Annotated in this window: 105 protein-coding genes and 6 pseudogenes (1 of these 111 only partly in view); 61 read left to right on the top strand and 50 right to left on the bottom strand. The window is 54.8% G+C overall.

Annotated elements, in window-relative coordinates; genetic code table 11:
- Together F568_RS0106040 and F568_RS0106050 are read left to right on the top strand one after the other, a co-directional pair.
- Positions 1 to 99: the 3' portion of an NAD-dependent succinate-semialdehyde dehydrogenase gene (locus tag F568_RS0106040; RefSeq protein ID WP_019017818.1), read on the top strand. Its footprint begins 1,335 nt before the window's first position; only the last 99 of its 1,434 coding nucleotides appear in the window; the start codon falls outside the window, past its left edge; its stop codon occupies positions 97 to 99.
- 399 nt (positions 100 to 498) lie between these two features.
- A complete protein-coding gene (locus F568_RS0106050; protein WP_040475931.1) occupies positions 499 to 1,503 on the top strand; it encodes an aldo/keto reductase in 1,005 nt (334 codons plus the stop codon).
- Between the two features lie 473 nt (positions 1,504 to 1,976).
- Here F568_RS0106050 and F568_RS24260 read toward each other — a convergent pair whose 3' ends face one another.
- Positions 1,977 to 2,969: an NAD(P)-dependent oxidoreductase gene (locus F568_RS24260; RefSeq protein ID WP_083932981.1), complete on the bottom strand. Its 993-nt coding sequence runs from the start codon at positions 2,967 to 2,969 to the stop codon at positions 1,977 to 1,979.
- A 151-nt stretch (positions 2,970 to 3,120) separates the two neighbouring features.
- On the opposite strand from F568_RS24260, the gene F568_RS26305 reads away from it, so the two are divergent.
- Positions 3,121 to 3,279, top strand: coding sequence for a hypothetical protein (locus tag F568_RS26305; protein ID WP_019017820.1), 159 nt, complete (start codon positions 3,121 to 3,123; stop codon positions 3,277 to 3,279).
- A gap of 816 nt (positions 3,280 to 4,095) precedes the next feature.
- Here the strand turns inward: F568_RS26305 and F568_RS0106070 are convergent.
- From F568_RS0106070 to F568_RS22290, 3 genes are all read right to left on the bottom strand, one after another.
- Positions 4,096 to 4,509: a type II toxin-antitoxin system VapC family toxin gene (locus F568_RS0106070; RefSeq protein WP_019017823.1), complete on the bottom strand. Its 414-nt coding sequence runs from the start codon at positions 4,507 to 4,509 to the stop codon at positions 4,096 to 4,098.
- Positions 4,506 to 4,739, bottom strand: a complete 234-nt coding sequence (gene vapB, locus F568_RS0106075) for a type II toxin-antitoxin system VapB family antitoxin (protein WP_019017824.1) — start codon at positions 4,737 to 4,739, stop codon at positions 4,506 to 4,508. The genes F568_RS0106070 and vapB overlap by 4 nt, the downstream gene beginning before the upstream one ends.
- Before the next feature lie 197 nt (positions 4,740 to 4,936).
- Complete coding sequence (locus F568_RS22290) at positions 4,937 to 5,326, bottom strand: hypothetical protein (RefSeq protein WP_211213423.1); 390 nt, start codon at positions 5,324 to 5,326, stop codon at positions 4,937 to 4,939.
- A 309-nt stretch (positions 5,327 to 5,635) separates the two neighbouring features.
- Between F568_RS22290 and F568_RS0106085 the strand changes: the two genes are divergently transcribed.
- The 4 genes and pseudogenes from F568_RS0106085 (at position 5,636) to F568_RS0106095 (ending at position 8,230) form a co-directional block, all read left to right on the top strand.
- Positions 5,636 to 6,037 carry an MbcA/ParS/Xre antitoxin family protein gene (locus F568_RS0106085; protein ID WP_026300359.1) on the top strand — a complete coding sequence of 134 codons (402 nt, stop codon included), beginning with the start codon at positions 5,636 to 5,638 and terminating at the stop codon, positions 6,035 to 6,037.
- Between the two features lie 218 nt (positions 6,038 to 6,255).
- Positions 6,256 to 6,715, top strand: a pseudogene (locus F568_RS22295) (RES family NAD+ phosphorylase).
- A gap of 92 nt (positions 6,716 to 6,807) precedes the next feature.
- Positions 6,808 to 7,086 (top strand): helix-turn-helix domain-containing protein, encoded by a 279-nt coding sequence (locus F568_RS26310; RefSeq protein ID WP_083932982.1) that lies wholly within the window; start codon positions 6,808 to 6,810, stop codon positions 7,084 to 7,086.
- Positions 7,087 to 7,594: 508 nt separating this feature from the next.
- Positions 7,595 to 8,230, top strand: coding sequence for a L,D-transpeptidase family protein (locus tag F568_RS0106095; protein ID WP_019017826.1), 636 nt, complete (start codon positions 7,595 to 7,597; stop codon positions 8,228 to 8,230).
- 10 nt (positions 8,231 to 8,240) lie between these two features.
- On the opposite strand, the gene F568_RS0106100 is transcribed toward F568_RS0106095, so the two are convergent.
- The 4 genes from F568_RS0106100 to F568_RS0106115 form a co-directional block, all read right to left on the bottom strand.
- Positions 8,241 to 9,365 carry a PQQ-dependent sugar dehydrogenase gene (locus F568_RS0106100; protein WP_211213424.1) on the bottom strand — a complete coding sequence of 375 codons (1,125 nt, stop codon included), beginning with the start codon at positions 9,363 to 9,365 and terminating at the stop codon, positions 8,241 to 8,243.
- 305 nt (positions 9,366 to 9,670) lie between these two features.
- Entirely contained in the window at positions 9,671 to 9,967 is a 297-nt protein-coding gene (locus tag F568_RS0106105; RefSeq protein WP_169338650.1) for a hypothetical protein, read from the bottom strand.
- An 87-nt stretch (positions 9,968 to 10,054) separates the two neighbouring features.
- Positions 10,055 to 10,972, bottom strand: a complete 918-nt coding sequence (locus F568_RS0106110) for a hydroxymethylglutaryl-CoA lyase (RefSeq protein WP_019017830.1) — start codon at positions 10,970 to 10,972, stop codon at positions 10,055 to 10,057.
- A 15-nt stretch (positions 10,973 to 10,987) separates the two neighbouring features.
- Positions 10,988 to 12,193, bottom strand: coding sequence for a CaiB/BaiF CoA transferase family protein (locus tag F568_RS0106115; protein WP_019017831.1), 1,206 nt, complete (start codon positions 12,191 to 12,193; stop codon positions 10,988 to 10,990).
- Positions 12,194 to 12,337: 144 nt separating this feature from the next.
- Here F568_RS0106115 and F568_RS0106120 point away from each other — a divergent pair, with 144 nt between their 5' ends.
- The 12 genes from F568_RS0106120 to F568_RS0106175 all read left to right on the top strand — a co-directional run bounded on the left by F568_RS0106120 (position 12,338) and on the right by F568_RS0106175 (position 24,296).
- Positions 12,338 to 13,234, top strand: a complete 897-nt coding sequence (locus F568_RS0106120; RefSeq protein ID WP_019017832.1) for a LysR family transcriptional regulator — start codon at positions 12,338 to 12,340, stop codon at positions 13,232 to 13,234.
- A gap of 158 nt (positions 13,235 to 13,392) precedes the next feature.
- A complete protein-coding gene (locus tag F568_RS0106125) occupies positions 13,393 to 14,376 on the top strand; it encodes a Bug family tripartite tricarboxylate transporter substrate binding protein (RefSeq protein WP_019017833.1) in 984 nt (327 codons plus the stop codon).
- 613 nt (positions 14,377 to 14,989) lie between these two features.
- Positions 14,990 to 15,865: an alpha/beta fold hydrolase gene (locus tag F568_RS0106130; protein ID WP_019017834.1), complete on the top strand. Its 876-nt coding sequence runs from the start codon at positions 14,990 to 14,992 to the stop codon at positions 15,863 to 15,865.
- A gap of 339 nt (positions 15,866 to 16,204) precedes the next feature.
- A complete protein-coding gene (locus F568_RS0106135; protein ID WP_019017835.1) occupies positions 16,205 to 16,774 on the top strand; it encodes a chromate transporter in 570 nt (189 codons plus the stop codon).
- Positions 16,775 to 17,140: 366 nt separating this feature from the next.
- The gene (locus F568_RS0106140; RefSeq protein ID WP_019017836.1) at positions 17,141 to 18,139 is read left to right on the top strand and encodes a TRAP transporter substrate-binding protein; all 999 of its coding nucleotides are present in this window, start codon (positions 17,141 to 17,143) and stop codon (positions 18,137 to 18,139) included.
- A 61-nt stretch (positions 18,140 to 18,200) separates the two neighbouring features.
- A complete protein-coding gene (locus F568_RS0106145; RefSeq protein ID WP_019017837.1) occupies positions 18,201 to 18,713 on the top strand; it encodes a TRAP transporter small permease in 513 nt (170 codons plus the stop codon).
- A 2-nt stretch (positions 18,714 to 18,715) separates the two neighbouring features.
- A complete protein-coding gene (locus tag F568_RS0106150) occupies positions 18,716 to 19,984 on the top strand; it encodes a TRAP transporter large permease (RefSeq protein ID WP_019017838.1) in 1,269 nt (422 codons plus the stop codon).
- A gap of 21 nt (positions 19,985 to 20,005) precedes the next feature.
- Entirely contained in the window at positions 20,006 to 20,779 is a 774-nt protein-coding gene (locus F568_RS0106155; protein ID WP_019017839.1) for an SDR family oxidoreductase, read from the top strand.
- A gap of 19 nt (positions 20,780 to 20,798) precedes the next feature.
- Positions 20,799 to 21,734, top strand: a complete 936-nt coding sequence (locus F568_RS0106160; protein WP_019017840.1) for a 3-hydroxyacyl-CoA dehydrogenase — start codon at positions 20,799 to 20,801, stop codon at positions 21,732 to 21,734.
- Positions 21,735 to 21,767: 33 nt separating this feature from the next.
- Positions 21,768 to 22,700 carry a 3,5-dioxohexanoate:acetyl-CoA acetone transferase gene (gene kce, locus F568_RS0106165; RefSeq protein WP_019017841.1) on the top strand — a complete coding sequence of 311 codons (933 nt, stop codon included), beginning with the start codon at positions 21,768 to 21,770 and terminating at the stop codon, positions 22,698 to 22,700.
- A 12-nt stretch (positions 22,701 to 22,712) separates the two neighbouring features.
- Positions 22,713 to 23,246, top strand: coding sequence for a gamma carbonic anhydrase family protein (locus F568_RS0106170; RefSeq protein ID WP_019017842.1), 534 nt, complete (start codon positions 22,713 to 22,715; stop codon positions 23,244 to 23,246).
- Positions 23,247 to 23,279: 33 nt separating this feature from the next.
- Positions 23,280 to 24,296 (top strand): LacI family DNA-binding transcriptional regulator, encoded by a 1,017-nt coding sequence (locus F568_RS0106175; RefSeq protein ID WP_026300362.1) that lies wholly within the window; start codon positions 23,280 to 23,282, stop codon positions 24,294 to 24,296.
- Positions 24,297 to 24,871: 575 nt separating this feature from the next.
- On the opposite strand, the gene F568_RS0106180 is transcribed toward F568_RS0106175, so the two are convergent.
- On the bottom strand, positions 24,872 to 26,593 hold the full coding sequence (locus F568_RS0106180; RefSeq protein WP_019017844.1) for a GMC family oxidoreductase: 1,722 nt from the start codon (positions 26,591 to 26,593) through the stop codon (positions 24,872 to 24,874).
- A 21-nt stretch (positions 26,594 to 26,614) separates the two neighbouring features.
- Entirely contained in the window at positions 26,615 to 28,126 is a 1,512-nt protein-coding gene (locus F568_RS0106185) for a CoA-acylating methylmalonate-semialdehyde dehydrogenase (protein ID WP_019017845.1), read from the bottom strand.
- Positions 28,127 to 28,276: 150 nt separating this feature from the next.
- Between F568_RS0106185 and F568_RS22300 the strand changes: the two genes are divergently transcribed.
- Entirely contained in the window at positions 28,277 to 29,227 is a 951-nt protein-coding gene (locus tag F568_RS22300; protein WP_019017846.1) for a LysR family transcriptional regulator, read from the top strand.
- Positions 29,211 to 30,224 carry an alpha/beta fold hydrolase gene (locus tag F568_RS0106195; RefSeq protein ID WP_019017847.1) on the top strand — a complete coding sequence of 338 codons (1,014 nt, stop codon included), beginning with the start codon at positions 29,211 to 29,213 and terminating at the stop codon, positions 30,222 to 30,224. Before F568_RS22300 ends, F568_RS0106195 begins: the two co-directional genes overlap by 17 nt.
- 34 nt (positions 30,225 to 30,258) lie before the next feature.
- Here F568_RS0106195 and F568_RS0106200 read toward each other — a convergent pair whose 3' ends face one another.
- On the bottom strand, positions 30,259 to 31,299 hold the full coding sequence (locus F568_RS0106200; protein ID WP_019017848.1) for a LacI family DNA-binding transcriptional regulator: 1,041 nt from the start codon (positions 31,297 to 31,299) through the stop codon (positions 30,259 to 30,261).
- 77 nt (positions 31,300 to 31,376) lie between these two features.
- Complete coding sequence (gene hisD, locus F568_RS0106205; RefSeq protein ID WP_019017849.1) at positions 31,377 to 32,705, bottom strand: histidinol dehydrogenase; 1,329 nt, start codon at positions 32,703 to 32,705, stop codon at positions 31,377 to 31,379.
- Between the two features lie 422 nt (positions 32,706 to 33,127).
- Here hisD and F568_RS0106210 point away from each other — a divergent pair, with 422 nt between their 5' ends.
- From F568_RS0106210 to F568_RS0106235, 6 genes are all read left to right on the top strand, one after another.
- Positions 33,128 to 34,528 carry a sigma-54 interaction domain-containing protein gene (locus F568_RS0106210; protein WP_019017850.1) on the top strand — a complete coding sequence of 467 codons (1,401 nt, stop codon included), beginning with the start codon at positions 33,128 to 33,130 and terminating at the stop codon, positions 34,526 to 34,528.
- A gap of 240 nt (positions 34,529 to 34,768) precedes the next feature.
- Positions 34,769 to 35,884, top strand: coding sequence for a TRAP transporter substrate-binding protein (locus F568_RS0106215; protein WP_019017851.1), 1,116 nt, complete (start codon positions 34,769 to 34,771; stop codon positions 35,882 to 35,884).
- Positions 35,884 to 36,546, top strand: a complete 663-nt coding sequence (locus F568_RS22305) for a TRAP transporter small permease subunit (RefSeq protein WP_019017852.1) — start codon at positions 35,884 to 35,886, stop codon at positions 36,544 to 36,546. The genes F568_RS0106215 and F568_RS22305 overlap by 1 nt, the downstream gene beginning before the upstream one ends.
- Positions 36,536 to 37,894 (top strand): TRAP transporter large permease, encoded by a 1,359-nt coding sequence (locus tag F568_RS0106225; protein WP_019017853.1) that lies wholly within the window; start codon positions 36,536 to 36,538, stop codon positions 37,892 to 37,894. Before F568_RS22305 ends, F568_RS0106225 begins: the two co-directional genes overlap by 11 nt.
- Positions 37,895 to 37,903: 9 nt before the next feature.
- Positions 37,904 to 38,485, top strand: coding sequence for an SDR family NAD(P)-dependent oxidoreductase (locus F568_RS0106230; RefSeq protein WP_019017854.1), 582 nt, complete (start codon positions 37,904 to 37,906; stop codon positions 38,483 to 38,485).
- A gap of 96 nt (positions 38,486 to 38,581) precedes the next feature.
- Positions 38,582 to 39,334, top strand: coding sequence for an SDR family NAD(P)-dependent oxidoreductase (locus tag F568_RS0106235; protein WP_019017855.1), 753 nt, complete (start codon positions 38,582 to 38,584; stop codon positions 39,332 to 39,334).
- Positions 39,335 to 39,672: 338 nt separating this feature from the next.
- On the opposite strand, the gene F568_RS0106240 is transcribed toward F568_RS0106235, so the two are convergent.
- The 6 genes from F568_RS0106240 to F568_RS22310 all read right to left on the bottom strand — a co-directional run bounded on the left by F568_RS0106240 (position 39,673) and on the right by F568_RS22310 (position 48,605).
- Positions 39,673 to 40,947, bottom strand: coding sequence for a hydroxymethylglutaryl-CoA reductase, degradative (locus tag F568_RS0106240; RefSeq protein WP_026300364.1), 1,275 nt, complete (start codon positions 40,945 to 40,947; stop codon positions 39,673 to 39,675).
- A gap of 631 nt (positions 40,948 to 41,578) precedes the next feature.
- A complete protein-coding gene (locus tag F568_RS0106245; RefSeq protein WP_019017857.1) occupies positions 41,579 to 43,783 on the bottom strand; it encodes an alpha-ketoacid dehydrogenase subunit alpha/beta in 2,205 nt (734 codons plus the stop codon).
- A gap of 37 nt (positions 43,784 to 43,820) precedes the next feature.
- Complete coding sequence (locus tag F568_RS0106250) at positions 43,821 to 44,570, bottom strand: SDR family oxidoreductase (RefSeq protein WP_019017858.1); 750 nt, start codon at positions 44,568 to 44,570, stop codon at positions 43,821 to 43,823.
- Positions 44,571 to 44,647: 77 nt separating this feature from the next.
- On the bottom strand, positions 44,648 to 45,937 hold the full coding sequence (locus F568_RS0106255) for a pyruvate dehydrogenase complex dihydrolipoamide acetyltransferase (protein ID WP_019017859.1): 1,290 nt from the start codon (positions 45,935 to 45,937) through the stop codon (positions 44,648 to 44,650).
- 82 nt (positions 45,938 to 46,019) lie between these two features.
- Positions 46,020 to 47,060 carry a TRAP transporter substrate-binding protein gene (locus F568_RS0106260; RefSeq protein WP_019017860.1) on the bottom strand — a complete coding sequence of 347 codons (1,041 nt, stop codon included), beginning with the start codon at positions 47,058 to 47,060 and terminating at the stop codon, positions 46,020 to 46,022.
- Between the two features lie 834 nt (positions 47,061 to 47,894).
- Complete coding sequence (locus F568_RS22310; protein ID WP_019017861.1) at positions 47,895 to 48,605, bottom strand: hypothetical protein; 711 nt, start codon at positions 48,603 to 48,605, stop codon at positions 47,895 to 47,897.
- Positions 48,606 to 49,004: 399 nt separating this feature from the next.
- On the opposite strand from F568_RS22310, the gene F568_RS0106270 reads away from it, so the two are divergent.
- The gene (locus F568_RS0106270; RefSeq protein ID WP_019017862.1) at positions 49,005 to 50,147 is read left to right on the top strand and encodes a glycosyltransferase family 4 protein; all 1,143 of its coding nucleotides are present in this window, start codon (positions 49,005 to 49,007) and stop codon (positions 50,145 to 50,147) included.
- A 16-nt stretch (positions 50,148 to 50,163) separates the two neighbouring features.
- A complete protein-coding gene (locus tag F568_RS0106275) occupies positions 50,164 to 50,790 on the top strand; it encodes a YrbL family protein (RefSeq protein ID WP_019017863.1) in 627 nt (208 codons plus the stop codon).
- A gap of 98 nt (positions 50,791 to 50,888) precedes the next feature.
- On the opposite strand, the pseudogene F568_RS23810 reads toward F568_RS0106275, so the two are convergent.
- The 3 genes and pseudogenes from F568_RS23810 to F568_RS0106290 all read right to left on the bottom strand — a co-directional run.
- Positions 50,889 to 51,341: pseudogene (locus F568_RS23810) on the bottom strand (transposase); the annotation flags it as partial.
- A 240-nt stretch (positions 51,342 to 51,581) separates the two neighbouring features.
- Complete coding sequence (locus F568_RS0106285; protein ID WP_229804093.1) at positions 51,582 to 52,844, bottom strand: O-antigen ligase family protein; 1,263 nt, start codon at positions 52,842 to 52,844, stop codon at positions 51,582 to 51,584.
- Positions 52,845 to 53,388: 544 nt separating this feature from the next.
- Positions 53,389 to 55,401: a polysaccharide biosynthesis protein gene (locus F568_RS0106290; protein WP_051087928.1), complete on the bottom strand. Its 2,013-nt coding sequence runs from the start codon at positions 55,399 to 55,401 to the stop codon at positions 53,389 to 53,391.
- A 605-nt stretch (positions 55,402 to 56,006) separates the two neighbouring features.
- Between F568_RS0106290 and F568_RS0106295 the strand changes: the two genes are divergently transcribed.
- Positions 56,007 to 57,353, top strand: coding sequence for a type II toxin-antitoxin system HipA family toxin (locus F568_RS0106295; protein ID WP_019017868.1), 1,347 nt, complete (start codon positions 56,007 to 56,009; stop codon positions 57,351 to 57,353).
- Positions 57,350 to 57,667 carry a helix-turn-helix transcriptional regulator gene (locus F568_RS0106300; RefSeq protein ID WP_019017869.1) on the top strand — a complete coding sequence of 106 codons (318 nt, stop codon included), beginning with the start codon at positions 57,350 to 57,352 and terminating at the stop codon, positions 57,665 to 57,667. The genes F568_RS0106295 and F568_RS0106300 overlap by 4 nt, the downstream gene beginning before the upstream one ends.
- Before the next feature lie 360 nt (positions 57,668 to 58,027).
- Here the strand turns inward: F568_RS0106300 and F568_RS0106305 are convergent, their stop codons facing one another.
- The 7 genes from F568_RS0106305 to F568_RS0106335 all read right to left on the bottom strand — a co-directional run bounded on the left by F568_RS0106305 (position 58,028) and on the right by F568_RS0106335 (position 65,952).
- Positions 58,028 to 59,299, bottom strand: coding sequence for an amidase (locus tag F568_RS0106305; RefSeq protein ID WP_019017870.1), 1,272 nt, complete (start codon positions 59,297 to 59,299; stop codon positions 58,028 to 58,030).
- Between the two features lie 41 nt (positions 59,300 to 59,340).
- Complete coding sequence (locus F568_RS0106310; protein WP_019017871.1) at positions 59,341 to 60,741, bottom strand: amidase; 1,401 nt, start codon at positions 60,739 to 60,741, stop codon at positions 59,341 to 59,343.
- Positions 60,742 to 60,798: 57 nt separating this feature from the next.
- Complete coding sequence (locus F568_RS0106315; protein WP_019017872.1) at positions 60,799 to 62,052, bottom strand: M20 family metallo-hydrolase; 1,254 nt, start codon at positions 62,050 to 62,052, stop codon at positions 60,799 to 60,801.
- Positions 62,053 to 62,063: 11 nt separating this feature from the next.
- Entirely contained in the window at positions 62,064 to 63,338 is a 1,275-nt protein-coding gene (locus F568_RS0106320) for a TRAP transporter large permease (protein ID WP_019017873.1), read from the bottom strand.
- A 41-nt stretch (positions 63,339 to 63,379) separates the two neighbouring features.
- Complete coding sequence (locus tag F568_RS0106325) at positions 63,380 to 63,901, bottom strand: TRAP transporter small permease (protein ID WP_019017874.1); 522 nt, start codon at positions 63,899 to 63,901, stop codon at positions 63,380 to 63,382.
- Between the two features lie 3 nt (positions 63,902 to 63,904).
- Complete coding sequence (locus F568_RS0106330) at positions 63,905 to 64,894, bottom strand: TRAP transporter substrate-binding protein (protein ID WP_019017875.1); 990 nt, start codon at positions 64,892 to 64,894, stop codon at positions 63,905 to 63,907.
- Between the two features lie 62 nt (positions 64,895 to 64,956).
- A complete protein-coding gene (locus F568_RS0106335) occupies positions 64,957 to 65,952 on the bottom strand; it encodes an asparaginase (protein ID WP_019017876.1) in 996 nt (331 codons plus the stop codon).
- Between the two features lie 209 nt (positions 65,953 to 66,161).
- Here F568_RS0106335 and F568_RS0106340 point away from each other — a divergent pair, with 209 nt between their 5' ends.
- Positions 66,162 to 66,917 (top strand): FadR/GntR family transcriptional regulator, encoded by a 756-nt coding sequence (locus F568_RS0106340; protein ID WP_040475992.1) that lies wholly within the window; start codon positions 66,162 to 66,164, stop codon positions 66,915 to 66,917.
- Between the two features lie 334 nt (positions 66,918 to 67,251).
- On the opposite strand, the gene F568_RS0106345 is transcribed toward F568_RS0106340, so the two are convergent.
- The gene (locus F568_RS0106345; protein ID WP_019017878.1) at positions 67,252 to 68,961 is read right to left on the bottom strand and encodes a sigma-54 interaction domain-containing protein; all 1,710 of its coding nucleotides are present in this window, start codon (positions 68,959 to 68,961) and stop codon (positions 67,252 to 67,254) included.
- A 303-nt stretch (positions 68,962 to 69,264) separates the two neighbouring features.
- On the opposite strand from F568_RS0106345, the gene F568_RS22320 reads away from it, so the two are divergent.
- The 6 genes from F568_RS22320 to F568_RS0106375 all read left to right on the top strand — a co-directional run bounded on the left by F568_RS22320 (position 69,265) and on the right by F568_RS0106375 (position 74,660).
- Positions 69,265 to 69,609, top strand: coding sequence for a hypothetical protein (locus tag F568_RS22320; RefSeq protein WP_019017879.1), 345 nt, complete (start codon positions 69,265 to 69,267; stop codon positions 69,607 to 69,609).
- On the top strand, positions 69,606 to 71,246 hold the full coding sequence (locus tag F568_RS0106355; RefSeq protein WP_019017880.1) for a sodium:solute symporter family transporter: 1,641 nt from the start codon (positions 69,606 to 69,608) through the stop codon (positions 71,244 to 71,246). Before F568_RS22320 ends, F568_RS0106355 begins: the two co-directional genes overlap by 4 nt.
- Positions 71,240 to 71,743 (top strand): YIP1 family protein, encoded by a 504-nt coding sequence (locus F568_RS0106360; RefSeq protein WP_019017881.1) that lies wholly within the window; start codon positions 71,240 to 71,242, stop codon positions 71,741 to 71,743. The genes F568_RS0106355 and F568_RS0106360 overlap by 7 nt, the downstream gene beginning before the upstream one ends.
- A 59-nt stretch (positions 71,744 to 71,802) precedes the next feature.
- The gene (locus F568_RS0106365; RefSeq protein WP_019017882.1) at positions 71,803 to 72,543 is read left to right on the top strand and encodes a haloacid dehalogenase type II; all 741 of its coding nucleotides are present in this window, start codon (positions 71,803 to 71,805) and stop codon (positions 72,541 to 72,543) included.
- A gap of 92 nt (positions 72,544 to 72,635) precedes the next feature.
- Positions 72,636 to 73,712, top strand: coding sequence for an SLAC1 anion channel family protein (locus F568_RS0106370; RefSeq protein ID WP_019017883.1), 1,077 nt, complete (start codon positions 72,636 to 72,638; stop codon positions 73,710 to 73,712).
- A gap of 24 nt (positions 73,713 to 73,736) precedes the next feature.
- Positions 73,737 to 74,660 carry a halocarboxylic acid dehydrogenase DehI family protein gene (locus F568_RS0106375; protein ID WP_019017884.1) on the top strand — a complete coding sequence of 308 codons (924 nt, stop codon included), beginning with the start codon at positions 73,737 to 73,739 and terminating at the stop codon, positions 74,658 to 74,660.
- Between the two features lie 697 nt (positions 74,661 to 75,357).
- Here the strand turns inward: F568_RS0106375 and F568_RS0106380 are convergent.
- The 8 genes from F568_RS0106380 to F568_RS22335 form a co-directional block, all read right to left on the bottom strand.
- Positions 75,358 to 75,576, bottom strand: coding sequence for a hypothetical protein (locus tag F568_RS0106380; protein WP_019017885.1), 219 nt, complete (start codon positions 75,574 to 75,576; stop codon positions 75,358 to 75,360).
- A gap of 35 nt (positions 75,577 to 75,611) precedes the next feature.
- Positions 75,612 to 75,806 carry a hypothetical protein gene (locus tag F568_RS25360; RefSeq protein WP_194512040.1) on the bottom strand — a complete coding sequence of 65 codons (195 nt, stop codon included), beginning with the start codon at positions 75,804 to 75,806 and terminating at the stop codon, positions 75,612 to 75,614.
- 218 nt (positions 75,807 to 76,024) lie between these two features.
- Positions 76,025 to 76,510 carry a c-type cytochrome gene (locus tag F568_RS22325; protein ID WP_019017886.1) on the bottom strand — a complete coding sequence of 162 codons (486 nt, stop codon included), beginning with the start codon at positions 76,508 to 76,510 and terminating at the stop codon, positions 76,025 to 76,027.
- Complete coding sequence (gene mauA, locus F568_RS0106390) at positions 76,510 to 77,034, bottom strand: methylamine dehydrogenase (amicyanin) small subunit (protein ID WP_019017887.1); 525 nt, start codon at positions 77,032 to 77,034, stop codon at positions 76,510 to 76,512. The genes F568_RS22325 and mauA overlap by 1 nt, the downstream gene beginning before the upstream one ends.
- 48 nt (positions 77,035 to 77,082) lie before the next feature.
- Positions 77,083 to 77,727 (bottom strand): thioredoxin domain-containing protein, encoded by a 645-nt coding sequence (locus F568_RS22330; RefSeq protein WP_019017888.1) that lies wholly within the window; start codon positions 77,725 to 77,727, stop codon positions 77,083 to 77,085.
- Positions 77,728 to 77,738: 11 nt separating this feature from the next.
- Positions 77,739 to 78,299 (bottom strand): MauE/DoxX family redox-associated membrane protein, encoded by a 561-nt coding sequence (locus F568_RS0106400; RefSeq protein WP_019017889.1) that lies wholly within the window; start codon positions 78,297 to 78,299, stop codon positions 77,739 to 77,741.
- 11 nt (positions 78,300 to 78,310) lie between these two features.
- A complete protein-coding gene (locus F568_RS0106405) occupies positions 78,311 to 79,465 on the bottom strand; it encodes an amine dehydrogenase large subunit (protein ID WP_019017890.1) in 1,155 nt (384 codons plus the stop codon).
- A gap of 368 nt (positions 79,466 to 79,833) precedes the next feature.
- Positions 79,834 to 81,243 (bottom strand): amidase, encoded by a 1,410-nt coding sequence (locus F568_RS22335; protein ID WP_019017891.1) that lies wholly within the window; start codon positions 81,241 to 81,243, stop codon positions 79,834 to 79,836.
- A gap of 178 nt (positions 81,244 to 81,421) precedes the next feature.
- Here F568_RS22335 and F568_RS0106415 point away from each other — a divergent pair, with 178 nt between their 5' ends.
- The 5 genes and pseudogenes from F568_RS0106415 to F568_RS24270 all read left to right on the top strand — a co-directional run bounded on the left by F568_RS0106415 (position 81,422) and on the right by F568_RS24270 (position 86,930).
- A complete protein-coding gene (locus F568_RS0106415) occupies positions 81,422 to 82,270 on the top strand; it encodes an ABC transporter substrate-binding protein (protein ID WP_051087929.1) in 849 nt (282 codons plus the stop codon).
- Between the two features lie 70 nt (positions 82,271 to 82,340).
- Positions 82,341 to 83,894 (top strand): amino acid ABC transporter permease/ATP-binding protein, encoded by a 1,554-nt coding sequence (locus tag F568_RS26040; RefSeq protein ID WP_019017893.1) that lies wholly within the window; start codon positions 82,341 to 82,343, stop codon positions 83,892 to 83,894.
- A 100-nt stretch (positions 83,895 to 83,994) separates the two neighbouring features.
- Positions 83,995 to 84,708, top strand: coding sequence for a GntR family transcriptional regulator (locus tag F568_RS22340; protein ID WP_019017894.1), 714 nt, complete (start codon positions 83,995 to 83,997; stop codon positions 84,706 to 84,708).
- A 14-nt stretch (positions 84,709 to 84,722) separates the two neighbouring features.
- Positions 84,723 to 85,574 (top strand): urea carboxylase-associated family protein, encoded by an 852-nt coding sequence (locus F568_RS0106430; RefSeq protein ID WP_019017895.1) that lies wholly within the window; start codon positions 84,723 to 84,725, stop codon positions 85,572 to 85,574.
- Between the two features lie 496 nt (positions 85,575 to 86,070).
- Positions 86,071 to 86,930, top strand: a pseudogene (locus F568_RS24270) (IS5 family transposase).
- Positions 86,931 to 87,157: 227 nt separating this feature from the next.
- Here F568_RS24270 and F568_RS0106445 read toward each other — a convergent pair.
- The 3 genes from F568_RS0106445 to F568_RS0106455 all read right to left on the bottom strand — a co-directional run bounded on the left by F568_RS0106445 (position 87,158) and on the right by F568_RS0106455 (position 90,249).
- Positions 87,158 to 88,261 carry a hydroxyacid dehydrogenase gene (locus F568_RS0106445; RefSeq protein WP_019017896.1) on the bottom strand — a complete coding sequence of 368 codons (1,104 nt, stop codon included), beginning with the start codon at positions 88,259 to 88,261 and terminating at the stop codon, positions 87,158 to 87,160.
- Positions 88,262 to 88,309: 48 nt separating this feature from the next.
- On the bottom strand, positions 88,310 to 89,440 hold the full coding sequence (locus F568_RS0106450) for an alpha-hydroxy acid oxidase (protein ID WP_229804094.1): 1,131 nt from the start codon (positions 89,438 to 89,440) through the stop codon (positions 88,310 to 88,312).
- Positions 89,441 to 89,610: 170 nt separating this feature from the next.
- Entirely contained in the window at positions 89,611 to 90,249 is a 639-nt protein-coding gene (locus tag F568_RS0106455) for a 4-carboxy-4-hydroxy-2-oxoadipate aldolase/oxaloacetate decarboxylase (protein ID WP_019017898.1), read from the bottom strand.
- Between the two features lie 432 nt (positions 90,250 to 90,681).
- Between F568_RS0106455 and F568_RS0106460 the strand changes: the two genes are divergently transcribed.
- The 5 genes from F568_RS0106460 (at position 90,682) to F568_RS0106480 (ending at position 95,972) form a co-directional block, all read left to right on the top strand.
- On the top strand, positions 90,682 to 91,644 hold the full coding sequence (locus F568_RS0106460) for a tripartite tricarboxylate transporter substrate binding protein (protein WP_019017899.1): 963 nt from the start codon (positions 90,682 to 90,684) through the stop codon (positions 91,642 to 91,644).
- Between the two features lie 76 nt (positions 91,645 to 91,720).
- Positions 91,721 to 92,173: a tripartite tricarboxylate transporter TctB family protein gene (locus F568_RS0106465; RefSeq protein WP_019017900.1), complete on the top strand. Its 453-nt coding sequence runs from the start codon at positions 91,721 to 91,723 to the stop codon at positions 92,171 to 92,173.
- Between the two features lie 10 nt (positions 92,174 to 92,183).
- Entirely contained in the window at positions 92,184 to 93,728 is a 1,545-nt protein-coding gene (locus F568_RS0106470; RefSeq protein ID WP_019017901.1) for a tripartite tricarboxylate transporter permease, read from the top strand.
- Between the two features lie 23 nt (positions 93,729 to 93,751).
- On the top strand, positions 93,752 to 94,630 hold the full coding sequence (locus tag F568_RS22350; RefSeq protein ID WP_019017902.1) for a TauD/TfdA dioxygenase family protein: 879 nt from the start codon (positions 93,752 to 93,754) through the stop codon (positions 94,628 to 94,630).
- Between the two features lie 52 nt (positions 94,631 to 94,682).
- A complete protein-coding gene (locus tag F568_RS0106480) occupies positions 94,683 to 95,972 on the top strand; it encodes a hypothetical protein (protein ID WP_019017903.1) in 1,290 nt (429 codons plus the stop codon).
- Positions 95,973 to 95,993: 21 nt separating this feature from the next.
- Here the strand turns inward: F568_RS0106480 and F568_RS0106485 are convergent, their stop codons facing one another.
- Complete coding sequence (locus F568_RS0106485; RefSeq protein ID WP_083932985.1) at positions 95,994 to 96,710, bottom strand: GntR family transcriptional regulator; 717 nt, start codon at positions 96,708 to 96,710, stop codon at positions 95,994 to 95,996.
- Between the two features lie 214 nt (positions 96,711 to 96,924).
- On the opposite strand from F568_RS0106485, the pseudogene F568_RS24275 reads away from it, so the two are divergent.
- A pseudogene (locus F568_RS24275) lies at positions 96,925 to 97,062 on the top strand (transposase); the annotation flags it as partial.
- A gap of 236 nt (positions 97,063 to 97,298) precedes the next feature.
- Here the strand turns inward: F568_RS24275 and F568_RS0106490 are convergent.
- A complete protein-coding gene (locus tag F568_RS0106490; RefSeq protein ID WP_211213425.1) occupies positions 97,299 to 98,759 on the bottom strand; it encodes an aminotransferase class V-fold PLP-dependent enzyme in 1,461 nt (486 codons plus the stop codon).
- Positions 98,760 to 98,980: 221 nt separating this feature from the next.
- On the opposite strand from F568_RS0106490, the gene F568_RS0106495 reads away from it, so the two are divergent.
- From F568_RS0106495 to F568_RS25370, 4 genes and pseudogenes are all read left to right on the top strand, one after another.
- Positions 98,981 to 99,214, top strand: coding sequence for a helix-turn-helix domain-containing protein (locus F568_RS0106495; RefSeq protein ID WP_019017906.1), 234 nt, complete (start codon positions 98,981 to 98,983; stop codon positions 99,212 to 99,214).
- Between the two features lie 39 nt (positions 99,215 to 99,253).
- Positions 99,254 to 99,496: pseudogene (locus tag F568_RS0106500) on the top strand (transposase); the annotation flags it as partial.
- A gap of 242 nt (positions 99,497 to 99,738) precedes the next feature.
- A complete protein-coding gene (locus F568_RS25365; protein ID WP_211213426.1) occupies positions 99,739 to 100,497 on the top strand; it encodes an IS110 family RNA-guided transposase in 759 nt (252 codons plus the stop codon).
- 134 nt (positions 100,498 to 100,631) lie between these two features.
- The gene (locus tag F568_RS25370) at positions 100,632 to 101,096 is read left to right on the top strand and encodes a transposase (RefSeq protein ID WP_444939601.1); all 465 of its coding nucleotides are present in this window, start codon (positions 100,632 to 100,634) and stop codon (positions 101,094 to 101,096) included.
- A 36-nt stretch (positions 101,097 to 101,132) separates the two neighbouring features.
- On the opposite strand, the gene F568_RS22360 is transcribed toward F568_RS25370, so the two are convergent.
- Positions 101,133 to 101,636, bottom strand: a complete 504-nt coding sequence (locus F568_RS22360) for a hypothetical protein (RefSeq protein ID WP_019017908.1) — start codon at positions 101,634 to 101,636, stop codon at positions 101,133 to 101,135.
- Positions 101,637 to 101,785: 149 nt separating this feature from the next.
- Here F568_RS22360 and F568_RS25615 point away from each other — a divergent pair.
- The 4 genes and pseudogenes from F568_RS25615 to F568_RS24850 form a co-directional block, all read left to right on the top strand.
- Positions 101,786 to 101,893: pseudogene (locus F568_RS25615) on the top strand (IS630 family transposase); the annotation flags it as partial.
- Between the two features lie 329 nt (positions 101,894 to 102,222).
- Entirely contained in the window at positions 102,223 to 102,675 is a 453-nt protein-coding gene (locus tag F568_RS0106520) for an Xre family toxin-antitoxin system antitoxin (RefSeq protein WP_019017910.1), read from the top strand.
- Positions 102,672 to 103,136: an RES family NAD+ phosphorylase gene (locus tag F568_RS0106525; RefSeq protein WP_019017911.1), complete on the top strand. Its 465-nt coding sequence runs from the start codon at positions 102,672 to 102,674 to the stop codon at positions 103,134 to 103,136. Before F568_RS0106520 ends, F568_RS0106525 begins: the two co-directional genes overlap by 4 nt.
- A 207-nt stretch (positions 103,137 to 103,343) precedes the next feature.
- Entirely contained in the window at positions 103,344 to 103,700 is a 357-nt protein-coding gene (locus F568_RS24850; RefSeq protein ID WP_156817363.1) for a hypothetical protein, read from the top strand.
- A gap of 661 nt (positions 103,701 to 104,361) precedes the next feature.
- Here F568_RS24850 and F568_RS25375 read toward each other — a convergent pair.
- From F568_RS25375 to F568_RS0106560, 7 genes are all read right to left on the bottom strand, one after another.
- A complete protein-coding gene (locus F568_RS25375; protein ID WP_019017913.1) occupies positions 104,362 to 104,544 on the bottom strand; it encodes a hypothetical protein in 183 nt (60 codons plus the stop codon).
- The gene (locus F568_RS24860; RefSeq protein WP_019017914.1) at positions 104,537 to 104,674 is read right to left on the bottom strand and encodes a hypothetical protein; all 138 of its coding nucleotides are present in this window, start codon (positions 104,672 to 104,674) and stop codon (positions 104,537 to 104,539) included. The genes F568_RS25375 and F568_RS24860 overlap by 8 nt, the downstream gene beginning before the upstream one ends.
- A 67-nt stretch (positions 104,675 to 104,741) precedes the next feature.
- Positions 104,742 to 105,467 (bottom strand): ABC transporter ATP-binding protein, encoded by a 726-nt coding sequence (locus F568_RS0106540; RefSeq protein WP_019017915.1) that lies wholly within the window; start codon positions 105,465 to 105,467, stop codon positions 104,742 to 104,744.
- Complete coding sequence (locus F568_RS0106545; protein WP_019017916.1) at positions 105,467 to 106,183, bottom strand: ABC transporter ATP-binding protein; 717 nt, start codon at positions 106,181 to 106,183, stop codon at positions 105,467 to 105,469. The genes F568_RS0106540 and F568_RS0106545 overlap by 1 nt, the downstream gene beginning before the upstream one ends.
- Positions 106,161 to 107,114, bottom strand: a complete 954-nt coding sequence (locus F568_RS0106550; RefSeq protein ID WP_019017917.1) for a branched-chain amino acid ABC transporter permease — start codon at positions 107,112 to 107,114, stop codon at positions 106,161 to 106,163. Before F568_RS0106550 ends, F568_RS0106545 begins: the two co-directional genes overlap by 23 nt.
- Complete coding sequence (locus F568_RS0106555) at positions 107,111 to 107,995, bottom strand: branched-chain amino acid ABC transporter permease (protein WP_019017918.1); 885 nt, start codon at positions 107,993 to 107,995, stop codon at positions 107,111 to 107,113. The genes F568_RS0106550 and F568_RS0106555 overlap by 4 nt, the downstream gene beginning before the upstream one ends.
- A gap of 41 nt (positions 107,996 to 108,036) precedes the next feature.
- Positions 108,037 to 109,224, bottom strand: coding sequence for an ABC transporter substrate-binding protein (locus F568_RS0106560; RefSeq protein ID WP_019017919.1), 1,188 nt, complete (start codon positions 109,222 to 109,224; stop codon positions 108,037 to 108,039).
- A 193-nt stretch (positions 109,225 to 109,417) separates the two neighbouring features.
- On the opposite strand from F568_RS0106560, the gene F568_RS0106565 reads away from it, so the two are divergent.
- The 4 genes from F568_RS0106565 to F568_RS0106580 all read left to right on the top strand — a co-directional run.
- A complete protein-coding gene (locus F568_RS0106565) occupies positions 109,418 to 110,833 on the top strand; it encodes an amidase (protein ID WP_019017920.1) in 1,416 nt (471 codons plus the stop codon).
- A 435-nt stretch (positions 110,834 to 111,268) separates the two neighbouring features.
- A complete protein-coding gene (locus F568_RS0106570) occupies positions 111,269 to 111,472 on the top strand; it encodes a hypothetical protein (RefSeq protein WP_019017921.1) in 204 nt (67 codons plus the stop codon).
- Positions 111,469 to 112,128: a VspR family transcription factor gene (locus F568_RS0106575; RefSeq protein WP_040475938.1), complete on the top strand. Its 660-nt coding sequence runs from the start codon at positions 111,469 to 111,471 to the stop codon at positions 112,126 to 112,128. The genes F568_RS0106570 and F568_RS0106575 overlap by 4 nt, the downstream gene beginning before the upstream one ends.
- The coding region (locus F568_RS0106580) for a DEAD/DEAH box helicase (protein WP_019017923.1) at positions 112,125 to 113,374 on the top strand (1,250 nt) is incomplete at its 3' end. The genes F568_RS0106575 and F568_RS0106580, both read left to right, overlap by 4 nt.

Below are 113,374 nucleotides of genomic sequence, written 5' to 3' on the forward strand. Positions count from 1 at the left end.
TTTGGTGGCGTAAAAGACTCGGGCTACGGCACCGAAGGCGGCAGCGAGGCGATAGACGCGTATCTCGATACACGCTTCATCTCGCAAGCCGGAGCTTGAACAGAATGCCTGCGCGCGACTATCCCACAAGGGGGGACGAGCGGGCATTTAGCCCGTATGTTTTTTGGGAGTTTCAGCAGGCCCTTCTGAAGCGACAGCACATGCAGTAGCAAGTAACCGAAGCGGGGCCTTTGCGCCGTTTCACCAATCTGCGTTAAGGCCGCCCAGCATTGCTTGGCTACAGCGGAGGGGTTCATCGCGTAAACAAGTCTCGCCTCATAGTAGGGAGCGCGAACCCGCAATAGCCGTCGCTGGCTGGGTGTGCCCTTTCGCCATGCTATGCTGGCCACGATGGATCTCATGATGCCACCCCATTTGATTGTTCGTATAAGGGTTAGCTCGGCATTATCCCGTAAGCGGCCATGCCAGCCATTGTCTTGCCATTCCAGAGGAACCCCAATGTCACCTGTCTTTCTACGTCTCAAGGAAGTTGGCTCACCTACTATCGGCTTAGGCTGCATGAACTTCTCCCACGGTTACGGAAGCCCAGTGCCTGAGTCCCAAGCACTTCGGGCGTTGGATGCAGCCTTCGACATGGGCTATCGCCACTTCGATACAGCCACTCTCTACGGGGCTACGGCCAACGAGACCTTGCTGGGCAAGGCGCTAAGGAACAAGCGAGACCAGGTTCTGCTCGCCAGTAAGTGTGGTATGTACATCGATCCTGACCTCGGTAAGAAAGTTATTGATGGGCGCCCCGAGACAATACGGCTTCAGTGCGAGGCGAGCCTTCTACGCCTTCGGACCGACCATCTGGATATCTATTACCTGCACCGCCTGGATCGCCAGGTCCCCATCGAGGAGAGTGTCGGTGCGCTGGGGCGCTTAGTGGAGGAAGGCAAAATACGGGGGGTCGGGCTTTCCAAGGTTTCAGCGACGACGCTGCGCCGAGCCCAGGCTGAACATGCCATCGCGGCGGTACAGTCCGAATATTCCTTATGGACGCGTAACCCTGAAATAGCCCTGATCCAGGCGTGCCGAGAGTTGGGCACGGCACTAGTGGCTTTCAGCCCGTTGGGGAGAGGCTTTCTGACGGGAACCATCCGCGATGCCGCGAGCCTCGATGAGGGCGACATGCGTCGAGGAATGCCGCGCTTTAACGAAGAGAACTACCCCAGGAACCTGAGCCTGCTGGAAGATTTTCTAGCCATAGCGAACGAATTGGACGTTACGCCCGGCCAACTCGCCCTCGCCTGGCTAAAAGCTCAGGGAGATGATGTCATTCCCATCCCTGGCTCTCGTGACATCGAGCATATGCGGGAGAACCTGGCGGCGGATTCCCTTCATCTGGATTTGGAGACCGTGACTCGACTGAACACAATGATGACCCCAGACCAAGTGGCCGGAGGCCGGTATAGCGAGGCCCAACAGGCAGACATCGACTCCGAGGAATTTGCTTCGTGACTCTCCCTTGAGGTGAGGCAATTCTTAGTGTGGCTCGCTATTCACCGGCGATGCTGGGCCCGCAGGCACCTTATGGCAGTGGTAAAACCCCGAACGATCAGGCCAAGGCATAACCAGGCTGCATTCGACCATGCCGAAGACCCGCGCTCCTATCAAGGAGATCAGGGATACCTTGGGGGGCCCGCTAGCCAGACGACCGGCCATAGCGCTGGCAATATTTATGATGCCCTACCCCGCCCCACCGGCATTGAGCACAGCGCCAAATATCACGAGGCGTGGCTACACGCCGGCGCTGACCCGTAACAGTTACGCTCATCATAAAATATTCGGTGTTCAAGCAAACATAGCCAGATATTGTCGATGGCGGAACGGGCTATGCTATAAAGAGCAAGGCTGGCTTCTCGGCCTTGATTAGATATCCCTGATCCTAAGAAGAGCGCATTGCCTCGGCCAATGTAAAAAATAGCGCAAGGTTAACTCGCAGGCCTCACTCTCTTTAAGCGTAATTTTGCCTCAGCATTAATTGCACCTTCAGGAATCAAGCCATTCTTTATGTCACGGACCTGCCTAACAGTTTGAAACGCTTGAAAAGCTATAGCTTCAGGAACCATGCCGCCAATATGCGGTGTGGCAAAAACATTATTTCTTGCAGCTACGCTCTTGGTCGGCAAGTTATCATGATCATTCCCCACATCTAAAGCTGCACTTGAAATATGTCCTGAGTCGAGTGCATTTATTAAAGCCTCCTCATCAACTAGCCCGCCGCGAGAAGCATTAATGAAGCATGCATTCTCTTTCATCAGCAAAAACGCATTATTGTTGAACATTTTTTCTGTTTTATCATTATAAGCAGCAAGGCATACAACGATGTCAGAGCATTTTAACAACTCATCAAAACCAGCAGTGATTACAGATGTATCAGAGACATCTACAAACGGGTCATATATCACCACTGTAACATTTAAGGCTTGCAATATGGGGCAAAGATACCTGCCTATGTTACCAAAACCTACAATTCCGACAGTCTTTCCGGATAGCTGCCTACCCATAGAAGGTTGAGGCGAAATGCCTTGGCGATAATCTATAGCATAGCGAGGGATATCACGATAAAGGTTGATCATCTGGCCGACAATCCACTCTGATACAGCAGGTACAAATCCAGGGCCGGCTCGGGTTACTAAAATCCCATTATCAGAGGCAGCTTGAATATCTATATTCTTGGTATCCATAGCACATCTAACAAATGCTAGAAGACGACTGCAATTATTAAAAAGCTGCGCTGGTGCAGGGGTTGAGCGATCTGACACAACCACATCGACATCACTAACAGCTTCTATCAGCTGTACTTGGCTCCATTCATCATCTGTTTCTCTTATAACCACCTCGCCTAATTTTCTTAGCTCATGAATAGCATCCTCACCATACCAAAGCCGAGCATGAGGCGTGTGCGTTAGAAGTATGCGCATGTATGTCACCTAACGTTAGCATATAAAGAATAAAACACCTTAACCAAAAACCCTACGCACCCGCCCCCCCGATCGTAGCGTCTATTTAAAAAACCGAAAACAGTATATCCAATGTTTTCAATAGGCACGAGTGCAAATTTAGTTAGCCCAAATGACGTATCGCCACCAGCTCCGCTGTAATAGCATCATCCTCAGCTGCTTCCAGGACTGTAACCACAAAACTTTGAAGCAATGGAAAAACGACTTCGGGGATGAAACAGTCGAGGGTTGGCTGGTTCGGGTAGAGAAGCAGCTCGATTTCAGCTATTAAGATAAAAAACGCCCGGGAAATATCCCGGGCGTTTTTTATCACCACTGAGTTACTGGGGTGTTACTTGCTCGTCTTCTTGTACCATCATGCGAAGCGCCTGAATGGAAATGAAGCCAGCCACTGACAATACCAACAAAGCGCATGTCCCCACTGTTAGGTAGAATGCGAAACTCATGGTATTACTCCTTGGATTGAACCCTTTCTGCCTGCCAGTGTAGCGCAATCGCTGCGACCCAAATAGCGAACCCCAGCCCGAACAGGAACGCAGCACCGGTCAAGGTGAAGGCTCCAGTCGGATTGAAAATCGCAACCAGGCCGGCCGACATTGCGCCAAGTCCGATCTTGCGAAGGTCGTCGGCGACCACCTTGACTGTATTAGGATCAACCGATAGGCCATGAAGAACGCGCACATACCGAGGATTATTCCGAAGGGTTGCCCAGCTAGATAGGTTCCGCCCCATACCACACCCCCGGCGAGTAAAGCAGTGCCAAACGCCTTACGCACAGCCGGGGTTTTCATCCCGTGACGATAGTGACGCACTAACGCCTGGATTTTCTCGCCTGGTTCGCTCGCGCTTGGCGGGCCTCGGCGGCGTCATCGATTTGATGCAGGTTAGTTGGTGGTTGTGTCATAGCTTTTCCGCAATCTTTTAGGCGTAATGGTTAGCAATGACCCATGCGCCAAAAGCAATAGTTAGGCACGCCAGCGATACCACCTCGGCCCCCGCAAATGCTTGAGGGCCATCGATGAGTATATGTACGCCAGTGATTGCAGTGACGGCAGAAATGGCTCGTAAAAATCCCTTTGCCTTTTCCTCAATGACACCAGTCTTCGTAAACCAGGCTCGGAACACGGCCAAACTCACGCACATTGTTAGTTACCAGCGTGCAGGCAGACGAAATCGCGTGACCTGCTATCGCTGTATCGTTCGGTCCAATGGGGGTGCCTGCATTGCTTAGTTCCCACATAACTTTCACTGTCGCATCCACTGCCCTCTGATCCCATGGCAGGACAGCATCTAGCCGCTTCACAAATTCATCCACCAGCATCTTATGCTTTGCTGATGCCTTCTTCCCGATCTGCCCGTAACGCATCTCTGCATAGGTGACGGCAGATACGCCTATCCGGTTGCCCAGCTCAACCTCGTCGGCCAGACGTTGAATAACCGAGGCTGGGTGCTCTCGCATAATGAAAGAGCAAATACAAGTATCGAGCATGTAGGTGGTCACAGATGGAACCTACCTTCATCGCCAATGACTGTGGGGCGCTCTTGTAGGAAGTCTTCGTCAGCCTTCGGCAGGTCATGCAGAGATAACCAGGAGGGCCGAACTGGGCGAAGAGTGATCACGTCCCCCTCCCGCGTAATTTCCAGCTCACCAATGCCTTCATAGGCCATGTCAGCGGGCAGACGGACAGCCTGATTCTTGCCGTTTTTAAAAATTGATACGGTACGCATCATTAGCACCTCTCACATATGCCTTGCATATGTCAAAATAGCAGCCGTGCTTTCCATATGCAAGGCATATGTAAGCGTTTCATAATGCAAGTTCAAACGCTCTCCGTATTGGCTCTTGATCGACGGAGAGGTGCGGCTTGGTGTGGTCCAGCTCGGAATGGCCCAAGACAGCCTGCCGGTGGCAGCCAGCACCCTTGCCGCTAGTGTGCGGCGCCCACTGTGGCTCTCGACCTCAGCTTGATACCGGCCTGCCTGTATAAGCGGCTCACTGTCTGCTGGAGGGCGTCACAGGCCCGGTACTCCTTTGTCCCCGAATCGAGCTCTCGCCGCTTCACTGCCATCTCGAACGCCCGGCCCTTGTGGGTCAGCATCAGTTTGGAGTGAGGCAGGAAGCTTCGGCGTGTGCCGGCGTTGGAGATACCCCACTCACGACGACGCCGTACATCGAGCCAGGCATGTATCGCTGCGATGCACTTCGGATGAGTCAGGTGGATATTGCGTGACCGACAGCCTTTGGTGGTTTCGGCCCGCAGATAGAGCTCATCGCGGATCGCCCCGCTCGGGTAGAGAACATCATCCACACGGAGCAACGCCAGCTCGGTAACGCGAATCAGATGGCGGAATTACCCCGGCCGGAGCGACGTGGCCTGGCGGCTGGGGTTGGCCATGGGAATCTCTCTGTCAGGATTGATGGGGTATCGCGAGCGATCCTGAGAGAGTTACCGCGAGGCCTCCCCACCAACCTACCACCAGCATCCACGCCCCGTTCTCGGAAAGTTGGTGATGAGCCCGAGGCGAGGCATCTGCTGGACGAAAGCGATCCCCTCGCCGTGACACGGTCTCCCATATGAGCGATATTGCCCAAATACCGCCATTTGGTGAGTAGTTAGGGGGTAGTTATGGCTCTCGCACAAATGAGCGCCGACAAGCGTCGGGATATGGGCGCCGCAGCCATGCGGACATACCCCAGGATCATTCAGGACTGGGGGCTCCCGGAACAGGACGCCGCCCTGCTGCTTGGAGTGGCGGACTCCACCTATCGACGCTGGCGCAAAGACCCCAACTCTGCGCGGTTCGATGTGAACCATCTTGAGCGCATGTCGCTGATCATGGGGATCTATAAGGCGCTACAACAGCTGCTGCCGCGTAGTGACGCCGCAGATAGCTGGTTGCGTCGCCCCAACAAGAACCCGCTATTCGCTGGCCACCCTCCCATCGAGCGTCTGCGCAGCGGGCAGGTCTCGGATCTCTATGTCGTGCGCCAGCATCTTGATGCGGCACGAGGGGGCGGCCACGCGTGAGGTTTCCAGTGACCGCCGTCAACTGGCGCCCCTGCTATCGGATAGTGCCTTCACGATTTCCGCTGATCGACCTGTTCGAGCGTGTGGCGTCACCTGATGACTGGGATTTGCTCCATGAACTTGAGGGATCGACCTCAGCACGTTTACGGGAAGAAGCCGGAGAAATTCACCTCGTACGAGAGGAAGACCGACGCTATGGCCCCGGGTGGACTCCAGTCATGGCCGCGTTTTGTCATTTCAGTGGTATCGGCACACGGTTCACGGATGGCACATTCGGGGCCTACTACACGGCACTGAGCGAGGCGACGGCGATCGCCGAGACGCGGTATCACACGGAGCGGTTCCTACGTGAATCGGATGAGCCCCCGATGCAGGTGCAACAGCGTGTCTATCTCGCCAACCTCGCCGGCGAACTTCACGATCTACGAGGGGATCCTCCCGGCGCCGGCGCCCCTATTGGCCCCAGACGACTGGAGCGCCAGCCAGGCCTTCGGGCGCCGGGCCTGGGAGAGCCACAGCGACGGCATTGTCTACCCCAGCGTGCGTCACGCTGGCGGCGAGTGTGCCGCAGTACTGCGGCCGCCCGTGATGTCTGTCACGTGGCAGGGGCGTCACCTTGGGTACGAGTGGGACGGGCGCAAAATCCGCCATGTCCTCGAGCTGACCCTTATCGAGTGACGTAAGCCCATAACCTGTCAGGCTGCAAGCATGGATTGCAACGGCCGGACTCGCTGACGTGTCATTTTCAATTCGGAAGGTGTATACGAGCAATGCTGAATATTCCTCTGGGCAAGCGTATTCGTGATGCTCGCAAGGCGGTGGGAATCGCCCAAGAGAGATTGGGCATCGAGGTGGGGGTGTCTCGCCCCGCTATCGTGCAGTGGGAGTCTGGCGCCAAGCGCCCGAACTATGAGCGGCTTTGCATGCTTGGAACGTATGGCGTGCTCTTACGATCGACACGGCGATTGCCGAGGTCCGGCATCACCAGCACAACTACTGGCGCAACGTGCCCGATCTCAGCTATGAGCGTTTCGTGTTCCGGGGACTGACTTGCATGACAAAGGTTGGGCTCGGCACTAGCGCCCGGGCTGTTTCAGCTCCGAGCTTTAAAGGCACACGCGGCCAAAAACTGGGCTAGATCAGAGCAGCTTGCCGATCAGGATGGCATTCAACGTCGGCTGACTTCGCAGCACTGAGCCATTTCTCACTGGATCCTAATTAGCAGCGTCGTTGTCGCTTCGCGCTCGCCCGTGACAGCACCGGCCGGCGCCCATGCGCAAGGACTGCCACCAGGCCGGTCAAGGTGCGCTCAGGAAACAACAAAATTTCGTGTGCCCTTTGCCCGATCCAGGCGTTCTTTGACACAGCCTGTTCAGGAAGCGAGCAGTCAGGCTGTACAGCACGCGCATAATGCGTACCATTTGCTCCGCGATCCCCAGCGCGTGCCAGCGAAGCGCCAATTAGCCACCGAAAGTGCGCGCTGAACGAAATATCGCCCCATTGGCAAATCGCCCATAATCGCAGCATCGGAACACGTACTCGGAGTGATAGATCGCCATGAAGTATATGCGCGCCCTGGCTGTCGCCGCCCTCATGGCCTTTGGCGCCTCAACGGCCCATGCCACCCTGGAAACGCTGCCCGCCACAGCGAAAGACTCCGTTACGCTATGGTCGGAGCTGGACGCCACGGCCCTGCCGGATGTCATGCCCAACGAAGTCTGGGTTAACGTCAACCTGAACGAGCGCAAGATGGCCGTGTACCGCGGTGATACCCGAGTCTTGCTGATTCCCTACCTCGCCATCGGCAATGCGGGGGCCCAACGCATCCGCTTCGAAGGAAGTGGCCAAACGCCGATAGGGGAGTTTCATGTCGCCCGGGTCAATCGGCAAAGCGATTTCAAGCTGTTCTTCGGTATCGATTACCCAACGCCGGATATCGCGCGGGAGGCCTGGCGGGATGGCCTCATGACGACCCAAGACTACACCTATTACCGCACTTACCTACGCCAGCACGGGTTGCCGCCTGCTGATACGGCGCTTGGCGGCTCCATCGGCATCCATGGACTGGGCGCACGATCAGCACGTCTGCACAGTCAGATGGATTGGACCGAAGGCTGCATCGCAATCACCAATGCAGAAATCGAGGCGCTGGACCGTTGGGTTAACGTGGGCACCCGTGTGGTGATTCACTAGAACCTAGACCTCACTCCAGTGGGGACAGCCGGATTACCTTGCCATTCTGCTGATCGGTCAGTACGTAAACGTTTCCCTCGGGGCCCTGTTCGATATCCCGAACGCGCGCCCCCATGGGAATTTGCTCCTCACCGGTGACCGACCGGCCATCGTTACTCAAGCGTATGATGGCCTCGGCCGAGAGTCCGCCGATCAGGGCGCTACCCTGCCAGGCCTCGAACGCATCTCCATCGTAAAAGGTCATGCCTGAAGGGGATATGACCGGCGTCCAGTGCTTGATCGCATCGGCAAAGTCGGGGTGTGTCGGCGGGTCGGGAATATCGCTGCCGTCGTAATTCTTGCCCCAACTGACCACCGGCCAGCCATAGTTGCGGCCGGCCTCTGGCAGGTTGAGCTCATCGCCCCCCAGCGGCCCCATCTCGGCAATCCATAACTCGCCCGTCTCTGGGTGGATGGCGGCACTTTCGATATTGCGGTGGCCGTACGACCAGATGGCGTCTTCCGCGTCCTCCCGGTCGGCGAATGGATTGTTGTCGGGCACCGAGCCATCGCGATTCAAATGAACGATGGCACCAAGATGGTTGGATGGGTCCTGGGCGGGGTCGAACTTGAAGCGTTCTCCCAAGGTCAGAAACAGCGTGCCCTGGGGCGTGAAGACAATGCGCCCACCAAAGTGGTACCCGCCGGATACCTTGGGCTGCTGGCGAAAAATGACCTCGAAACCCTCGATCCTGTCGTTTTCCAGGCGTCCACGCCCCAGCGCAGTGGAGGCGCCACCCTTGCCGGGCTCGGCGAATGATAAATAGATCCTACGGTTGTTCTGGAAATCCGGATCAAGCGCCACATCGAGTAGGCCGCCCTGCCCCTGGCTGAACACATCGGGAACGCCCTCGATCGGCGCCGTTAGCGAATTGTCGGTGCCAAGAATCCGAAGCCGTCCTTCTCGCTCGGTCACAAGTGCTCGACCATCCGGTAGAAACGCCATGCCCCAAGGGTGTACGAGCCCCTCAGACAATACCTCTACCTGAACGGCCCCGGCCTCTGTCTGAATGGAACTGTCCGGCTGTGCCAGCAGCAACGGAGAGATAAGCATGGCTGTCGCCACACCTGTCGATACTTTCACAGTGCGCATCATGGGATTATCTCGCTTGGGTCGTACCCTTCAAGGTAAATGCCTATTCGAGGTTGGCAAGCGAGCCGATCAAGTCGAACGCTCTTCGATCAGCACTTCCTCCGTGACGCGCTCCGTCAAGGGATTGCTCTGCACCAGACGCCGTTGTTTCCTATCGCCGGTCGATATCACCGCCTCATCTTCTGGCACGAAGAAGCGCCGCGGCTAGGGCGACTGCAGGACATTCGCCAGAATAATGAGAATCGAAAGCTTGAGTAGCGAGCCAAGGGCCGGCCCCTCCAATAGGAAACATACGCGCCCCCCTGAACTCATTCGCTACTGCTCAACCGCTCCCATACGCCCGCTTCCGGCTCCTCGAGGACGATGTTTATGTGGCAGGTATTCCTGTCCGGGTAAATGGCGTTGGAATACTCGAACAAGCGGGTCTTGACGCGTCCGGTCAACGGCTTGGTGTCACCGAAGTGCTGCTGCACCTGTACGTAGTCGCCAACGTTAGGAATCAGATGCTGACCGGTCTTCTCATCCTCGCGCAGTTCGACCGTTTCGCCTTTCATCGGGCGCGCTTCACCGCGGCGAATGATCTGGTAGTTGAAGGTGTACTTCACGATCAGTGCTCCTTGCGGATCGATTTCCTGCACCTTAGCCAGCGAACCGGGGAACCGCAAAGAGCGAATCCGCGTCAGCCCCGTCTTCTAAACTCGAGCCGGCATCGGGTAGCGCCGGTCAGCCTTGCCGGCCTTGACCACATGCCCCGGTGTCTCGTGTCCGACCAGCTCGGGCAGCGTTTCCGAAACCGTCATCAATGCATCCAGATCGACACCGGTATCGACACCCATCTGCTCGAACATATGCACCAAGTCCTCGCTGCACACATTTCCCGTGGCGCCCGGCGCGTAAGGGCATCCGCCGAGCCCGCCAAGGGACGCGTCGAAATGCATGATCCCCGCCTCCCAGGCGGCCAATGCATTGGCCAGCCCCATCCCGCGGGTGTCGTGAAAGTGCAGCGTGAATGGCACTCCAGGCCAACGGGCGACGACGTTCAGGCACAGCCGCTTGACCTGGGCAGGATTGGCCACGCCAGTGGTATCGCAGAGCGTAATCCCCTGCACGCCCGTCTCCAGGAGCCGCTCGATCAGCGAAACCACACGCTGCTCATCGACGTGCCCTTCGAATGGGCAGCCGAACGTGGTGGAGAGTGAGGCATTGATGAACACACCGGAGCCTTGGGCATAGGCCACTATCTCGGCAAACTGCGCCAGAGACTGATCGGGTGTCATGCGCAGGTTCGCCAGACTGTGGGAGTCGCTCGCCGACATCACCAGGTTGATTTCCTCTACGCCACACTCCAGCGCGCGCTGACACCCCTTGAGGTTGGGCACTAACGCCGTATAGATCACACCCGGCTGGCGCTGGATGCCTCGCATGACCTCCGCCGCATCGCGCAGGTTGGGGATCGCCTTGGGGGAAGTGAACGATGTCGCCTCGATCTTGGCCAAGCCGGTCGCCGAGAGACGGTCGATCAGGGCGATCTTGTCTGGCGTTGGTACGAATGCCGCTTCGATCTGCAGGCCATCGCGCGGCGCCACTTCATTGATGTAGATACGTGACATGCTCAGTGCTCCCGCTTAGATAATTCCGCCCTTGCGCAGCTTTTGCCGCGTTTCCTCATCGATGCCCAACTCATCAAGCACCTGCTCGGTATGTTGCCCCAGGTCAGGCCCACCCTGGCCAAGCCGCCCGGGAGTGGCGCTGAGTTTGGGTAACACGCCGGGGACCTTGAGCGAACGTCCGCCAGGTGTGGTAATAGTCTGAATCATTTCCCGCGCCAGGTAGTGCGGGTCATTGACGATATCAGCAGCGGTATATGGGTACCCTGCCGGTACCCGAGCTTCATCCAGCCGCGCGAGGATCTCTTCGCGTGAATGCTGGCGGGTCCAGTCTGCAATGGCACCATCGATCAACTCCGTATGCTGGCTACGTCCATCGTTGTGTGCAAAGCGGGCATCCGTGGCCAGGTCCTGGCGACCAATCACTTCCATCAAGCGCTTGAAGATGCTGTCGCCATTACCGGCAATCAGCACGTAGTCGTCATCCCGGCAGAGATAGGCATTGGAGGGCGTGATGCCCGGCAGGGAACTTCCGCTGGGCTCACGAATCTGGCCGCTGGCATCGTATTCCGGAATCAGGCTTTCCATCATGGCGAACACCGACTCGTATAGCGCCACATCAATGACTTGCCCCTGGCCGCTGCGGTGACGTTCCTGAAGTGCCAACAGCGTGCCAATCACGGCATACAAGGCAGACAGCGAGTCGCCGATACTGACCCCCACACGCACCGAAGGCTGCCCCGGTTGTCCGGTCAGGTAGCGCAGTCCGCCCATGGCTTCTCCGATCACACCGAAACCGGGCTTGTCGCGGTACGGGCCAGTCTGACCATAGCCCGAAATGCGCACCATGATCAGGCGCGGATTTAGCTCGGAAAGCACGTCCCAGCCCAGCCCCCAGCCTTCCAGCGTCCCCGGGCGGAAGTTCTCGACCAGTACGTCGGCTTCCTGAACCAGCCGGCGCACGAGTTCCTGACCTTCGGAAGAGCGCAGATCAAGCGCGACGGAACGCTTGTTTCGGGTCTGCACGTGCCACCACAGTGAGGTCCCTTCCTCAATCATTCGCCATTTGCGAAGCGGGTCCCCTGCCCCCGGCGGTTCAACCTTGATTACATCTGCGCCGAACTCACCGAGCAGCTTGGTTGCGAAAGGACCTGCGATTAACTGGCCGAGTTCCAGCACCTTGAGGTTGTCCAGAGGTAAGTTCCGGGAATCAGATAGGCTCATAGGGCGTTGCTCCTAAGCAATATATACGCAGGATGCGTGAGCCCACCGACAGGTACAATTAGGCGTTAATCAACACAGCATTCGCTTTTGACGAAGGCCTACGTAAGATGGCGTTCTGTCTGGCGTCATACCAAGGGAGCGCATATGGGACGGTTCGACTTCGTCACGCTGAAACTGTTCGTGTCGGTGGCCGATGAAGGCCGCCTCACTGCCGCCGCCGAGCGCGAACACTTGGCTCTGGCTGCCGCCAGCAAGCGTATCAGCGACCTCGAGGCGCAACTGGACACCACGCTACTGTATCGCCGCCCTCGCGGCGTCGAGCTTACCCCGGCAGGTCATGCTTTTCTGCATCATGCGCGCAAGATTCTGGAAAACATCGAACGTCTGCAGGCCGACCTGAGTGAATACGGTACGGGCATCAAGGGGCATGTGCGTATTCATTCGAATACCTCGGCGATCATCGCGTTTCTTCCCGAGGACCTCAGTACGTTTTCGAAGCAGTATCCCCAGATAAAGCTCGACTTGCAGGAAAGGGTCAGCGCCGAAGCCATCAGCGCCCTGCGCGAGGGTCTAACGGACATCGGCATCTTTGCCGGCCACGTGCCCTGCGACGGGCTGCAGGTGCTGCCCTATCGCAGCGATCGTCTGGTCCTCGTTACACCGCATGACCATGCCTTCGCGGAGCGCGAATCCATTTATCTTGAAGAAGCGGCCGGTAACGACTTCATCGGCCTACAGCAAGATTCCTCGTTGCAGGACTTACTGCATGAACAGGCCAGTCGTGCCGGGAAGACCCTGCACATGCGTATCCAGGTGCGCAGCTTCGATGGGATCTGCCGGATGATTCACCACGGCATGGGCATTGGCGTCTTGCCTGAGCGAACTATCTACCGTGAGCTGGGCGATCTGCAACTTTGCAGTATTCCGCTTAGTGATGACTGGGCCACGCGGGAAACCGTCATTGGCATGCGCCAGTATGACGCCTTGCCCGTTATCGCGCGTCATCTGGTTGACCACCTGACCGGAGGCGCCAGACACTAGCCGTGGATCCTTCGTCGTTTGCGAAGCCTAGCTTTCCCAATTGCTACTTCTAGCGCCTTAAAGCTTCGGATACGGTGCAAGGCAGACACGCCTGCCAAGTTTGTTCCAGTTTTCGGGCAAAGCCGAATACGACCTATACAAAAACCAATGGAGTCGTCATGAAACGAAAAAGCACAGCCCTGCTCGCCGCTGCCGGATTCGCGCTCACCTTCGCGTCAAGCGCCATGAGTTTCGAGCTGAATGGCAAAGTGGATTGCATCGCCCCCTCCGACCCCGGCGGTGGCTGGGATTTCACGTGCCGCAGCGTGGGAAGGATTCTGCAGGAACTCGATATGGTTCCTCAGGGCGTTCAGACCATGAACATGCCTGGCGCGACAGGCGGCGTCGCCTATGCTCACGTCATCAGCAAGCGACCTGAAGATGAGCAGTTACTGGTAGCGGCTTCCACGGTAACCTCGGCCGGCCTGGCCCAAGGCCTGTTCCAGGGCATGACTGCCGACCAAGTCAATTGGGTGGCTGCCCTGGGCGCCGATTATGGCGTCATTGCCGTGCCCAAGGATTCGGAATTCAAAACCCTGGATGATCTGACGGCGGCCCTCAAGAAAGATCCCCGTTCCGTGATCTTTGCCGGTGGCGATGCCAAGCGCAGTTGGGACCACCTGAAGGCATTGATGTTTGCCGACAAGGCAGGCGTGGAAGATTTGAGCCAGGTCCGATACCTGGCCTATGAGGGCGGCGGCGAGGCGTTGACCCAAGTGGTCGGTGGGCACGTCGATGTGTTCTCAGGCGATATCTCCGAAGCGAAGGGCTTCAGGGAATCCGGCGATCTTCGCATCCTGGCCCTGCTTTCCGATGAGCGCCTGGAAGGCGAACTAGCGGATATCCCGACCGCGAAGGAGCAAGGCATCGATGTGCTGGCTCCCAACTGGCGCGGCTTCTACATTCCGCCCAACGTCTCGGATGAAGCCAAGCAGTTCTGGATCAGCACCATCCAGGAGCTTTCCCAGACTGACGAGTGGAAACAGGCCATGGAGAGTAACGGGCTGATGCCATTCAACCTGAAAGGCGAAAAGTTCGAACAATTCGTGCTCGATCAGGTCAAGGACATCGAGACTCTCTCGAAGCGAATGGGCACCGGCTGAGCCAGTATCGACTCATTCGCTAGCCCTCCAATCCCGGCCACGCGCCGGGATTTTTACAAATGCCAAAGGCGAACTTGTCGCAGTTATGTCTGGTGGCCTGCGGGCTCAAAAAGATAGGCATTGGCGTAGCCAGTGTCGAAGGCAAAGCATAGAGCGCAGGTGCTGTTGTAGCGGATCGCCCCATGGCCCGGGCGCGGCCCGGACTGCAGAGTTTCCTCGACTACCATGTGCTGTGTAAGAGCTTAAAATCATCTACCTGTAACAGCCAAGGCAACAGGTGATGCGAGTTAGGCTAGCGATATCATTCTGACGATGCTGCTCCCTTTCCCCTCTTACTGCCCATCGCCGCTGGGAACTGACATGGCATCTGGCAGACCTAATCAATCGTGCCGCCAGCCTGAGGTCAAATATATGCTTGGACAGGTTTACTTCGCTGACTGCGTTTGAAGTGAGTCGGGACTAGTGCCATAAAAGACGAGGGTAAGTTAGCGAAATAACACACGTAGGCGTCCTGGCCCCTATGCTGGCGAACCCGCCGTTTATGGCATTACTACGTGTAATTTTCCATGCGTGTCACGGCTGACCGACAACAATTATTCCGGAGAGTTTCGCTATGTTTGACGCTTTCATACAGCAAAATATCGACGTGAATGGAATAAGGCTGAATTTACGTATTGGTGGCAGCGGGCCGGCCTTATTGCTACTACATGGTCATCCCCAAACGCATGTCATGTGGCATAAGGTTGCAGACGAGCTTGCACAGCATTTCACCGTAGTCGTCGCAGATCTGAGGGGCTACGGTGACAGTGATAAGCCTTCGGCATCGAGACATCATGAAGCGTATTCTAAACGTGTGATGGCAGCGGACATGGTTTCGCTGATGAGCGCGCTAGGCCATAAGCAGTTTTCGGTCTTGGCCCATGACCGCGGCGCCAGGGTGGCTCACCGCCTCGGCATGGACCATTCTGCAGCCGTTGAACGCATGATCCTGCTGGACATTGCCCCCACGCTCGCCATGTACGAGCAAACCAACCGAGAGTTTGCCACCGCCTACTGGCACTGGTTCTTTCTCATCCGGCCGGCTCCTTTGCCGGAAATGTTTATCGAGATGAACCCAGAACTCTACCTCCGAAGTCTCATGGGGGCGCGGAGTGCCGGCATGGAACCTTTTACCGATACAGCATTGAATGAGTACATCCGGTGCCTGCAGCTACCCGGAGCTGCCATGGCTATCTGTGAAGACTATCGGGCATCAGCCGGGCTGGATCTTGAGCATGATCGCGCCGACCTCGAAGCAGGCCGAAAACTCACATGTCCCCTGCTTGTGATGTGGGGAGCTGACGGGACGGTAGGACGATGCTTCGACCCTTTGCAGGAATGGCGAAAAGTCGCGGTGAATGTCAGCGGCAAGGCCCTGCCGTCAGGCCATTATATCGCCGAAGAAGTACCAGCAAGGTTATTAGATGAGTCGCTCGCGTTCTTGAAATAAGCCTGGACAAGATGCTCCTTGAGCACTCGTGGCCGCAGCCCATCTCTTGGAGCAGCATCTCCCATGAGATGTCCGAGCCAGGACGAATAGAATGCCTTTCAGGGCGGCGTGGTTCGGTGGTCATCGGCTCGATGGTTCGTCAGCGAACTGCCTGACGCAAACAGACAGGCTTGCTGAGCTGAAAAAGCCTCCTTTGCGTGCCCCGCAGTGAGGTCCGGCTTCGATTGTTCCTGGCCTGTCTTTTGCAATTCCACTGAGGCCCTGCTGTGCACAAGGATTCGGTTATTTGTTCAGTTGATATTTTGATTGGCCTAAACCCTTTATTTAATAAGAAAAATGATGTTTATAGCTAACCAACGCACTCTATTCCTCGCCTTCCTGCGTATCGGCCTGTTCGGCTTCGGCGGAGGCCCGGCGATGATTCCCTTATTATATCAAGAGGTCGTGAAGCGTTACTGCTGGCTCGAAGAAGAAGAATTCACAGACATTTTGGCTATCGGCAACGCCCTCCCCGGCTTAATCATTACAAAAATGGCAGGCTACATCGGTTATCGGGTTGGGGGCGTCCTGGGTTGCATCAATACGGTCCTCGCTGTCATTTTACCCATGCTTATGGTCATGGTGTTATTGCTTGGCCTGTTCAAACGCTATCAGGATCTAAGCTGGGTATATGGCATGGGCCAAGCGGTTGTCCCTGTCGTCATGATCATGATGGCTCAGCTAACCTGGGATTTTTGGAGCAAGTCACGCAGCACCCTAGGCGGGCTGATCAGTTTGGGGATGATCTTTGTTTCCGGCGGGCTAATTTACTTCCTTGGCGTACATCCCGCATGGGTGGTAGGTGCTCTACTTGTCGCCGCGCTGGCCTGGCCAACAGCTTCTGCACACAGCAAGGAGCCCAGGCAGTGACCTAGGGGCATCCATTCGTGGCTATTAATATCTTCCCTTACTCCTCGGGACCACACATTAAGTCATCTGGCACCTATTGATTTAGCTTTGCCCAGCCAACTGCCTAACCGGCGATAGCTTCATATTAACTGCTTAACGCCTTTACCTTGGCAAAATGCATACGTAACCACAACTAATACCAAAGTATATTTATATATTTATCAGTAGGTTAAATTGTTGCCGAAACCTTAAGTATTGAACATTGTTTGCATACGTAGTCATAGTTACCTAGAACATTGTCGTGGCCTTCGAGTCGCGGTGCCCAGTTCGCACTCCACAACGACAACATCACCAGCACCCGCGCTGGTACAACACCAGGAGTTCAGCATGAAGCGTCCCTTCATCCAGATTTTCCCTCTCTGCGCCCTCGCCGGTGCCATCGCCCTGGCTGCTTCCGCAACGGTACATGCCGAGCCAGAGCGAGTGATAAACGTCAGTCTCCCGTTAGGCCCCGAATCCCAGCAGGGCATCGGCGTACTCAAGTTCGGCGAGGAACTGGAGCGCCTCTCGGACGGGCGTCTGGTCATCGAACCTCACTACGACAACGCGCTCGGCGCCGAGCGCGAAGTCGTCGAGGGCATGGGCTTTGGCCTCATTGATGCCGGCATCTCCTCAACTGGCCCGATGGGTGGTTTTGTCGACCAGTTCCTGCTCTTCGACCTGCCCTACGTTTTCGAAAATCATGATCATGCCTACGCGTTCCTGGACAGCGAGCATGGCGAGCAACTCGCCCAGCTGGCCGAGGAGCAGATGAACGTCAAGATCTTGGCGTGGATGGAGAACGGCTTTCGTCACAACACTAACTCAGTGCGTCCGATTGAGCATCCCAGCGATTTGGAAGGCATCAACCATCGCACCCAGGAAAGCCGCGTCCAGGTTGATACCTGGGAAGCGCTGGGAGCCAATGCCACCCCCATGGCCTGGACAGAGGTCTATACCGCCCTGCAGCAGGGTGTAATGGACAGCCAGGAGAACCCTCTGCCCACTATCTATGACGTGAACTTCTTTGAAGTTCAGGACTACCTGAACATGACCCAGCACGTCTACTCGCCGGCGCCGCTGATGATGGGTCTGGATCTCTTCAACTCTTTCCCCGAAGAAGATCAGGCGATCATCCTGGAAGCGGCCCAGATCGCCCTTCCGGTACAGCGTGAGGCCAGCCAGGAGCTGGAGAATCGCTACCTCGGGCAGCTTGAGGAGCTGGGCATGACCGTGACTCATCCTGATCTCGCCCCATTCCGCGAGGCAGTTAAACCCGTCATCGACAAGTGGGCCCCCACGGTTGGTGAGGATTTGGTCAACGCTGCCATCAATTACGAGCACTGAGACCAATACGCCCGCAGGCGACACACTTCCTGCGGGCGCCCTCCTGACGCATGAGGCAGCCATGAAGACTTTTCTATTGCTGATCCACCGAGCCATCGATCAGTTCAACCGTCTGATCGGCTGGTCGCTGGCGGGGCTTTTGCTCGTAATGACCGTGCTCATCTTCTGGCAGGTATTCGCCCGATTCGTGGTAGGCAGCCCGCTATTTTTTTCCGATGAGATTGCCCGCTTCGCCATGCTCTGGCTGACCTTTCTCGGGGCCGGTTATGCCTATCGCAAGGGCGCTCTAATTTCCGTGGACATCGTGCTGGAATATGCCGGCAAGACCTTGGGCTGTGTGCTGCGCATCATCATCATTCTTTGCTCCGCTCTGTTCGCCCTCATCATGATCAAGTACGGCTACGACCTGATGGATCGCGTCTCTAGCCAGACCGCCCCCAGCACACGCGTTTCTATGATGTGGCCCTATATGGCCATTCCCGCGGGTGGCGTGGTCATCGTGATCAACAGCCTAGGGCTGTTGATCGATGAGGCGCTCGGCACTCCGCATAAACCCAAGCAGGAGGTGAACTGACTATGGCACTGCTCCTGTTCTTATTGCTGATCTCGCTGTTCATTATCGGCGTGCCTATCGCCTTCTCGCTTGGCCTGGCCTCTGCCGTAACCGTGTGGCATGGCGACCTGATGCCGCTGCTGGTTATCGCCCAGCAGCTCATCGCCTCGGTGAATTCCTTCCCGCTTATGGCAATACCGTTCTTCATCCTGGCGGGTTACTTAATGCAAGGGGGTGGTATTTCCCAGCGCCTGGTCGACTTTTCCAACACTCTGGTCGGCAGCATGACGGGGGGCTTGGCGATGGTGGCTATTGTCACCTCGTTGTTCTTCGCGGCCATCTCCGGCTCGGGGGCAGCCACCACCGCGGCGATCGGCTCCATCCTGATTCCGGCGATGCTTTCCAAGGGGTACCCCGGTGGCTATGCCGCCGCCAACCAAGCCGCCTCCGGTGCTCTCGGCGTAATCATCCCGCCCAGTATTCCGCTGATCCTTTATGGGATTGCCGCTAACGTTTCCGTGGGCGACATGTTCATCGCCGGTATCCTGCCGGGCATCCTGGTTACCCTGACCCTGCTGCTCTTCGCTTATTTCTTCGCCAAGGCCAACGGCCTGGGGGGCAACGAGAAGAGCTCCTTAAAGGACGTTCTTGTTGCCGGGCGCAAGGCCATCCTGGCGATCCTCATGCCAATCATAATCCTGGGGGGTATCTACGGCGGGGTATTCACGCCTACCGAAGCCGCAGTAGTCGCGGTTGCCTATTCGTTCATGGTCGGCTTCGTCATCTATCGGGAAATTAAGCTAAGCAGCCTGGTCGACATCCTCAAGCAATCAGCAGTCACGACCGCCGTAGTGCTCAGCATCATCGGCGCCGCGGGCCTTTACGGCCGAATCCTGCAGCGCCTGAGGGTACCGGACATGATTTCGGATTTCGTAGTCTCGGCCATCGATAGTCCACTGCTGTTCCTTGTCTTGGCCAACCTCCTGCTGCTGCTGGCCGGCATGTTCATTGAGGCGGCCGCGGCGATCCTGATCTTCGTGCCGATCTTGCTACCCATAGCGATCGGCTTCGGCATCGATCCGGTCCACTTCGGCATCATCATGGTGGTTAACCTGGCCATGGGCATGTTCACCCCACCGGTCGGTCTTAACCTATTTGTAGCCTCGCAGATCACCAACATCGGCATCGCTCGCCTCACTTGGGCCGTCATGCCCTTCGTCGGCATCGTGCTCATCAATCTGATGATCATCAGCTTGTTGCCCTTCCTGTCCACCTGGCTGCCTTCGCTGTAAGCCTTTTCACGGAGAAATCCCATGACCGTCCTAGAAAGCCTGACGCCACGCCATGGCCTCAGAGTGCTGATTACTGCCGGCGCCAATGGTATCGGCTTGGCCATCGCCAAAGCCTTCCAAGAAACGGGCGCTCGCGTGCACGTCTGCGATATCGACGCCCAGGCCTTGGCCGCCCTGCCTGAAGGCATCACTCACACCCAGGCCGATGTCAGCCAGGAAGCGGACGTTGATCGTCTCTTCCAGGATGCCGCCGCTCTGGGCGGGCTGGACGTAGTCGTCAATAACGCTGGCATTGCCGGGCCCACTGCCGGGATTGATGAGATCGATCAAGACGCCTGGACCCGCACCATCGACATCAACCTCAACGGCCAGTACCGGGTCGCTCACCGCGCCGCCCCACTGTTGCGCGAGAGTCAGGGGCTGCTGATCAACCTGGCGTCGGTCGCCGGCCGTCTAGGCTTTGCCTACCGCACTCCCTACGCCGCCAGTAAATGGGCCGTCGTTGGCTTAACCAAGAGCCTGGCCATCGAACTCGGCCCCGAGGGGGTGCGGGTGAATGCCATCCTGCCCGGCATTGTTCGGGGCCCACGCATCGAAAAGGTCATCGAGGATCGGGCCGCCAAGCGCGGGATCAGCTACGCCGAGATGGAAGAGGAAAACCTTGCCAAGATCTCTATGCGTCGGATGGTGGAACCCAGCGACATAGCGGCCATGGCGCTATTCCTATCGGCGCCGGGCGGCACCAACATTTCAGGCCAGGCGCTGAGCGTCTGCGCCAACGTCGAATCACTGTGACCTGCAAAGGATTGACCTCATGACAACTCGGATAGGTATCGTCGGTGCCGGCCTGATCGGCCGCGCCTGGGCCATCGTCTTCGCCCGGGCCGGCATGTCCGTGTCCCTCTACGATGTGGATGCCGATGCCCTGGATAAGGCCCGGGAGGCCATCCGCCAATCCCTCAATGATCTCCAGCAGGCCGGCCTGATAGAGAACGTTGACGCCCCCCTGGCACTTATTCAGGTGGAAAGCGACCTGTTGCGCGCCATGGCAGGCGCAGAATATATCCAAGAATGTGGCCCAGAGAATTGCGAGGCCAAGCGGCGCATTTATACCGACCTGGAGGCTGTCGCGTCTGAGGACACCGTGCTGGCCAGCTCCACCTCGGGTATCGCCGCCTCGCAGTTTACTGATCATCTGCGCCACCCCGAGCGCTGCCTGGTCGCGCACCCAGTCAACCCGCCCTACCTCATCCCACTGGTCGAGGTCGCCCCCGCCCCGGCCACTTCAGAGGCAGCGGTGAACCGCACCATGCGCCTCATGGAGCAGGCTCAGCAGGCACCCATTCTGGTCCGCAAGGAAGTTCAAGGTTTCATCCTCAACCGTCTGCAGGGCGCCCTACTCAACGAGGCACTGCGCCTGTTCCGCGACGGCTACGTCTCCGCTGAGGACCTTGACAAGACCGTCAAGCACGGGCTGGGGCTGCGCTGGTCCTTTATGGGGCCCTTCGAGACCATCGATCTCAATGCGCCATCCGGCGTGGTGGACTATGGCCAGCGCTACGGCCCACTGTACCGCGACGTTGATCGTCAGCGTAATGACGACGATCCATGGGATGCCGCGACGCTCGCCGCACTGGACAAGGAGCGCCGGGAACGGCTTCCGACCGACGGGCTCGCCGACCGCCAAGCCTGGCGCGATCGTCGCCTCATGGCGCTGATGGCCCACCAGCGCAACGTTTCCCCTTCCTAACATCAACAACGATATCTACAAGGAGAGAATTCCATGGCTACCCAACGCAAGGTCATTATTACCTGCGCCGTGACTGGCGCTATTCACACGCCCTCCATGTCACCGCACCTGCCTGTCACCCCAGAGGAGATCGCCGAGGCGGGTATCGCCGCCGCCGAGGCAGGAGCCTCCATCCTTCACCTGCACGCACGAGATCCTAATACCGGCAAGCCCACGCAGGACCCCGCCGTGTTCGAGCGTTTCCTGCCGCGTATCAAGGCTTCCACCGATGCGGTCATCAACCTCACCACAGGCGGTAGCCCGCACATGACCGTGGAAGAGCGTATGCGTCCGGCTATGGAATTCAAGCCGGAGCTCGCCTCGATGAATATGGGCTCGATCAACTTCGGCCTGTTTCCCATGCTCAACCGCTATGACAATTTCCAGCACGAGTGGGAGCGTGCCCACCTAGAGAACAGTCGTGACCTAGTGTTCAAGAATACCTTCGCCGACATTGAGACTGCCATGACACTTGGCGGCAAGAACGGCACCCGCTTCGAGTGCGAGTGCTACGATATCGGCCATCTCTACAGCCTACGCCACCTGATGGATCGCGGTATCGTTGGGGGTCGCATCTTCGTGCAGAGCGTATTCGGCATTCTGGGGGGTATCGGGCCTCATCCTGAGGACGTGATGCACATGCGTCGCACCGCCAACCGGCTGTTCGGAGATGAGTATGAATGGTCTGTACTGGGTGCCGGTAGCAGCCAGATGCGCATCGCCGCTCAGGCGGCGGCCATGGGCGGCCATGTCCGCGTTGGTCTTGAGGACTCCCTATGGCTCTCCCCGGGCAAGCTGGCCGAGAGCAATGCCAGCCAGGTGGCTAAGGTGCGTGAAATTTTGGAAGGACTCTCCTTTCAGGTAGCGACCCCCGACGAGGCACGTGAAATGTTGCAGTTAAAAGGCTCCGACAAGGTCGGCTTCTAAGGAGATTGGCCCATGCCCCTCTACCGACTCGAAGGCCATGCGCCTGAAATCGATCCTTCCGCCATGGTAATGGACGAAGCTGTCTTGATCGGGCGAATTCACCTGGACCGGGAGGTTACCGTGTGGCCGGGTGCGGTGCTGCGCGGTGACAATGAACCAATTACCGTAGGTGAAGGCAGCAACCTGCAGGATGGCTGCGTGGTGCATACCGACCCGGGCCACCCCGTTAACATCGGCCGTCAGGTCACAGTCGGGCATCTGGCCATGCTGCACGGCTGTCGCATCGGCGATGGCGTGCTGGTAGGCATGAACGCGACGCTGCTCAACGGCGCCGAGATCGGTGATCATTGCATCATCGGTGCCGGTGCGCTGATCACATCCGGTAAGCGTTTCCCTCCTCGCTCGCTGATCGTCGGCGCGCCCGCCAAGGTGATTAGGGAGCTGACCGACGACGAAGTGCAGTCGGCACTGGACAACAGCCATAGCTACGTGCAGAAGATCGACACATACCGCTCTCTGGAGCGTGTCGAACCCACTCCATCGTAGCCTCAGCCCCTAGGTCCTAACACTAGAGAATCGATGAAAAGAAAATCCGTTACCTCACGCGACGTCGCCCGACTAGCCGGTGTATCGCAATCCGCCGTCAGCCGTACTTTCTCTCCCAACGCTAAGGTCTCGGAGAGTACGCGCAGAAAGGTAATGGACGCCTCTCGCGAGCTGGGTTATCGCCCCAACACGATCGCCCGCTCGCTTATTACTCGTTCGAGTCGCACCATCGCCGTGGTGACCTACAGCATGGAGAACCCCTTCTATAGCTTCATGCTGGAAAAGGCCTCACGTTTCTTCCAGGCGCAGGGCTATCATTTGCTGATGTTCTTCGCCCCACCGAGTGGCGACTTCGACGCTGTGCTCGATGACATCATTCGCAGCCAGGTCGAGGGGGTGTTATTGCTAGCCATCACCATGAATCAACGTCAGGCTGGGCTAGTGGATGATTTCGGCATTCCGGTCGTTATTATCAACCGCACCGTAGACTATGCGGGGATCAGTCAGGTGGGCAGCGATAACTTTCAGGGCGGCTACTGGGCTGGCCGCTACCTGGCATCTCTGGGTCATCAACGCATTGGCTTCCTTGGTGGCCTGCCAGATTCCTCTACGCACCAGCAGCGCGAGGCAGGCTTCCTCGAAGGACTGCTTTCTTTGGGCCAGACCTGTTCGGTAAGCGAGATCGGCAACTATCGGTATGAGGATGCCTGCCAGGCGACCCGCCGCCTATTCAGTTCATCCCTCCCCCCAGACGCCCTCTTTGCGGCCAATGATCTGATGGCACTCGCCGCCATGGAAATCTTGCGTTATGAATTTGCGCTCAAAGTGCCTGGAGACGTTTCGATCATCGGCTTCGACGACGTTCCCATGGCGGCCTGGCCCAGCCACGCGCTGACTACCGTCAGGCAACCCGTCGACATGATGATCAAGAAAGCTACCGAACTGCTGATGAAGCAAGTAGCCCAGGAAGAAATGCAGCCTGAACATATCATTTTGCCTGTCACACCGATGTTGCGGGGCAGCACTCGCATGCCGTCCCGGCAACCTTAGCTCAATGAGAGTTGAATAGTCAGCGGATCCGCCTCGTAATGTGTCAAAATAACCAAGCATGACGAACAGGTAGGCCTTGCCCTTGCCGGTGTTCGTAAGATAAGCCGATATTAACTTCGGGCCCACACTTCTACGCTTCGTCTGAAAAATAGATCCTAGATTCTGCTTATAGGGTTCTTGGTTACTGCCCTGACCCAGCCCCCCGAAGCCAAAGCCTTCAATATGCTTTTCAGGATTCGCTGATCGCTCTCTGCTACACCCGCTGGATGGTTGGGTCTGTGACAATCTCGGCGTTTCACTGTCATGTTACGTACATTCACCAGCATGTCCGTGGTGCGTTTGGGTTTTCGCCTTCCAGCCCAAGGCCTAGCGCCAACAGCTTCTGGAGGGAACTAATCATCTACCACGTTGCAGCTTCCGTGTCGCGCAGTCAGCCCACTGGTCAGGACACACCCTAGATCACGGCCAGAATTTTGAAGCTGAACTGGCTGCTGCGTCAGACAGCCAGTATCGGTGCATTCAAGTCCTCGATGAGGTGCCCGTCAAAGATAGAGCACCAGCACAGAACGAGCCTATCAAGTGCCGAGTGATGCGGGAGCCTCTCCTTGGTGTACGTGATATCCATGATCAGTACTAGTATCGGTCTCTTCCATTTCCCTTAGCATCCACCGTGCAGCTTTTTCAGCAATCATCAACGTAGGTGAATTTGTATTTCCACTAGTAATAGTCGGCATAATACTAGCATCTACTATGCGTATCCCCTGCACGCCATAAACCTGAAGATGGGGATTCACGACAGCCATAAGGTCTTCCTTGGAGCCCATTTTAGCAGTGCCTACCGGGTGAAAGATGGTAGTACCGATATCCCCCGCCAGGCGCCATAGGTCTTCATCACTCTGGTATTGAATGCCCGGCTTGACCTCCTCTGGTTCGTAGCGGGCAAAAGCCGGCTGCTCGGCAATTCGCCGAGTGAGGCGCAGCGAGTCTGCAGCAACTTTACGATCTTCCTCGGTACTGAGGTAACACGGCGAAATGGCCGGCGGCTTACTTGGATCATTGCTTCTGATGCGCACATGTCCCCGGCTGGTAGGGTTAAGGTTACAGGCACTCGCCGTAATGGCAGGATAGGGATGCAATGGCTGGCCAAAGGCTTCCAGACTAAGCGGTTGAACATGGTATTGAATGTTAGGGAAAGCATGCTCAGGCGAGCTTCGTGTGAACGCTCCAAGCTGGGAAGGTGCCATGCTCATCGGCCCACTTCGCCGGAACAAGTACTCGAGTCCTATACCCAACTTACCCCACAGAGTCGAAGCCATGGCATTAAGTGTTTTGGCGTTGGTTACCCGATATACCGAGCGGATTTGGAGATGGTCCTGCAGATTCTCCCCGACACCAGGCAGCACCTTTACCGGAGTGATACCGTGTTGACGAAGCAGCGTCTCGGGGCCGATGCCGGACAGCTGCAGCAGATGAGGCGTTCCGACAGCTCCGGCACACAGCGCGACCTCTCGATGTGCCTCAACCTGCAGCGTACGGCCAGCCCGCCGGAGTTCCACCCCACAACAGCGCGGCACGCCTTGATCATTCGGTACGAAAAGTAACCGCTGTACTTGGCTGCCATGCCATAGGGTAAGGTTCTTGCGGGCCTTCAACGCGGGACGCAGAAAGGCTTTAGCGGTATTCCAGCGCCAGCCGCTGCGCTGATTGACATCGAAATAGGCCACACCTTCGTTGTTGCCACGATTAAAATCGTCGGTAGCAGGAATGCCCGCTTCCTGAGCGGCCTTGGCAAAATCATCCAAGATTTGCCATTTCAAACGCTGCCGCTCGACCCGCCACTCGCCGCCATGCCCATGAAAGCGACGGAAATCCTCCGGCGCCTTCGCATCATCTAACCGATAGTGATCTTCATGGCGCTTGAAGTCTTCCAGGCAATGCTCCCAGCGCCACTCCGTCTCCCCGGTTACCTGTGCCCAGTAATCGTAATCCCGCGCCTGGCCTCGCATGTAGATCATACCGTTGATGCTTGAGCAGCCACCCAGGATCCTGCCGCGAGGATAGATCAATGAGCGTCCATTGAGCCCTTCATCTGGCTCGGTCCTGTACAACCAATCGGTGCGAGGGTTATTGATGCAGTAGAGATAACCTACCGGTACGTGTACCCAATGATAGCGATCCTGTCCGCCTGCTTCGATCAATAGCACCCGGTTGTTGGGATTGGCACTCAATCGGTTGGCGAGCAGGCACCCAGCGGTGCCTGCACCAACAACGATATAGTCAAAGTGATGTTCGCCCATCTCAGCGTCCTCTCACCCTGTCTACTTAGCAGTCGGCATGACGAACTCGGCACCAGCTTCGATGCTGTTCGACCAACGCTGCATGATTGACTTCTGTTTGGTATAGAAGCGCACTCCCTCTTCCCCATATGCATGCATATCGCCAAACAGCGAGCGCTTCCAGCCGCCGAAGCCGTGCCACGCCATAGGTACCGGGATCGGCACATTAATACCGACCATGCCGACCTGGATGCGTCTGCTGAATTCACGCGCCACATGGCCGCTTTCGGTGAAACAGCTCACTCCGTTACCAAACTCGTGTGCATTTATCAGTTCAATGGCAGAAGCGATATCCGGCACACGAACGCAGGCCAACACGGGACCGAATATCTCTTCTCGGTAGATAGTCATCTCGGAGCTGACTTTGTCAAACAAGGTGGCTCCCATCCAGAAGCCTTCAGCACATCCCTCACCGCTCGTTGACGCATCAAATTCACGTCCATCAACCACCAGTTCAGCACCGTCGGCAATGCCTTTATTGATATAGCCGAGAATTCGACTGTGAGCTGCTGAGGTAACGATTGGCCCCATTTCGGCATCCGCGTCCATGCCGTTCTTGATCTTGAGTTGGCGAGCACGCTCGGCCAGGCGCGGCACGATCTTGTCGCCGGCCTCGCCCACCAGTACTGCCACACTTATGGCCATGCAGCGCTCTCCGGCCGAGCCATAGGCAGCACCGATCAGGGCATCCACGGCCCTGTCGAGGTCGGCATCTGGCATGACCACCATGTGGTTCTTGGCACCGCCCAGCGCCTGAACCCGCTTACCGTGCCGGGCGCCCTTCTCGTAGATCAGGTTGGCAATGGGGGTAGACCCCACGAAGCTCAACGCCTGAACCTCCGGATGCTCAATTAACGCCTCGACCGCATCTTTATCCCCCTGAAGGACATTGAATACCCCGTCCGGCAGCCCGGCCTGGTGGAGCAGATCGGCGATCAGCAGAGAGGCGCTCGGATCAAGTGGACTCGGCTTAAGTATGAAGCTATTCCCCGCTGCAATGGCCACCGGAAACATCCACATCGGCACCATGGCCGGGAAATTGAACGGGGTGATGCCTGCAACTACACCCAGCGGCTGCCGCATCGTCCAATTATCCATGCCAGTACTGACCTGATCGGTGTAATCTCCCTTGAGAAGTTGAGGAATACCACAAGCGAACTCGACGATATCGATACCACGGGCTACTTCGCCCATAGCATCACTCAGCACCTTGCCATGCTCGGCAGTGATTGCCTTGGCCAAATCCTCCTGATGGGCGTTGAGCAACTCCAGAAAACGGAACATTACCCGGGCGCGACGAATCGGCGGGGTTTCTGCCCAGGCGGGGAAGGCTGCAGTCGCCGCACCGACAGCGGCCTCGACATCGTCTCGGGACGCCAGCGCCACACGACCGGTAACCTGGCCAGTGGCCGGGTTGAACACATCCTGACGGCGCGCGCTATCGCTGACAGTTATACGGCCATCGATATAATGGTTAATTTCGGATTGGCTCATGACGTGCTTACTGCCTCTTTGTTAAAACGAAACCAAGGGGTTCGCTAAGGCTAATGAGCCGTAAGAGGAGTAGGCAATTGAGAAAAACAAAACCTAGATATAAGTTACACTTATATCCGAGCGACCTGCGTTGGAAAAAGGAAAGCTGTCATGCGTGATCTGCGCGCCCTTCGTGCGTTCGTTTTCGTCGCGCGCGAGGGTAGCGTCTCCCGTGCCGCCGATTCGCTTCATCTAACGCAACCAGCAGTGAGCCTCAAGCTCAAGCAGTTTCAGGAGCAGGTGGGATGTACATTATTTTTGCGTCATCCGCAGGGATTATCACTCACCCCCAATGGCCATGCCCTGCTCAGCGCCGCTGAAAAGGCGCTAGCCGCTGTCGATGCCTTCGACATGGCAGCACGGACCCTGCATTCTACTGTGCGGGGCAAACTACGCATTGGCACGATAGTCGATCCCGAATTCATCCGTCTTGGTGCCTTTTTGCAACGACTCGTGGCAAGCGCCCCACAGATAGAGACCGAATTACACCATGGTATGAGCGGCACAGTACTTGAACGGCTACAGCGTCAGGAACTGGATATTGGCTTTTTTCTTGACGCGCCAGGGCAAGAGCCTTGGACTCTCCAAGAAGCGCCTGATATCGATGGCATGGAACTGACCCGTTTCGACTATTACATAATCGCCCCGCCTGGCTGGGAGCATCGTCTTGAAAATGCCGAGTGGGTACACCTGGCCCAACTGCCTTGGATCGTAACCCCTACTACCTCAGTACATCACCGCCTAATCGAGAACGTGCTTGAGCCGTTGGGTGTAGTACGGCATCGTGTAGCCCAAGTAGATCAGGAAATGTCCATGCTTGACTTGGTACGTGCCGGTGTGGGGATGAGCCTGGCCCGAGACGCTATCGCCATCCAGGAGCATCAGGAACGCGGACTGACCATCGTTCCTGGTATACGACTACCTTGCGCGCTCAGTATCATGTGGCGAGGCGAGCAGCGTGACGACCCTGCCATCGATACGGCCTTGAACTCACTGGCCCAAGTTTGGGGACAACCATTCATAAGAAAAGCTTTCAAGGCGCAAAATGACGATTCAGCATAATGTTCAGCGCTATGCGCTTGGTAGCATAAGGCTTCAAAATGAAAGCATTCTAGAAGACGCCTTTTTAACCTACTCCACCCATGGCCGTCTCAACCGGGAGCGCTCAAACGCTATCCTGCTGTTGCCTCCTTTAATGGCGAACCACACAAGATATGATTTCTTGATTGGCCCAGGCAAAGCTTTCGACACTGATCGTTATTATGTCATTACTGCCGACACGCTAGGAAATGGTTACGCCATCTCGCCGAGCAACAGCCCCAGCCAGGCTGGCGACCGTTTCCCTCGGTTCACTATTCTTGATATGGTCGATGCACAGTACCAGCTCATTCGGCAGGAACTGAAAATTGCCAGACTTTTGGCCGTAGGTGGGTTGTCAATGGGCGGCATGCAAGCCTTGCAATGGGGCGTCAAGTATCCCGATATGATGGAGACAGTCATTGCTTTGGCGACCATGGCCCACCCTACCCCTTGGGTAAAAGCCATTTGGCATACTCTGCGCAAGGCTATGCAAGTGGGTCAACACACTAATGACGAAGGCGTGTCGGCAGAAGCAATGTGCGCCGCCACCACCTTCTTCCTCATTTTAACGCGCCACTGGGAGTGGTTTGACCGCCAAGCGACACAAGAAGACCAGAAGATAAGCCACTGGCTAGATACCCAATCTTCCGCAATGGCGAAGCACTGGGACATGTACAACTTTATTTACCAGACGTTGGCCGAAGATAGTTACGAGCTGGGCGACACCAAATCAGGTATGGACTACAGACAGGCACTGTCGACGATACGCGCCAGCGTCCTGTTCATGCCATCAGCAAGCGACTTGCTTCATCCTGCTAACGAGTTACATGAAGCCATGAAACATGTACCCCAGGCGAGAATAGCGGAAATTCCCTCCGCCTGTGGCCATATGGGTGGTGGGGGGCTTGACCCTCACGATATAAGTTTTATCACCCAGGAAATTAAGAGATTTCTGAGGACACTTAACCACATGCATTAACTAACCGGCAATACAAACCACCCGTCAATACTAGTCAACCACGCCCCATATTAGCGATTTTCGCTGAACTTCGTACTACAAGCTCTCCCGGTATGTGTATCGCAGCAGGCGGCTGCGCCTTATCGGCCAGTATTGATTTCACAATATCGACGGTTGCCGTTATCATTTTGTTAACAGGCTGGCGATAGGTAGTAAGGGAGTGCGACGACCAAGATGCCATAGCAATGTCATCAAACCCTATAATCGAGACATTCTTAGGAGCACTCAACCCTGCCTTTTGCACCGCATCTAACGCGCCCAAGGCAAGCAGATCATTAGCGGCGAAGATAGCATCCGGCCGAACCCTACCAGCTAGTAGCTTTATGGTTGCATTAAAGCCAGCCTCATGTGCAAACCGGCCTGCTTCAACCTTACGCGGTTCACTCACAGCCCGCTCTAACCAACGCTCAGAGAATCCCTTCCAGCGCTCTCGATTCGTCGTGGCATCAGCAAGACCGCTTATAAACGCAGGGTACCTACACCCGTTGTCGAGAAAGAAATCGGCTATGACTTGGCCGCCTAAGTAATTATCACATGTTACTGTGTACACAGACTCGTTCGGAACATATCTATTAAAATATACCATGCTTGCTCCCGCTTCTGTGACCTTTGAAGCAGCCTTTGAGGAGACGGTTGCAGCCAATGCGATTAAAACATCAGGTTGGTAGCGTAAAGCCTGTGAAACGATATTATCTGAGTCATTGGCATTAGTGCTAACAAACAGCATGACATTTAACCCAAGCTCCTGCAGCGAATCGGTCAGCCGCGTAAGAACTTCAGGATAGAACGGGTTGGTGATATCTGAAACAATAATGCTAGCTATGTTTGTTTTTCGAGTAATCAGGCTGCGCGCAAACGGGTTGGGCTGATACCCCAGTTCCTTGGCACGCTGAAGTACCTTCTCACGCGTTTCTGAAGCAATCACTGCGCGAGGTGAAAAAGCCCGGGAAATAGTCGAAACCGAGACCCCCAACTCCTCTGCTAATTGCTTGGCGATGGTGGTTTCGCGCTTCTTGGCGTTGCTTTTACTTTGCATCCTAGTGTCTCTTGGCACATTGATGGGCGACAGGCGCAATTTTGCCAGCTTTCAAGCTACCCTGCCGCCCCCTACCACTAGGAGTTGGAGTTACCTTCGGCTTTTGCAGCTGTATAGGGCGCGATGTCGCGACCGCCAAAGCGGCGAACACGAACGTTAGCCTGTTCAGCGTGCCCGGCAAATCCCTCCAACATGCACAGACGCGAACCGTATTCGCCGATCAGCGCCGAAGCTTCATCGGTCAGGATACGCTGGTAAGTGTGCGTCTTGATGAACTTTCCGACCCACAGGCCACCTGTGTAACGTGCGGCGCGTTTCGTCGGCAAGGTATGATTGGTCCCGATCACTTTGTCGCCAAAGGCAACATTGGTTCGAGGTCCTAAGAACAACGCACCGTAATTCACTAAATTATTGAGGAAAAAATCTGGGTCTTTTGTCATTACCTGAACATGCTCGAAAGCCAGGCGCTCGGCTTCAGCGAGCATTTCCTCGTCGTTTTCACAGACAATGACTTCGCCGTAGTCTTGCCAAGACTGTCTCGCCGTCTCGCGAGTGGGAAGAATTTGTAGTTGGCGCTCGACTTCTTTCAGGGTGTCGTTAGCGAGTTTCTCCGATGTCGTCAGTAAAACAGCAGGAGAGGTTGGGCCATGTTCTGCTTGGCCAAGAAGGTCAATGGCACATATTTCGCCATCCACTGTCTCGTCGGCAATGACCAATGTTTCGGTCGGGCCTGCAAAAAGATCAATACCCACCCGTCCGAATAGCTGACGCTTGGCTTCCGCCACAAACATGTTCCCCGGGCCAACCAGCATATCAACGGGGGCCATGCTTTCGGTACCTAATGCCATGGCAGCTACCGCTTGGACACCGCCTAGAACCAGAATCTCGTCAGCGCCGCCAAGGTGCATGGCGGCAACTATCGCTGGATGGGGAGCCCCTTCATGAGGAGGCGCTGCAGCAACGATGCGCTTGACGCCAGCTACCTTAGCAGTAGCGACACTCATATGCGCAGATGCAACCATCGGATATTTGCCACCCGGCACATAACAGCCAACCGAGTTCATCGGTATATTTTTGTGGCCCAGGATAACGCCCGGCATGGTTTCGACTTCTAAATCGCGCAGACACTCTTTCTGCTTCTGAGCAAATTTACGGACCTGCTCCTGAGCGAATTTTATATCCTCCAAATCCTGCTTGCTGACGCGGCTCATGGCGTCTTCAATTTCCTGTTCCGTTAGTCGGAAGCTGGCGGGAGACCACTTGTCGAATTTTTCGGACAACTCACGGACTGCCGCATCGCCGCGCTTCTCCACATCTTCCAATATATTTTCAACGATGCCTCGGACCTTGGCGTCCGCCTCAGCCACTTCGGCCTGCTCAATGCCACGTTTCAAAAACTTGGCCATGCTCGTCTCCTAATAACGTTTTTATTCCTGAACCTAGCCGTATGCAAACGTTTGCACACGTTCATCAATTCCCGGCCTGCCGTCAAGAGGAAATTTTAGTGACTAGGGGGATACATGCCGCGCCTAACAGCTTCATTAACTCCCCAAGGAAGCAAAGACTGAACCTAAAAACATGATTTATATCGATTTTTATAATAACGAGAGCGTTGGCCATTATTTATTAAAGACGTACAGCGCGCTTTGCACGACTAAAGTTCAATAACCTCGGATGCTGAAACGTGATTGCTTTATTGAGCAAACTCTTGATGAGTCTACCTAGGATATATTCCGCCATGAGCATGCCTTTATTCACAAACACCTTGTCAAAAACCGGGCCTGCCACATAGTCTCTCTACGTCATATTACGATACGGAGCGCGTTTCATGAGCAAAGCCCGTGCACCCCAAGCGTTACTGAAGCATGTTTCTCCATTCCTGCTTCAAGGCCTTGATGCATTGCACGAAGGTCTCATAATCATTGATGAAAATGCGAATATCGTTTATCTCAACACTGCCTATGCGACAGTATTTGGCGTCGACCCACAACAGGTATGCGGTTGTCTCGTCACGGATGTTATCGCAGAGACTCGCTTACCCCAGGTATTAATCACGGGCCAATCAGAAAAGGATTACCAGCAGGTTTTAGGCCGCCTTAATTATGAAGTTAGCCATTATCCCATTCACAATACTGGAGAAATTGTTGGGGCCATCGGGACAATACGATACGCTCGCGATCCCAGCGTTCCCTTGGCAATCGCTTCTGATAATGGCCCCGGAACTGCCAAGAAATGCCCTTCTATAGCCACCAGGTATTCTGGCACCCGCTGGCAGCTTGCTGACATCGTAGGCGGTAGCGAAGCAATCCTTGAGCTTAACGAAAAAATATACAAGGTTGCTTCGGGCGATGCCTCGGTACTGATCCGCGGCGAGTCGGGTACTGGCAAAGAGCTTTACGCTCATGCCCTACATCGCTTATCCGAGCGGTCCCAAGGCCCTTTCATCAAGCTTAATTGCGCCGCGATTCCCGAACACCTTCTCGAAGCAGAACTATTTGGCTACGAAGAAGGGGCCTTCACTGGTGCGCGTAAAGGGGGCAAGCCGGGCAAGTTTCAACTTGCCCATGGTGGCACGCTATTTCTCGATGAGATTGGCGACATGCCATTATCCATGCAGGTGAAATTGCTCCGTGTGTTACAAGATCGCGAGGTAGAAGCAGTAGGCGCAACCCGCTTAGTATCAGTCGACGTACGCGTCATCGCAGCAACACACCGTCCCTTGGAAAGCCTGGTTCAGCGCGGCGAGTTTCGTGAAGACCTTTTCTATCGAATCAATGTCGTGCCATTAGCGATTCCCCCCCTACGCGAACGGCGTGAAGATATTCCTTTGCTTGTCCGGCATATACTGTCGCGTCTTTCCGAGCGCAACGGGCGACACTGCCCCGCACTTAGCGAAGCAGCAATGGCCTGCCTCTACCAACACTCCTGGCCAGGCAATATCCGCGAACTGGAAAACGTTTTAGAAGCTGCCTTCTACCTAGGCGGATCCCACCTCGATGCTGAGGACCTCCCCGAACCACTGCGCAACACTCAAGGAGCAGCCCCGGTACAGGCCACTTCACTTAAGGACTCTTTGATGCAAGCAGAGCGCAATGCCTTGAAAATTGCCCTGGCCGAAAGTGGAGGCAGCCGTATCCATGCAGCCCGTATATTGGGTATATCCAAATCTTCGTTCTACCAGAAGCTGGCACGCCATGGCTTGTATGTCGATGCCCAGCCTGCCGTCTGAGTCCAAATATCTGGACTAGTCCAGATATTTGGACTCACGGGAACGAGGCAATGGCACCGCCTCGACTCTTTACCGTCCAGATATCCGGACCCTTTCCCCCCCTCCCCTTCAGCCAATCGCTTCTTGAATCGTCAAAATTTATGCAACCTACTGATTTTTAGCAACTATTCATAAGACGGCCTGATTTCTGCCTTCCTTATCACTAGCCCTTCCGGGCTAGACAACTATAAGGAGCAAGACATGAAAAAAGACGCCCATGCGCGTACTCTTATCGCCGCTGGTATCGGCGCGGCCCTCGGTGTCATGCTGAGCACGCCCGCGCTTGCCGAAGGACCAAAGCGCCTCGACGTAGCAAGCACCTTTTCTACCCAAAACTTCCTCGGTGAGGGTGCGGTTCATCTTTCCAAGGAACTTGAGACGGCCACCGGTGGTGCCGTTTCGCTGCGCGTTCATGAACCGGGCGATTTAGTTCCGCCCTTCGAAGTATTCAATGCCGTGTCTTCTGGTGCCGTTCAAGCTGGCTGGGCCTGGCCAGGCTACTGGGCCGGCACGGTCCCTATCACCAATTTGTATGGTGGATTGCCATTCGGGCCAAACCCCGAAGCGTTTATGTCATGGATGTGGGCCGGAGAAGGACTTGAGCTGCTACAGAAAGCCTACGACCCTTACAATGTCAAAGTGTTGCCATGTCTGATTTACCCACAGGAAACAGGGGGCTGGTATAACCAGGAAATCAACACACCTGAAGACTTCAAGGGTCTATCGATGCGCATTTCGGGGCTTGGCGCCAAGGTGCTCAATAAGCTGGGCGCCTCGACCCAGCTAGTCCCTGGCAACGAAATTTACCTCGCCTTGGAGCGCGGCCGTGTCGATGCCATTGAGTTCTCAGCACCGATCGTAGACGCCTCTATGGGCTTCGAAGAAATCGCCAAGTATTACTATTTCCCTGGTTGGCATCAGGGCGCCAACTGGAACAATCTTCTCATCAATAAAGGCGTCTGGGACCAGTATAGCGATGAGCGCAAAGCGCAGTTCGAGACCGCCTGTCGTTCCAACGTGCAATGGGCAATGTCAGTCGCACCTCCCGAGCAGGTCCGTGTAATCCACCAGTTGGAGGAGAAAGGTGTTCAAGTTCGCCGCTTCCCTGACGAGGTCGTTAGCGCACTGCAGGATGCCTGGGTCGAGGTCCGCCAGGATGAGATGCAGAAACATCCCGCCTTCAAGGAAGCCTACGAATCACTGATGAAGCACGTGCAACTCATCGACGAGTGGTATGAGTTGCAGGCGCTGCCAGCCCCCAAGGCGATCCAGGGCGAGAATCAGCCCACCCCAGTCAAAGGTGAAGGAGACGCCTGATGCCCAACGCCCGCCTTGCGCCCTGGCGTGAGCGCGGTGCGGCGGTGTGTGCCGCCCTGGCCAGACCTCTGGTCTGGCTGGGGCTGTTCATCGGTCGCCTCACCAGTTGGTTGGTGCTGCTGGTGATGCTGGCCGTACTCACCACCGTCTCGCTCAACGCCCTAGGCATCAATGAAATTGCCCGTTGGCAGAATGAAGTCCTGCTATTCGGCAACGCGCTGACAATCAATAGCATCACCGAGCTGCAGTGGCACCTGTTTGGCATTCTCACTCTGTTCGGCGGCACCTATGCCTTGCATCACGACACCCATGTGCGCGTAGACCTGGTTTACCAAAAGCTTTCACCGCGTGGACGTGCCATCGTCAACACGCTTGGCCACCTCTTGCTGTTGATTCCGTTCTGCCTGTTGATTGCCTGGCTCTCCCAGCACTTCGTGGCTATGGCCTACAGATCAGGAGAAAGCTCCAACTACGGTGGCCTTACCGATCGCTATCTGATCAAGGCGATGCTGCCGATCGGGCTGGTGTTCCTCGCATTGGGGGCCTTAGGTCAGGTATTCGATAACCTGGCGGGGCTATTCGACCCTAGAAGGCTTCCTGACTCAACGACCGTGACGGAAGCCGCGGAGAAGACTGATAAGGAGCCCCCCCATGTCAGCTGATTTTTTTAGTGAGTATGCCTTGGCCATCGCCATGGTCGTGGCGTTACTGGCGGGCATCTTCACCGGCTATCCGGTGGCCTTCCTGCTCGGCGGGCTGGGCATTGCCTTCGCGTTTATCGGCGACATTCCGATCCCGTTTCTGGGCACGGTGGGGTCACGCATCTTCGGTGGGGTGATCGAAAATTGGCTGATGATCGCTATCCCACTGTTTGTGTTCATGGGCCTGATGCTGGAGCGCTCCGGTGTCGCCAAGCGCTTGCTGCTCACCCTGCAGCGCCTGTTCGGGCGCACCCCCGGCGGCCTGGCCATCTCGGTGGCGATCCTTGGCGTGGTGATGGCAGCAAGTACCGGCATCATAGGCGCCTCGGTGGTCATGCTGGGCCTGCTGGCGCTGCCGGTGATGATGAAGCAGGGCTACCGCGCCGAGATGGCCTGCGGGGTAATCGCGGCATCCGGCACCTTGGGTATCTTGATTCCCCCTTCGATCATGCTGGTACTGATGGGATCGATTCTGCAGGTGTCGGTAGGCGCTCTGTTCAAGGCTGCACTCCTGCCTGGGTTGTTACTTGGCGTGCTGTATATCGTCTACTTGCTAGCCGTTGCCTGGCTCAAGCCGGATTGGGCGCCGCTGGCCGACCCTGATGCATTGGACGCCGATACCACGCCGCTACCGTTGGCGCTGGTACGCGACCTGCTGGGGCCGGTGGTACTGATCGTCGCCGTGCTCGGCTCGATCATGGCCGGTATCGCCACACCCACCGAGGCGGCCGCCATTGGGGCCGTCGGCAGCCTGATGCTAGCGCTGGCGGCGCGCAGCCTGGACTGGGCGACGCTGCGCGGGGCGGTACGCGAGACGTCACGCACCTCGGCGATGATCCTGTTCGTGGTGATCGGCGCGACCTGCTTTTCGGTGGTCTTCAAGCGCCTGGGCGGCGACTACATGATCGAGGAGATGATCACCGGCACTGGCCTCGGCCCTTACGGTCTGCTCCTGCTGATTATGGCTTTGATCTTTGTACTGGGTTTCTTCCTTGAATGGATCGAGATCAGTTTCGTGGTGCTGCCTCTGGTCGCGCCTGTGATCGAGTTGCTCGATTTTGGCTACGGACTGTCGGGGCAAGCCCTGCTGATCTGGTTCGCCATTCTGGTGGCAATCAATCTGCAGACCAGCTTCCTGACACCGCCGTTCGGCTACGCGCTGTTCTACCTCAAGGGTATCACCGAGGGACAGATCGGCATCGGTACCATCTACCGCTCGATTATTCCCTTCGTGCTGCTGCAGATTACTGGGCTGGTGTTATGCATTGTTTTCCCGGCACTGGTGCTGTGGCTACCAGGTCTGTTGTGAGGAACAAAAATGCCCAAGCGCGTACTGATCGCCGGCGGTGGCGAACTACTCGAAGCGTTGTCGCGAGCATTTCTGGAAGAGGGTGCCACGGTGGCGCTGTTGACGCCCGATGCCGCCTGTTTAAAGCAAGTGCTCGATAGTCTAGGCGGTGAGCATGATGACCGTTTTGGCCTAGTGATGGGTGAAAAATCACTAGATATGTTACTAGGCAGATTGGGACGTCTCGACGTCCTGGTCTGCGCTCCGCCCATATTACCGCATCACATGCCACTTGATCGCTACCTCGCCGAACAGGTAGCGGGGCCATCCAACCTACTCCAGATAGCACAGGCTTGGATGTACAGCCGTGGCGGAGGACGGCTGGTCGCTGTCGCGCCCGATGGAGACACTCAAGCTACCAGCATGGTACGCGAAGCCTTGGCCGCGCTAGTACGCCGGCTGGCCGAAGCCAGCGGACCAGGGATACGCATCAATCTCCTCTGCCCACAAGGAGCCACCAGTGCTTCGGTAGCCGACTGCGCCCGGTTTCTTGCAGGCGGTGCCGGACGAGCATTGAATGGCCAGGTTCTTAGGCTGTCATTTACCTCCTGACCTACCGGCTTGCCAATAGCGAGCCGATAGGAGTGACAGCAGCCATGCCATACCTGCAAGACCCATTTACTGATGTATAAAAAGGAACAATGAAATATGAAATTACCAACGACTCCAAGTTTTGCTCTAAATGGGCGGCAGGCCCTCGTTACGGGAGCTTCCAAAGGGCTAGGGCTTGCGGCAGCCTGCGCCTTGGCGCAAGCCGGCGCTCGTGTCACTCTCGTGGCGCGCAGCGCTCAACCATTGGATGAAGTCGTGCAAGCTCTACAGCATGCCGGTTTGGATGCCGAAGCCTTGGCTCTGGATATTCGCGATCAAAAAAGTGTTGAAAGAGCCTTAGCCAAGCGTACCTTTAACATTTTAGTCAACAATGCCGGCACCAACCGTCCCAAGCTCTTGGCCGATAACACCGTAGAGGACTATGAAGCCATTATGGGGCTTAACGTGCAAGCCAGTTATTTCCTTTCACAGCAGGTTATCGAAAACATGCCTGGAGGGGGCAGCATTATCAATATGTCGTCTCAGATGGGGCATGTAGGGGCCCGAAAGCGTACCCTGTATTGTACTTCGAAATCAGCCGTGGAAGGCATGACTAGAGCCATGGCAGTCGAATTGGGGGAACGTGACATTCGGGTAAATAGCATTTGCCCCACCTATATCGAGACGCCGCTAACAGAACCTTATTTTCGAGATCCGGATTTTCGCAAGGAAGTCTTGGCCAACATCCCGTTAGGCCGTATAGGTCAGGTTGAAGACGTAATGGGAGCCGTTGTGTTTTTGGCCTCGCCCGCTAGTGCTCTGATAACGGGCAGCTCATTAATGGTGGATGGGGGGTGGACGGCCCACTGAATGTACACGACAGGACAGGACAGGGCTATCCGCGCATGATTTCAAGCTGGCTCTTGTGCGAGCCAGCTTGGCAAAACAGACCGCAACTGTTTCAGCGTGCCTCCCCTAGACAAGGCCAAGCAATAACTTAAAAGCTAACCCAACATTATGCTGTGGCACAAATAACACACGTCATCTAGCTCTAGGGTTCCGAATCAACAATGAGCTAAAAAAACAATTGTCTGATTGCCGCCAAGACGCTTCCTCAGCTGCCCAGTCGGGAGCAGACACATCAAGCTGAATAAGCTGGCCAACGTGCTCCCTATGGCCCGCGCCGAGATGCAGGCTGACCATTTCCCTCACTCCGTATTGTGTAGCCGAGATAGTACTTGCTCAGCCACATCCAACCTAACTTTCCCAGTGCTAACCATTTCTTCCGCAACCATATCTATTTCTTCGCCTTTAGCGCCAGCCATCATGGCAATGTTCTTTGCATGAAGAGTCATATGTCCCTGCTGTATGCCCGTCGTCGCGAGTGCCTTCAAGGCAGAAAAGTTCTGTGCTAAGCCAACGGCAGCAATAATGCGTGCGAGTCGTTCGGCTGTATCAGCTTGCATTATATCTAAGCAAAGCCGTGCAGTAGGATGAGATCGTGTCGCTCCCCCAAGCAGGCCGACTGACAACGGCATTTCCAACACACCGGTTAAGCTACCTTCAGCATCCACTTCCCAATGGGTCAGAGACCGATAAGCCCCTGAACGGCACGCATATGCATGAGCGCCGGCCTCAACTGCGCGAGTATCGTTACCTGTTGCGAGAACGACGGCACTCACGCCATTCATAATGCCTTTATTGTGGGTCGCTGCCCGGTAGCCATCTATATTAGCTAACTCATACGCCGCTAAGATATTGTCTCGTACCGACTCCCCTCCTAACATGTCGAGGGACCAGGTTGCCTGGGCACGCGCTAGGCGGCGATCGGCAAGATTAGACAAAATCCGCAGATTCGCATAGCCATGTGCCCATTCAGCAGCCAAGGGAGCAACGGCTTCTGCCATAGAGTTGACAGCGTTAGCCCCCATCGCATCTCGCGTATCAATAATAAGATGAATGACGACCATAGGGCCCGAGCGGCCGGTAAGCACACGGACTTCTACATCTCGATAACCGCCCCCCTTACTGACCAATACCGGATCCGCTTCATTGCAGACGGTACGGATATCTTCTTGGCGAGACAGAATCTGCAAGCGTGCAAATTCAGGGTTCTTAACCCCCAATAGCTGTATCTGAGCGATCATCAATGAGCCAGACATAAAGGTGGTAAAACCACCTGAGTCTCGACACTGGCGAGCAGCGTTACATACCGCTGCTACTACAGATGATTCCTCGGTAGCCATAGGTATGAGGGTTTCGCGACTATCAATTACCATATTCGTCGCTATTCCTAGCGGTACGTTAAACGTTCCGATAACATTCTCAATAAGAGAATCGGCAATAGACGGAGAGAGGTTGCCCATATTTTGAAGATGGTTAACCGCTGCTTCATTTAGGCCTGAAATCTCTGCTACCTGAGCGAGACGATCTGTAGGCGTGAGTTGGTAAAATCCTGGAATACGTGATGTGCTGCTAGCCATTATGATTATTCCTAGTAAGAATGCAGGTTATCCAGCCTAGCAAGGAGCTTTGAAGCGCTAGGAAAGGTCTGTGTATCACCAGATTAGGCAAACTGGGCCTACTGGTCCTACGCCAGCAGGCACTATTCGTCATTCAATGAGAATGCTCAAGGCGACCAGAAGATGCAGTCTATTGTTCTTCTTTGCTAAGCCCAGATTATCCTCCTTGTACTCTCAAACAAGCGTTTGTTACGTAATATGCATGCCGCTCATAATGCTCTCGGCCCTAACCTTGTTGGCATCCAAACTGAAGTGCCCGCCGGTCGGCAACCAGTCAACGCTTTGCCGCCCCCATCTCTAACGCTTATGAAAACTGATAGCCAGTATCGTCAACCTCCCGTGTCTCATCACCATGGCACGAGTTGCCAGACGCAGCATGGCTAAGACCGTATCGAGGCTATAAATGAGGCCTTGCGTGTCGTCTACAACAAGGTGCGTGTAAATCTTGTAACGCCATACGTTGCCTTTACGCTTCTGGTACAGCTCAAGACCGCGATCATCGACTCCGGCGGGTTAATCGGAGGTTCCCTAGATTATGTACTGCTCAACCGAGCCAGTATTCATAAACATTCTCCAGGCTTGGAAAAAACCGCTAAACGGCTGCCCCCTCCTTATATGCCGGCTGCTGCGCGCTGTCCCTGAGCATCTCGCTCAATCCTGCTTTTAAATCCTCGCTTCCCGCGAGCGCAGCTTGCTCTAACACTTTCGAAACCGTCGGCGAAGCCCAGCGCCCAACAATGCGCTTAACAGGCTGGTCAAGGTCATCAAAGAAACGCCGCTGGATCTCATCGGCGATGTGCGCTCCAATGCTGGTGCCCCGTGTTGTCTGCTCTACAATTGCGATATTATTCGTTTTACGCAACGAAGCTCCGATCGTTTCGTAGTCTATATCCCGCAGTGAAAGCGTTCGTAGGTCAATAATATCTGCAGCAATACCCATCTGGCGTGCTACATCACAACAAAGGTCAATCATGCTCAACGTGGCAAGTAGGGTCACTTGGTGTCCTTCCCTAACTCGCCGTGCTTTGCCAATAGGAATGTAATAGTCGTATTTTTTTGGAACAGAAGTGATGTGTTTGTGAAGGGCCTGGTGCTCTACGACGAGAACGGGATCCTCGCAGCGAAGAGCTGTGTTCATCAGGCCAACGTAGTCAAAAGCGTTCGAGGGGGCAACGATACGCCAGCCGGGATACAGAGCGAATAACCCCGAGGGATCCATAGAGTGCTGGGATCCATAACCCTCTGCGCCTGGTACACGGCAACGTAGAACGACAGGCACAGGCTTGTTTCCGCCAAAGATATGGCGCATCTTCGCTGTCTGGTTGAATAGCTGGTCAGCAGCGTTGAGAACAAAATCGGAATACATGAGCTCTATTACCGGCCGCATCCCTGCAATGGCAGCCCCTGCGGCAAGACCGCAAAAACCGTTCTCGGATATTGGTGTGTTTACAACACGGTGCGGGTACGTATCAGCTAAGCCTTTTGTAGCCCCAACTGTTCCGCCGCTCATGTTAGCCACGTCCTCGCCAAGAATAAATATAGTTTCATCTTCAGCCATTCGCCGCGCCATGACTTGAGGAATAACCTCAATTAGACTTTTCTCCTCCAGTTCTGATGTGGGAAAATCCTCGGGTTCACTAAAGCATACCTCTGAGAACTCTTCTAGGTTACCGGTTATCCCCTCATCGACAGTAGCCGTGTCTGGCCAAAGCTCCTTACGTATATACGCGCGGCTTCCTTTACCTTCAACACAGAACTCAACCGCGCCGGCAACAATATTCCTGACGTTATTATCGATACGCTCTACCGAGCGTTCGTCTAGCATTCCCCTCTCGGTGACTTCCTTGACAAGAAAATCAACGGGGTCCCTGCGTCGCCATTCCTCTTCTTCCTCTTTGGTCCGATAACCAAAAGCACTTCCAGGATAAGCAACGCTTTGATGGAAATAGCGATAAACATCAGCCTGTATAAGCACAGGGCCACGATTCTCACGGATTTCCGAATAGGCCCATTGAGTTGCAAGACTGACAGCTATTGGATTCATGCCATCAATTTTAACGGAGGGTATCCCTTGTGCCATCGCACGTGTTAGCAACTCGTGCTCGCGAGTCGACTGCTCAATGGTAGTCGATACGGAATAGCGATTATTCTCAATGAAAAAGAGGATGGGTAAATTGTAAAGGGCGGCCAAGTTCAATGCTTCATAAGCAGTCCCTTGATGAACCGCACCATCGCCAAAGAACGATGCCACTACCTTTCCGGTATTTCTGGCTTTCTCTGCCCAAGCCAGCCCGCAGGCAATAGGCAAGCCTCCAGCGACGATGGCGTTTGTTCCCATGATGCCGTAGTCATCGTTACGAAGATGCATGGAACCACCTCGACCGCCTGACCACCCCTCTCTCAAACCAAGGATGTCTGCTAGTAGCGTCGTGGTAGCTAACTGCATCTCCTCGGGCAATCCAGATTCGACCGAAGGATCAAATTCGGTATCCGCCAAGGCGTGCAATGCCTTGCTTATAGCCTGATGGTGCGCCCGGTGAGTCCCAGTGATTAATGCATTGCGGGGCAACATGGCAATACAGCCTGCCGATCCGCCCTCTTGGCCGATGCTGGAATGTGCAGGCCCGTGAACTAATCCTCGGCGATCCAGATCACTTACGGTTTCTTCAAACCGCCTCGCTGCCAACAACAGAAAGAGAACACGTCGCACCATCAACGCATCGACATTATTCCAGTCCTCCTCTTCCATCCGCAGTTCGAGCATGGACGCAGTGGATACAATTTTGTTGTGCTTCATTTCGCCTCTCTGCTTACAGACATTCTTGCTGCAAGGGCTAGCGCCCCCCCGAGATAGGAATGATGGCTCCTGACACGTATCCGAGAGCGGGATCTAGCAGTGACAGAACAAGTTCTGCTACTTCCTCTGGTTTACCTACCCGAGCCATAGGGACGCCCGGCAGAAGTCGCTCCAGGCGCCCTCCTCCTCCGGCGCGCTCATGAATATCTGTATCGATAAGCCCAGGAGCTACCGCATTAACTCGAATTCCATCCTTGCCCACTTCCCGAGCCAACCCAATTGTCATTGCATCGATGGCAGCCTTCGAAGCAGCATAATGAATCCACTCGCCGCCGCCACCCAGCTGGCCCGCACGTGAGGACATATTGACTATGGCTCCTCCTTGGCCATTATGTCTCGTAGACATTCTTCGTACCGCCTCACGAGCAGCCAAAAACGCTCCTCGCACGTTGATGGCTAGGACTTGATCGAGTACATCGAGCTCTAGATCCTCTAATTGGCATATCGGACCGGTAATACCAGCATTATTAAAAAGAGCGGTTGGGTTGCCTAACTCCTTCTCAATAGTCTGAAAAGCTGCAATGACCTCATTCTCATTCGCTGCGTCCGCTCTTAAAGCTAAAGCAGTTCCGCCCGCTAAGCGGATTTCATTCACGACGCCTTCTGCTGTCTCCTGCTGACCGCTGTAAGTTATTGCGACAGAATAGCCACGTTGTCCAGCCAACCTAGCTGTAGCCGCACCAATCCCGCGACTTCCTCCCGTTACTACCAGAACTTTCTCTGACATGGTTATCTCCGAGGAAACCGTTTCTTAGTGACCAATGTGATTGGTCTCGTGCATTAGTGACATTTACAGCTCGGGCGTTAAGCTAGTATGGCCAATGGCTCCTCAACCAACCTGCGAAAGGTGGCCAGCAATTCAGCAGCCACCGAACCATCGATTGCCCTGTGGTCAATCGAAAGCGTACAAGTCATAGAGGAAGCCACTACGATCTCATCATCTTTCACTACCGGCCTTTTCTCAACGGCACCGATAGCAAAAATAATAGCTTGGGGCGGATTAAGGATTGCCGTGAACTCTTTTATCCCATACATACCCAGGTTAGAAACAGTACAGCTCCCGCCCTGGTATTCATCAGGATGAAGCCGATACTCGGCAGCCTTCTCAGCGAGACTTTTCGACTCGCTAGATATCCACGTTAGACTCTTCTGATCAGCTTTCCGAATAATTGGTGTAATAAGCCCGTTATCGGTCGCCACGGCTATGGACACGTCAACAGACTCAAGCTTCCGAATCTCTCCCTTCTCCCACTTCACATTCGCCTGTGGCACTTCACCCAAAGCTACTGCAGATGCCTTTATTACCATATCGTTTATGGTCAAATTACGGTTTTTAGGCGAAATTGAGTTTAACTCTTGGCGCAGCTTAAGTAGCCTATCCATATTGCAGTCAATGCTAAGATAGAAATGCGGCACAGTCTGTTTAGATTCTGCCAATCTCTGTGCCGCTACTTTTCGCCAAGAAGATCCTCTGGCTGAATCAGGCTGACAATCAGAAATCTCTGAGCGGCACCGGTTACGCGTGTCTGTAGCCGAGTCGGCGCTCCCGTTTTCCGGGGCAAAGTTCGTTCGTACATCCCATTTAACGATACGACCGCCGGGTCCAGAGCCCTTGATAACAGAAAGATCGAGATTGTTCTCTCGGGCTATGCGTCTCGCCGCTGGACTGGCCAAGACTCGTGCTACGGTGTCATGTACACCTGACTCTGCAGGTGAGGAATAGGCACGACTATGCCGCTCTCCTGCTTCTATCTGGGAGGCCGGATCATTGACTTGCACACCCTCGTTAGTTGGGTCTAGTGATTTCTCAACATCGGCTCTCGAAGTAGGCCGGTCTACTTCCGATTCAGGTTTGTCCTCAATAAGTGTTGCGATCGGAACATCAACTGGCACTCCCTCGGTTCCTTCTGTAACTAATATTTTATCGATAACTCCCTTATCAACCGCCTGGAATTCCATTATTGCCTTATCGGTTTCTATCTCAGCGAGGATATCGCCAACTTCGACAGCATCTCCCTCTGCCTTTAACCACCGTGCCAGTTTGCCTGTCGTCATGCTAGGTGATAAGGCAGGCATGCGTATATCAATTGGCATCAATGACTCCTGTCTTGCAAGGTTTGAGCATATAGCCAGTTGCGCTAATGCCCAAACCTATATGCTTTCGTTTACCGGCTAGCTAGCGCGATAACTCTTGGAGGTCTTGCCAGTCTTGTGCAGTTTCCATGTAGCTGGTAAGGGACTCATAGGCTTCTTTAAAAATAGGGTCTTTTTTAGCTTCTTCTTCTAGCACTTCTTTGGATACACGACGCAGCTCATCCAGAACAGGGTCAGGGAAACGTTTTAGTTCGACGCCTCCTTCTTCCAGCTCAGCCAATGCCTTGCCTTGCTCTCCCGGCACTACTTGCATTGACCAGGTCACATTGGCCTGACACGCTACCATGAACTGTTCCTTTTCTGCCTCAGTGTACTCATTCCATACATTTTTATTGATAATGAGTGAGTTCCAGCTCGATGGTTGGTGCCAGCCAGGAAAATAATAATATTTCGCTATATCCTGAAACCCCATATTCTGATCGAGAACAGGAAGAGAAAACTCCGTCGCATCTATACGCCCACGTTCAAGCGAGACGTAAATGTCACTACCTGCAATAAGTTGGGTCGATGCCCCTAGCTTATTAAGCACCTTTCCTCCAAGGCCCGATATACGCATGGAGAGCCCTTCGAGGTCTTCTACTGAATTAATTTCTTTATTAAACCAACCTGCAGGTTCCGGTGCAGTAAGATGACATGGTAAAACCTTTACATTATATTCGTCGTATGCTTTTTGCAGGATTTCCAATCCCCCTCCTTCCCACATCCAGCCGAGGAATACTTCTGGCGAGGGCCCGAATGGCATAGCTCCAGCCAAGCCTGCAACCGGTACCGTACCAGCCCAGTAGCCGACCCAATCCCAGCCAGCTGGCACAGCGCCTGAACTTACAGCATTAAATACTTCAAGGGCCGGGACTAGATCTCCATCACCATGCACACGCAGCTTGATTTCCCCTTTCGTGGCCTTTTCCAACAGCTTTGCCAGATTTTCTGCCCCTTCGCCTAGATAAGGGGCACCTTTGGGAAAGGTACTTGCAACGTCGAGAACCCGGGGTCCTTCAGCCAGAACCGAGCCTGACATTGAAAGCACTAGTGCGGTTGAGGCTACAGAAAATATACGCTTCATTAGTCACCTATGATTATTATAGTGGCTTTTTTCATGCGCGAAGCAAGAGCAAGTGATAGGCTAAAAATTCTAGATGCGTTGTATTTCTTATCTACCCTACAATTTTTAGCGCAGTTTGCATTCGTATGCAAACTGCATAGGGGGCTAACCTGTCATGTTTTTATAAATCATTGTTAATATTAGGATTAATCATCTACTCACCTGTTTATAGATACAGCGATTTGATTGCTTTGGCTAACCCAACATAAATTACCAGTCCCCACCCTTAAGCAAACCCTGACCTGCCCCTAAGGAGAAATAATCATTATATATCAGTGGTTTACCTAGCCGCCTTTGGTCCGGACCTAATTCATTTAGGAGCGCTGATGCCTATGTTAGACTTTGGTGCAACCCTTCGCTCATTCTGCATACTTCCATCGATTATTCATTACTGAAACCCAACGAATTTTCGCCTTATGCCTTAACTTTACCTTTTCCCTACCAAGCCTTTGATTGTTAGAAAATAGCCTGGCGGAGCTGGACCTCACCAGCGATTAAACTTTCGTTGAACAGAACCATGGTATATATTCGTAGCAAAGAGATACACCGATCTTGATATTTTAAACGTTATAAAAAATCAAGTATTGTAAAATGCATAGGATAACAGGTTTGGAATCAAGATAACGGTGCAGGTGATTTAGGATTTACGGATCTGTGCGAGTAATGAAATCCCGTCATCCAGTGACCAAAGTTAATCGCAGAATAGAGCTGCTGGCGCCTATCTTGGCAGATGGGTTGAAGTGCCTTCTGGCAACGCCAATCGAGGGATATAACTAATCGGAAATGACTCGAAACCTATCTGACTGTCGGAGAGCCTAGCTCTAGGCTGACCGGTTGACATTCTTGAAGCGCATTTACCATTCGTTCCAGCGCCTTCTCACCGGTTTCGCCTTGGGTCACATCGTGCCACCAGTCGGCATGCACCGAACGAACCCGCACAGTGATCTCTTCCAAGGCCAGTACTTGCGCCATAGCCAGGCGATGCAGACCACGGTTGAGCTTGACAATACCGCCGTGACGATCGATCGCTACACCCAGCCGATCCTTGCCTTGAGTGCTATCGAAGCCAATCCGTTGCATCGATTTCATATAATCAATGTAGATACTCAGGTACTGGAGAATTTTTTCGGGTGTGTTAAGCAGGATGCCCTTCTGATGGGAGCGGAAAGGCTTACCCTGTGCCAGCATGCGATTCAGGTCTACGTAAGCTTCGCTCTGTTCAAGCCCACTGCGGTTCGTCCAGATATCATGAATGAAGCGGTAACGATACGTAGTGCGGAAATCCGCATATGTTAGATCCCAGTCGCCTTGCCAAAGGAAAACATTGGTCGCCTTTCGACGCTCGGACTTGATAGGGAATGATTTCGGAATCGAAATCAGGCGAAGTAGCTCGCACGGGTCAACCCTCAGTTCAAGGCCGCTGTCCAAATGCTTGTCGACACTTCGGCGTGGCAACCCCATGGCCTGAACTTGATCCGCAAGGCGCGCCTTTGTCATCCAGCGCATAAACAGGCGATCTTCAAGGGGATAGACGACTCGAGAGTTGAATGCTTCTCGTGCTATGTATATCCAGCGAGACCGAGCCATATCCCAACGTAGCGAAGGATGGTACAAAGACGGAAAAACACGCTCTCCAGACGGTGTCTTGGGCGGGATATGGGGTGACTGCATAAGCGCTTGACTTTGCTTCCTAATAAAATTTATTGATATGTTATTTATTGTACACTAAGTCCATGTATAGGTTAATGCTACGTCACATGACTTTGGTTAACATACTACATAAGAGCTGAGGCGCCTTTTGCCGCCTTAGCGCAGGCTGGCAAGCAGAATAGTGTTGCCGTTTGATGACACCCAAAGTAGTCTATTCCGCTATCTGCACGTTCCGACGATAGCGACGATTAGGCCATGCCCCAGCAAGTCCCCAAGCTCCCGATGGCGGCGATAGCAATCCGCCAGGTCGAAAAGCACACCGGCGCCTCGCGCATCGCCTTTCACCAAATGTCCCTGCTCAAGGAAGCGGGCTATCGTGTCGTTGTATTAGCGGAAAAGGCCAACCGGGATCTCATCGACGCGCATGGCGCCAGACTGGTGTCGATATGGCGCTGGCCCTTTAAAGGCTCGTTTAGGCGACGCTGGTTTGATAGGCGAGTCCAGGTTTGGCGCAAGCGTCACAAGCCCTCACTCTTTATTAGCCATGGCGATGCCACCCAGGCCGATGTCGTGTTTATGCACAATTGCGTTCACCTAGCCAGCCAGCGCATTAATGGCATTTCACTACCTGAGGAGCACGAAGTCGCCAGCGTTCATGACCTCATTCTGTCGAGCGGTGGGAATCAGCGCGTGGTAGCCAACTCCTGGTTGATGGCAAACGAGTTCAACCGGCGCTACGGCATCGAGTGGCAGCGGCTAGAGGTCAATTATCCCGGCTATGACGAGACGCAGTTCAACCCGCAGCGGGCCCGGAGCAACCGTCAAGACACGCGCTATTCCCTCGGCGTGGCCGACGACGATTATCTAATCGGTTTAGTGACTTCAGGGAATTTTAAAAAGCGCAACGTGGCGGGGTTTGTCCGGATCGCCGAACGCCTCGATGAACGTCTGCCCGGCCGTTGCCGATTCCTCGTAGTGGGCAAAGACGATGCAGTCGCTTATCAGCGCTTGGCCAAAGACAAGGGGCTGGCAGAACGTTTCATTTGGCGCAGTACTGTGCCGGATGTCGAATCTATCTACGGGGCTTTGGACCTTTTCGTGCTCCCCGCGCATATCGAAGAGTTCGGCTGTGTAGTTATCGAGGCCATGGCCTGCGCTACGCCCGTTGTCGTCTCCTCATGGACCGGGGCTGGGGAACTTCTTCAGAAAGACTATCCCAACCTGATCATGAACATCGACGAGCCGGATGCCTGGGCGAGTCAAATCGAGTCGGTTCTCACCGCCAATACGAACGGGCTAGGCACGGAACTAGCCAGTCTCGCTCAACAATACTCACATCGACAACAATACGAGAAGCTTGGAGTGCTTTTCAAAAAACTCACTTCGTCAGAACTATGATTCGACAGGCCATAAGTTGAAATACCAAATACCGCATTATCCAGAGTCCCCCCGCTTCGAGCTCGACGACGCTAGCTTAATCGGCCAAGGCAACAAGCGTAACTGCCATGCTCATCCTGGCGACCCTGCACACTGCATCAAGGTGGCGCGCTATCAGGAGCGATGGGAGGAATGCCAAGAGCAGAGCATCGTTGAATGGCACTACTTGCGCTTTCTCAAGCGGCGCCGGATTCCGCTGCATCACGTGGCCGACTGCTATGGCTGGGTCACTACCACTTCCGGTGTGGGCCTGGATCTGGAGTTGGTGCGCAACGACGACGGCACGCCCGCTCTAACGTTGCGTAATGCCATGCAAAACGGTGCTGTGTCCATGGATAGCATCCATACTATGCTAAGCGAACTCAAGGCGTGGGCGCTCCGCCATGCAGTGGTAATTGCCGATCTCAATACCGATAATCTCATGGTGCGCTGGACTGAAGGCATACCGCACTTTGTTATCATCGACGGACTGGGCAGTCGCCATCCGGGCTGGAAGTTCTACCTCTACCAGCGATGCAAATGGCTTGCCCGCTTCAAGACCCGGAGACAATGGGAGCGCCAGGAGAAGGCGCTGTTCGAGACCTTGGCGCGCATAACTGCCTAGCCAGCCTACCCCGTAAACAACGAGGCTATCTAAGTGGGATAGCCTCGTCTTCAGAAAGAGTTATTTTCAAACCTGGTGGTTGGTAGTTAGGCCGCATCCTAGGCTGATTGATTGGTTACCTGCTCGCCATCTTGGAACTCGACGTTGCTGATGACCAGTTCCAGCTTCTGAAAGTGCTTGATTCGCCTCCCGCGTTTCTGGACGATCTGGAGCAGTTTAAACAGCATCGCCAGGGTCGTGTCCCGGGAGCCACAAGACCGCCTCGGCTTCGCTCTCAGGCGAACCGTGGCGAAGGTCGACTCGATCGGTTTAGTGGTGCGGATGTGCACCCAATGCTTTACCGGGGAGTCATGGAACACCAGCAGTTCATCTCGATCCTTGGCCAAGCACTCAAGCGCCTGCGGGTACTCGGCGCCGAAGCGTTTCAGCGAACGGCCTAAGGCCTGATGGGCTGCCTCGCGCGCCTCAGCTACCCCTATCTCGTGAAAATCGACCTTGAGCCTGGGCTACACCGACTTGAGCAGCTTGTTCAGTTCGTTGGTAGTCTTGTGAGACCTCAGAGGTATTAGGAGTCAAGCCTGGTACCGTAGAGGCATCACTATCTCGCGTTACCCAGCATTTCGATCCAAGGAACCTCATAAGCCATGATTCGATATTTTTAGCCTCGCCGAGGCGCGACGCATCGTGCCTCACCAATCGCATGATACCGACGAGATTATATGTTTAGGGATCGGGCCATTCCCACCGAGAGCAACCCTATATGCTTTTCCAAGCTTTCATCAAGGCTTTTTCTACTTAAGAGCCACATGCTCATAATTCCTCATGCTTGCCCACAGCACCACCAACCAAAAGGCATACATCATTACCCCGCTGTTATGTGCCAGAAACACCTGTGTGAGACCGAAATCAATGTACGCGACCGGCAAAAGCATTCCCGCTACAGCAAACGAACGCAACACAAGGTCTTGGCTCTGTAAGCGCTGCGCAAATAGCTTCAGCGGCACAAGATAAAGGGCTAGTAAAGCTAGCAACCCTAAAATACCCTGCTTTAGCCAAGCGTCCAGAAAATCATTATGAACATGGCCATAGCGCTCGATCCAAGGCCCGACAAAACCCTGATCAATTAGGTCATCGCGGGCTTGAGCATATCCTAGCTCTCCCCAACCCAAGAGCGGCTTTTCCGGGATCAATTCGATGGCCGTGTGCCACATCTTGAGACGCACCCCCACCGACGAGTGGACGTTCCCCTTTTCTACAAAATCTACCAACTGGTCGGTAGCTTGAGTTATTCGCGCTTGAACCCCTAACTGAGGTGTGGTTAAAACAATTGCTGCCCCAATAAAAAGAGAAGCCAAGATGCCCGCCAGCCAACGCCCTGATAGATAGCTACCATAGGCACGATAAAGAACGAGCATTACGAAAGGTATGCCAATCCAACCGCCACGGCTTCCCGATAGAAAAGATCCTAGCACTCCCCCTAGGGCTCCCATCAGTAGAATACCCACCCAGAGACGGGGGTATCGTTGGGCCATTGCCCAGCCCAGGCCAGCAAGGCACAGAACCCCCATCAGCATACTCAAATTGCCGAAATTAATGGTATTCGTGAAACCCTCTGCTCGGGTAACGCCCTCAAAAAGCTTTTGCCAAACGGCCCAAGAGCCGGTTGCAAACCCACCGACTGCAAGCCCGGCCCACATATAGGCAGCACGCGGTGGATAAGCAAGAAGTAACAGCAGCGCTGGTATCGCAAACAGAAAACGGCTCGCCTTATCCAGCTCCCGCGAGGGCTGGCCATCCAACCAGATCTCCAGTATATCTGCTGCCATGTATGCCAGCAGAACGGCAATAATCAGCCAGTCTTCTTTTCGTAAGGCGAGACTTGGCCGCCTGAACAGCAAAGAGAAACTCCCCAGTAGCAGCAGGCCTGAACCAAGCGAATACCCTGAAGGTACTACTAAGGCAACAGCTCCTAATAAAAAAATAGCCACACTTGAATAAAGTGATAAAAATTGCTCGCCCCTAGAGGCCTCACTGCCCATTGTCAATGTTTTCACACTCGACCTATCCTGCAAACTCGTATTACATGCCAAAGTAGTTGCATTTAACTCTGGCTTGAAATTAATTTTCACGACGCCATAGCACATAAAGCAGGCGTGTTCTCTCGTCGCTGGCCGCGATTATATCTCCTGTAGGCAGCCATGCACATGAAGAACCTACATAGTTCTTTTGAAGGTCGAAGCCCTCCGCCCGGAAAGGCTTAGCATGGCGGGTTCAAGTCCAAGCGCAACACTACAGACAGGCCATCCGATCTCAACATTGAAAGCAAAGCGTCGCAGCCTATTGGACCTATCTCGCGGCGTATAGAAAACTGAGCTAGCCCTCCATATGGATCCACTATCATCAGACCATTTACCACTGGAGGGGCCGGCCTGTATCTAATCCACTCATTGGCCCCTCAGGGCTAGCGGGGCTGGTCCCGTCTTGCATCTTCCTTGAGCCAGACAATGCGGATACAAGATCACCAGAAATGTCTAGCCCCTTTACTTAGTCAAGGAAAGGCAGTCACGCCAGGCGGCCCTAGCTACGTCTAGTATCAGATTATTTTTTTTCGCTAATCTGTTGATAAGAGGTAACCGTATTCGCCACTTGGGGGTGGAGCGCTCTAGGGGTCGCCACGATCGTCACGCCGGGGCGGTATTTCTGCTCAGGCCCCAGCAGATCACATACCGGACCACTATGCTGGAAACCCTGTACGGCCCGCGTCAACACGTCACAAGCCTTATTGCTGTCAAGCAGCTGCTCGGCTTCCTCCAGCTCGCTCAAGAGTTGGGCGAGAAGGCGCGAGTCCAAGGCTTCTTCTTCGGCACGCATAATCTTGGGGTGCGAAGTTCCTACGACATTGTCGCCGATCAACAATTCTTCATAGAGCTTTTCCCCGGGGCGCAGGCCGGTGAACTTAATCTCAATGTCCCCTTCGGGGTTGGCCTCATCCTTTACCTCAAGTCCTGAAAGCTTAACCATTCGCCATGCCAGATCGGCAATTTTCACCGAATCGCCCATGTCGAGCACGAACACATCGCCCCCCTCTGCCATAGAGCCTGCCTGGATTACCAGAAGCGCTGCTTCCGGTATAGTCATGAAAAAGCGGGTGATATCCGGATGCGTGACGGTAACCGGTCCGCCCTCTTTGATCTGGCGGCGAAAGAGGGGGACAACAGACCCAGATGAACCTAAGACATTGCCAAAGCGCACCATGGAGAAGACCGTCTTGGCCGAGGTTCGGGCCAGGTCCTGAAGCACCAGCTCCGACATGCGTTTGCTGGCCCCCATCACATTGGTAGGCCGTACCGCCTTGTCAGTCGAAACCAAAATACAGCGTTCGACGTCCAGCTTCGCGGCGCTCTCAGCAACCACACGTGTGCCCTGCACATTATTGCGCACACCTTCCAGGATATTGTTTTCTACGATAGGTACGTGCTTGTAAGCTGCTACATGGTAGATGGTTTGTACTTCGTAGCGCGCAATGACGGCCTCGACACGCTCACGGTGGCAGACGTTACCTAACAGAGGGTATACAGCAAACTGCTCATTCATGTCCGCTCTGATAGCTTCTAGCTCTTGGTCTATGCTATAGAGGCTAAATTCACTCAGCTCGAACAGCACTATGGCCCTTGGCCCGCAGCGTATAATCTGCCGACATAGCTCACTGCCGATCGAGCCACCCGCACCAGTCACCATCACGACCTTGCCTTGGATACTCGCTTCTAGTAGCTCTTCCTGAGGCGGCACCGGATCACGACCCAACAGATCTTCTAGATCAACTTCGCGCAGTTGATCGAGACTGGCTTCGCCGGAAAGAATTTCCGGCATCGACGGGACAGTCTGCACATGCACCGGAGCATCGGCCAACTGATCCAATGCAAACTTGCGTTGTTTCTTGGTGGCCGAAGGCATGGCCAGCAGTACTCGTGTGATGTTCAACTGCTCAATCACCGGCACAAATTCCGCCGGGTTATAGACCTTGATGCCCTTAATTGTGCTGCCCCATAACGCCTTATCATCATCCAGAAAAGCAGCCGTATAGAACTCACGACCGTTGGCTAGCGCCATAGATAATTGCGCACCAGCGCCTCCGGCTCCATAAATGGCTACCGCTTCTTTCTGAGTGTAATGCTTTATCAGCCATTGGTAATAAGAGCGTACTAACAGCCGTGTGCCGCCCACATATACCAACGTTACGAGAGCGAAGTTAACCGGTACCGAGCGTGGAAATCCCTCGAAGCGATAGAAGAATGCCGCCGCCCACATCATTATAGCCATCAGCACTGCGCCTTTAACCACCGCCCATAGCGCCTGCGGCCCCATGAAGCGCACCACTGCGCGATACAATCCCAGCCGTGCAAACACAAACACGCCCACTGGAGGGATCACTAGAAACAGCCACCAGTACGGAATGATATATCGCTCTGGCCACCACTCAGCGAAACGCAGCGCATACGCTGACCACAGCGCTACTGGCAACACCGCTAGGTCAGCGGCGACCATGATCGCTCGCTTCTTGGCACGGCTAAGCGTCGCTACTCCTTTATGAAGCTTTGTGGATCGGTACATTCAACATTCCAGATATAAAGGTATAGCTAATTTAAAGACGGCGAATGGCCCCAACGTTGCTCTCCATGTAGAGACGAGGCTTCAGTCAATTCCTAGCATGGCGATGATATCGCCTCATCCGCTTTGTCACTACGCCTCAACAAGAGCCATGGCGTTTGCTGGCGGATGGGCAGACATAAAAGATAGTGCTTCCTTATGATCGTTACGCCCGAGCATGGTTCCAAGCACGAGGGAATACGCCAAGGCCGATTCTACCCTCTAGGCTCACACACAACCAGAATTCCTCCTAGCTGACCTGCCATGCGATGCTCGGCGCCAGATCCCGTCACTTGCCCACGTATGTACAATGGGCGCCTTCTGTTACACATCCCACCAATTCGGGACACAGTGTGCACCGAATTGAACTGATCCGACTTCCGGTCGTTGTTAGGCGCCAAGAGTCAGGACGCCCAACCAACAGGCAATTCCGGTCAAATAGCACAGAGACAGCTCAGTCCGAGCAATATATTGCACATAAATAAAGCCACATGACATTTTTGCGCAACAAATTGCTCAGCAGCCATAATAGTGCGTATTATTGGGTAAAATATCGCTCAATCTAGCTTATGCCGCTTACTCTTCAGCTATTCCACCAGGGGCAATGGCACGATGCCGCCGAACTCACCATTGCCGACCCAACCCAGGGTCGGCAAGGACCGGTAGCGCTTGGCTATGAGACAAATTATGCCCTTGAATGGATGGACCGGGACGACGAGCATGCCTGCAGCATGAACCTTCCTGTCGAGTTGATGCTCAATCATCATTCATCACGTTGGTTCGGCTTTCTTGACGATATCATGCCGGCAGGCGCCAGCCGTCGCTACTGGGTGAGCCAATTGGGCATCGGCGGCTTACCCGCCCATCAGCAGGATTATGCCCTGCTGCATCATGGCACCATCGCACCAGTAGGTAATCTACGTATTAAGGAATCCCTGCCAGAGTTGCCCCAAACGAGCCGCCTGACGCGACGGCGCTTTCCCCTGCAGGAGGTTGTCGAACGCCATACTGATTTCCTCGAATATGCTCAGCAGATGGGCGCTGCCAGTGGAGGAGCTACTGGCGCCGGAGGCGAAGCACCCAAGCTGCTGCTGCGCTGCACCCTCGATGATCGTATTTGGATCGATACTTTCCAGGCAGACCTGACCTGCCAGGATCGGCACTATCTGGTCAAGTTCCCGCGTGGCAAGCGCAGTTCCATTGATGCGGACATCCTGCGTGCTGAGTATCACTATTACCAGGAGCTAGCCTCGCTGGGGCTCGAAACCATCGACACCGAACACATGCGCCTGATCGAGGGATCACGTGACCCTTCTCTTTGGCTACCTCGCTTCGATGTAGCGTTCGTCGACGGGCGACGAACCCTTTTTGGCCTGGAGTCGGTCTATGCCGTCATGGAACGTCCGCCGGGTACCTACCTGAATCACTTCGATGTCATTCGTACGCTGGTCAGCAAGTTGAGTCAGCAATATCGCGTCACGGAAGGCAGTGAAAGCTTCAATGCCGAAGCTTTTGTCGTGGAGATGGTCAAGCGGGACCTACTTAATGTCGCGTTTGGCAATTCAGACAACCATGGGCGCAACACGGCCTTGATCAAGCGACCAGAGGGAATATGGCTGGCGCCTATCTATGACTTTGCACCGATGAAAGCAGACCCGGAAGGCGTGACACGCACCTTACAGTGGGGCCCCCCCTATGAGGAAGGCGGCCGATTTGACTGGCATGCCATCGCAGAACAACTTGCCGACCTAGTGCCGCCCGAAACGCTCATGGCAGAACTACGCGAGATTGCCACCAGGCTAGTCGGTCTAAAAGCCCGACTCAGCGCGCGCGGTGTACCCGCGAGCGTGCTGGAAATGCCCGTCATGGGTTTCGATTACCTAGACGAAAAGTTGCGCTCGTGGGGGCTCGTATGAAAATGAAGCAGCGCTCGCCAGCCGAGAGAGAGGCCTTGCTTCTTGAGCTTTTGGACCAAATGCTTCGCGATGAGATCTCCGCAGGAAGCCTATTACGCAAACTACGCCGCGAAGTGCTTGGAATGTCGCAGACCCAGTTTGCGTCACTGGTTTCGGTCAGCCGCCGTACGCTTTCTGATATCGAAACTGACAAAGGAAGCCAATCATTGGCATTGCTTAACCGGGTATTCAGGCCCTTCGGCTTGAAAGTTGGCCTATTGCCAAGGCATTCACAGCTCATGCAGCAGCTAATGGAAAAACAAATGAAAGCCTAGAGGGCAACGTATTTTGCCCTGACGATGCTAGGCATCGAGGCCATCATGCTTCGAGGAACTCCTCCACCGAAGGTGGCCAGATGTTTGGGCAGGATTACCACAAAGAGACGCCTATCGATCAGAACTGCGCTCAACTAACCGTGACATCTTGTTCAACGCTAAAGACATCCCATTCCCGGCTTCAACGCATATACCTTTAGCGCCCTGTGCCCATGTGTCGACCTGCCTATACGCGGGAACCAAACGAGACCCAGACCACTCAAACTATTCTTGTCTGCCACGCACTCGTACGAGCCTCCTGTCGTACCCCAAGTTAGAAACGACTGGCATTGCTTCTAAGATTAGTGGCACTCCGAAACCTTACAATGGCAGCATAAGCGTACGTGCAACAGACAGCAGTTTCATGTCTTGAAATCGGTCGCATATCAGTTGAACACCAACTGGCAACCCTTGTTCAGTTTGGCTCAAAGGAAGGTTGAGACAGGGAACGCCAAGCAATGTCCACGCACGAGAAAATAAAGGATCGCCCGTGGAGGTTAATCCCTTGGGGGCTACACCCGGGCAACTAGGCGCAAGTATGGCATCCACGTCATTAGCGAAGATTGAGGAAAGCATGCAGCGGAGCTGTTCAGCCTCGCATTTCGCGTCTGAGTACCGAGCATAAGTAATTTGCATCCCCTCCTCGATCAGCTTGATGAGTTCTGTGCCCATCTTGTCGGCATGGCTTCGATATTCACTTGCCAATGATTGCGCCGCCTCGTAAGCAAGTATCGTATGCTGATGTTCAATCAGCGTATTAAAACGGGCATCTAGCGACAAGGGCACTGCCTCAGCGCCCATAGCAAGTAACCTAGCTTGGGCATGGCTTAATGCTTGCCGGACCTCAGGCGCTAGCGCCCTGTCAGTGGGTAGGCTACATACTCCAACTCGAATTCCCCTGAGTGCGTCAGGCAATGTATCAACCGCCTGCGCATGGGTAAGCGCTGAGAACGTGGTGCAAATATCGTCAATGCTATTTGCAAACCAGCCCAGGGTGTCCATAGAGGGTGCAAATGACTTTATGCCAGAGAAGCTAACGGTGCCTATCGTCGGTTTGTAGCCAAATACGCCACAGTAACTTGCTGGGCGGATAATACTTCCCACCGTCTGCGTCCCGAAAGCCAGAGGCACCATGCCGGCGGCAACTGCTGCTGCTGACCCACTTGAGGACCCACCAGGCGTACGCGAGAGATCGTGTGGGTTTCGTGTCTTGCTGGGCGTAAAGTAGGCTAGCTCTGTGGTCACTGTCTTGCCCAAAATCAACGCCCCCTGTCGCTTGAGCAACGTCACCAAGGAGGCATCATTCATAGACCCCGAACTATGAAGATAACCTCCGGTACCCCAGGATGTGGGCAGGTCACACGTTTCGATGAGGTCTTTGAGCCCTACCGGGATGCCTTTGAGCAATGCATTGTCAGTAAGCGACACATCGAGACGGGGTGTCTCGCCTGAGAGATATTCCCAAGCTTGGACTTCCGGCTCCTTCGCCTTGATTTGCCCCTGGCAAGCGTCCCACCAATCCAACAACTGGCTTTCGCCATTGGCAAGCCGTCGCTGAAAAGCTTCTATTGTCATAGCTTGTTGTGACTGCATTGCTGAAACCCCTTAATACGTTAGCCCATGCAGCAGATGGCTTACGGCATGGTCGGCTCGCCCAGTATTGCCAAGCTATTCCCTAATTTGTCTTCAATCGCCCGACCCACCGCTAGTAAGCGAGCGTCCTGCCAAGGGCCGGCCAGCAGTTGCAGCCCTACCGGCAGTCCCGCAGCGTCCTTGCCCACCGGCAAAGTCAAACCACACAGCCCCATGAAATTAGCCATTACCGTGTTGCGCAGGGCATGCATGTTAGCCTTTGGGTATGCCCCTTCGGGAACGAGGCTGTCTAGTGTAGGTGGGGTTATGGCTACGGTAGGTGTCAATAGAGCATCAACATGGGCAAGTCGCTCGGCAGCACTGGCCGATAACGCCTCGATCATGTTACGACGCCGTACGTACTCCCAAGCCGCAATGTCATCAGCGGCCTTGATGCGAGCTGCCACGTTAGGATCGAGGGAATCCATCATGTCGGGCAGTTCGGTGTTGAGAAAAGCAGCAAGCTCTGACGCAGCCAAGCCACCCAGTTGAAATAACTGATAGGCTTCATCAGTTCGCGGTAGATCAAGGGTAACGATACGGGCTCCGGCGGCTTCAAGCTGACGGATCGCTTCCTGCACCGCTTCGGCGATACCGGGGCTGCAGTCATCCCAGAAAAAAGTATCTGGCACACCGAAGGTCAAATCTGCCAAGTCGGGAGTATCAGGTAACCGGCTCCCTTTTCCAAAAAGCTCATCATCCAGTGCGGTAAAGGCGAAAGCCAAGTCATCGACACTGCGAGCCAGCAGGCCTGGGGTATCCAGCGTGGTGGAAAGCGGCACGATTTGCTGCGTCGGCCAGCGCCCAGCAGTCGTCTTGAGGGCGGCCACCCCCGTCATTGAGGCAGGAATACGCACTGAGCCGGCTGTATCGGTACCCAGCGCCAAAGCAGCAGTCCCACTGACCAAAGAAACACCGGCACCAGAGCTTGAGCCGCCCGGTGTCCGATGGTTTTTTATATCCCAAGGATTGCGGGGCGCCCCCCAGTGTAAGTTCGTTCCCAACCCCCCAAAGGCAAACTCTACAGTGTGTGTCTTACCCATCACGCTAGGCAGCTGGCGCAACAGTGCCGACACCATAGGGCCAGCCTTTTCCCAATGTGGGGGGAGTCGCCGCGCAGAGCCTGCGTAGGTCGGCATTCCCGGCACGGCAAAGATATCCTTGATCGAGACCGGGATACCCATCAATGGCCCCGTATCGCCTCCACTGGACAACACGGCATCTATCGCATGGGCTGATTTAAGGGCAGCCTCGCCGCGCCAGGTCAGGTAAGCGTGATCATGTTCGCCACGCGCCGCAAAATTCTCTAAAGCGGACTCAGCGAGCTCAACTGCGCTAAGTCTTGCCTGGCGCAGCTTGGTGTGCTGCTCACGCAACGGGAAAAAAACCGGAGAATCATGCATGTATGGGCCTCTTAAATTAACTCGTCACGATGAGCCGGCGCGAGATTGTTGGGTTAATTAATTCAGCAGCCGTCCGGCAGCCTCTGCCAGGACACGTGTTGCGCTTTCGGCATCGTCGCGCTCGATATGCTCGTCAGGATGATGGCTGATACCGGCCCGGCATGGAGTAAATAGCATTGCTGTGGGGCAAACATGGGCTAAATGAATGGCATCATGAAAGGCACCGGAGACGAGTTCCGGCACGTCCGAGCAGTCACTACTTGCGCTCTGCCGCAGCACTTCAAGCAAGGACTCGGGGAACTTCACCGGCGCTACGCGTGATGCCACCTTTAAGTGAACATCACAACCACGCCATTGACGCTCAGCCAGTTCACGGAAGCGCATATCGAGGGACTCCAGCACATTCTGGCTGGGATGGCGAAGATCAATAGTGAACGTTGCACGCTGGGCGATGGTATTGACGGAATCAGGCCAGAGCGAGAACTTGCCGATAGTGAAGCGTAATTCATCGCCCTGCTCATAAGCAGCAGCCTTCAGGGCCGTAATAAGCTCATGTGCAGCATCGAAAGCATCTCGACGTGCCCCTCTCGGGGTGGTACCCGCATGATTGGCCTGCCCTTCTACCGTAATCTCGTACCAGTTCACACCTTGAATACCGCTGACGACCCCCACGGATTTATGCAAACTCTCCAGTATCGGCCCCTGTTCGATATGCAATTCAAGGAAGGCATGAGGGACAAAAGGATCGGGGCGGAAGTCAAGCCCATGCGCGCCTAACAGGGCCAAACAGTCTTTCAGGGCATCACCAAAGCGCGTTCCATGGGAATCTACAGCTTCCACGATACTGGTATATTCGCGTTGTCCAGCGAACCATGAAGAGCCTGAAGCTCCTGGGGCGAAGCGTGCGCCCTCTTCGTTGGTCCAGGCCACGATCTCCAGCGGACGACGAGGAGTGATCCCTTCGTCAACAAGGGTGCGCAACGTTGCCAGGCCTGCCAGCACCCCTAATGCCCCATCGTGAGCTCCGGCACGAGGCTGACTGTCTAGGTGGCTACCAATGAGGAGAGGCGCTAAAGAAGGATCCTGCCCTTCGAGGCGCAGGAAGACATTGCCCAATGCATCGTAATGCACTGTGCATCCCAACGACGTCCCCTGCTCCACCAACCACAAGCGTGCTTGATTATCCTTTTCATCCAGCGCCAAGCGACATATGCCTTTAGGTTCGAGAGCGCCTATCTTCGATAAGGCCTCTACATCGTCCCAAAAGCGCTCGCCATCCAGGCGCTGGCCCAAACGTTGCCAATCGTTCATAGGTATCCTCACTAGTAAATCAGCGACGGCAGGAAAGTACTGAACCATGGCACGTAGGTAATAATTATCAGCGCGAGCAGCATCAGCCCGATCAGCGGTAAGCATGCTTTGAATACTTCCTGCAGGGACATCTTCGAGATCGCCATCGCAACGAACAGGTTGAGCCCCACCGGGGGTGTAATCATGCCTACTGAGAAGTTGATGAGGGTGATAACGCCGAAATGCGTTGGGTCTACTCCAACCTGAGCAGCAATCGGCTGCAGCAACGGGGAAAGCACGATAATCGCTGAGGCGCTATCAAGGAAGAACCCCGCAATGATCATCACGACATTAAACAAGGCCATGATCTGTATCGGATCTTCGGTCAGCGAGAGTACTTGGCTAGCCAGCTGTGTCGGGGTACCCGTGATGGCTAGTAACCAAGAGAAGGCCGAAGCACCGGCGGTAATCAGCAACAGGGAGGCTGACATCAGTCCAGAGCTCCTCAATGTACCGACCAGAGCCGCAAGGTTGATTTTTCGGTATATCACCGTGCCGACGAAGAGACCATACACACAAGCCACGGCAGCGGACTCTGTCGGGGTGAATACCCCACTATAGATCCCTCCGAGCAAGATAAACGGTAACCCTAATCCCCAAGCAGCTGATTTGAAGGCAGCCCCAACCTCACGAAGCGACGGGAAAGGGTTGCGTCCGTAACCCTTAAGCGAGGCATAAACGATGCAGTAGGCAATCAGGATTGAGGCAATCAAGATGGCGGGTAACAGTCCTGCTGCGAACAGCCTGCCAACTGAGGTACCTGTGACTGACCCATAAATGATCAGGGCAATACTCGGTGGCACGATGGGGCCAAGGGTCCCGGCTGTCGCGATCAGGCCAATAGCAAAGCTCTTGGCATAGCCAGCCGCAACCAAGGCCGGGAACATGATACTGCCAATCGCCACTACAGTGGCTGGACTGGAACCGGAAATAGAGCCAAAGAATAAACAGGAGAGAACCGTGGCGGCGCCTAAGCCTCCAGGCACCCAGCCAACCAACGCCTTGGCCAGTTCGATCAGGCGTTCGGACAAACCGCCGATACGCATCAGTTCGGCGGCTAGAATGAAGAAAGGGATAGCCATCAGCGAAAAGTTGTTCATGCCAGAGAACATTCGCATTGGCACGATGACAGGGTCGACATGACCGAAAAACTGAATAGCCAGGATGACAGAAAAGGCCAGCGCCGCAAAAATTGGCAGGCCTAGCAACAATACCCCAAAGAAGATGGGCAGCAATGCCGTTACCATGAGCCTTCCTCGTTATCTAAAATACGTTGGTAGATTGCCGCTCACACCAATTTGTCTTGCTCAGCGGCAAGCTCTTCGGCCAAGCTGACAGGTGGCTTCACCCAAGCCTCGCGGATGACCCAGCAGTAACGGATGATGAGCAGTACCCCCGATAAGCCAATAGGGAAATAAACCCATGCCATCGGCATACGTAGAGCGGGAGAAAGCATTCCTCGATCAAGCGTACTGCTGAAGAGCTTGAAACCGAGGTAAGCCAGAGCAATGGCGAAAGCGATACCCAGCACCGCAGAGGTAATGTGCAACCACCGGTTCACCGCGGGAGGTACCAGAGCATTAAGAACATCTACAGAAATATGAACTCCATGGCGAACCCCCATGCTGGCGCCTACAAAGCTCATGCAAACGATAGAATAGATAACGACTTCTTCAGCCCAAGATAAAGAGTTGTTAAAACCGTAGCGATAGACAACCTGGAAAGCAGTGACGGTGGTCGCAATCGACATGAATGCGACCATCGCCACGTTTTCCAAGCGATCAATAAGTTTATTGAGCGCTTCAAACATAGATCAGTACTCGATACCAGCGGCGTCGGTTGTTTTCTTCAGCAATTCGGGAGTCACGATATCCTCATATTCTTTGTAGACAGGAATACTTGCCTCGATGAAAGCGCTCCTTGCCTCTTCTGTGATCTCGTTGATCTGGATATCGCCCTTGATATTCTCAAGGATTTTGTCTTCCTGCTGCCGAGTAAGCTCACGAGATGTCTCGCGGCCGTTATCGAAAGCTTCGACCATAACCTTTTGCAGATCCTCGGGTAGCGATTCCCAAGATTGCTTATTCATGACTGTCGCATAGGCATGGTAGGCGTGGTTAGTCAACGATAGGTAATCCTGCACTTCATGGAAGCGCATGGTATAGATATTAGCCAATGGATTCTCTTGGCCTTCTACGACCCCCTGCTGGAGCCCGTTATAGACCTCAGTAAAAGCCATAGCCGTAGCATTGGCGTCGAAATTCTCATAAGTTGAGATAATAACCGGCGCCTGCATGGTCCGCATGCGGATGTCTTCGAGATCTTCTGGCGTTTCAATCGGACGGATATTATTGGTCATGTGCCGGAAACCAGCACCCCAGAAGTTGAACGCATGCATGTTGTCATCTTCGAGAGTATCGAGGATTTCACGGCCTACCTCGCCATCAAGAACAGTTACCATGGTCTCGTAGTCGGACAGCAGAAACGGCAAATCGAGAATCTGCATGCGTGGTTCGAAATTACCTAAAGTCGCAGTAGGCGGAATACCAATATCGACCAGCCCCATTTGAATCTGTTCGATGATTTCTACATCGCCCCCTACTTGAGCGGCCGGCAGCACCTCGATGCTAATCTGGCCATTGGATTTTTCCTCGACTTCCTCTTTGAAACGTAGAGCGGCTTGGGCGTTGGGGGTATCTTCGATTAGCACATGTGCAAAGGTGAAGTTGTATTCCGCAGCTTGCGCTTGAGTCATACCGAAAGAGACTGCAGCGATGGCAGTTGCTAATGAGATCTTAGTCATTTTATGGCTCATTTCATTACCTATCAGTCATTGTGGTTTTGCGAACACTGCTATTGCAGGGGTTATGCTACGTATGCCTGCTTCATCCGGGTAGAAACATCCTCCGTTGCTTCAATGGAAAGCATGACAGCGAGTGCCAATCGCGCCTTACGCGCACTGAGATCTGTGGCTGCAATTACACCGCGCTCCTCCAGGCTCGCAAGGCTGCCAGGAAATTCGTAGCTCGGATGGACCGGTCCTTGATAGCAGGAACTGACTACCAGCACCGGTATACCGACCTGCGCAGCTCGACCTATTGCATCTAGCCAACTGGGCGGTACATGCCCGCGCCCCAAACCTTCAATTACTAGCCCTTCAGCACCGCCCGAAATAGCGGCATCGATCATTGTGCTGCTGGCATCCAAGTAGGCAGGTACGATAGCAACTTGTGGGAGCATCTCGCCCAAGGGTAAAGGAGCCGGCCTGCGTACCGCCTGGGCCAGGTGCACTCGGCTGCCATCAACATATCCCAGTTTGCCATAGCCCGGTGAGTCAAAACCTTGGACTTGATACGTGCTGACCTTTCGTACATGGCGTGCGGCAAACAGTGATTCATTGAATACCACTACGGCCCCCACCCCCTGCATGACAGGATCCGCCGCTACAGTGATAGCATTTGCGATGTTGCGGAAGGCATCAGTACCCTCCTCGTGAGGAGCACGCTGGGAGCCAGTAATGACTAACGCACAGGCCTCAAGGGGTAATGTGACGTCTAGGAAATATGCCGTTTCTTCTAGCGTATCAGTCCCATGCGTAATGACGATCCCATCCACATCAGCTCTGTTAGCCAGCTCCTTACAAAGGTGATGTATTTTCAGCAAGTCCGCCAAGGTAATCGCATTGCTGGGTTTCTGCAGGATAGAGTGAACTTGCACATTCACCCCGCCATCTTTAGGTAAGGTGACATGCTCTAGCAGTGTCTCACCACTTAGCGCACCGGAAGCATTGCGGCCCGTGCCATCAAGTGCGCTGGCGATCGTGCCACCTGTGGTCAGCACGACGACATTTCGTTCTTTCATTGGTAATACACCGTGTTGCTGGCAAGGGCATTACCCTAAGCCCAGCTGAATACCCAACAGACATCTGATGTCTGATATCTATCTTCATGCTAGGCTTGCCTTGGCGCCTAGTACAAGGGCTACGTACCGCTTGGGGCCGAAAGTTATACTAATGGATAGTGCTGCAGTCCATGCGCAGCAGTATCACATGCTTTACCGAGACGAAAATCATGAGCCTTAAACATCAGCCGCATGTTCAATCGCTGGATTCCGACAGGCTAGGAGGAGCTATTAAACGTAGTTCTGTTGCTTTTCAGATATTAGAGCGCATCAAAACTGCGTTGATCCGTGGGGAATTGCGGCCAGGAGATTACTTGCCTTCAGAGACGGAGCTGACGCAGAGTCTAGGGATTGGCAAGTCGAGCGTGCGCGAAGCTATCAAGATGCTTCAGGCCATAGGCATCGTCGAAGTGAGGCGCGGCCAAGGCACTATTATTCGCCGAGAACCGGGCGATCCCCTTGTGGATCCTATGGCTTTCGGGATGATTCTAGCACGGGGGATGACCCGAGATGTTCTGGAGTTTCGCCGGATGTTCGAGCCGGCCTATACGCTCCAGGCGATGTCCAATGCTACCCCTGAAGACCATGCACGAATCCAGCAGACCATCGATGACATGGAAGCTGCCATCGCCCACGGTGAACAGACCTCCCATCACGATGTCGCCTTCCACCGTGCCATTCTTCACGCCACTCACAACCCGATGACGATTCGCGTGGGAGAGACATTACTGCAATTGATCGAGGCAGCGCTTGAAACATCCATGCAAACGCTGCCTGAAGTTGCTCTTAAAGACCATAAAAATATCTACAAGGCTTTTAAGGCTGGTGATGCAAAAGGCGTGCAGGATGCTATTGAAGTGAGCGGTAGAAGTTGGGAGACTGAACTTACTTATCCAGATCAGAAAGACGTATCCCTCAATACTTGAACCTCACCAACCCACCGGCCAGCATGCCGGGTATGGTGTAGCGGACACTGCAGTCATTCGCCAGATATTCATCTGCCCTGCCTGGCGACCGAAATCTTGGAGGCTGGGCGGGTGCTGCTTGCCGCTCGAGCCAGGCGGTGAATGCCTCCGGCTCCATCACGGCCACGTCAGATTCCATCAGCGAATGAAAATCCCGCTGCACTCGACACAGCCGTACAGTCTCATAACCCCACCGAAGCGCTTTAAGGGTTTACGGGGGCAGCATCCATTATGGCTTTGCCTTGCAGGTTCATGCGCTGGGGCATTTAAGCTTCAAGTCAGTCGTAAACTACTGTCAATCATTAGGTTCCAAGATTTCCCTAACAAGCGCCGGATCGGCTTTAAGCTTTCTAACGGCCGTTGCTTGACTGATGCTGAGATGACTAGCGGCAGCCCGCGTAGTCCCGTATTTCTCTACAGCTTCTCGTACCAAGCCAGCTTCGAAACGCGCCACGCGTGTTTTGAAATCCATTTCCGGTTTCTCGAGCGGGTTCGGACCTGGCCGGAGCTGTTTAGGTAAATCATCCGTGGCGATAAGTTCATAGGGTGAAGTCACAACTAACCGTTCGATGATATTGCGAAGCTCCCGAACATTGCCCGGCCAGCCATAAGTTAATAAACACTGTAATGCTCGTTCAGAAAGCCGCTTACTTAGGCCGTACTGTGCATTGAAATCGTCTAGGTAACGCTGTACCAAGGGAAAAATGTCTTCCCGGCGCTCCTTGAGGGGCGGGATATTGATCGGCACGATATTGAGGCGGTAGTAAAGATCATTACGGAAGCGCTTTTGCTCGACCATAGTCTCTAAGTCGACATTGGTGGCAGCGATGATCCGTAGATCCACTTCAATGGTGCGAGTGCCGCCGACGCGGCTGAAGGAGTGATCCTGCAACACTTGGAGCATCTTGACCTGTAGTTCCAGCGGCAACTCGCCGATTTCATCGAGAAAGAGCGTCCCTCCGTTCGCAGTCTCGATCAAGCCAACCTTACCCTGACGATGAGCGCCGGTGAATGCGCCGCTTTCGTAGCCAAATAGCTCTGACTCCAGTAGATCCCGAGGGATAGCGCCACAATTGATCTTGATGAAAGGCCCTCTACTGCGGCTACTTTCCCGGTGTATGAGCTTGGCTACAACCTCTTTTCCCACGCCCGATTCCCCAGTAATTAGGATGGTAGTGTCTACTTTTGCTACCCTGGCCGCCAAGGTGGCGATGCGCTGCATATTTGGGCTATTGAGCACGATGCCTTCGAATTTCAGGTTCGCACGTCGCAGCTCGCAAACCTCAGTCTCCATACGACGCAAATTGTCTTGTGCACGTGCCAGCTCCTCCTGCAACTTTAGCAATTCGGTGGTATCACGGGAGTTGATGATGACACGCCGGACTTTGCCCTCGTCGTTGAATAGCGGGATACCTGTGACCATTATCGTTTTGCCGGTATGCGTCCGCTGCACGGCTGTGATGCGTTGGCGCTCGGCAACCACGCGTCCGGCTATTACCGGTTTGATAAGGCCTTTTTTCTCGAATTCTGCAACGTTTTTGCCAACCATTTCTTCAGCTTTAAGATCGTAGTTGCGCTCGCTTCCCTCATTGACCATCAGCGTATTACCTTCGCCATCAGCCACGAAGATACCATCGAAGGAGTTACGAAATATTTCTTGGAAGTCCCGAAATGATTGCTTGAGTCGATTCAGTTCGGGCTGGATGCCTTCAAGCAGCGACATCGGCAATAGTAGAAGCGCACATGCGTTATCGAAGAGACGGACTGACCGGACGAAATGAGGCTCGTTACCAATACAGTACGACCCATGATCAGCAGCCTGCGAGGGGTCGGCTAATCTGCATAGCAGCGGCTCGCGTTGACACAGCTCTGCATAAGTTGTCGGTGCAGCTCCCAAGCTGCTACGTGCCGCTGGGTTGATGTAGAGGGTCTCACCGGGCTGTATCAGGATCACCCCAAGAGGAAGGCCTTCAAGCAAGCGGGCGGCTAAGCGAGGCTGTTCCATTCTATCTCCGTGAACGCATCGATCGGTGGGCCTAAGCGTGTCAAGAAGCACGTGTGCCTTTGGTGGCCTGTGCTCTATTTCAAACATGGCATTAGATTCAAATATGAATCAAACATACTCAAATATGAATCACTCGATAGTCGAACCCGGACTGATATTCTGTCTACTGCCGGTGAGTTAATTTCAACTTATTGTTTTAGCTAAGAAAGGCACTGACTGGTCTACGGTTTGCCAAACACTAAGGAGCGCAACGCATGCCAGCCTCAACGGGTGAGTTGCCCAAACCTTACCGGAGGGAAAACAATGAGCGCATATAAGAAGGAGGCAGTCCTGACGATAGGCTTTTTTGTTGCCTATATACTAATGGCGCATACGGCTCCATGGGCCATCGTCTTGGGCGTCGACAACTCGGTCCGAGTGCTCGGATTCCCGCTGCACTATTTTTTGGCGGTTGTAATGGGATGGTTCGGCGTGCTCGCTGTATCGATCGCCTGGAACCATTACGCCGACAAACTTGAAGAAGAGATTATAGCCGAGGACGAAAACTGCACTCCGGCGCACAATGACAAAATGCTCTTCAAGGCGCCTGATACTCCCTCTGTCCTCAGCGAGAAGAAGCAAGGATCACTCAGGGAGGGAACCCAATGAACGATATTATCTGGCAACTGGATAATCTCTGGCTGGGTATTGGCATTACAACTGCCGTCTTTTGCCTCTATTACGCTGTCGCGCTATACGCCCGCACCGACACGCAGGATACGGCGGATCTTTATGTCGCCGGGCGCTCGATCGGCCCCGTAATGAACTCGCTGGCTGCGGCTTCGACGTGGATGAGCGTTGCCACTTTCCTTGGTGTAGTGGCGCTTATTCAACAGCTTCATATGCCTTTCGTTTATATGTGGATCCAGCTCATCGTCAGCCTCCCGCTGTTAGTGCTGTTCTATGGTGCCATGCTGCGACGGCTCGGCGTTTTTACCTCCGTTTCTTTCGTTCGGATCCGCTACGGGCAGCCTGTCGCCTACGTGGCGGCGGTCTGGATGCTGCTGATCATGCTGATGTACATGATCGGGCAGTTTGTGGGGATCGCCAAGGTATTCGAGGTTCTACTCGGTCTACCTTACCTCCCGTCGCTAATCCTCTCTGCGTTGGTTATTACAGGATACATCTCTATCGGCGGTATGAAGGGAGCAACCTACAACGACGCCATCCAGATGGTCATCATGATGATTGCGCTAGTTGTGCCGCTCGCCGCAATCCTGAAGCAGATGGGGGCGACGGGGTACGCTTTTCCGCCGCTTGGCTATGGCAACATGACCGACGTTATGCTGGCCAAATTTCCTGAATTCTTTGATCTGAAATTCGATCCCCGCTTCTACTTGGCCCTATTCGTCGCTCTCACTTTGGGCATTTTGGGCCTACCCCAACTAGCGCAGCGTGTCCTGACATCTTCCAACATGAAATCCGCACGACGCGTGGTGCCTTGGTTCTGTCTGTGGGTCGGGCTGGCCTTCTCCGCCACCTACGCCATGGGCTTCGCCGGCGTGTTCCATTTCGCCAGCCTGGGACAAGAGTTACCGCCGGAGGCCGCCGATAAAACCACATTGCTACTGAACCTTGCCTATAACCCCGACTGGGTTAGTGGCTTTGTGATAGCAGGGGTGCTTGCTGCTGGGGTCTCTACCATTGCCGGGCTAATGATAGGTGTCGCCACGGTTGTCGCCCACGACATCGTAGGCATGTTGCGCCCACAACTACCAGAGAAGAAACGGCTGCGCTGGGGCTATATAGGTCTGGCCGGAACTGGCATCGTGTCGCTACTGATTTCGCTTAAACCGCCCGCGTTCCTGGTCGTCTCAATATTCTGGGCCTTTGGCCTGTGTGCGAGCGCTGTAACGCCAATGATCGTTCTTGGCGCCTGGTCCACACGAATCAACCGCTACGGTGCCTTGGCTGGCAGCCTAATAGCCGGTTTGCTTTATATCGCACTGTCCCCGTATGTATTTCCAGGCTTCGCAGTCGGCAATGGACTTGTCGCCAAGCTCGGTTTTGCACCCGCTCTGATTACGGTGCCGGTCGGATTCCTCGTAACGGTGTTCATGTCACTGGGTTACGAGCGGGTGGCCGGGCCTGCTTACCAAGATGTTGTCTCCCAAGCGCATGAGCTAGTGGAAGGCATGCACGGCTGGCGTCACGTTTCAGGTAAGCGTTATGCCGGTACCACATGGCTGTGGATTCTTTGTGTGCTCTGGCTTCCGGTTCTTATTTGGGGGCTGCAGCCATGGTGAGCCTAGCACGGCCTTTGCCTGAGCGACTGGCCGGCATCGGCGTGTTGATGCTCGGTGTGGCGTGGAGTCTCGGCATGGCGCTGGCTAACTGGGATCAGGTCCGCGCTGCCGGACTGCCGATGGGCAGTGCCCTGCTGATGACAACGGTGGGCGGTATGCTGACGGTCGCAGGTGTTTGGTTCGGCGTCGGAGCGGTGGCCTGGGCGATGGGACGGCTGCTCGGCGGTAAGGCACGCTTCGTCAGGGTATTGTTTGCCGTTTCCGCCGCTGCGCCACCGCTTTGGGTTGCTGCTCCCGTAGCGATTCTGGCACTAAATGGGGAGAGCTCCATTGCACCTCTGCTAGGGCTTGTGGTCCTTGGCACTGCCACCGCACTAGGCTTCCTCGCATCGCTGGTAACCGCATTACGAGCGGTAGAGGGCTTTTCTTGGTATCGAGCCTGCGGTTGTGCGGTGCTCACCTTTATGTTCTGTGCCAGCTATCTCTCTCTGCAATGAATGCAAACGCAGGCGGCGACCGGATTCGGTTGTCGCTTCATCAAGGAGAAAAATCAATTATGAGCACTTTTGTTTTCGATGCCTATGGCACGCTATATGACGTGAATTCCGTCGCCACAGCCACGGAGGAAGCCTTTCCGGGATACGGCGATACTATTACACAGGTCTGGCGGCTCAAGCAGCTCGAATACACCTGGCTTCGCTCGCTGATGGGGCGCTACGAGGACTTTTGGTCTGTCACCCAGGAATCGCTCGCCTACACACTCAATACGCTAGGGCTACAAGCGGGGCCGGAAACATTCGATAGTATTCTAGATCGTTATCTTCATCTCACCCCGTACCCTGACGCACTGGAAGCACTCGAGGGGCTGCGCGCCGCCGGTCACCAGGTGGCAATACTTTCGAACGGCAGCCAAGGAATGCTAGACGCCTTGGTAAAAAACACTGGCCTCGATACTGCTCTCGATGCGGTGATTAGCATCGATGAAAAGCGTCTATTCAAGCCAACCCCCGAGGCATATTCCCTGGTTGCGGAAAAGCTGGGAGCATCGACGGACGAGGTAGTGTTCGTCTCGTGCAATCCATTCGACACCTGTGGCGCGAAGAGCTTCGGCTTCAAAGTGGCCTGGATCGAGCGCGTCCCGGCGATCTCACTACAGGCTGAAGTTCATTCTGGGCAGAGTCTCGAACCGAGCACCATGTTCAAGGTACTACGCATGCGCATGGACGAACTCAACCTCGATCCAGACGTTCGAATCCATACGCTGCTAGATCTGATCGGGCTGGAAGCCAACGCCTGACTTACTGGCCGCGCCGCTTCGGTGTCGCGGCCATATTTCGCTACGCATGCGTCCTCGGGGTCCCAGTTGATGCTCACAACACAGAAACGTCGATGAGATCGATTGTCTTTGCCATTGCACAGCGAGTTTCCCAGATAGCCTGGCTGACACACGTGCCCATAAATTCGTTCGCAGTTGCCATTGGTTTGAGCAGCTTCACCATTACTTTTCGCGAGGTGGAGCGTGCCTTCGGCTTTGCCGGCATAATTGCCGAAGCCATCGCGTTGTTAGCAGTGCTCAGTTTCATGTTCGCGGCCGGCCTTTATCTGGGCAAGACACTGATGCACTGGTCTCAAGTACGACGCGAGTTCAGCGACCCAGCTGAGATGCAATTATTTGCAATGGTCACAATAGCGTTGCTGCTTTTGGCTTTGGTCATCCGGCCGTATGGCGGTGCAGTCACCTTCATAATATGGTCAGTGGCCGCGCTCTCGCATCTCGCGCTTGTGATTGTCATCGTTAGGGGCTGGATCCTCAATGCGTTTGAGACCAGAACGTTCAGTCCGGCCTGGATGCTGTCGGTGGGCGGCATTCTGGTTGCCTCCATGACAGGGGCTCGGCTCGGCTTCGTCGAGGTAGCATGGTTCTTTTTATCCTCGGGTTTAATGATGTGGATCATCATGTTCACAATCGCTATTCACCGACTTACCTTTCACGAACGAATTCAGACGTCGCTGACCCCCTCCCTATTCCTCCTGATGACGCCGCCGTCTGCAGCCTTTCTGGCCTATCTGCAGCTAAATGGTGATCAGCTGGACGTGCTTGCACGAGTATTGTTTTTCACGGCGCTCTTTTTGGCCGGCATTCTCGCCAGTCTCGCCCCAGTGCTGCTTCGTGTAGGCTTTTCTCTGGGCTGCTGGGCCTTCACTTTTCCCTCAGCAGCGTTGACGATAGCGACGCTACGCTATCATGGCCTTGTCGCAAATAGCCTGTCGTTAGCGCTCGCCAGCGTAATTCTGAGCATTGCCATTCTACTCTTTGTTGCTACCTGCTGGCGCACCATTGGCTGGCTACTGAGCTTTATGCGCATCCAACATAAGCTGGATTTTGAGGGTGATAGGCCCTGTAGCGCTGGTCGCAAACGGTACGGTCCAAAGATGGTCGGGCATGCCAAAAATAGTTGGCATTGAGTAATATAGTTTTGGAGAAAGTAAATGGTATCTGAGCAACTGAACCAGACGATAAAGGCCTTGCAGCGTCCCGAGAGAGATGTACCGGTCCGGCCATTACCCGAGCATCGTGTAGATGCGGAACTGGCCCCCACTTATCAGGACCTGAAGGCTACGCTGGGCGTGCCTTGGGTAGGTGTGATCACGCAAGCCGTGGCCCATTACCGTCCGTTCTTTGTGGAGGCTTGGCGGCAATTTCAGCCCTCGGCGCGTTCGCATTATTTCGAGTCCTGTTGCGATGCTATCCGCCTGACGGCCTGGGAGCAGGCCGGGGATGCCTTCGACATCGAGTCGCGTACGGGCTCACTGCGCCAGCTTGGTTATTCTGATACCGAACTGGCGCAGATACGCGCGACGCTGGATGTGTTCGATTACGGCAACCCTAAGTATCTGGTCTTGGCGACGGCGATCCAGCAGAGCCTTTGTCATGGCCGGAAACTGGGAGGCGATCCGGCTCAAAATCGGCGAGACAGCATGCCCCGTGCCCCCATCTACCAGACCGATCCTATACCAACGATGATCGAGGAACACCATGCAGTAGAGAGTCTGAATGCGGTATACGAGGATATTAAAGCAACACTGAATCTTCCTTTCGTTAACAGCGACTACAAGGCGATGGGACGCTGGCCTAGTTATTTGGCGCTAGCCTGGGGCGACCTCAAGCCATCAATCGATAGCGACCCTTATGTACGTATTCGCCAGTTGATCCACGAGCAAGCGATAGCGACTGCGGAAAAACTACCGCACACATATTTTTTAGACAGAACACGTGCGATTCAAGCAGGTTTGAGCGAAGAACAAACTGACGAGCTCATGCAGGTGATTAGCTTATTTCAATGGCTTCTTTCTGGACTCATCCTCAATGTTACGCACTTTAAATTAGCTATGAGAGAAAAGACAAACAAGTAAACCCTGCTGGTTGCCATGACCCTTTATAGCTCCCCAGTGCTATATAGCTTGGAATGACAGCCCACCAGCTTCGCATGTAGCAGCGATTCGTGTGTTATCCACGAATTGTCGATTAGAGCTTTGCTTGGCTGGAAGCTCTTAGGCGCAGCCCGGGTAGACTGACAACCAAGATTCTCTCGGGCCGAGATCGCTACAGCGATAGATTTCGCCGTTACTGCGACCGGTGCAATTATGCGGAACGAGAAATATGGGAGGAATTATGGAGGAACTTTGCTTCCTTGATTCAACCATAAACGCAGCACCTGCGGTCTTCAATGCCTATGCTACCGCGCAGTGGCTCTTCGATGACAACCCTAAAGGGACGCATGGCAGTCAATCTGATGTTAAAGGTAAGTTTCGGAGCAACTGGCTTAAACAGCATAGATTTGGGCACTGCCGACGCACGACACTAAAGTGATTAGGGAGAACCCAATACAACCTTGTCAGACCGCACAGCTCGCTGGGCTATTGCCGCCCATAGCATATGCCCAGCAACTTGCATAAAAGAGCGACATATCACATTAAAGACGGACCTAAACCAAGAGGAAGGTCAAAAACCGACAGTCTCCCCAAGCTTCAGAATAGCTAGCGGCACATCTGATCAAGGCTCAAACCAACCACTGCCAACTCATCACCATACCATCTCGGCAATTGTTTATTAACTAAAAGCTTGCTCAAAAGCTGTAGTGTCCTGCTCATCCTCGAAGCGTATACGTAAATGCTGTTGCTCTTCGCCTTCTAAAATCTCAACTTGGTATCTAGCCTCGCACTTCGATTGGCACCAACGGTTAATACTTTTCAAAGCGAGTAGCGCGCTTTCTTGGCTTCGGCCTTGGGGAATAGCGATGGTGACTTCCTGCCACTGGTCGTACGTCATGAGTTGATCTCCTTAATTATTCTGGTAATGAGTCGTTATTGCCAATCTTCGAGAGCAGCCATCCTGGCATTCAGTTTTGCTCGCTCGGCTAAGGCGTTATTACTAGCTTGGCGATGCTTGGCAACTTCTTCCGTGGTAAAAGGAATAAAGTTGTTCACCGGCGTTTTATGCTTCAGCACCCAGTTGAGTACTGCAGCGGTCTGCCGATCCGTTAAAGGGGAATTGGCCACGCCAGGAGCCCTGATCAGATAGGGCCGTCCTCCCTTTACGCCAAGGTAACGGTGGGCCTGATTCAATGCAGGTATGGTGCCCACGTTGACGTTAGCACTGTTTCCGTGACATCCCCGACAGCTCATCTGGTAAAGCGAGTAGGCGCCTTTGGGCCAGGGGCCTATCGTTTCCGGAGGAACGTCGCCGGCCATGCCGGTGAGTTCGGCGGCTGTCGGAGTCAAAGCTTTTTTAGTTGAGTTAGCGCCTCTTCTCGCAGCGAGTGGACCTGTAATGGCGTCACCGACTTTTCGGTCAGCCTCGCCACCTCTTCGGCAGAGAACTCCTCGATATCAAGGTTGGGATCACCCGGCAGGGTTTCGGTAATGTAATTAAGCAGCGATGCCAACTGCGCATTATCGAACCGCGCCCAAGGCGGCATAACACCGCTATAGGTTTGCTGGGAAACCGTGATCGAGCCCATCATGCCATGACGAATGACATTTGCCAGATAATGCCTGCCCGAGTCGATCTCACTCCAGGCTGCGAGGCGTGAACCAAGCGGAGGGTAAACACCAGGTACACCTTCCCCATTGGCTTGGTGACAGGCTGCGCAGTTCTGTTGATATAGAGTAGCGCCTTCGAGATGACTACTGTCGGCAGCTATGGCGCTGCCGACAGTCAAACTACTCAGCATGATCACACCAATCACTGAGCTGATTCGCATTACGCCTCCCCGATCACTACAGCGCTGGAACAGTGATACATCATGTCCGGTGCGCCATAACACCAAATGATGTCATTGTTCTTTTGGGCACGGTAGGCAGGCAGTTCGCCTTCTAGCCCCAGACAGGCACAACGGCCACAGCTACCCTTACCGCAACAGTCACGGTAGGAAATCAGGTAATGTTTGCCGTCGACAGGGTTAAGGCAAGTGCCGACCCATGATGTGGGAGCCGGCGAGGTTCCGGGCGGGCAGCTGCTGGGCGTGCCGCCGCAGCAGCTACACACATAGCCGTCAATAGCACAGTAACGCCAATAGTTGCACTGTGTATCATCATCATCTTGAGTGTCCTGCGCACCGCTTTCTGCTGCGCGAGCCTTACCTCCGCTTCGGTCTATCGGCAATAACGGCAGCACGGCGCTACCCATGACTATAGTGCCGGTCCAGCTCAGAAAATGCCGGCGGGACAAACCATTGGCTAGGAAACGTGAGGCTCTCTCCACCAGGGTATCGAAATCGAGCGTCATAATTGGCTCCTTTCTTGATTATTGTCCTTGTACTTACCAGTGTGGCGGTCACGCATGCGACTGTTTCGGGCCGGCAGTGGCATCTACAGCATCGATGGGCGCCGTAGCCTCGTTGCCCAGATAATCCTGAAGGCTTTTAACGCCGCTATCGCGAGCAATGACAAGGCTTTCGAGGTGTTCCCGGCTATTGACCAGCCCTTTGGCTTGCAGTGTGCCCTCTGGCCCAACGAGAACGGCGTAGGGTACCTTACCGACCTGCATGCCACGGCCGACACGACTGTCGTTGATAAAGCGCCCCGGCAGGCCGGACAACCGTGAGAACAGGGATCGGGCGATGGAATGCTCTTCGTCGCTGACCACAACAAGTTCCAGACGCTCCTGTTGGCTAAATGTACCGGCCAAAGGGGCTATGCGCTTGCAGAGTGGGCATCCTTCGGCCACAAACAAGAGCAAGGTTCCCCGGGTACCTTTCGGGATTTGGCCTAGTACGACACGTTCAGATGAGCGCCAGTCCTCGACCTCGTAAAAAGGGATAGGGTCTCCTGCCTGGGGCCCGTTATCGGCCACCATGGCGCCAACGCCCGGCATGCGTTCGTGTAGTAATCCAATTTGCCTTGCCAGGGCAAACAGAACCACAGCCAACAGGATAATGATGAACCAGGCCAAGGTGAGCGCGATTGCTATCAGACTCATGAGTACTGTCCTTATTTTATTTTGTCAGTTGAGAGCGAGTCCTGGGAGATCTGAAGTATGCGGTGGCTCGCAATTAACAGGAGTAAGCTCTGATACAGCAGTAGCCCAGTAATCCCCGTCGCCAGCCCCAGAAGTAAGGAACCACTCGTGGCATGACTAGTTAGTGGCGCCAGCAGTACCAAGAGGCCACTCAGACATACGTTCTCTGTTACCTTTCCCCAAGAAAGGTCGCGATTAATGCCACCTACCCCACAGCCACAGTTGATTTGCTTACGTCCGCGAACCAGGTTGACGGCCATGGCGCTGGCAAAGAGCAGGAGGAGCCCTACTGCCATCCAGACCAGGATGGGTCCTGCTGCAGTCGCGGAGACACTCAATAAGCCCATGCCGAGGATGACTTCGCATCCTGGCAACCAACGCCCCAGCGTCATGCTGATCTGTTCAGGAAGGATGTTGTAATTCGCTACGACAGCACCGAACTCTTCGCGCTGCTGCCATTTCGCCAGCCCCGCCTGGAGAAACAATAAGCCAACGAACCCTACGATGGCATGAGCAAGTATCAGCTGCCACATGGTTGGCTCCTCTAGCGGTTGGGCGTGTAAAGCACAAGCGGAGTCATACCGAGCTCGCCGATGGTATGCTGCAATTCACCACTCTGAGCATCATAAACCGCCAGTGTCCCTTCCCCACTTAGGGTATATAGCTGCGTATCCCGATCCTGGCTCACAGCGACTGCGCTATAGTCAGCATCGAGTTCTATGACGCGGTTACGCTCGCCCGTATTGGCATCGAATACCCAAACTTGGTTGCCCGCATCTTTATGGGTCCATTCACCACCCTCATGCATGAGGAAATAAAGCTCTTCATGGGCCGGGTTGTAAGCTAGAGGAATCCAGCCACCAGGACGCCAGCCTTGTGAATCGCTTTCCAGTGACCAGGTATTGGCGATACCAGGCAGGTCACTACTCAGATCCGCTTCATAAACGTTCCCCGAGTAGGAAACAAAAAATACTTTATCGGCTTCTCGGTCAGCAGCCGCGTGTTCGAAGACGGGATCTGTTTCAGGGTCAAAAAAGGGCTGGGTCCGCTGAATGTCGGCCTTAAGGGTATCATCAAAGGAAACGGATGCCAGGCTGCCATCGGGACAGAGCATGGCGAATCGGCTTTCGCCGGAAGGATAAACGTGAGAACAGCCCGGGACACTGATCTCGCCCATATATTTGGAATTATTGGGATCGATAACACTGACCGTCGTGGCCGGGGTAGAATTGAAGGAGAGAAGATAGCGATCGCTATCAGTTACGGCAAAATTGGGCCGTTTAGATACCACCAGAAAGCGCCCCTCTGGCAGCGGAATCTCCTCTTGGGGTGCAAGCGTCTCGTGATCATAGACGGTTACCATGTCACTCCGCTCACCGCGGGTAATGCGAGAATAGTAGGTTTCCGCTATCCAGAATTTGGCCTCCTTGTCGCTGAAGGCAAGGTTGGCTTGATAACCGGCATCAACCATCCCTAAAACCTCGCCTTTATCACCATCAACGACAAAGGCTTGGGTCGTTGTCAGATTAGGGAAGTCGGGATCATAGACCCACACATGGTGAGGATCTGGCTTGGGCATGGTCTTGACGATATCACCGGACTCGATTTCTACCCCTGAAGCAGTTGCGGCCATTCCCATGGTGATGCAACCCGCCATGACCCCTCGCAGCGCGAAGGGCACCTTATGTAAGTGAGGCATGAATCAGGCTCCTAATTATTTTTGTTCAACGATGACAGTGGACTGTCATCTACTAACGATAGCAGCTGAGAGAATAATGTGGTGGTAGCCGGCTACTACATTTTAAAAAAGCCTTGCCGGAACTGAAGCATGACGAGATCAAGCTACATCGCCACCGGTAAGAACGCGAGAGCTTCTCCTGGACGATTGTCCAACGGTTTATTGTGCACGGTTTCGCGGGCATATGTGTCCCATCTAGGGCCTTCGGTGCGTCGCAAGGGGCATGAATGTGGTTTTAGTCGCACTTCCACAGGCAGCTCCGCGTTATCTAGCTGTGGCTATCGGGTGCGAAACAACCCGAGCGCATCAACGGTTCGAGTGGGAGCATGTCATATCAGCGTATGATTCCCAGGGGCTCTATCACTCCATGAATTTTCTATTGCGATTGCAAGAGAGAGCAGTTTGGATTCACCGTTCGAAGGACACATGAGCTGATACCCTATCGGGAGTTCACCCGCTTGGCGCGGCACAGGCAGCGTAGCTGCGCAGAGTCCCAAGTAATTGGCTGGTTGTGTGTTGCGAGTCATGTTGATGGCTTGCCGGTACCCTTCCTCGGGATCTAGGAGGTCAGCCACTGGCGGGGCGACACCGGCGACGGTGGGACTGATCCAAGCATCGATATTACCGAATAGAGAAGCCACTTCCATCATGCTCGCTTGCCTTCGAGCCTCCAAGGCGAGAAGGTCAACGGCTCGTGTGTTCAGTCCTGCGGCGGTGCGTCTAGCGATTACCGAATCCATGATGTGCTTGTTGGCTTCGAATCGATCCTCGCCTAGCGTAGTTAGCAGATGCACGGGCATACTGAGCGGGAAATAGTGTTCCCGCTCCGCTGCCTGAGGAACGGGTATGGGAGCGAAGCTAACTCCCGCATTTCGGAGTTCGTCGTTTACTGACGCCACCGACCTTTCCACCTCTGGCGCCAGGCCATCAAAAAAATACTGGGTCGGCTTTCCCAAGCGCACTTGAGTCAGCGATGCGGCAAGAATTTCACCTTGGTGACTACCGTGCAAGAGCCGTGTCAGCTCTGCATAGGCCTGCGCAGCGTCGTGCGCCGTGCGCGTCAACAGGCCAATGGTGTCTAGGTTAGGCGCTAGGGGAAACACTCCTTGGGTAGGCCAAAGGCCAAAGCTGGTCTTCAAGCCAAAGACGCCGCAGAGCGCTGCGGGAATCCTCACCGACCCTCCTGTATCGGTGCCTATGGCCAGCGCGCACAAGCCAGCCGCTACAGCAACGCCAGCCCCGGAGCTGGAGCCGCCGGGCAAACGATGAACCTCAAGGTCGCAGGGGTTCCAGGGCGTGCCCCGAGGTTGAGATACCCCGGTGATGCCATAAGCGAACTCCACCATTTTCGTCTTGCCGAGAATGACGCAGCCGGCCTGTCGCAAGGCGCGAATAAACGGCCCTTCCTGTGGATCGGCAATGTCGGATATATCGACTTGGGAACCTGCCGTCAGCGGCATCCCCTTGACGGTGAAGAGGTCCTTAACGCTTACCGGAAGCCCCATTAAGGGGCCAAGGTCCGTGCCCGCCTCACGCAGTTGGTCCATAGCGCGTGCCGTGGCAAGGGCCTCGTCTACAGCGACGTATTCAAACGCTCCGAGCTGCTTATCGAGTGCTTGTATGCGTTCTAGGTAGCCACGGGTTGCTTGTTCGGAAGTAAGATCGCCAGAACGAAAGGACGCCGCAAATGCCTGGATTCCCCCTACATTCAAAACGGGATCGACTGACAGTTTCGACATGGCATGGCCTCGCTGCTTGGAGTTGGAAGGCGCCTGACACACTGCAATTGTTACGGTTTACATTAGAGGATTTCCTATGGCTAAGGAATGATTTGACCATAATTGTTCAACAATCTATGTTGAAAAGAGAATCGCTGATTTAAAACAAACACAAAATATAAACAGCAAGGAATCAAAGATGGTTATAAAACAGAAGTTTGCTCCCATCCTAGCAGGGATTGGCCTAGCAATGGCGGCTGGTCTTTTTGTCCAACAATCGCAGGCGGCAACTGATTACAACACGATTGAGCCGGGAACACTCACGATCGGCTCGGACATGACCTACCCACCCTACATTTACCTGGAGAACGGTCAGCCTGTCGGCTTCGAGATCGAATTCATGAATGCCGTCGCCAAGCACATGGGGCTGGAACCGGAGTTCGTGGATACCCGATTCGCCCAACTGATTGTCGGACTTCGCTCAAACCGTTTTGATGTCATTGCCTCGCTGCTTTACATCACGCCCGAACGGGCCGATGTGATCGATTATGTTCCCCATACCCAAACTGGCTCATCCATTCTTGTCGCCAGTGATAGCGCTGCCGAGCCGAAGCGCCCCGAGGATCTTTGTGGGATGCGTGTCAGCTCGATCCAGGGCGCATCTTGGATCCCCAAGCTCACGAAAGTCTCAGAAGAACACTGCCTGCCCAACGACCAGCAGGCCATCGATATCCGGGAATTCTCCACCGCGCCTGAGGCGACCCAGGCAGTGCTCGCGAATGGCGTGGATGCGCAATTCGCCGACGCTGCCGTAGCCAAGCTGGCAGTCGAGAAGACCGGGGATGCCCTCAAGATCACTTCCGAGTCACTTATCTATCCTATTGCCGTTGGGCTTGGGATTAGCAAAAACCAGCAGGCCCTCAAGGAAGGCATCGAGACAGCTATCGAGGAAATGAAGCGCACGGGTGAATATCAGGACATCCTCGACAAGTACAACCTCAGCAAACCCAATCCGCAGGATGTCGAAGCAGCGCTTGCCGATAACTGATCTTCTTCCATAGCAAGACGCTTACGCCTCCAGCTCCGCTGGGGGCTCCTTCCCATGCACGGTGGAACTCATGACTTTCGATTGGGAGTATGCAGCAAGCCTTCTCTGGTATGCGCCTCTCTGGAAGGCCTCGCTAGTGGTCGTCGCCCTTAGCGTGCTGGCTTGGACAATTGCGGCTTGCCTGGGGTTTTTCCTCGCGCTGGCAAAGCTTTCCAGCTTGCCGCTACTGAAGCTGCCCGTCGCTGCCTATGTCTGGTTTTTCAGAAGCCTGCCTTTATTGGTACTGCTAATCTTTGTCTACAACCTGCCGCTAGTCATGCCTTGGACCAGCGACTATCTGTCCAACCCCTTCGTTGCGGGCTTACTTGCGCTGGTACTTAGCGAGACAGCCTACATGGCCGAAATCCATCGTGGCGGGCTGCTTTCGGTCCATTCTGGACAACGTGAAGCGGGCAAGGCTCTCGGTATCAGCTATTTCGGAATACAGCGATTAATCGTCGTCCCTCAAGCCATCAGAATCTCTCTACCCACCCTCTCCAACCAATTCATCACCATCGTCAAGCTCACTTCGCTCGTTTCGGTGATCTCGCTCGCTGAGATCCTGCTTGTAGGGCAACGGCTCTATACGCAAAATTTTAAGGTGCTGGAAACGATGCTCATGGTGTCGCTGTTTTACGTGCTTATCGTCACCCTGTTTGATAACGCGCTCAAGTTTGGCGAAAGACACCTGGATGTCTCCCGCCGAAAGACTCACCGCAATGCAATAAATAGCGAGCAGCTTGCCAGTCTATTGGTCCATCAACCCGCGCGAAAGGAAACTGGCCAAGATACCTCCGGTGAAGAACACGTTGAGGCAGTCATTGAAGCACGGGGAATTAACAAGCGCTTTGGAGAGATGCAGGTTCTCAAGGACGTATCCTTAAGCGTCAAGCGCGGGGAAACGGTATCCATTATTGGACCATCGGGCTCTGGCAAGACAACGTTCATCCGTACGCTAAATGGTCTGGAGGTACCTGATTCGGGGCGCATCACGCTAAACGGCGAAGTCTTCTTCTCCAGGGAACCCAACGAGCCAAAGAAGGAACAGCGGCTCCCCCGGCTAGCCCAGGTGGAAAAGGTCGGCATGGTGTTTCAGCAGTTCAATCTTTTTCCGCATCGTACCGCCTTGCAGAATGTCCTGCTGGGGCCACGTTACCACCGGCGCGGTAGTGCCAAACAGCTGGAGCTAGAAGCGCTGGAGATGCTGGACAAAGTTGGGTTACTGGTACACGCCCATAAGTACCCTCATCAGCTTTCCGGCGGCCAGCAGCAGCGTGTGGCCATTGCCCGCGCATTGGCGATGCGTCCGGCAGTGATGCTGTTCGATGAGCCAACCTCTGCGCTGGATCCCGAGTTGGTAGGAGAAGTACTAAAGACGATTGAGGATCTGGCACATGAAGGCATGACGTTGATCATCGTCACCCATGAGATGCAATTTGCACGGCGCATATCGGACAAGATCGTTTTTATGGAAGCCGGCAGTGTTCTTCATGCCGCCTCACCCCACGAGACGTTTGAGAATTGCAACGAGCCACGGGTCAGGCAGTTCCTACAGGAATTCAAAGCGCACGAGCCCACGCGCTGATGGGGTATTCGCCGTGGTTTGAAGCCTACCGGAGCTCTCCGAATCACCGACCTTTCACCGGCGATTTGGCGAATGCACAGGGAAGCCTGAGGAAAACCGAATGAAGAGTGCCTCCCAATCCGTTGATATGCAGAGTTCCGTAACCAGCGGTCCGGAGATGTCACTATCGGATGTGATTGCCGACCGACTGCGCGAAGCCATTATCTCGGGAGCGTTTATGCCAGGCAGGCCACTGGTTGAATCCAGGCTCTGTGAAACACACCAAGCGTCGCGAAATACCATTCGCGAGGCACTCCGCCAGCTCCGCTCGGAAGGGCTGGTCATCAATATTCGCAATAGAGGGGCCCAGGTCAGAACGCTAACGTTGGCGGATGTGCATGATATTTATAAGGTAAGGCATGCCCTTGAGTTATCCGCCATTGAGCAGAGTGGCTTCGCCAGTGCCTTCCTCTTCGAAAGAATCTCGGCGGTTATTACTTCAAGTGAACAAGCGGTCCTACATAAAGACTGGAATAAGGTTGGCACCCGCAGCCTCAATTTTCATCAAGCCGTGGTCGGTCTTCTGGGAAGTGAGCGCCTTGATGCCTATTTCAGCATCATCGTGGCGCAGCTTAGGCTGGTGTTTTCCTTATCTGCGGACGAGGAGAGCTTCCAGACGGGATGGACTGCGAAGGATCGGCAAATTCATGACTACCTACTTAGTGGCCAACGTAAAGCGGCGGCGGATGCCATGAAGCTCTATCTGAAAGAATCCGAAGCAAGAATGGTTGACCTGGTGCGTTCAGTGAGCGGCCAGCCAATGATGACGAAATAACAAGAGAGGATGCCATGGCAGATCAACCCGCAGCCTACCAGCCTTCAGCAAACGGTGCCTTCGCTATCGATAAGGCGTTCTACCAGACGATTGCTGATGGGGATAAACGAACACTCGTGGATCGCTTCGTGATTCCGATACGAAGCGGCCAGGCCTGGAAGGTGCCCGCCGGGCATGTATTCCGAATACTGACGAATGACGGCCCCCAGGTCGGCGACTTGAACCTCTGGAATTACAACAATCCCCGTGAGCGCATGTGGGCGGCTAGAACCCGGCAGCTCCAGAAAGCTCATGTCAGTACCTTCGATCGGTTGTGGTCGAATCTTCCGTATCTTCGCCCCATGGTCACGATCACCCACGATACACTCGCTGACTACGGCATCGACGAGGATGGCGGGCGTGTCCATGACCTTCTCGGCAGCCGATGTGACCCTTACGTGAACAAGCTCCTGACAGGCGAAGACTTCCACTTTCATTGCCACTCGAACCTGGTTCGCGCTGTCTTGCCTTATGGCTTAACAGAGTTCGATGTACATGACGTACTGAATGTTTTCCAATGCACAGGATTGAACACTGCTGACCAGTACTTCATGAAAGCCTGCCCGGCCCAGAAAGGCGACTTTATTGAATTCTTCGCCGAGATAGATCTGCTGTGTGCCCTATCCACCTGCCCGGGAGGCGATCTGTCCGTGCCGCTATGGGGACCCGATGCCAGAGATCCCATCGACGTGTGCCGCCCCCTCACTGTCGAGGTGTTTGCGCTGGATAGTGGGCTGCTAAAAGGCTGGTCTCAGCCCGAACCTGTTCACTACCCCGCCCTGCATGGAATGCATCCAGACCAGGTCAAATGGCCACAGTCACAATGAGGATTTCCACGATCGATGGCTAGGAGCGGCGTGGTCGGGGTTTGCTAGACAATCTTTCGACAACCGCCGCTGTCTCGTTCGATAAACCTAGGCCACCGTAAACCAGACGAGCACTGGCCCCTCGCATGGCTTGGATAAGACGGCACGCAACACTGGCACGATAGTCGGAGCGGATAAACCGGAAGCAACGCCCCGGACGTTTTACACGGCACCTGCTGGTTCATTTCCTGAATAACTATCCATCAGTCCGGCCACTCAGCGCCCATCAGGACAAGGCCTATAGGGATTATGCTTGAGCGTGGGCGGAAGGACCCCAGAGATTGCGCAACGGTTCATCCACTCTTTTACGTGACCAAACAGCACATGTTACCCGTAGCGCACGCCGAGCATTATGCATAAAGCCAACTTCACACATTAATAGCGGACCACACACCTACGCTTTGTCTGAAAAAGATGTCTTGCTAGCCTTTCCTCCGTCAGGCTGGGAGGTGTAGTCATGGCAGGACGTTACGAGATTTCCGATCAGGGTTGGGCATTGATTGAAGATATCGTTTCGCCTGACATGCCCGCTGGGCGTGGACGTCCACGGCGCGATGACCGACAGATGCTCAACGGCATTTTTCTGGATCCTCTGTTCCGGGGCCAAATGGCGGGATCTGCCCGAGCGCTTCGGCCCGTGGAAAACGGTCTATCAGCGCTTTCGTCAGTGGCGAGATGACGGCACGCTCGAACGTATCCTGTCACGCCTTCACCTGAAGCTGCGGGAAGATGGCTATATGGACCTCGATACCTGGATGGCCGATTCCACCTCGATTCGAGCGACTCGCTCTGCCGCTGGCGGCGGTAAAAAGGGGGCTCTCAGGAGCCGTTAGACCATGCCCTTGGGCGAAGCCGAGGCGGCCTGACGACCAAGATCCACCTGGTTTGCGATACCAACGGCGTGCCCTGAGCTTCCTGCTATCGCCTGGCCAGCATGCCGATCCACGCTATCTCGTTCCTGTTATGGAGCAGATCCGCTTGCCAGGCCATGCGGGACGTCCACGCAAGCGCTGCCGTCATCTGCTGGCCGGCCGAGGTTACGATAGTGATCGATTGCGTCCATACTGCGACCGATACGGAATACGACCGGCGATCCGGCGCCGACAGATGCACCGCCGCCCCAAGCCAGGACTACCACGCCTGTTCGAACGCCCGCGTTATCGGCGTCGCAATGTGATAGAGCGTCTATTTGGCTGGATGAAGGAAAAGCGGCGACTCTGTACCCGCTACGACAAGCTGGCGGAAAGTTACCGCGCCATGGTCACGCTGGCCTGCATCGAGCGCTGTTTGCGGATCTATTTTTCAGACGAAGCTTAGCCCATCAGCTCATGCAGGCCTCGTGTAATTCCGGCTTTGCGCATCTCGATAGCGCAGCACTTGGCCTTCTATGACAGGCTCAACGGTGCTGACTGCAATGATGATAATTAATGATGGATGCTGTAAGCCCCGGTCGTTTAATGAATCCTGTCAGGGCGCGCTCCTCTGCTAGCTTAGGAGCATGGTGGTGAGTAGTGAGCCAACCGGACCGGGGCGTATATCGATCGTTACTGTATCGCCTTAGGGCGCATTCCAAAAAGTGCCTCATAGCGTGCAGCGTACTTGGGCCAGGCTTGGGGATTGACTAAGCGTGGGGGTACATGCCCATCCAAAGTATGGATGATCTGCTCGGCGGCCCAACATGCAATGTTACGGCGTGCTTCGTGCGTCACGCCTGCAGTATGATAAGTCGCCACCACATTCTGCATGGCTAGCAATGGGTTATCGAGCGCCGGTGGTTCTACGTCCCATACGTCGATGCCAGCACCGGCTAAATGGCCGCTCTGCAATGCCTCGGTTAAAGCATGCTCAGAATGAATCCCCCCCCTCGCAGTCGTAATAAATGCCGCACCAGGTTTCATAGCCTGAAATGCAACAGCATCCATTAAGTTAAGCGTCTCGTCATTCCGTGGACAGTGCAGCGAGACATAATCGGCTTCCGCCAACAGCGTTTCCATTGTAACTTTTTTAGCATTCCGCTCGGCTACTGTCGCATCATCCAGCGCCGGGTCATAAGCAATGACGCGCATGCCGAACGCTTTAGCAAGAGCGGCGACCCTACGGCCGATATGTCCGATCCCTACAAGCCCCAAGGTTTTTCCTGAAATTTCACGGCCCATCAGTTCTTCACGACTAAATCCTCGCTCACACCGAAGGTAACGGTCAGCCTCGCAGAGGCGCTTGGAGACACTAATCATCAGGCCAATGGTGTGCTCTGCCACTGACTGAGCATTCGCTCCCGACTGGCACAAGACGAGGACGCCAGCCTCCGTACACGCCTCAACGTCTACCGTATCGTACCCGGAACCAGATGCCGACACGCACAATAGATTAGGTGCTCGGGCGAGCAGGTTAGCATTAGCGTACCAACGCTCGGGAGTTTCATCTTTGGCGGACGAGATCTGGTAAGCATGGGCCTGCTCCAGCGCCTCAGAGGTTGTTTGTTCATCTGCGTCGAGATCAATGGTATTCAAAATGTAGTCAGGATTGGCGTCGAAGGTTTCTTGCATCACCGGGTGATACCAAACATTCAAGCGGATGACGGATTTAGGATATACAGCTGAATTTTTTGAAAACAAAGCCCTTTCCTCATTTGAGATAATAATGTTCATCCGGGTGCTGGAGCGTATCGTAAATTACTCACTGCGCTTCCTTGAGCATCAGCCGGGGAGTTTGTAGAGATGATCAGCACGCAACTGAGTTAAATCAGTGATACCTAACAAGGCCATGTCTCGCATGATCTCAGAGGACAAAATATCAATCGCATGTGTAACACCGGCTTCACCCGCGCAGGCCGCCGCAAAGCCGAAGGGACGACCCACGAAGACAAAGCTAGCCCCCAGTGCCAATGCTTTCAGAACATCTGTACCTCGACGGAAGCCACTATCGATCATCACAGGAATATCGCCTACCGCCTTTACAATGTCGGGAAGTATGGTCAGGGGCGCGATAGCCCCATCCAGTTGCCTGCCACCATGGTTAGACACAATGAGGCCGTCGGCGCCGAGACGGCTTGCTTTAATGGCATCGTCGGGATGTAACACGCCTTTAAGTATCAGCGGACCAGACCAAAGTTCTCGAATGAAGGCCATATCATCCCAATTGAGATGACCTCGCCCCGAGATATCGCGATTAACGCTCGATGAAAAAATCGGCGCGCCGCGCGTGGCGTAATTGTTTTCGAAGTGAGGCAGCCCATGCTTCGATATGGTCTTGAAGAAAGTATTAAACAACCAACTGGGGTGACTCAGCCCATCCCAAGCCAGCCCCAGACTAGGGCGTAGCGGGGAAGAAAATCCCGCGCGCCGGTTATTCTCAGGATTAGTAGCTACAGGCGTATCTAATGTGATCACCAAGTGATGAAAGCCAGCCGCCCTGACACGCTCGACAAGGGCCCGAATCTCATCTCTTCCAGCGGGAAGGTAAGCTTGGAACCAAACCGAGTCACCAAAGCTGGAAGCATCTTCCAAGCGGATCAGAGATGAACCACTCATAATCATAGGAATTCCTGCCTGGTGAGCAGCGCTGGCCAGGACGAGATCCCCACGATAAGCGGATAATGCACTCAGACCCATTGGCGCTATGCCAAAAGGAGCGCGGTACGGCTTGCCAAGCAGGGTCGTGGCTTGGGACGTTTGAGAAACGTCAATAAGTACTCGAGGAATAAAGCTATAGCTATCAAACGACTTAGCGTTCGCCGCCTTAGATTTACCATCCTCAGCCGAATTGGCTATGTATGAGAAAATGGCACGTGGTAAATGCTTACGTGCAGCATGTTCGAAGTCATGCAAGTTGAGGATCTTGGCCAGACATCGATTACCCCTGGGAACGGCCGGAGCCTGCCGGGATGCAACGCTTTTGAGCACCTCTAGAGTCCGCATAGATAATTGCCCTACTTCCATCGAAGCTATCTATCACCGTTTGGCGAAGGCCGGGCTCGCCCGGCGATCGAATCGGTGGCTCAACGCACACCGAGGCGCTGCAATACTGGAGCGAGGTTCAACAGCTCAACTGTAGTCTTACCCTGCTCAAGCTGTTGGCGGATGCTTTCTTCCTTATCCTCACGTGCTCGAGAGGCATCTATTACCTCACTAATTCTTTCGGGGTCCACCACAACAACACCATCTCGATCCCCAACAACGATGTCGCCTGGTTTGACCGCAACGCCGCCACAAATGACCGGCACATTGACACGTCCGGGCTGCGCCTTGTTGGTCGCTTTTATAGACAGCCCCTTCGAAAAAACAGGGAAACCGAACTCAATAATAGTTTCGGCGTCACGTACCATTCCATCGATAACTAGTCCATGAATGCCTGCTTTCTGCGCCGCTAAGGTGAGGATGTCACCCCACGGTCCACCCTCAGTAAAGCCTTTCGCGTCAATGACTAGCACATCGCCGGGCTGGGCCTGAGTAATAGCATAATGAATCATCAGGTTGTCGGCCGGGTAACAATCTACAGTCAGCGCTCTGCCTATCAAACGCCGAGCTGGCTCAAGCGGTTTGATGCAAGAGGACATGGCTCCAACCTGCCCCTGAGCTTCATGAATGGTAGCCGTGCCGAAGCTCTTCAGCGTTGCCAGTTGTTCTTGAGTTGGCATCGTTAGCTATCTCCTAGAAATAATGTCGGTCGTGCTGTTTAATTTTTGACTGCTACTAGCGCTACCTCGGTGCACACACTAAACGCTCACTGTTTCGCTAACCTTCAGCCCGGCCTGGCCCTATGGTCCAAAGGCTGCGGCAGAGAGAAAACCTCCTACATATAGCCCATTAGCGTGATATACCTGAGTATCCCCTCCTCCTAAAATACAATAAAAGTACAATTATAGGGGTATGTCTAGACACAGATGAGAATTAACCAGTACCACAAAAGTATAACAAGCAGAAAAACATCTTTTTTTTCAGACAGGTGGAGCCATTTGAAAAAAACATAGCGCTGCAGCTACCAACCATTGCTTGTCGGGTCCAAATAGCTGTGCTTGGATAGGATTGTGTGCAGATAAGAACAATCATTGCTACCCGAAGGAGAGTACATGAAGACCAGCTTCAGCAAGACTTTGCTTGTAATCGGCACAACTACGCTAATCTCAGGCCCCGCCCTAGCGGACTACCCTGAGCGACCGATAGAAATGATCATTGCCTACTCGGCAGGTGGCGGTACGGATATCGCGGCACGCACGCTTGTGCCTTATCTCGAAGAGCACCTCGGAACAGACATAACTGTGGTCAATCGGCCAGGTGCCGGCGGAGAGGTTGGGTTTACCGAGCTGGCCAAAGCCAAGCCCGATGGTTATACGATTGGCTTCATTAATACCCCAAACGTCATTACGATCCCCATCGAGCGAGAAACTCGCTACGAAATAGATGACTTCGCGCCCATTGCGAGTGTTGTCGACGATCCTGCCGGCTTTAACGTCCATCCTGAAAGCCAATTCAAAACATTGGATGACCTAATCGAACACGCCAAAGCCAACCCGAATGATATTTCTTACGGTACTACCGGTGTCGGCTCAGATGACCACTTGGCTGCGCTAGCTCTTGAACGCCAAGCCGACATCAAAATGACCCACGTGCCCTTCCCAGGTTCGGCAGACGTTCGACAAGCTCTGATGGGTCAACACATCGATCTTGGTATTTTTAACATGGGTGAGGCAGCCTCCGACGCCAAAGCTGGTCGGGTTCGCACACTGGCTCAGGGAGCTGAGAAGCGCTGGGAAAAAGCTCCCGATGTACCCACGCTTAAAGAGCAAGGCTACGATCTAGTCATCGGCTCCAACCGTGGGATTGCTGCCCCAGCCGGGGTTCCAGAAGACAGAATAAATAAGCTTTCGCAGGCTGTTGCCAAGGCCATGCAAGAAGAGGATTTCCAGGCTGCAGCAGATAAGCAAGCCCTGCCTCTGTACTATCAAAACCCGCAAGATTACCAGAAAACGCTCAATACTGCGCAAGAGCGCTTCCAGGCGCTCTGGGAAGAATCGCCTTGGTCTGAACAATAAATAAGGCCGGAGCCAGCGGTACTAGGGCCTCGCATCGCCCTAGTACCGCCCTTCCTACTCAAGAGCGAGAAAGTTTATGCGCCAAGCAAGCGTAGAACTCGGAGTCGCGTCATTAGGGGCACTCTTGAGCATGATAGGTGTTGTGCACGCCATGGGCTTCCCTAGGGGCTCTGCCTACTTGCCCACGGCTGTGTTGAGTTTGCTTTCACTTTTGCTTGTGGTGTGGTCAGCTAAGGCACTTATTCTTACCCTAAAGAATTGCACCGAAGCTTTTGATATTCAGAAAGCGGAAGTAAAACGATTCGTGGTGCTCATCGTTGCCTCGATTGCCCTTATCTCGGTCGCTCCTTGGATAGGGTTTACCACAACGTTTCTGTTATTTGTCCCACTGACCGGCTTCCTGCTGGGTTACCGCAATTGGAAAGGACTCGTATCAGCGGGGGTTATATTCGCCTCTCTTGTCTATTTAGTTTTTGTAACCTTACTAAGCCGTCCTCTCCCCACCGAGCTATATATGCGTCTCTTATAAGGTGTGAGTTATGTGGGAAAATATCTTATCAGCCCTACCGCTTCTATTCTCTCCTTCAGTATTGCTAGCCATGGCCGCCGGCACAACAGTAGGCGTCTTCATTGGTGCTCTGCCCGGCCTATCCGCGACGATGGGGATCGCGGTCCTTATTCCCTTAACATTTTCTATGGATCCCCTCGTCGCCTTGGGCATGATGGCGGGGATATATAACGGGGCCATGTACGGTGGTGCGATACCCGCCATCCTTTTGCGTATTCCCGGCACGCCGGCTGGTATAGCGACGGTCTTCGATGGGCATCCCATGGCCCAAAAAGGCCAAGGTCTCGAAGCAATGAAGATTGCCCTCGCTTCCTCGGCGTTTGGTGGCTCTGTTAGCGCTCTAGCTCTATTGTTGTTGAGCCCACCTCTTGCCGCCATGGCGCTTAAGTTCGGCCCCGTGGAGATTTTTTGGCTAGCTATCTTCGGTCTTGCAGCCATCGCGGTACTTCTAAGCGATGCTCCTATCAAAGGGTTGACCAGTGCGTGTCTTGGATTGTTGTTGGGTATGGTTGGCATCGACTCCATGACCGGAAACGAGCGGTTTACTTTTGATATCATGGAGTTGACAGGCGGCATCAACATCCTGGTCCTCCTGACCGGCCTATATGCCATCCCACCTGCACTGACGCTGGCTCTAGAGGCTACGCTCATAAAGAAAGGCAGTGGCAAGGACAAACTAGGCTCAGGCAAAAGCATGGTCGCTTGGAAACACTTAGTGCCCACCTGGTGCCGCTCTTCTGTGATAGGCGTCATCGTCGGCATCATCCCGGGCACGGGGGGCAATATCGCCGCCATGCTGTCATGGAATGAGGCTCGCCGCGCCGCGAAAGACAAGTCTCAGTTTGGTAAGGGAAACCCAGTGGGCGTGGCTGCTGCTGAATGTGCCAACAATGCTGATAATGCTGCCTCTCTTATCCCCGCATTAACGCTGGGTATTCCCGGTAGCACGGTTTCAGCAGTGATTTTAGGTGGGCTGCTAGTACATGGTCTATTGCCCGGCCCTCAGCTGTTTACCCAGTCGGCCCCCATTACTTATGGTTTCATCTTGGCCATGTTGGTGACTTCTATCATGCTCTTTATTATTGGCAGATTAGGGGCGCGGTTGTTCATCAACGTCATGTACATGCCGCCACTCTTACTGGCGCCGATTATCATTGCGCTAACCACTATCGGTGTGTATGCGATCAATAATAGCATTTTTGATGTTTGGCTCATGATGATATTGGGGCTGGCCGGCTGGGGGTTAGAGCGTCTGCAAGTACCGCTCGCCCCCGCAGTGTTGGCGGTAATTCTTGGCCCTATTGCCGAATCCAGCTTGCGCCGAGCAATGCTTATCGGCGGTAACGATATCAGCTTTTTGTTCTCAAGCTCCATTGCGATGGTCATGGTGGGCGCCATCGTAATGACTATATTAAGTCCCATCATCCGCATGGCTATGGCCTCTTATAGGCGTAGGAAAGGAAAACAATCATCTACGGCAACGACCCGCATGGTCGAAGGCCCAGGTGAAAGTTAAGACAATCGATAAAGGACCCTGTTATGAAGATTGATTATCGTCCCCTTTGTCCAGCCCTTGGCGCTGAAGTTCGCGGTCTGGATCTATCTGCCGGAGTGAGTGATGAGCTGTTCGGCGAAATACGTGATCTCTGGAACCAATCAAATGGTGTGCTTGTTATTCGCGACCAACAGATCTCCGAGGAGCAGCACATCGCCTTCAGCCGTAAGTTTGGCGAATTGCACACATTACAGGGCCATACGGTCACTAAATACCTACATCCTGAGCACCCAGAAATCTATCGTGTCTCAAACAAGGTAATGAACGGTAAGCCCCAAGGACGTAAGGGCGCCGGTACCTACTGGCACTCCGATCAGTCATACGAAAGGACACCAGCAATGGCCTCCGTGCTTTATGCGCTGGAGATCCCGCCCTATGGCGGCGATACTATTTATGCTGGAATGTATAAGGCCTACGATGCCCTATCCGAGACCATGAAAGCGTTTCTAGAGGGACTCGAAGCAGTACATGACTTTGCGGTTGCCCAAACAGGCGGGTTCCGCAACGAAAAGATTACTGCGGAGCAGTTGGATAAAGCCCCACCTATGACGCATCCCGTCGTACGTACCCATCCCGAAACAGGCCGAAAGTGCCTCTTCGTCAATCCCGGGTTTACCTCACATATAGTCGGGGTCAGCAAGGAAGAGAGCTCAGCAATACTAAACTTCCTATTCCAACATTGCACTAGGCCTGATTTCCATTACCGGCACGTATGGCAGCTTAACGATCTTGTCATATGGGATAACCGCTGCACGATGCACTACGCGGTGATGGATTATGAGGGACTTGGCGATAGGCTGATGCATCGCTGCACTGCAATCGGAGAGGTCCCCAAGAGTCCGCAGGCCGCCGAGGCTGCTTAAGATAGTGATGCAGCGAATCATACGCTCATCCTCCTTATTCAGGCGCAAGTACATGCCGCTACTGGTATTGGCGCTCTGGTTATCAGGAGCTCTTTCTATCCTGTTTAACAGCGCGGTGGCCCAGCATTTGGCTGGGGCCATCGCATTGTTGATTGTTATTTTTTCCTGCCTTACCAAAGCAGGGCTTAACCGCTGGATCTTCGGCCTGCTGGCGAGCACAGCAATCGGGCTCATCTACCATTCCCAGCAATGGAGCGCCATTGCTGAAGGTCTGGAACGTGCAGCTATGATTTCAGCCTTTCTGGCAAGCCTGTACGTGTTGCGAACAGTGATACAAACCGCCCCCCAACTGAGCGAGATCCATGCGTTGTTCACTACGCTGGGCTCACTTCCACGCCGTGGCATGGTGCAACTGTTAGGTATTTTTTTCGGGGTTCCCCTAGCTGTTGGCGCCGTGAGCGTTATCGCCCCGCTCGCGACCCATCAAGGCCATGACGTTCACACTCAGGAGGATATCGCCGGGTGGTCAATTCGAGGTATTGGGCTATCGGTCCTTTTTTCTCCTTTTACGGTCGCCATGGGGATCGTAACTGCCTCTCTGGGTGACCGACTCCCACTAGGACTATTAATGTTCATCGGCGTGGTACTAGCCAGCGCTCTACTGGGTTTTAGCTTTCTCAGCGGAAAATGTCGCCTCCCTAGAGGACTCCCTCTACGCTTCTGGAAAGCTTTACTAGGAGTATTAGCACCTGTCTTAGCGCTTGTCCTTCTCAACCTAATGTTGTATTTGAAAGCTGGCCTTAACCCCCTCAGCGCAGCCACATTGTTCATTATCCCACTAGCTTTAATTATCGCTATCCATCGAGGCGGAGCAGCCCGGCGGACCATGCTCTCTCTTACTAAAGCATACTGGAGCAGCTTTGACGGAGAAATCGCTATTTTCTCCGGCGCACTGGTCTTTGCGGCCGCCGTCACCTCGACGCCAGAAGTACAAGAAGTAGTCTCTCTGCTAGCGTATAGTTTAGGCGCCAATATATTAATCTCTTTAACAGTACTAGCAATTGCTATCCCCGCATCCCTAGGGCTGCACATGGTTGTACCAGCCACAATAACGCTGACACTTTTTGGTCCAGTCATGCCGAGCGACTTACACGTCGCCTTGCTCGGCCTTGCGGCACTCATTGGATGGGCTTACGGTGCGATGGCAGCACTTGGGTCGCTAGCTTTTTTGACAGCCTGCAGGGCATTCTCAGTGTCGCCTACAGCACTAGCCAAGGGGGAAAACATGCGCTTCATGGCTAGCTTTATATGCGTTGCCTGCACATTGCTGCTATTCATATAAAAATATTAAAAACTCAGATATTCACCCCTTATAATTAGCCATAAAGGCATAGTAAGCTGTCCTTAAGTGAACTTTCATTGCATCTTTTGCATACTCCTCTGAGCCCATCTCAATGGCATGAATCAGCTCGCGGTGTTGCTGAGAAGAGCGAAGCATATCCTCCTCTGAATAGAGAAAAAACGAGCCAATAGTTATAGGAATATCACCGAGCGTCTCGGCAAAGCGAGTCAGGCGAGGTGAGCCTGCAGCTTCCAACAGAATGTAATGAAAGCTTTGATTCTCTCTCTGTACACCTAGAAGGTATTCTTCGGGCTTATCTTTTATCAGGTTTTCGATATTTTCGGCATGAAGTCTTAGCTGTGCCTTCTGCGCATTGGTCGCTCTCAGCGCAGCTAGCCCTGCTGCACGAGACTCTAAAAGAATCCGAAGCTCAAAAATTTCTTCGATATCTTCCTTATTCCAAGCCGAGACAAATGATCCTCTTCCCCTCTCCCGAAACAAGAAGCCATCATCAATTAGACGATTGATGGCGGCTCTTACCGGCGTACGGCTCACCGAAAGCAGATTAGCTATGTACTCTTCCTTGATCTGTTCCTTTGGCATGAATTCACCAGCCATGATCTTGCGCCGCAAGGTCGTGTACACGTTATCTGTAAGCCTTGTCATTTTTCTTCGCACCGAACTAGTTAACACATATGTAAAGTGTAATTTAGTCTCCCTGTAAATGGAACCTTGCATTATTTACGAAATGCAAAGCTGCTTATCCAAAGCAGCCTCGCCATGTTGTTTTCGCAACTACCATAAATTAATATTTATCATAACGAACCATAAAGCCATTCCAACCATGCTACGCTTTTTCTGACAAATGACGCCCTGCTAACCTCCCCCTATCAGGCTTGAAGATACAGTCATGGCAGGACGTTACGAGTTTTCCGATTAGGGTTGGGCATTAATTGATAATATCGTTTAGCCTGGCAAGCCCACTGGGCGTGGACGTCCACGGCGCGATGACCGTCAGATGCTCAAAGGCATCTTCTGGATCCTCTGTTCCGGTGCCAGATGGCTGGATCTGCCCGAGCGCTTCGGCCCGTGAACGGTCTACCAACACTTTCGTCTGTGGCGAGATGAGCACACACTCTAGCGTATGCGGCGGCCTGGACAAGGGCCTGTATCGCTAGCAGCATCCCGTCATTCTGGATCGCCTCGGATTCTAAACATCCGAGGCGATCCAGAATGCCTGTTCGAAATAGCCTAGGCTATATACATCCTACTATTAAGTAATAATGCTGCCCTTACGCGGTTTTAGCCCAACAGGCGTAAAGCATTTTAGCTTTCAGCGAGCATTGTCCCTAAAACTAGAAGACATTCATCAATTTCGCTGGGAGCATTATAGTGAGCTAGAGAGATTCGCGTAACCGAAGTCAATCCGAGCGGACGAAGAATATTGCCAGAAAAGACATCGTCACTGCGTGCGTGTACACGAATACCGCGCTCTCCCATGTATGCCACGACTTGCTTGGCATCAATGCCCTCCACCGCGAATGAGACTACCCCTTCCCGGCTTGGGGAATCGCCTTCCCCGATCAAACGCACCCCTGGTAGTGATCGTAGCCCTGCAAGGCTCTTTGTTCCCTCGATCAAACGAGCCACCATCGCTTGCTCATGTTCGTGCATAGCCTGCCCAGCCGCAACGATTCGTTCACGCCGTGATGAGCTATCGGTGAAGTGGCCTCCGAGCCACTCCAGATATTTTACCATTTCATCGGCACCAGCCAGTGCTGACGGATCACGACTGCCTAATTCCCAAGCATCATCGGATTTGCCCGATAGGCGGTCGTGAGCTACCGTGCTCAGTCGCGGAGAAACCCAAGCATAGCCATTATTGAAACGGCAAAAGATCTTGTAGAGTGAAATGACATATCCATCAGCGCCATAGGCTGCAACATCAAGCGCCCCGTGAGGTGCATGCTGGATGCCATCAACGATTATGTAGCATTCCGGGGAGATTGACCGGATAGCCTGAGCGATGCCTGTCACATCCTGAACCATACCGGTGACCGGGCTGGTATGTATGATGGTTGCCACTCGGGTATCCGGCCGTATGACTAATGCGTAATCCTCCGCTGTGACACAACCACTGGCAGTATTAAAGGGGACCTTCAACCATGATCGGTTAGTGCGTCGCGCCCACTGGGCCGTAGCGTCGAACGTTGCCGGATGCTCCAACTCGCAGGCTACTACACTCCCACCCGTCGGAGCAGCCATCGACGCTGACCGAATCAGTCGGAAAAGGCATTCAGTCCCTGTCTCCCCCCCAAAGATTACGCCCTCTTCATCATTAGGACCAAACAATGTTGCCAGTGCCTGCCTGCCCTCGACCACGATTCGTGATATGGCACGGGACGCAGGGTTATCGCGGTGTTCATTATCCGGAATGCTGGCTACTTCTGCGCCTCGTTCTACTACCGCCTTTAATGTCAGCGAGCCACCGGCATTTTCGAAAAAGATGCGCTTACCGGTAAACGGGCAATAGTCGACATGATAGAAGCGCTCACGGATAGCGGTCAGTAAATCCGGTGAGAAACCTTGGGTTGTACCGCCGTTAGCCGTCACTTCGGCACCGGCGTTGTGTATCTTTGTCATCTTGAAATTTTCCAGAATCACAGAAAAGGGATAGGCGACGGCTTGCGACACCGACGATCCAGTACGCTGCGCTCCCCCTAGGCGCCAAGCGGCTTCGGATATGGAATTGCCCTGCTCAGTCACCAGGTTCACAGCATCCATCATGAATTTGTCGGTAAACCGACGTCGAGTCTCTTGATCATGAACACCTCCAATACCTTCATTATGAGACTTATCGGGGCGTCCGCTCCAATTGGACCGCTTCATACTGACCGTGAATTTACCAAAACAGCGCGTAAAGCATCGCTCACTCAGGCGATGATATAAGCGCGCCCCGCGCAGCGGTGCCTGTTGATAGGGTCACCTACCCCTGCTATTTTTCCAGCATGACGAAACGTGCCTACAAGGAACGCTTTTATCCTACGCCAGAGCAGGCCGAGTTTCTGGCGCAGTCGTTCGGGTGCGTGCGTTTCGTCTGGAACAATACGTTGGCATACCGCACCGCGGCGTATCAGCAGCGCGGCGAATTGATATCGCATTCCGCAGCGGAAAAACGGCTGGTGGCCCTCAAGGTCGAATATCCGTGGCTAAAGGACGTTGAATCGCCCCTAGTTTCGTAGACACCTCCAGGCCTTATACTGAAGGCATCAGGAGGTTCCATGAGCCGTCAACGATACACCGAAGAATTCAAGATCGAAGCCGTCAAGCAAGTGACGGAGCGAGGCCATCCCGTCGCTGAAGTCGCCGCCCGGCTGGGCGTTTCCGGCTATAGCCTGTATCAATGGATAAAGCGCTACGCCAAGCCTGCGGAACACCGGCAGCAAGAGGGTGATCTTCAAGCTGAGAACCGACGCTTGAAGGCCGAGCTTCTGCGTGTATCAGGAGAACGGGATATTCTAAAAAACCATTAAGGGCCGTTACCCGCTTGTAGTACCAGAAACCCTGGCGCTACCTATACTCAGTCCGTGTCAGAGGCGCAGCCGTTGGCTTTTTGGTGGCCCTGTCCCCGTTAAAAAACGTGGCTCGGGAATCGTTCTGTACTTGAAAGTGGTGACGCCCTTACCGGGTGATCCCGTTTAGGAAGGTTTGCGCTGACTACGATTCCTCCTCTGACTCCCTGTCCGGGTTCTTGAGGTGACCTATCATGACACACAAGGCATCCCGACCTTCCCGCAGCAAGAAGAACGCGTTACAGGTCGTTCACCCTCATGCGGCCGCCATCGACGTTGGCTCGCGTTTCCATGTGGTTGCCATCCCTCCCGATCATGATGAGCTGCCAGTACGTACCTTCAACACCTTCACCGGCGACCTCTGCCTCTTGGCCGATTGGCTCGGCGAAAAGAAGGTAACGACCGTCGCCATGGAGTCCACCGGCGTCTACTGGATACCGGTGTATGAGCTTCTCGAAGAGCGCGGGTTCGATGTCATCCTGGTCAACGCTCGCGATGCCAAAAACGTCCCTGGCCGAAAGACCGACATCAATGATGCCCAGTGGCTTCAACGCCTGCATGCCTACGGATTGCTACGCGGCAGTTTCCGCCCCGCTCAGGAACTGGCGAGCCTGCGAGCCACCCTTCGCCAGCGTGAGCGCCTGCTGGCCTACGCGGCTGCCCATATCCAGCATATGCAGAAAGCGCTGATGGAGATGAATCTTCAACTCCATCATGTCGTGACGGATATTACCGGTGTGACAGGCATGCGCATTCTACGGGCTATTGTCTCGGGTCAGCACGATCCGGTGATACTGGCCGAGTATCGCGATCCACGATGCAAGGCCAGCGAGGAAGCGATTCGTCAGGCCCTGAGCGGGTATTACCGTGAGGAACATCTACTGCGCTCGCCCTGTACGACAGTTATCACGAGCATGTTGCCGTATGCGATCAGATCATCGAAGCCACGCTGAAGCGACTCTCTCTGACGACGCCCGTCCCTGACAAGCCACTCCCCGCCGCGCGCCATCGGGACGCCAACCCCAATGCCCCAGCCTTCGATGTTCGTGCGTCCCTGTTTGCTGTCATCGGTGCTGACCTGACCCAAATCCATAGCCTCGGCCCCTACCTGGTACTCAAGTTGGTGGGTGAATGCGGCACGGATATGCAGCGCTGGCCTACCGTCAAGCATTTCACCTCGTGGCTGGCCCTGTCACCAGGGAGCAAGATCTCAGGCGGCAAAGTGCTATCGTCCCGAGCGAGACGCACAAAGAACCGGGCAGCGGCGCTATTGAGGCTTGCAGCCACCACGGTCGGCCGCACCCAGACTGCCCTGGGGGCCTTTTATCGACGGCTGGCCAGTCGTATCGGCAAGGCCAAGGCAGTTACCGCGACGGCCAGGAAGATTGCCGTGTTGTTCTACAATGCCTTGCGTCATGGCATGACCTATCAGGACCCCGGCGCCACCTACTATGAAGCGCGGTATCGACAACTAATTCTGACGAATCTGAAGCGCCGTACCGAGCCACTGATCTTGCCAGGCCCAGTAGTCGGTAGGCACCTCGCTGGCTGAGCCAGGATACTGATGATCTGCTCTTCGGTATGTCGGTTACGCTTCATCGCGAGATCTCCTGCTATCAAGGTTAACGTAGCGGAAATCCCACATCGCCGGTGGACTGGTTTCTGCGGAGAAGCTCACCGCGACTAGCTCACTTTTGGCTGTAACCACACCCACCATGACGTGGCGCAACTGCAGCTTACCCTGCTCAATGGCCTCTCGGGTCAGCTTGTAGAACTCATGGCAGTAGCCACACATCGGATCATCGAATAGATACACATAGAGGGCGTCCGGATTTCTCTCAGCGATCCAGCCCTGCTTGCTACCTTCCAGGACCTTCCGTACGTTGCCGAGGTTTTCCTTGTACACCTGCTCGTAGAGGTGATCATCGCGGAGGTCCGACCCACCGCTATCCAGCAGGCTTCCCACGACGAGCTGATCCGACCCCGGGAACTGGTAGGCCGTCAGGTATTGCTGGTAAGGGCCTTCAAGAATGAAGCCCGTCAATTGGCCAGCGTCGAAGGTCGACTGGACCGCGATCCCTTGCTTTGCCATTTCTGCTTTCACCCCAGTTGCTAACGCATCAGTGGCGCCGGCCGCCAATGCCGGGCTGGGGAAAACAGACAGGCGGCAATAGCCAAGGGGGTCGCCGGGTGTGCCTGGCAACGATGTGAAAGACCTTGCGCCGGCTGGGGCTCACCTTGAAAGAAACAGTTCCTGCGGCTGAACAGCAGCGTCCCGATGTGACCCAGGCAAGGCACGCCTGGGCTGAACTGCCTCATCTCGATACACGGCTGGTCTTTCTCGATGAACCCCAGGCCAGCATCCAAAAGGCTAATGGGCGCCATTTGACCGATGGGATCTCCATAGACGTTGCTCGAGCAGCCTGGCTCACTGGGGACATTGGCGTGAGACATTGCGATAGTGTTCACTGTCCCAGGTGCTCCCTGTTCCCCTTGGCAGATGATCCTAGAGCTGACCGCCGCTGGCTCCTTGCTGGCACTATTCTTCAACGGGTGAAGCCGCCTAGGTTGTAGGCCTCGCCCAGCTCAGCTTGCAGATGTGCGCAGGCGCGAAATGATGGCGCGCCAGTCATCTGATACACTTCCAAAGTATCAATTGATATGTTCTGGAGTGGGCCGTGCAAACCGCAATCAAAGAGTACCGACCGAAGGAAACCGCTCGGAAGGAGGACTTCTGGAAGACCCTGGGCCTCCCCTCTCGGGGGCCAAAGCTGCACGAGGCGCTGAATGAGGGTGTCTCATACAAGGTCTACACCAAGCTCGCCGAGACCTCTGGGCTGGAGAGCAAGGAGCTGGCAAGGTATGTGGTGATCTCACCTGCGACATTAAAGCGTCGAGCTGATGCGGGCCATTTCAAACCTGCCGAAGGTGATCGGCTGTACCGCTTCGCTGAGGTCTACAAGAGCGCTGTGGACCTGTTCGAGGGCGACAGAGCAAGAGCGAGGAGGTGGCTCCTCACCCCAGTGCGCGGGCTAGGTGGACGGCGTCCGGTGGAGATGGTGGCGACTACTGCTGGCTCTGAAGCGATACTGGATCTTATCGGCCGGCTTGAGCACGGCGTCTTCGCATGAGCACGGTGCGAGGCTACCGGCTCGTCAAACGGAAGTGGCTGAAGACAGCTTTTGATGGCGAAGGGGCGAGGCTGTATGGCGGGCGCTGGAACAGCAAAGGGAAGGTCTGCGTGTATCTCGCAAGCACGGAATCTCTGGCCATGCTCGAGTTGATGGTTCACCTGGAGGACAACCGGCTGCTGAAGGAATATGCTCTCTTAGAGGTAACGTTTCCGGAAGCCGGGCTAATGCGACTCCCAGATGACCTGCTACCAGACGACTGGAAGGCTGAGCCCGCGCCAGCCTCCACCGCAGAGGTCGGAGACGACTGGCTAGAGGATCAATCGAGCCTAGTGCTAGCCGTCCCAAGCGTCGTGGTGCCCCGAGAAACGAACTATCTGGCCAACCCTAACCATCCTGACTTCGAGGTCTTGGCCAACAGTGCCCAGGAAATCGATTTCGCCCCGGATAAGCGCTTGTAGAGTGGGGGTTCTGAGGTCTCGCCACTACCCTACCCTGGCGCCTGGTACTGTCTCGTTAACCGATTTTTGCCTACTACGGAGCTGGACAACTTCGCTCTCTACTCCAGCCGTTTCGTTATGTGATCGTATGCGTCCGGTGGGCATACCTTCCGCTGAGCCCGACTTCAAGACGGTAAGTGTCCACCTATTACGTAGTGGACACCTATCATGAGTGAGTTAAGTGTATTGGCGACGCCTCGGAAGCGCCGCCGAGCTCAAGGCCAGGATCGTCGAGGCGTGCCAACAGCCCGTCGCCTCAGTGGCCAGCATCGCGTTGGAGCATCCGCGGAATGCCAACCTGGCGCACAGATGGAACCGTGCTGCGCGTCGGAAAGAGCCGGTGAGTGTCACGCCGGCATTCATCCCGGCGCCGATGGCAAGCACCCCAGCGCCGGTGGCAACACAGTGGAGAGTGTCGAGTCCATTCGCCTCTCGATTCCGGGCGTCAAGGGAGCAATAACCATCGAGTGGCCAGTAGATGATGCCCAGGGTTGTCGGGCGCTGCTTCGGAATCTGCTGTCGTGATCCGTATCGACGAGATCTGGCTGGCCACCAAGCCGTTGGACATGCGCGCCGGCCCGGATACCGCTGTTCTGGTCAAGTCAGAGCAGACACGTTCTCAAGCTACGGCTGCCAGTTTAACTTCCCTTCAAGTAGCCCAGGTGGAGCCGGCAACAAGTTGGCCGGTGCCATCCCTCCTGCATCGCGGTGCCACCGCGATCCCACCGGCGGCTATACATCACACGCCAAGGCTGCATCCACACTCGATAGTTCCTCAGCAATGCCTCCCAGAGCGCGCGCTTGGTCTCCCACTGATTGATGCTGCGCGGCCATGCGAACGCATCGGTGCCCGCCCCGTCTGTTCAGTACCCAGCCACGAGATCGCCCTATGTAACATCGAGATGTTGCGACGACTAATCGAATCTGACACTGCCGCGGCCTTCGAGTCGTTTATCTGTTTGAGTGTAATAGCACGGTGCTTCTGGAAGGGCTTGTGCGTTTCGAGCTGACCATGAGTGAGCTCGAGGCTTTCATACAGCTGTGCGTTGCAGTGCCCGACGAAAGCTCAACGCCTCCGCTGCCCTGATTTGCTACCCGAGATATCTTTGAGCCCGCCTGATACGTACTTGTGCAGAACACTTGATACCAGAGACTGATAGGGAAGCCCCTCTTCCAAGGCACGACGCTAAAGTGCTTCCAAATCACGGTTCGAAATACGGATATTGATGCGTTTGTCTTTCCTAGAAAAATTTTCCGCCGCCTTGGCAAGATAGGCTCGGCGTGTGTTATTTAAATCAGACTCGAACTTACCGTCTTCATAGGCTTCAAGAAGCTCTTGCTCTTCTCGATTTAGCTTAGTTTTACTCATCAGCTTGCCCCTTTAAATACTGTTTGAAGGCTCTACGACTGGGAATGATTGCCTTGAGAAAGATTTCTTCATCCTTTTCAACATAGGGCACCAGCCATGCATAATCATCGACCTTTACCACCACGGCCATAGTACTCGCCTTCTGGAACGAGGCCACCTTTTGTGAGCCCCTAGCGCCACCGGCTTTTCAGCCTCCCCTACAGACCCAAATAGGCTTTCTTGATCATGTCGTTACCTTGCAGCTCAGCGGAAGGACCATCCAGCACCTGATGGCCGTTTTCGAGCACATAAGCACGGTCGCTCACCTGCAAAACCTGTTTTACGTTTTGTTCAACCAGCAGTATGGGCATGCCGGTATCGGCCACACGGCGTATGGCTGCCATCACGTCCTTCACCAACAGCGGTGACAGGCCAAGGCTCGGCTCATCCAAAAGAAGCATTTTGGGCCCCAACATTAGCGCCCGGGCAATGGCCACCATCTGCTGCTGGCCCCCGGAGAGTTGAGCAGCCTTGTCGCGTGCATACTCTTTTAGATCCGGAAACAGCGCATGCACCCTTTCCAAATTTTCGTCCCGCTTGGCACGTGCCTGCGGCAGCGACGCCCCCAACAACAGGTTGTCATGCACTGTCATGTTTCCGAACAGTTGTCGGCCCATTGGCACGTGAGCCAGGCCCAACCGAGCCATTTCGTGAGGTTTGCGTCCCGAGACTTCCTGGCCGTCGAAGTGGATGGTGCCCCGCCACGGCTTAATCATTCCCGAGACGGCCCGCAGCATGGTCGATTTGCCACTTCCATTACCTCCAATCAGGCCAACCAGCTCACCGGCCCTGACCTTCAGCGAGGCATTGAATACCACCTTCAGGCTGCCGTAACCCAGGTCGACATTCTGGACATTCAGCACGCTGGGCGTCTGCTCTGTCATCAATCTTCCCCCAGATAGGCGGTGATGACACGCGGATCCTCGATAACTTCACGAGGCAGCCCCTCGGTGATCACATGCCCGTTAGCCATTACGATCACATGGTCTGAGAGTTCGATAATCGCCTCCATGATGTGCTCAACCATCACAATGGTCAGGTCCTGCGCTGCCAACTCGCGGACAAAGCCGATCATTTCCTTGAGTGCCGGAGGGTTGAGCCCAGCCATCATCTCATCGAGAAACAGCACGCGGGGCTGAACGGCCAGCGCCTTGGCCAGTTCCAAGCGCCGCCGACGCGCCAGGTTGAGGTCCAGGGCGGGTTGGTCATGGCGATCCGCCAGGCCGACCTGCTCCAATACCTGCATGGCCAACTGCTCGGCATGGCGACGCTTGGGCTCACGCAGAAAGGCGGCAACCAGTACGTTTTCAAGCAGGGTCAATTCTTCAAAGGGGCGTTCAGTCTGAAAGGTACGCCCCATGCCGGCTCGGACCCTGGCATGGGGGGCTAGGTGTGTCACATCCTGGCCATGCAAGGCGATGCGCCCCGCCTTCAGCGGCACGAACCCGGTCAGTGCATTGAACAGTGTGGTCTTGCCCGCCCCGTTTGGCCCGATGAGGCCGAGAATCGTCCCCTGTTGCACATCGAGGGAGACATTATCGACCGCCACCACGCCACCGAACTGCACCGTGATGCCATCAGCTTTGAGCGCGCTTGGCATAAGCCCTCCGGATCAAATAACGCGCCGGCTCACCAACGATCCCCCTGGGTAGGAACATCACCACTAGCATGATTAAGAGGCCGTAAATCAGCATGTTCGCCTCGGCGAAGGTGGTCCGGAATACCTCGCCCGATCCCACAACCAGAAGCGCGCCTACGCATGGCCCCCAGATAGTGCCACGTCCGCCGATAATCGCGGTCAGGGCGATCTGTACCGAGAGCAACAGGTAGAAGATAACGTGAGGCTCAAGAAAAGAGAGAAAGATGGCGTAGATCCCTCCGCCGAGAGCGGTCAGCGCACCGGAGAGCATGAAGGCCTTGAGCTTCACGGTAGTAGGATTGATGCCCGAAGCCATCGCCGAGTCCTCGTCCTCCCGCACCGCCCGCAGTTGATAGCCAAACTTGTTCCGGGACATGGCAATCACGGTAAGAACCGTCAATGCGGCGAAGGCCAATGCCAAGTAATAGTTAGTCTGCCGAGCAAAAAGGTCCAGGCCGAAGGGTTCCGGCAAACTCATAATGAAAACCCCGGTGGCCCCCCCGGTTAACCAGCCCTCATTGATAGCGACTAGGCGTAAGATTTCGGCAATGGCAATGGTAGACAGGGTGAAATAGGGGCCTGTTAGCTTGAAGGTCAGTCGGCCCCACAGGTAGGCCAACACTGCTGCCGCTACCAAGGCCATTGCTACTGCCCACCAAGGCGCGATCCCGTACTGCGAAGCGCCTACCGCCACGAAGTAACCGCCCAGACCCACGAAGCTGGCATGCCCCAGGCTCACCTGCCCGGCCCACCCCCCCAGGATATCCCAGGCGGTGGCCCAGCCAGCGAACAGCAGCAGCGTAATGGCCACCGACAGATAACCGGGAAAGGCCTGGGGATAGAGGATCCCCAGCACGACCAGCCCGGACAGGATCAAGTAATGCCTGTTCATACACGCTTCACCGTTTTGCCGAATAAGCCCTCGGGTCGCAGTAGTAATACCAGCAGGAACACCAGCAGACCGTAGGCGTCACGGTAGTCCGAAGTAAGATACGAGGCGCCCAGGACTTCCACGACCCCGAGCAGCAAGCCACCGGCAATGGCGGCTCCGATATTGCCGAGCCCGCCCAGCACCGTGACCACAAACGCCTTGAGGGTGAAGATCGCTCCGGAGAAGGTCGGGGTGGCAAACAACAGCGGAATCAGCACCACACCGGCCGTGACCGCCAAGGCCATGCCAATACCGAATACCACCGCCTCGATCCATCGTGTGTTGATACCCACCAGTTCGGCACCTAAACGATTATCCGCCGTGGCACGTATGGATCGGCCCAACTCGGTATGGTTGAGGATGGCGTACAGAGCGGTAATCACGATCAGCGTGGCCAGCCCGGCCAGCAGCAAAATCACCGAAAGGCTTATCTCCCCCAGCGACAGGGTGCTTGAGGCATAAGCCACGTGAACTGACTGGGGCTCGGCGCCGAAGGTCAGCAATAGGATGTTGCCGATGACCAGCGCGAGTCCCAGGGTGACCAACAGCGAACTCTCGGGAGGTGCCTCTACCAGCCGGGACAACACCAAACGCTGCAGGATCGCCCCGGTCAGGAAGCCGAGCGGCATGGCGACAAGCAGCGTCAGGTAGGGGTCCCAGCCGAAAAGGGTATTAAGCAGCACCGCGCAATACATCCCCAGGATCACGAAGTCGCCATGCGCGAAGTTGATCGTCTTCATCACCCCGAACACCAGCGTCAGCCCCACGCCGATCAGGGCATAAACCCCGCCGATCAGTAACCCATTGGACAGGTTCTGCAGAAAGGAAACGTAGTCCAGCATTGCGGCCTCTATGGTTATGCCACACCGACGCTAAGCTAAGCTCAGCGCTCATCCCAGGACGGTGTCGGGTAGCGAACTTTCTCGGCAGCCAGGTCGGCCGGAAACACGGTGACGTGCTCGCCATCCTGGATCTGCAACACAAGGCTGCGAATAGGATTTTGTCCCTGGAAGCCATCGAAGCTTTCGAACTTCACGTGCGTCACCGGCGTATCCAGATCGGTTTCGGCCAGCGCATCACGCACGTCACTGCGCTCCAAGGATTCGGCACGTTCCAGTGCATCGGCGGCCACGCGCAGGGCAAGATATCCCTCTGCCTCGTAGAAGGTCGGCTCTTCACCGGTCTTGGCTTTGAGGCGCTGGTAAAGATCTTCGACACCGTCGCGCTGCACGTCCTTACTCCAGCTCACCACGGTGGCTACATATTCGGAGAGATCACCCACTTGATTGATGAAGCTCGGCAATGCGGCACCGGTATCGATGGCCACGGCCTTGGCATTAAGGTTCACTTCGCGCAGCTGGCGGGCGATGGCTACGCCATCCTCGGCATAGGCGACGACATACAGCAGGTCGGGATCCTCGGCGCGGAAGCGGTTGAGGATCGGTCGAAAATCGAAGGTGCCTTGATCATAGGACGCGTTTCCTACGACTTCATAACCCCGCTCTTCCGCTAAGCGAGCGCCCTCCTTAGCCAACGACTCTGGCCAAGCGCCGTTGCCGTAAAGCATGGCGACGGTCTTTAAGCTGTCGTCGAAATTCTCGCGCAGGTAATCGAAATAATCGAAGTAAGTCTTGGCCACAATAGTGGAGTTATGCTTGGCACGGAACACCCAAGGGGAACCCGGCTTGGTGATGCTGTTATCGGCACTGCCAAGCACAATCAGCGGAATCTCCTTACGGGTCATGAGCTGCGCCATGGGGCCGGTGATGCTTGAGGCATAGGAGCCCATGATCAATGGGACATCCTGACGATTCAGCGACTCGACGGCCGCCAGAGCACTGCTGGCCTCGGAGCGGTCATCTTGTACCCGCAGGGAGATCGGCTCCCCCTTCACCCCACCGGCGCTATTGATTTCCTCCAACGCCACTTCCATGCCTGCCTGGTAACGTTGCCCGAAGGCCGCGAATGCGCCGGAAAGGCTATTGATCACACCAATTTCAATATCTGCCAGCACGGGCTGGGTCATAAGTAGCCATGGGGCTACCGCAGTAGCCGCGAGTAGTTTTTTCATTGGCTTGCCTCGTTATTGTTGGACGGCTTCACAAATTTACGTCGACTTTTTCTTAGCATTTTCTTATCGACTAATCTTGTATATACCATGCCTCCAAGCGGACGCAAGGAAGCCTAAAAATACGGTTTTTGCCAGTTTTATTAGCCAAGGGCCGTATAACCTTCGACGAAAGCAATAAAATAGGAGCGGTCGTATGACCATGCCTCAAGATCCCGTGGCAGCATTGGGAATCAACGGCTTTGCTGCTGCCTTGCGCGGTGGCGAGATCACCTCGGAAGCGGCCGTGAACGCCTACCTGGCACGCATTGATGTTCTCGACCCCCTACTTCAAGCCTACGAGTGTGTCGATGCCGAGCGCGCCTTGGCTACGGCAAGAGCCATGGACAGCCTCTTGGCCTGTGGAATCGATTTGGGCCCACTCATGGGGCTGCCTGTCTCGGTCAAGGATCTGTTCGTGATTGACGGCTTTACCCCTCATGCCGGCTCCAACCTGCCAATACAGGAGCGCCTTGGAACTGAGGAAGGCCGATTTATACGCGCGTTGAAAGAGACTGGCTGCGTGATCCTTGGCACCACGCGGATGGTGGAGTTCGCGCTGGGCATCACCGGACACTCGGTCTCGCGTGGTACGCCCTGGAACCCGTGGGACGACCAGCATCATCGCCTGCCGGGTGGGTCCAGCTCGGGAGCCGCCGTAGCGCTCTCCGCCGGTCTCTGTGCTCTCTCCGTGGGGAGCGACACTGGCGGCTCAGTGCGCGTGCCGGCGGCCATGTGTGGCTTGTTCGGCCTCAAAACCACGGCGGGGCTTTGGCCCAACGACGGCGCCTTTCCTCTAGAGCCCAACACCGACACCATTGGTCTACTGACCCGCTCCGCCCAGGATGCTGCCATTGCTTTCGAGAGCCTGCACGCACGACTCAACGCGGCTTCGGTGTCCGGCTGCCCTCCCCTGGATCCCGCGCGACTCGCCTTGGGCATTCCCGAGCATTACTTTCTTGATGACTTGGCCCCGGACATGCGGGCCGCCTACGATATAAGCCTCGCCAAGATCAAGGCTGCAGGTGCCAATCTCAAATCGATGACAATTCCCCATGTAGACGGGCGCGAACGCTACTTCCCCGTGGCCATGTCCACCCACCTGTTGGCCTGGCTGGGTGAAGACACATTTCTTGATCAACGGGAGAAAATCGATCCGATCATTCGTGCACGCATCGAGAAAGGGCTGGCTATAAAGGCTCATGACTACCTGGCGTTGGCTCAGGAACGCCAACAGCACATCGACAGCGCCCGGTCAGTGTTCGATGCCGTGGATGTCGTTATCAGCCCCACTACCCAAGGGCCACCACGCCGTGTGGAGGAACTGAATGATTCCGACGTAGCCATGCAAGCCGCCATGGGCATGACGCGCAATACCCAGCCCGCCAATTACTTCGACTGGTGTGCCGTGACCCTACCGATGGGCATCAGCCAGGAGGGTCTCCCCCTTGGCTTGCAGTTGAACGCTCCGGGACACAGCGAGGCCAGATTGTTACAGATCGCTATCGCTATTGAGTCGCTGCTCGATCCACCTGCGCAGCCCGCGCCCTTCCATGGGCACTCCCTGCGGTAACACGCCGCATATAATGAAGCAGCCCGGCACAAGGCCGGGCTGCTAACTCATAGAGTCACGCAAGGCCCATCTACATCACAGTCGTTTCGAGAGGCCTCAGAAGTATACGCAAGAACAATTCCGCACCTTGGTCGTCACCCACCGCGTGCTGTGCACTTCTCTCACAGTTTACGAGGCGCCTCTCCAATGCTAGATTGAAAAAGTCGAGTCAGAATACTCGACCGGGTTTGGCGACCCGACAATACTCTAGGCGCACAAGCGCCCCCTGCCATGGTTGGCGCTATTTTTGTGCCTGCCATGTCTATGGCGGTCGTGCGTGGGAGACCCTCGGGTCTACCGGCTTCCTAGAGTGCCGGTTCGCCAACCTGCGTACGGCCGCCCCCATGCTGTTTGGCGACAGCAGGGACGGCTCCATAAACTCTAGGAGCCCTACCCATGGTCAAGTTGACTGTGCCCTCCCACCGTAGCCGCCGCGCGCGTGCTGCCGCCCATCGCGCCATGGCGTTCGCCGCCCTGGCATCCAACAGCAGCGAATGCGTGCGCTATCGCCGTTACCATGCTCACATGCGCCTGGTCGAGGCTTTGTCTCGTGCCGCCGACTGCGACGGATCCTCTGCTCCGCGTGAGGTGAACGCATGAGCCCCATGGCCCACCCTACCTCAGAGACCTCCATTCTCTCGACGACCCGCCACCGCGATACCGGCCATGAGCCGCTCAACCGCCTGGTGGGAGAGCACTTGGACAGGCTGCTGATGCACTATGCCCGTCACGATGATGCCTTTACCGTCTGCGAACTACGGGACCAGCTACTCAAGGAGCCCGAACTGGAGCAGGCCTGTCCAGAGACACTGCGCCTGCGTGTTCGTGACCGAGTCAGAACACTTAACCATCAAGGTCTGGCCCACCAGGTGGGCACTCAGGGCAAGCGCCGCCCGGTGTTCAAACTCGATCTCGGTGACGCCGATGCAGATGTAGCTACAACCGAGCCCGCTGAGATACCCCTGCCTTCGTCCGCTGAGTCATCCGAGGACGCCGAAGCTCCCCCGCTATCCGATGCGTCAGCCACTCGCTTTCTCGACTACCTCAACCGCGAGAGGCAGCGACTCAGGATGGACATGCAGGCGGCGCTGGGGGAAGCCCGCCACTACCACCAGATTCTGTCGCAGTTTCCCGAGCAGCAAGCGCGCATTGAGCCACTACACCATGCCGCGCTGGAGCGCGGCGGTGAGCTCAAGGGGGCGTTGGATGCCGTGATCACGCTGTATCGCTCCGTCAGTCAGGAGGTCGCCCCATGAGTGCTCTGAACTCAAAGCCGACCAGTCTGACAGGAGAACAGCCGCCCCTGCGCTCCTGGCAAGTCCGGTGCATCCGTCAGGCTCTGCAGACTCTGTCACCGGCGAGCCCGCACTTTCTGTGCCAGGCTACGCCCGGGGCCGGCAAGATGCGGATGGCTGCGGTGCTGGCGGACGAACTGATGGGCCGCGGCGACATCGATACAGTGATCTATCTTGGCCCCACCACCTCGGTGGTGGAACGCGCCGCCGAGACCCTGAGCGAAGTGACTGGCCAGTCCATGAACGGTCGGCTGGGCGCCGCCGGGGCGACGTACACCTATCACGCGCTGCATCATCGCCTGGATGAGCTCAAGCGGCTATGCGAACAGGCCCGCGTGCTACTGATCTGGGATGAAAGCCATCACGCTGCCGGCCGCAACGATGGCATGGGTGGAATGAATGGCGCCAATCGCTGGGGATTGGCCCTGTTGGCACTGGAGCGCCATGTCCGCTATACCCTGGCGCTGTCAGGCACTCCGTGGCGCACCGACGGCAGTTGCCTACCGCTGTTGCGTTACATGACAGCCACGCCCGATGCGCCGGGCCCTGATAACTCTTTCACTGGCGTGAACGACGAGCAGGCGGAACCCGCAGAATACCAGTTGCTCCCCGATTTCATCTATTCGTTGTCAGAGGCCATTCAGGAATCGATCTGTCGACTTCCGCGTCTTCATCTCGTCGATAATAGCGACATCCAGCTTACCGCCTATCACCTGCACAGCGGTCGCACCGAGACACATCGTTATACCAGCATTCCTCACCTGCTGCGCCACCCGGCCATGCACTACAGCAACCTGCTTCGCCACAGTGCCCCGATGGCCCATCTGTTGGACTTGGGTTGTCAGCAGCTCCTCGCGCTGCGCCAATACGACCCTGACGCAGCGGGGCTGGTAGTGGCCTCCGATATTGCTCATGCCGAGACGCTGGCCGAGCAGTTGGAGGATCGCGGCCAGACGGTCTGTCTGGTCACCAGCAAATCTCCAGGCGCCCATGCACGACTGCGTGCTTTTCGGAAGGACACGATGCCTTGGATCGTCGCGGTGGGCATGGTTAGTGAAGGCGTGGATATCCCCCGCTTGCGGGTCTGTTGCTACCTTAGCCATGTCCGCACCGAGCAGTCGTTTCGCCAGGTGCTGGGCCGTATCATCCGGCGCGAAGGGACAGACGATCCCGAGTGCTATCTCTTTGCCCTCAACGAGCCGACCCT

Source organism: Modicisalibacter luteus DSM 23508 (assembly GCF_000378505.1).
GTDB lineage: Bacteria > Pseudomonadota > Gammaproteobacteria > Pseudomonadales > Halomonadaceae > Modicisalibacter > Modicisalibacter luteus.

What these genes read in the sequence shown, in the direction of transcription:
- F568_RS0106525 (WP_019017911.1), top strand. Translation starts at nt 102,672, where the DNA reads ATGAGCACGGTGCGAGGCTACCGGCTCGTCAAACGGAAGTGGCTGAAG.
- F568_RS0106160 (WP_019017840.1), top strand. Translation starts at nt 20,799, where the DNA reads ATGACAACTCGGATAGGTATCGTCGGTGCCGGCCTGATCGGCCGCGCC.
- F568_RS0106490 (WP_211213425.1), bottom strand. Translation starts at nt 98,759, where the DNA reads ATGATGGATGCTGTGAACCTGGTGACTGAGCAGGGCAATTCCATATCC.
- F568_RS0106380 (WP_019017885.1), bottom strand. Translation starts at nt 75,576, where the DNA reads ATGACGTACGACCAGTGGCAGGAAGTCACCATCGCTATTCCCCAAGGC.
- F568_RS0106120 (WP_019017832.1), top strand. Translation starts at nt 12,338, where the DNA reads ATGGGACGGTTCGACTTCGTCACGCTGAAACTGTTCGTGTCGGTGGCC.
- F568_RS25375 (WP_019017913.1), bottom strand. Translation starts at nt 104,544, where the DNA reads ATGAGTAAAACTAAGCTAAATCGAGAAGAGCAAGAGCTTCTTGAAGCC.
- F568_RS22335 (WP_019017891.1), bottom strand. Translation starts at nt 81,243, where the DNA reads ATGTCGAAACTGTCAGTCGATCCCGTTTTGAATGTAGGGGGAATCCAG.
- F568_RS0106155 (WP_019017839.1), top strand. Translation starts at nt 20,006, where the DNA reads ATGACCGTCCTAGAAAGCCTGACGCCACGCCATGGCCTCAGAGTGCTG.
- F568_RS0106400 (WP_019017889.1), bottom strand. Translation starts at nt 78,299, where the DNA reads ATGTGGCAGCTGATACTTGCTCATGCCATCGTAGGGTTCGTTGGCTTA.
- F568_RS0106115 (WP_019017831.1), bottom strand. Translation starts at nt 12,193, where the DNA reads ATGAGCCTATCTGATTCCCGGAACTTACCTCTGGACAACCTCAAGGTG.
- F568_RS0106330 (WP_019017875.1), bottom strand. Translation starts at nt 64,894, where the DNA reads ATGACTAAGATCTCATTAGCAACTGCCATCGCTGCAGTCTCTTTCGGT.
- F568_RS0106485 (WP_083932985.1), bottom strand. Translation starts at nt 96,710, where the DNA reads ATGCAAGGTTCCATTTACAGGGAGACTAAATTACACTTTACATATGTG.
- F568_RS25365 (WP_211213426.1), top strand. Translation starts at nt 99,739, where the DNA reads ATGACACACAAGGCATCCCGACCTTCCCGCAGCAAGAAGAACGCGTTA.
- F568_RS0106360 (WP_019017881.1), top strand. Translation starts at nt 71,240, where the DNA reads ATGGTGAGCCTAGCACGGCCTTTGCCTGAGCGACTGGCCGGCATCGGC.
- F568_RS22310 (WP_019017861.1), bottom strand. Translation starts at nt 48,605, where the DNA reads ATGCGCTGGATGACAAAGGCGCGCCTTGCGGATCAAGTTCAGGCCATG.
- F568_RS22330 (WP_019017888.1), bottom strand. Translation starts at nt 77,727, where the DNA reads ATGAGTCTGATAGCAATCGCGCTCACCTTGGCCTGGTTCATCATTATC.
- F568_RS0106255 (WP_019017859.1), bottom strand. Translation starts at nt 45,937, where the DNA reads ATGCCAATTGATATACGCATGCCTGCCTTATCACCTAGCATGACGACA.
- F568_RS0106480 (WP_019017903.1), top strand. Translation starts at nt 94,683, where the DNA reads ATGCCGCTACTGGTATTGGCGCTCTGGTTATCAGGAGCTCTTTCTATC.
- F568_RS0106125 (WP_019017833.1), top strand. Translation starts at nt 13,393, where the DNA reads ATGAAACGAAAAAGCACAGCCCTGCTCGCCGCTGCCGGATTCGCGCTC.
- F568_RS0106135 (WP_019017835.1), top strand. Translation starts at nt 16,205, where the DNA reads ATGTTTATAGCTAACCAACGCACTCTATTCCTCGCCTTCCTGCGTATC.
- F568_RS0106175 (WP_026300362.1), top strand. Translation starts at nt 23,280, where the DNA reads ATGAAAAGAAAATCCGTTACCTCACGCGACGTCGCCCGACTAGCCGGT.
- F568_RS0106210 (WP_019017850.1), top strand. Translation starts at nt 33,128, where the DNA reads ATGAGCAAAGCCCGTGCACCCCAAGCGTTACTGAAGCATGTTTCTCCA.
- F568_RS0106260 (WP_019017860.1), bottom strand. Translation starts at nt 47,060, where the DNA reads ATGAAGCGTATATTTTCTGTAGCCTCAACCGCACTAGTGCTTTCAATG.
- F568_RS22360 (WP_019017908.1), bottom strand. Translation starts at nt 101,636, where the DNA reads ATGGCAAAGCAAGGGATCGCGGTCCAGTCGACCTTCGACGCTGGCCAA.
- F568_RS24850 (WP_156817363.1), top strand. Translation starts at nt 103,344, where the DNA reads ATGAGTGAGTTAAGTGTATTGGCGACGCCTCGGAAGCGCCGCCGAGCT.
- F568_RS0106300 (WP_019017869.1), top strand. Translation starts at nt 57,350, where the DNA reads ATGAAAATGAAGCAGCGCTCGCCAGCCGAGAGAGAGGCCTTGCTTCTT.
- F568_RS22305 (WP_019017852.1), top strand. Translation starts at nt 35,884, where the DNA reads ATGCCCAACGCCCGCCTTGCGCCCTGGCGTGAGCGCGGTGCGGCGGTG.
- F568_RS0106555 (WP_019017918.1), bottom strand. Translation starts at nt 107,995, where the DNA reads ATGCTGGACTACGTTTCCTTTCTGCAGAACCTGTCCAATGGGTTACTG.
- F568_RS0106545 (WP_019017916.1), bottom strand. Translation starts at nt 106,183, where the DNA reads ATGCCAAGCGCGCTCAAAGCTGATGGCATCACGGTGCAGTTCGGTGGC.
- F568_RS0106185 (WP_019017845.1), bottom strand. Translation starts at nt 28,126, where the DNA reads ATGAGCCAATCCGAAATTAACCATTATATCGATGGCCGTATAACTGTC.
- F568_RS0106150 (WP_019017838.1), top strand. Translation starts at nt 18,716, where the DNA reads ATGGCACTGCTCCTGTTCTTATTGCTGATCTCGCTGTTCATTATCGGC.
- F568_RS0106540 (WP_019017915.1), bottom strand. Translation starts at nt 105,467, where the DNA reads ATGACAGAGCAGACGCCCAGCGTGCTGAATGTCCAGAATGTCGACCTG.
- F568_RS0106235 (WP_019017855.1), top strand. Translation starts at nt 38,582, where the DNA reads ATGAAATTACCAACGACTCCAAGTTTTGCTCTAAATGGGCGGCAGGCC.
- F568_RS0106230 (WP_019017854.1), top strand. Translation starts at nt 37,904, where the DNA reads ATGCCCAAGCGCGTACTGATCGCCGGCGGTGGCGAACTACTCGAAGCG.
- F568_RS0106140 (WP_019017836.1), top strand. Translation starts at nt 17,141, where the DNA reads ATGAAGCGTCCCTTCATCCAGATTTTCCCTCTCTGCGCCCTCGCCGGT.
- F568_RS0106145 (WP_019017837.1), top strand. Translation starts at nt 18,201, where the DNA reads ATGAAGACTTTTCTATTGCTGATCCACCGAGCCATCGATCAGTTCAAC.
- F568_RS0106110 (WP_019017830.1), bottom strand. Translation starts at nt 10,972, where the DNA reads ATGTCACGTATCTACATCAATGAAGTGGCGCCGCGCGATGGCCTGCAG.
- F568_RS0106340 (WP_040475992.1), top strand. Translation starts at nt 66,162, where the DNA reads ATGAGCCTTAAACATCAGCCGCATGTTCAATCGCTGGATTCCGACAGG.
- F568_RS0106465 (WP_019017900.1), top strand. Translation starts at nt 91,721, where the DNA reads ATGCGCCAAGCAAGCGTAGAACTCGGAGTCGCGTCATTAGGGGCACTC.
- F568_RS22300 (WP_019017846.1), top strand. Translation starts at nt 28,277, where the DNA reads ATGCGTGATCTGCGCGCCCTTCGTGCGTTCGTTTTCGTCGCGCGCGAG.
- F568_RS0106575 (WP_040475938.1), top strand. Translation starts at nt 111,469, where the DNA reads ATGAGCCCCATGGCCCACCCTACCTCAGAGACCTCCATTCTCTCGACG.
- F568_RS0106180 (WP_019017844.1), bottom strand. Translation starts at nt 26,593, where the DNA reads ATGGGCGAACATCACTTTGACTATATCGTTGTTGGTGCAGGCACCGCT.
- F568_RS0106095 (WP_019017826.1), top strand. Translation starts at nt 7,595, where the DNA reads ATGAAGTATATGCGCGCCCTGGCTGTCGCCGCCCTCATGGCCTTTGGC.
- F568_RS0106445 (WP_019017896.1), bottom strand. Translation starts at nt 88,261, where the DNA reads ATGAACATTATTATCTCAAATGAGGAAAGGGCTTTGTTTTCAAAAAAT.
- F568_RS26305 (WP_019017820.1), top strand. Translation starts at nt 3,121, where the DNA reads ATGACGTATCGCCACCAGCTCCGCTGTAATAGCATCATCCTCAGCTGC.
- F568_RS0106345 (WP_019017878.1), bottom strand. Translation starts at nt 68,961, where the DNA reads ATGGAACAGCCTCGCTTAGCCGCCCGCTTGCTTGAAGGCCTTCCTCTT.
- F568_RS22350 (WP_019017902.1), top strand. Translation starts at nt 93,752, where the DNA reads ATGAAGATTGATTATCGTCCCCTTTGTCCAGCCCTTGGCGCTGAAGTT.
- F568_RS0106170 (WP_019017842.1), top strand. Translation starts at nt 22,713, where the DNA reads ATGCCCCTCTACCGACTCGAAGGCCATGCGCCTGAAATCGATCCTTCC.
- F568_RS0106315 (WP_019017872.1), bottom strand. Translation starts at nt 62,052, where the DNA reads ATGAACGATTGGCAACGTTTGGGCCAGCGCCTGGATGGCGAGCGCTTT.
- hisD (WP_019017849.1), bottom strand. Translation starts at nt 32,705, where the DNA reads ATGGCCAAGTTTTTGAAACGTGGCATTGAGCAGGCCGAAGTGGCTGAG.
- F568_RS0106290 (WP_051087928.1), bottom strand. Translation starts at nt 55,401, where the DNA reads ATGTACCGATCCACAAAGCTTCATAAAGGAGTAGCGACGCTTAGCCGT.
- F568_RS0106240 (WP_026300364.1), bottom strand. Translation starts at nt 40,947, where the DNA reads ATGGCTAGCAGCACATCACGTATTCCAGGATTTTACCAACTCACGCCT.
- F568_RS0106560 (WP_019017919.1), bottom strand. Translation starts at nt 109,224, where the DNA reads ATGAAAAAACTACTCGCGGCTACTGCGGTAGCCCCATGGCTACTTATG.
- F568_RS0106430 (WP_019017895.1), top strand. Translation starts at nt 84,723, where the DNA reads ATGGCAGATCAACCCGCAGCCTACCAGCCTTCAGCAAACGGTGCCTTC.
- F568_RS0106570 (WP_019017921.1), top strand. Translation starts at nt 111,269, where the DNA reads ATGGTCAAGTTGACTGTGCCCTCCCACCGTAGCCGCCGCGCGCGTGCT.
- kce (WP_019017841.1), top strand. Translation starts at nt 21,768, where the DNA reads ATGGCTACCCAACGCAAGGTCATTATTACCTGCGCCGTGACTGGCGCT.
- F568_RS0106295 (WP_019017868.1), top strand. Translation starts at nt 56,007, where the DNA reads ATGCCGCTTACTCTTCAGCTATTCCACCAGGGGCAATGGCACGATGCC.
- F568_RS0106495 (WP_019017906.1), top strand. Translation starts at nt 98,981, where the DNA reads ATGACGAAACGTGCCTACAAGGAACGCTTTTATCCTACGCCAGAGCAG.
- F568_RS0106455 (WP_019017898.1), bottom strand. Translation starts at nt 90,249, where the DNA reads ATGCCAACTCAAGAACAACTGGCAACGCTGAAGAGCTTCGGCACGGCT.
- F568_RS0106550 (WP_019017917.1), bottom strand. Translation starts at nt 107,114, where the DNA reads ATGAACAGGCATTACTTGATCCTGTCCGGGCTGGTCGTGCTGGGGATC.
- F568_RS0106250 (WP_019017858.1), bottom strand. Translation starts at nt 44,570, where the DNA reads ATGTCAGAGAAAGTTCTGGTAGTAACGGGAGGAAGTCGCGGGATTGGT.
- mauA (WP_019017887.1), bottom strand. Translation starts at nt 77,034, where the DNA reads ATGACGCTCGATTTCGATACCCTGGTGGAGAGAGCCTCACGTTTCCTA.
- F568_RS0106365 (WP_019017882.1), top strand. Translation starts at nt 71,803, where the DNA reads ATGAGCACTTTTGTTTTCGATGCCTATGGCACGCTATATGACGTGAAT.
- F568_RS0106405 (WP_019017890.1), bottom strand. Translation starts at nt 79,465, where the DNA reads ATGCCTCACTTACATAAGGTGCCCTTCGCGCTGCGAGGGGTCATGGCG.
- F568_RS22320 (WP_019017879.1), top strand. Translation starts at nt 69,265, where the DNA reads ATGAGCGCATATAAGAAGGAGGCAGTCCTGACGATAGGCTTTTTTGTT.
- F568_RS0106225 (WP_019017853.1), top strand. Translation starts at nt 36,536, where the DNA reads ATGTCAGCTGATTTTTTTAGTGAGTATGCCTTGGCCATCGCCATGGTC.
- F568_RS0106355 (WP_019017880.1), top strand. Translation starts at nt 69,606, where the DNA reads ATGAACGATATTATCTGGCAACTGGATAATCTCTGGCTGGGTATTGGC.
- F568_RS0106470 (WP_019017901.1), top strand. Translation starts at nt 92,184, where the DNA reads ATGTGGGAAAATATCTTATCAGCCCTACCGCTTCTATTCTCTCCTTCA.
- F568_RS0106130 (WP_019017834.1), top strand. Translation starts at nt 14,990, where the DNA reads ATGTTTGACGCTTTCATACAGCAAAATATCGACGTGAATGGAATAAGG.
- F568_RS0106215 (WP_019017851.1), top strand. Translation starts at nt 34,769, where the DNA reads ATGAAAAAAGACGCCCATGCGCGTACTCTTATCGCCGCTGGTATCGGC.
- F568_RS0106200 (WP_019017848.1), bottom strand. Translation starts at nt 31,299, where the DNA reads ATGCAAAGTAAAAGCAACGCCAAGAAGCGCGAAACCACCATCGCCAAG.
- F568_RS0106085 (WP_026300359.1), top strand. Translation starts at nt 5,636, where the DNA reads ATGGCTCTCGCACAAATGAGCGCCGACAAGCGTCGGGATATGGGCGCC.
- F568_RS0106375 (WP_019017884.1), top strand. Translation starts at nt 73,737, where the DNA reads ATGGTATCTGAGCAACTGAACCAGACGATAAAGGCCTTGCAGCGTCCC.
- F568_RS0106565 (WP_019017920.1), top strand. Translation starts at nt 109,418, where the DNA reads ATGACCATGCCTCAAGATCCCGTGGCAGCATTGGGAATCAACGGCTTT.
- F568_RS24860 (WP_019017914.1), bottom strand. Translation starts at nt 104,674, where the DNA reads ATGGCCGTGGTGGTAAAGGTCGATGATTATGCATGGCTGGTGCCCTAT.
- F568_RS0106325 (WP_019017874.1), bottom strand. Translation starts at nt 63,901, where the DNA reads ATGTTTGAAGCGCTCAATAAACTTATTGATCGCTTGGAAAACGTGGCG.
- F568_RS26040 (WP_019017893.1), top strand. Translation starts at nt 82,341, where the DNA reads ATGACTTTCGATTGGGAGTATGCAGCAAGCCTTCTCTGGTATGCGCCT.
- F568_RS0106100 (WP_211213424.1), bottom strand. Translation starts at nt 9,365, where the DNA reads ATGATGCGCACTGTGAAAGTATCGACAGGTGTGGCGACAGCCATGCTT.
- F568_RS0106460 (WP_019017899.1), top strand. Translation starts at nt 90,682, where the DNA reads ATGAAGACCAGCTTCAGCAAGACTTTGCTTGTAATCGGCACAACTACG.
- F568_RS26310 (WP_083932982.1), top strand. Translation starts at nt 6,808, where the DNA reads ATGCTGAATATTCCTCTGGGCAAGCGTATTCGTGATGCTCGCAAGGCG.
- F568_RS0106310 (WP_019017871.1), bottom strand. Translation starts at nt 60,741, where the DNA reads ATGCATGATTCTCCGGTTTTTTTCCCGTTGCGTGAGCAGCACACCAAG.
- F568_RS0106050 (WP_040475931.1), top strand. Translation starts at nt 499, where the DNA reads ATGTCACCTGTCTTTCTACGTCTCAAGGAAGTTGGCTCACCTACTATC.
- F568_RS22340 (WP_019017894.1), top strand. Translation starts at nt 83,995, where the DNA reads ATGAAGAGTGCCTCCCAATCCGTTGATATGCAGAGTTCCGTAACCAGC.
- F568_RS0106245 (WP_019017857.1), bottom strand. Translation starts at nt 43,783, where the DNA reads ATGAAGCACAACAAAATTGTATCCACTGCGTCCATGCTCGAACTGCGG.
- F568_RS0106415 (WP_051087929.1), top strand. Translation starts at nt 81,422, where the DNA reads ATGGTTATAAAACAGAAGTTTGCTCCCATCCTAGCAGGGATTGGCCTA.
- vapB (WP_019017824.1), bottom strand. Translation starts at nt 4,739, where the DNA reads ATGATGCGTACCGTATCAATTTTTAAAAACGGCAAGAATCAGGCTGTC.
- F568_RS0106370 (WP_019017883.1), top strand. Translation starts at nt 72,636, where the DNA reads ATGAGATCGATTGTCTTTGCCATTGCACAGCGAGTTTCCCAGATAGCC.
- F568_RS0106305 (WP_019017870.1), bottom strand. Translation starts at nt 59,299, where the DNA reads ATGCAGTCACAACAAGCTATGACAATAGAAGCTTTTCAGCGACGGCTT.
- F568_RS0106320 (WP_019017873.1), bottom strand. Translation starts at nt 63,338, where the DNA reads ATGGTAACGGCATTGCTGCCCATCTTCTTTGGGGTATTGTTGCTAGGC.
- F568_RS0106195 (WP_019017847.1), top strand. Translation starts at nt 29,211, where the DNA reads ATGACGATTCAGCATAATGTTCAGCGCTATGCGCTTGGTAGCATAAGG.
- F568_RS22325 (WP_019017886.1), bottom strand. Translation starts at nt 76,510, where the DNA reads ATGCGAATCAGCTCAGTGATTGGTGTGATCATGCTGAGTAGTTTGACT.
- F568_RS0106335 (WP_019017876.1), bottom strand. Translation starts at nt 65,952, where the DNA reads ATGAAAGAACGAAATGTCGTCGTGCTGACCACAGGTGGCACGATCGCC.
- F568_RS24260 (WP_083932981.1), bottom strand. Translation starts at nt 2,969, where the DNA reads ATGCGCATACTTCTAACGCACACGCCTCATGCTCGGCTTTGGTATGGT.
- F568_RS0106270 (WP_019017862.1), top strand. Translation starts at nt 49,005, where the DNA reads ATGCCCCAGCAAGTCCCCAAGCTCCCGATGGCGGCGATAGCAATCCGC.